At 69.5% G+C, this 113492-nt stretch carries 107 protein-coding genes and 1 pseudogene (2 of these 108 running past the window's edge); 62 read left to right on the forward strand and 46 right to left on the reverse strand.

What is annotated here, in order from left to right:
• Together BKA10_RS13755 and BKA10_RS13760 are read left to right on the forward strand one after the other, a co-directional pair.
• On the forward strand, positions 1-612 hold the 3' portion of the coding sequence (locus tag BKA10_RS13755; RefSeq protein ID WP_183500483.1) for a serine hydrolase. It extends 321 nt beyond the left edge of the window; the window shows 612 of its 933 coding nt (coding positions 322-933); its start codon lies beyond the left edge, outside the window; the stop codon is at positions 610-612.
• Positions 613-737: 125 nt separating this feature from the next.
• Positions 738-1847: a 5-methyltetrahydropteroyltriglutamate--homocysteine S-methyltransferase gene (locus BKA10_RS13760; RefSeq protein WP_183500484.1), complete on the forward strand. Its 1110-nt coding sequence runs from the start codon at positions 738-740 to the stop codon at positions 1845-1847.
• 155 nt (positions 1848-2002) lie between these two features.
• On the opposite strand, the gene BKA10_RS13765 is transcribed toward BKA10_RS13760, so the two are convergent.
• The 4 genes from BKA10_RS13765 to BKA10_RS13780 are packed head-to-tail and all read right to left on the reverse strand — an operon-like array spanning position 2003 to position 5576.
• Positions 2003-2995: a VOC family protein gene (locus BKA10_RS13765; protein ID WP_183500485.1), complete on the reverse strand. Its 993-nt coding sequence runs from the start codon at positions 2993-2995 to the stop codon at positions 2003-2005.
• A gap of 28 nt (positions 2996-3023) precedes the next feature.
• Positions 3024-4142, reverse strand: coding sequence for a PrpF domain-containing protein (locus tag BKA10_RS13770; RefSeq protein WP_248199248.1), 1119 nt, complete (start codon positions 4140-4142; stop codon positions 3024-3026).
• Complete coding sequence (locus tag BKA10_RS13775; protein WP_183500486.1) at positions 4135-4836, reverse strand: 4-carboxy-4-hydroxy-2-oxoadipate aldolase/oxaloacetate decarboxylase; 702 nt, start codon at positions 4834-4836, stop codon at positions 4135-4137. Before BKA10_RS13775 ends, BKA10_RS13770 begins: the two co-directional genes overlap by 8 nt.
• On the reverse strand, positions 4833-5576 hold the full coding sequence (locus BKA10_RS13780) for a PIG-L deacetylase family protein (RefSeq protein ID WP_345048218.1): 744 nt from the start codon (positions 5574-5576) through the stop codon (positions 4833-4835). The genes BKA10_RS13775 and BKA10_RS13780 overlap by 4 nt, the downstream gene beginning before the upstream one ends.
• A 154-nt stretch (positions 5577-5730) precedes the next feature.
• Between BKA10_RS13780 and ligM (BKA10_RS13785) the strand changes: the two genes are divergently transcribed.
• Positions 5731-7137, forward strand: a complete 1407-nt coding sequence (gene ligM, locus BKA10_RS13785) for a vanillate/3-O-methylgallate O-demethylase (protein WP_183500488.1) — start codon at positions 5731-5733, stop codon at positions 7135-7137.
• A 174-nt stretch (positions 7138-7311) separates the two neighbouring features.
• On the opposite strand, the gene BKA10_RS13790 is transcribed toward ligM (BKA10_RS13785), so the two are convergent.
• From BKA10_RS13790 to BKA10_RS13800, 3 genes are read right to left on the reverse strand one after another with little or no spacing between them, the layout of a single operon-like run.
• Positions 7312-8088 carry a DUF1932 domain-containing protein gene (locus BKA10_RS13790; protein ID WP_183500489.1) on the reverse strand — a complete coding sequence of 259 codons (777 nt, stop codon included), beginning with the start codon at positions 8086-8088 and terminating at the stop codon, positions 7312-7314.
• Between the two features lie 8 nt (positions 8089-8096).
• Complete coding sequence (locus BKA10_RS13795; RefSeq protein WP_183500490.1) at positions 8097-8966, reverse strand: IclR family transcriptional regulator domain-containing protein; 870 nt, start codon at positions 8964-8966, stop codon at positions 8097-8099.
• Positions 8967-9007: 41 nt separating this feature from the next.
• Positions 9008-10378, reverse strand: coding sequence for an aminomethyl transferase family protein (locus BKA10_RS13800; protein ID WP_183500491.1), 1371 nt, complete (start codon positions 10376-10378; stop codon positions 9008-9010).
• A 256-nt stretch (positions 10379-10634) separates the two neighbouring features.
• Here BKA10_RS13800 and BKA10_RS13805 point away from each other — a divergent pair, with 256 nt between their 5' ends.
• The 5 genes from BKA10_RS13805 to BKA10_RS13825 are packed head-to-tail and all read left to right on the forward strand — an operon-like array spanning position 10635 to position 15330.
• Positions 10635-11417: an ABC transporter ATP-binding protein gene (locus tag BKA10_RS13805; protein ID WP_183500492.1), complete on the forward strand. Its 783-nt coding sequence runs from the start codon at positions 10635-10637 to the stop codon at positions 11415-11417.
• Complete coding sequence (locus tag BKA10_RS13810) at positions 11404-12114, forward strand: ABC transporter ATP-binding protein (protein WP_183500493.1); 711 nt, start codon at positions 11404-11406, stop codon at positions 12112-12114. Before BKA10_RS13805 ends, BKA10_RS13810 begins: the two co-directional genes overlap by 14 nt.
• 5 nt (positions 12115-12119) lie before the next feature.
• Positions 12120-13001 carry a branched-chain amino acid ABC transporter permease gene (locus BKA10_RS13815; RefSeq protein WP_183500494.1) on the forward strand — a complete coding sequence of 294 codons (882 nt, stop codon included), beginning with the start codon at positions 12120-12122 and terminating at the stop codon, positions 12999-13001.
• On the forward strand, positions 13001-14065 hold the full coding sequence (locus tag BKA10_RS13820; RefSeq protein ID WP_183500495.1) for a branched-chain amino acid ABC transporter permease: 1065 nt from the start codon (positions 13001-13003) through the stop codon (positions 14063-14065). Before BKA10_RS13815 ends, BKA10_RS13820 begins: the two co-directional genes overlap by 1 nt.
• Before the next feature lie 2 nt (positions 14066-14067).
• Complete coding sequence (locus BKA10_RS13825; protein ID WP_241740146.1) at positions 14068-15330, forward strand: ABC transporter substrate-binding protein; 1263 nt, start codon at positions 14068-14070, stop codon at positions 15328-15330.
• A 241-nt stretch (positions 15331-15571) separates the two neighbouring features.
• Here BKA10_RS13825 and BKA10_RS13830 read toward each other — a convergent pair whose 3' ends face one another.
• The gene (locus BKA10_RS13830) at positions 15572-16237 is read right to left on the reverse strand and encodes a GntR family transcriptional regulator (protein ID WP_183500497.1); all 666 of its coding nucleotides are present in this window, start codon (positions 16235-16237) and stop codon (positions 15572-15574) included.
• Positions 16238-16388: 151 nt separating this feature from the next.
• On the opposite strand from BKA10_RS13830, the gene BKA10_RS13835 reads away from it, so the two are divergent.
• A complete protein-coding gene (locus BKA10_RS13835) occupies positions 16389-17888 on the forward strand; it encodes an aldehyde dehydrogenase family protein (protein WP_183500498.1) in 1500 nt (499 codons plus the stop codon).
• A 344-nt stretch (positions 17889-18232) separates the two neighbouring features.
• On the opposite strand, the gene BKA10_RS13840 is transcribed toward BKA10_RS13835, so the two are convergent.
• The 14 genes from BKA10_RS13840 to BKA10_RS13905 form a co-directional block, all read right to left on the reverse strand.
• A complete protein-coding gene (locus BKA10_RS13840) occupies positions 18233-18814 on the reverse strand; it encodes a PadR family transcriptional regulator (protein WP_183500499.1) in 582 nt (193 codons plus the stop codon).
• A gap of 77 nt (positions 18815-18891) precedes the next feature.
• Positions 18892-20298 carry a vanillate/3-O-methylgallate O-demethylase gene (gene ligM / locus BKA10_RS13845; protein WP_183500500.1) on the reverse strand — a complete coding sequence of 469 codons (1407 nt, stop codon included), beginning with the start codon at positions 20296-20298 and terminating at the stop codon, positions 18892-18894.
• Between the two features lie 40 nt (positions 20299-20338).
• Entirely contained in the window at positions 20339-21214 is an 876-nt protein-coding gene (purU, locus tag BKA10_RS13850) for a formyltetrahydrofolate deformylase (RefSeq protein ID WP_183500501.1), read from the reverse strand.
• A 10-nt stretch (positions 21215-21224) separates the two neighbouring features.
• Entirely contained in the window at positions 21225-22031 is an 807-nt protein-coding gene (locus BKA10_RS13855) for a methylenetetrahydrofolate reductase (protein ID WP_183501220.1), read from the reverse strand.
• A gap of 337 nt (positions 22032-22368) precedes the next feature.
• Entirely contained in the window at positions 22369-23583 is a 1215-nt protein-coding gene (locus BKA10_RS13860) for a Bcr/CflA family efflux MFS transporter (protein ID WP_183500502.1), read from the reverse strand.
• Positions 23580-24443, reverse strand: coding sequence for an ABC transporter ATP-binding protein (locus BKA10_RS13865; RefSeq protein ID WP_183500503.1), 864 nt, complete (start codon positions 24441-24443; stop codon positions 23580-23582). Before BKA10_RS13865 ends, BKA10_RS13860 begins: the two co-directional genes overlap by 4 nt.
• Complete coding sequence (locus BKA10_RS13870; RefSeq protein ID WP_183500504.1) at positions 24433-25209, reverse strand: ABC transporter permease; 777 nt, start codon at positions 25207-25209, stop codon at positions 24433-24435. The genes BKA10_RS13865 and BKA10_RS13870 overlap by 11 nt, the downstream gene beginning before the upstream one ends.
• On the reverse strand, positions 25206-26042 hold the full coding sequence (locus BKA10_RS13875; RefSeq protein ID WP_183500505.1) for an ABC transporter permease: 837 nt from the start codon (positions 26040-26042) through the stop codon (positions 25206-25208). The genes BKA10_RS13870 and BKA10_RS13875 overlap by 4 nt, the downstream gene beginning before the upstream one ends.
• The gene (locus BKA10_RS13880; protein ID WP_183500506.1) at positions 26039-27589 is read right to left on the reverse strand and encodes an acyl-CoA synthetase; all 1551 of its coding nucleotides are present in this window, start codon (positions 27587-27589) and stop codon (positions 26039-26041) included. Before BKA10_RS13880 ends, BKA10_RS13875 begins: the two co-directional genes overlap by 4 nt.
• 86 nt (positions 27590-27675) lie before the next feature.
• Entirely contained in the window at positions 27676-28671 is a 996-nt protein-coding gene (locus BKA10_RS13885) for an ABC transporter substrate-binding protein (RefSeq protein WP_183500507.1), read from the reverse strand.
• A gap of 77 nt (positions 28672-28748) precedes the next feature.
• Positions 28749-29201: a MaoC family dehydratase gene (locus tag BKA10_RS13890; RefSeq protein ID WP_183500508.1), complete on the reverse strand. Its 453-nt coding sequence runs from the start codon at positions 29199-29201 to the stop codon at positions 28749-28751.
• A gap of 13 nt (positions 29202-29214) precedes the next feature.
• On the reverse strand, positions 29215-30402 hold the full coding sequence (locus BKA10_RS13895; RefSeq protein ID WP_183500509.1) for an acyl-CoA dehydrogenase family protein: 1188 nt from the start codon (positions 30400-30402) through the stop codon (positions 29215-29217).
• Positions 30402-31292 carry an amidohydrolase family protein gene (locus BKA10_RS13900; protein WP_183500510.1) on the reverse strand — a complete coding sequence of 297 codons (891 nt, stop codon included), beginning with the start codon at positions 31290-31292 and terminating at the stop codon, positions 30402-30404. Before BKA10_RS13900 ends, BKA10_RS13895 begins: the two co-directional genes overlap by 1 nt.
• 29 nt (positions 31293-31321) lie before the next feature.
• Positions 31322-32251 (reverse strand): SDR family oxidoreductase, encoded by a 930-nt coding sequence (locus BKA10_RS13905; RefSeq protein ID WP_183500511.1) that lies wholly within the window; start codon positions 32249-32251, stop codon positions 31322-31324.
• A 94-nt stretch (positions 32252-32345) separates the two neighbouring features.
• On the opposite strand from BKA10_RS13905, the gene BKA10_RS13910 reads away from it, so the two are divergent.
• Positions 32346-32837, forward strand: coding sequence for a MarR family winged helix-turn-helix transcriptional regulator (locus BKA10_RS13910; RefSeq protein WP_241740145.1), 492 nt, complete (start codon positions 32346-32348; stop codon positions 32835-32837).
• Positions 32838-32970: 133 nt separating this feature from the next.
• Here BKA10_RS13910 and BKA10_RS13915 read toward each other — a convergent pair whose 3' ends face one another.
• Entirely contained in the window at positions 32971-34218 is a 1248-nt protein-coding gene (locus tag BKA10_RS13915; RefSeq protein WP_241740144.1) for a CynX/NimT family MFS transporter, read from the reverse strand.
• Between the two features lie 116 nt (positions 34219-34334).
• On the opposite strand from BKA10_RS13915, the gene BKA10_RS13920 reads away from it, so the two are divergent.
• A complete protein-coding gene (locus tag BKA10_RS13920) occupies positions 34335-34571 on the forward strand; it encodes a type II toxin-antitoxin system Phd/YefM family antitoxin (protein WP_183500513.1) in 237 nt (78 codons plus the stop codon).
• Positions 34568-34957, forward strand: a complete 390-nt coding sequence (locus BKA10_RS13925; protein WP_183500514.1) for a PIN domain-containing protein — start codon at positions 34568-34570, stop codon at positions 34955-34957. Before BKA10_RS13920 ends, BKA10_RS13925 begins: the two co-directional genes overlap by 4 nt.
• An 81-nt stretch (positions 34958-35038) precedes the next feature.
• Here BKA10_RS13925 and BKA10_RS13930 read toward each other — a convergent pair whose 3' ends face one another.
• Positions 35039-36223 carry a 4-hydroxybenzoate 3-monooxygenase gene (locus BKA10_RS13930; RefSeq protein ID WP_183500515.1) on the reverse strand — a complete coding sequence of 395 codons (1185 nt, stop codon included), beginning with the start codon at positions 36221-36223 and terminating at the stop codon, positions 35039-35041.
• Between the two features lie 75 nt (positions 36224-36298).
• Positions 36299-37048, reverse strand: a complete 750-nt coding sequence (locus BKA10_RS13935) for an IclR family transcriptional regulator (RefSeq protein WP_183500516.1) — start codon at positions 37046-37048, stop codon at positions 36299-36301.
• Positions 37049-37119: 71 nt separating this feature from the next.
• On the opposite strand from BKA10_RS13935, the gene BKA10_RS13940 reads away from it, so the two are divergent.
• The 11 genes from BKA10_RS13940 (at position 37120) to BKA10_RS13990 (ending at position 49543) form a co-directional block, all read left to right on the forward strand.
• Positions 37120-37878 (forward strand): IclR family transcriptional regulator, encoded by a 759-nt coding sequence (locus BKA10_RS13940; protein ID WP_183500517.1) that lies wholly within the window; start codon positions 37120-37122, stop codon positions 37876-37878.
• A 103-nt stretch (positions 37879-37981) separates the two neighbouring features.
• Positions 37982-38854 (forward strand): protocatechuate 3,4-dioxygenase subunit beta, encoded by an 873-nt coding sequence (pcaH, locus tag BKA10_RS13945; RefSeq protein WP_183500518.1) that lies wholly within the window; start codon positions 37982-37984, stop codon positions 38852-38854.
• A complete protein-coding gene (gene pcaG, locus BKA10_RS13950; protein ID WP_183500519.1) occupies positions 38854-39432 on the forward strand; it encodes a protocatechuate 3,4-dioxygenase subunit alpha in 579 nt (192 codons plus the stop codon). Before pcaH ends, pcaG begins: the two co-directional genes overlap by 1 nt.
• On the forward strand, positions 39422-40798 hold the full coding sequence (locus tag BKA10_RS13955) for a lyase family protein (RefSeq protein WP_241740143.1): 1377 nt from the start codon (positions 39422-39424) through the stop codon (positions 40796-40798). The genes pcaG and BKA10_RS13955 overlap by 11 nt, the downstream gene beginning before the upstream one ends.
• Complete coding sequence (locus tag BKA10_RS13960; RefSeq protein WP_183500521.1) at positions 40795-41571, forward strand: alpha/beta fold hydrolase; 777 nt, start codon at positions 40795-40797, stop codon at positions 41569-41571. Before BKA10_RS13955 ends, BKA10_RS13960 begins: the two co-directional genes overlap by 4 nt.
• Positions 41568-41969, forward strand: a complete 402-nt coding sequence (pcaC, locus tag BKA10_RS13965) for a 4-carboxymuconolactone decarboxylase (RefSeq protein WP_183500522.1) — start codon at positions 41568-41570, stop codon at positions 41967-41969. Before BKA10_RS13960 ends, pcaC begins: the two co-directional genes overlap by 4 nt.
• Positions 41970-42012: 43 nt before the next feature.
• Positions 42013-43248, forward strand: coding sequence for an ROK family transcriptional regulator (locus tag BKA10_RS13970; protein ID WP_183500523.1), 1236 nt, complete (start codon positions 42013-42015; stop codon positions 43246-43248).
• Between the two features lie 104 nt (positions 43249-43352).
• Positions 43353-44717: an extracellular solute-binding protein gene (locus tag BKA10_RS13975; RefSeq protein ID WP_183500524.1), complete on the forward strand. Its 1365-nt coding sequence runs from the start codon at positions 43353-43355 to the stop codon at positions 44715-44717.
• A gap of 3 nt (positions 44718-44720) precedes the next feature.
• The gene (locus tag BKA10_RS13980; protein ID WP_183500525.1) at positions 44721-45656 is read left to right on the forward strand and encodes a carbohydrate ABC transporter permease; all 936 of its coding nucleotides are present in this window, start codon (positions 44721-44723) and stop codon (positions 45654-45656) included.
• Positions 45653-46498 (forward strand): carbohydrate ABC transporter permease, encoded by an 846-nt coding sequence (locus BKA10_RS13985; RefSeq protein WP_183500526.1) that lies wholly within the window; start codon positions 45653-45655, stop codon positions 46496-46498. The genes BKA10_RS13980 and BKA10_RS13985 overlap by 4 nt, the downstream gene beginning before the upstream one ends.
• Positions 46499-46534: 36 nt before the next feature.
• The gene (locus BKA10_RS13990; RefSeq protein WP_183500527.1) at positions 46535-49543 is read left to right on the forward strand and encodes an alpha-mannosidase; all 3009 of its coding nucleotides are present in this window, start codon (positions 46535-46537) and stop codon (positions 49541-49543) included.
• A gap of 265 nt (positions 49544-49808) precedes the next feature.
• Here BKA10_RS13990 and BKA10_RS13995 read toward each other — a convergent pair.
• Positions 49809-51753, reverse strand: a pseudogene (locus tag BKA10_RS13995) (FAD-binding monooxygenase).
• Positions 51754-51948: 195 nt separating this feature from the next.
• Between BKA10_RS13995 and BKA10_RS14000 the strand changes: the two are divergent.
• The 7 genes from BKA10_RS14000 to BKA10_RS14030 all read left to right on the forward strand — a co-directional run bounded on the left by BKA10_RS14000 (position 51949) and on the right by BKA10_RS14030 (position 57005).
• Positions 51949-52659 carry an IclR family transcriptional regulator gene (locus tag BKA10_RS14000; protein ID WP_183500528.1) on the forward strand — a complete coding sequence of 237 codons (711 nt, stop codon included), beginning with the start codon at positions 51949-51951 and terminating at the stop codon, positions 52657-52659.
• Between the two features lie 174 nt (positions 52660-52833).
• Complete coding sequence (locus BKA10_RS14005; protein WP_183500529.1) at positions 52834-53610, forward strand: 3-oxoacid CoA-transferase subunit A; 777 nt, start codon at positions 52834-52836, stop codon at positions 53608-53610.
• Positions 53607-54272, forward strand: coding sequence for a 3-oxoacid CoA-transferase subunit B (locus BKA10_RS14010; RefSeq protein ID WP_183500530.1), 666 nt, complete (start codon positions 53607-53609; stop codon positions 54270-54272). The genes BKA10_RS14005 and BKA10_RS14010 overlap by 4 nt, the downstream gene beginning before the upstream one ends.
• A gap of 1 nt (position 54273) precedes the next feature.
• The gene (locus tag BKA10_RS14015; RefSeq protein ID WP_183500531.1) at positions 54274-55443 is read left to right on the forward strand and encodes a thiolase family protein; all 1170 of its coding nucleotides are present in this window, start codon (positions 54274-54276) and stop codon (positions 55441-55443) included.
• A gap of 41 nt (positions 55444-55484) precedes the next feature.
• On the forward strand, positions 55485-55784 hold the full coding sequence (locus tag BKA10_RS14020; RefSeq protein ID WP_183500532.1) for a type II toxin-antitoxin system VapB family antitoxin: 300 nt from the start codon (positions 55485-55487) through the stop codon (positions 55782-55784).
• The gene (locus BKA10_RS14025; protein ID WP_183500533.1) at positions 55781-56188 is read left to right on the forward strand and encodes a PIN domain-containing protein; all 408 of its coding nucleotides are present in this window, start codon (positions 55781-55783) and stop codon (positions 56186-56188) included. Before BKA10_RS14020 ends, BKA10_RS14025 begins: the two co-directional genes overlap by 4 nt.
• Positions 56181-57005: an IclR family transcriptional regulator domain-containing protein gene (locus tag BKA10_RS14030; RefSeq protein WP_183500534.1), complete on the forward strand. Its 825-nt coding sequence runs from the start codon at positions 56181-56183 to the stop codon at positions 57003-57005. Before BKA10_RS14025 ends, BKA10_RS14030 begins: the two co-directional genes overlap by 8 nt.
• Here BKA10_RS14030 and purU (BKA10_RS14035) read toward each other — a convergent pair.
• Both purU (BKA10_RS14035) and BKA10_RS14040 read right to left on the reverse strand, forming a co-directional pair.
• Positions 57002-57880 (reverse strand): formyltetrahydrofolate deformylase, encoded by an 879-nt coding sequence (gene purU, locus BKA10_RS14035; protein WP_183500535.1) that lies wholly within the window; start codon positions 57878-57880, stop codon positions 57002-57004. The two genes, BKA10_RS14030 and purU (BKA10_RS14035), sit on opposite strands and share 4 nt — an antisense overlap.
• Before the next feature lie 73 nt (positions 57881-57953).
• A complete protein-coding gene (locus tag BKA10_RS14040) occupies positions 57954-58907 on the reverse strand; it encodes a LysR family transcriptional regulator (RefSeq protein WP_183500536.1) in 954 nt (317 codons plus the stop codon).
• 245 nt (positions 58908-59152) lie between these two features.
• Between BKA10_RS14040 and BKA10_RS14045 the strand changes: the two genes are divergently transcribed.
• The 11 genes from BKA10_RS14045 to BKA10_RS14095 all read left to right on the forward strand — a co-directional run bounded on the left by BKA10_RS14045 (position 59153) and on the right by BKA10_RS14095 (position 70280).
• Positions 59153-59944, forward strand: coding sequence for an ATP-binding cassette domain-containing protein (locus BKA10_RS14045; RefSeq protein ID WP_206686871.1), 792 nt, complete (start codon positions 59153-59155; stop codon positions 59942-59944).
• Positions 59941-60693 carry an ABC transporter ATP-binding protein gene (locus BKA10_RS14050; protein ID WP_183500538.1) on the forward strand — a complete coding sequence of 251 codons (753 nt, stop codon included), beginning with the start codon at positions 59941-59943 and terminating at the stop codon, positions 60691-60693. The genes BKA10_RS14045 and BKA10_RS14050 overlap by 4 nt, the downstream gene beginning before the upstream one ends.
• Positions 60690-61571, forward strand: coding sequence for an ABC transporter permease subunit (locus BKA10_RS14055; RefSeq protein ID WP_183500539.1), 882 nt, complete (start codon positions 60690-60692; stop codon positions 61569-61571). The genes BKA10_RS14050 and BKA10_RS14055 overlap by 4 nt, the downstream gene beginning before the upstream one ends.
• Positions 61568-62608: a branched-chain amino acid ABC transporter permease gene (locus BKA10_RS14060; protein WP_183500540.1), complete on the forward strand. Its 1041-nt coding sequence runs from the start codon at positions 61568-61570 to the stop codon at positions 62606-62608. Before BKA10_RS14055 ends, BKA10_RS14060 begins: the two co-directional genes overlap by 4 nt.
• Positions 62605-63825 carry an ABC transporter substrate-binding protein gene (locus BKA10_RS14065; RefSeq protein WP_183500541.1) on the forward strand — a complete coding sequence of 407 codons (1221 nt, stop codon included), beginning with the start codon at positions 62605-62607 and terminating at the stop codon, positions 63823-63825. The genes BKA10_RS14060 and BKA10_RS14065 overlap by 4 nt, the downstream gene beginning before the upstream one ends.
• A 170-nt stretch (positions 63826-63995) precedes the next feature.
• Entirely contained in the window at positions 63996-65012 is a 1017-nt protein-coding gene (locus tag BKA10_RS14070) for a VOC family protein (protein WP_183500542.1), read from the forward strand.
• Between the two features lie 82 nt (positions 65013-65094).
• Positions 65095-66072, forward strand: a complete 978-nt coding sequence (locus BKA10_RS14075; RefSeq protein WP_183500543.1) for a fumarylacetoacetate hydrolase family protein — start codon at positions 65095-65097, stop codon at positions 66070-66072.
• A 61-nt stretch (positions 66073-66133) separates the two neighbouring features.
• On the forward strand, positions 66134-67126 hold the full coding sequence (locus tag BKA10_RS14080) for a cyclase family protein (RefSeq protein ID WP_183500544.1): 993 nt from the start codon (positions 66134-66136) through the stop codon (positions 67124-67126).
• A gap of 42 nt (positions 67127-67168) precedes the next feature.
• Positions 67169-68305 carry an FAD-dependent oxidoreductase gene (locus BKA10_RS14085; protein WP_183500545.1) on the forward strand — a complete coding sequence of 379 codons (1137 nt, stop codon included), beginning with the start codon at positions 67169-67171 and terminating at the stop codon, positions 68303-68305.
• Positions 68302-69321 carry an amidohydrolase family protein gene (locus BKA10_RS14090; protein WP_183500546.1) on the forward strand — a complete coding sequence of 340 codons (1020 nt, stop codon included), beginning with the start codon at positions 68302-68304 and terminating at the stop codon, positions 69319-69321. Before BKA10_RS14085 ends, BKA10_RS14090 begins: the two co-directional genes overlap by 4 nt.
• Positions 69318-70280, forward strand: a complete 963-nt coding sequence (locus BKA10_RS14095; protein ID WP_183500547.1) for a fumarylacetoacetate hydrolase family protein — start codon at positions 69318-69320, stop codon at positions 70278-70280. Before BKA10_RS14090 ends, BKA10_RS14095 begins: the two co-directional genes overlap by 4 nt.
• A gap of 43 nt (positions 70281-70323) precedes the next feature.
• On the opposite strand, the gene BKA10_RS14100 is transcribed toward BKA10_RS14095, so the two are convergent.
• A complete protein-coding gene (locus BKA10_RS14100) occupies positions 70324-71094 on the reverse strand; it encodes an SDR family NAD(P)-dependent oxidoreductase (RefSeq protein WP_183500548.1) in 771 nt (256 codons plus the stop codon).
• Positions 71095-71346: 252 nt separating this feature from the next.
• Between BKA10_RS14100 and BKA10_RS14105 the strand changes: the two genes are divergently transcribed.
• Positions 71347-72807 carry a nucleoside hydrolase-like domain-containing protein gene (locus BKA10_RS14105; RefSeq protein ID WP_248199371.1) on the forward strand — a complete coding sequence of 487 codons (1461 nt, stop codon included), beginning with the start codon at positions 71347-71349 and terminating at the stop codon, positions 72805-72807.
• A 52-nt stretch (positions 72808-72859) separates the two neighbouring features.
• Here BKA10_RS14105 and BKA10_RS14110 read toward each other — a convergent pair whose 3' ends face one another.
• From BKA10_RS14110 to BKA10_RS14140, 7 genes are read right to left on the reverse strand one after another with little or no spacing between them, the layout of a single operon-like run.
• Complete coding sequence (locus BKA10_RS14110; protein WP_183500549.1) at positions 72860-74620, reverse strand: D-apionate lactonase family protein; 1761 nt, start codon at positions 74618-74620, stop codon at positions 72860-72862.
• Positions 74620-75375, reverse strand: a complete 756-nt coding sequence (locus BKA10_RS14115) for an SDR family NAD(P)-dependent oxidoreductase (RefSeq protein ID WP_183500550.1) — start codon at positions 75373-75375, stop codon at positions 74620-74622. The genes BKA10_RS14110 and BKA10_RS14115 overlap by 1 nt, the downstream gene beginning before the upstream one ends.
• Positions 75376-75384: 9 nt before the next feature.
• Positions 75385-76233 (reverse strand): phosphogluconate dehydrogenase C-terminal domain-containing protein, encoded by an 849-nt coding sequence (locus BKA10_RS14120; protein WP_183500551.1) that lies wholly within the window; start codon positions 76231-76233, stop codon positions 75385-75387.
• The gene (locus BKA10_RS14125) at positions 76230-77024 is read right to left on the reverse strand and encodes a sugar phosphate isomerase/epimerase family protein (RefSeq protein WP_183500552.1); all 795 of its coding nucleotides are present in this window, start codon (positions 77022-77024) and stop codon (positions 76230-76232) included. Before BKA10_RS14125 ends, BKA10_RS14120 begins: the two co-directional genes overlap by 4 nt.
• The gene (locus BKA10_RS14130; RefSeq protein ID WP_248199376.1) at positions 77021-77770 is read right to left on the reverse strand and encodes a triose-phosphate isomerase; all 750 of its coding nucleotides are present in this window, start codon (positions 77768-77770) and stop codon (positions 77021-77023) included. Before BKA10_RS14130 ends, BKA10_RS14125 begins: the two co-directional genes overlap by 4 nt.
• A 20-nt stretch (positions 77771-77790) precedes the next feature.
• A complete protein-coding gene (locus tag BKA10_RS14135) occupies positions 77791-78261 on the reverse strand; it encodes a ribose-5-phosphate isomerase (protein ID WP_248199379.1) in 471 nt (156 codons plus the stop codon).
• Positions 78254-79984, reverse strand: a complete 1731-nt coding sequence (locus BKA10_RS14140; protein WP_183500555.1) for a dihydroxyacetone kinase family protein — start codon at positions 79982-79984, stop codon at positions 78254-78256. Before BKA10_RS14140 ends, BKA10_RS14135 begins: the two co-directional genes overlap by 8 nt.
• Positions 79985-80087: 103 nt before the next feature.
• On the opposite strand from BKA10_RS14140, the gene BKA10_RS14145 reads away from it, so the two are divergent.
• The gene (locus tag BKA10_RS14145) at positions 80088-80828 is read left to right on the forward strand and encodes a FadR/GntR family transcriptional regulator (RefSeq protein ID WP_183500556.1); all 741 of its coding nucleotides are present in this window, start codon (positions 80088-80090) and stop codon (positions 80826-80828) included.
• Positions 80829-80970: 142 nt separating this feature from the next.
• On the opposite strand, the gene BKA10_RS14150 is transcribed toward BKA10_RS14145, so the two are convergent.
• Complete coding sequence (locus BKA10_RS14150; protein WP_183500557.1) at positions 80971-81588, reverse strand: TetR/AcrR family transcriptional regulator; 618 nt, start codon at positions 81586-81588, stop codon at positions 80971-80973.
• Positions 81589-81730: 142 nt separating this feature from the next.
• Between BKA10_RS14150 and BKA10_RS14155 the strand changes: the two genes are divergently transcribed.
• From BKA10_RS14155 to BKA10_RS14190, 8 genes are all read left to right on the forward strand, one after another.
• Positions 81731-83263 (forward strand): ABC transporter substrate-binding protein, encoded by a 1533-nt coding sequence (locus BKA10_RS14155; protein WP_183500558.1) that lies wholly within the window; start codon positions 81731-81733, stop codon positions 83261-83263.
• A 53-nt stretch (positions 83264-83316) separates the two neighbouring features.
• Positions 83317-84258 carry an ABC transporter permease gene (locus BKA10_RS14160; protein ID WP_183500559.1) on the forward strand — a complete coding sequence of 314 codons (942 nt, stop codon included), beginning with the start codon at positions 83317-83319 and terminating at the stop codon, positions 84256-84258.
• Positions 84255-86060, forward strand: a complete 1806-nt coding sequence (locus BKA10_RS14165) for a dipeptide/oligopeptide/nickel ABC transporter permease/ATP-binding protein (RefSeq protein WP_183500560.1) — start codon at positions 84255-84257, stop codon at positions 86058-86060. Before BKA10_RS14160 ends, BKA10_RS14165 begins: the two co-directional genes overlap by 4 nt.
• Complete coding sequence (locus BKA10_RS14170; RefSeq protein WP_183500561.1) at positions 86057-86911, forward strand: ATP-binding cassette domain-containing protein; 855 nt, start codon at positions 86057-86059, stop codon at positions 86909-86911. Before BKA10_RS14165 ends, BKA10_RS14170 begins: the two co-directional genes overlap by 4 nt.
• Positions 86908-88662: a glycoside hydrolase family 3 protein gene (locus BKA10_RS14175; protein ID WP_183500562.1), complete on the forward strand. Its 1755-nt coding sequence runs from the start codon at positions 86908-86910 to the stop codon at positions 88660-88662. The genes BKA10_RS14170 and BKA10_RS14175 overlap by 4 nt, the downstream gene beginning before the upstream one ends.
• The gene (locus BKA10_RS14180) at positions 88659-91460 is read left to right on the forward strand and encodes a family 78 glycoside hydrolase catalytic domain (RefSeq protein WP_206686869.1); all 2802 of its coding nucleotides are present in this window, start codon (positions 88659-88661) and stop codon (positions 91458-91460) included. The genes BKA10_RS14175 and BKA10_RS14180 overlap by 4 nt, the downstream gene beginning before the upstream one ends.
• An 85-nt stretch (positions 91461-91545) precedes the next feature.
• Complete coding sequence (locus tag BKA10_RS14185) at positions 91546-91977, forward strand: DUF6630 family protein (protein ID WP_183500563.1); 432 nt, start codon at positions 91546-91548, stop codon at positions 91975-91977.
• Between the two features lie 71 nt (positions 91978-92048).
• Positions 92049-93260, forward strand: coding sequence for an AI-2E family transporter (locus BKA10_RS14190; protein ID WP_183500564.1), 1212 nt, complete (start codon positions 92049-92051; stop codon positions 93258-93260).
• 50 nt (positions 93261-93310) lie between these two features.
• Here the strand turns inward: BKA10_RS14190 and BKA10_RS14195 are convergent, their stop codons facing one another.
• Entirely contained in the window at positions 93311-96709 is a 3399-nt protein-coding gene (locus BKA10_RS14195; RefSeq protein WP_183500565.1) for a type I restriction endonuclease subunit R, read from the reverse strand.
• 159 nt (positions 96710-96868) lie between these two features.
• Between BKA10_RS14195 and BKA10_RS14200 the strand changes: the two genes are divergently transcribed.
• The 3 genes from BKA10_RS14200 to BKA10_RS14210 all read left to right on the forward strand — a co-directional run bounded on the left by BKA10_RS14200 (position 96869) and on the right by BKA10_RS14210 (position 98967).
• The gene (locus BKA10_RS14200; RefSeq protein ID WP_183500566.1) at positions 96869-97753 is read left to right on the forward strand and encodes an Ltp family lipoprotein; all 885 of its coding nucleotides are present in this window, start codon (positions 96869-96871) and stop codon (positions 97751-97753) included.
• A gap of 139 nt (positions 97754-97892) precedes the next feature.
• Entirely contained in the window at positions 97893-98519 is a 627-nt protein-coding gene (locus BKA10_RS14205) for a DUF433 domain-containing protein (RefSeq protein ID WP_183500567.1), read from the forward strand.
• A gap of 1 nt (position 98520) precedes the next feature.
• A complete protein-coding gene (locus BKA10_RS14210) occupies positions 98521-98967 on the forward strand; it encodes a PIN-like domain-containing protein (RefSeq protein WP_183500568.1) in 447 nt (148 codons plus the stop codon).
• Positions 98968-98980: 13 nt separating this feature from the next.
• Here the strand turns inward: BKA10_RS14210 and BKA10_RS14215 are convergent, their stop codons facing one another.
• Entirely contained in the window at positions 98981-100096 is a 1116-nt protein-coding gene (locus BKA10_RS14215) for a restriction endonuclease subunit S (protein WP_183500569.1), read from the reverse strand.
• On the reverse strand, positions 100093-101625 hold the full coding sequence (locus BKA10_RS14220) for an N-6 DNA methylase (RefSeq protein ID WP_183500570.1): 1533 nt from the start codon (positions 101623-101625) through the stop codon (positions 100093-100095). Before BKA10_RS14220 ends, BKA10_RS14215 begins: the two co-directional genes overlap by 4 nt.
• Before the next feature lie 158 nt (positions 101626-101783).
• Here BKA10_RS14220 and BKA10_RS14225 point away from each other — a divergent pair, with 158 nt between their 5' ends.
• Together BKA10_RS14225 and BKA10_RS14230 are read left to right on the forward strand one after the other, a co-directional pair.
• Positions 101784-102038 (forward strand): ribbon-helix-helix protein, CopG family, encoded by a 255-nt coding sequence (locus BKA10_RS14225; RefSeq protein WP_183500571.1) that lies wholly within the window; start codon positions 101784-101786, stop codon positions 102036-102038.
• Entirely contained in the window at positions 102035-102322 is a 288-nt protein-coding gene (locus BKA10_RS14230; RefSeq protein WP_183500572.1) for a type II toxin-antitoxin system RelE/ParE family toxin, read from the forward strand. Before BKA10_RS14225 ends, BKA10_RS14230 begins: the two co-directional genes overlap by 4 nt.
• Positions 102323-102384: 62 nt before the next feature.
• On the opposite strand, the gene BKA10_RS14235 is transcribed toward BKA10_RS14230, so the two are convergent.
• Complete coding sequence (locus tag BKA10_RS14235; RefSeq protein ID WP_372491459.1) at positions 102385-103899, reverse strand: peptide MFS transporter; 1515 nt, start codon at positions 103897-103899, stop codon at positions 102385-102387.
• Between the two features lie 88 nt (positions 103900-103987).
• Positions 103988-105394 carry an MFS transporter gene (locus tag BKA10_RS14240; RefSeq protein ID WP_183501224.1) on the reverse strand — a complete coding sequence of 469 codons (1407 nt, stop codon included), beginning with the start codon at positions 105392-105394 and terminating at the stop codon, positions 103988-103990.
• A 79-nt stretch (positions 105395-105473) separates the two neighbouring features.
• Between BKA10_RS14240 and BKA10_RS14245 the strand changes: the two genes are divergently transcribed.
• On the forward strand, positions 105474-106190 hold the full coding sequence (locus BKA10_RS14245) for a GNAT family N-acetyltransferase (RefSeq protein WP_183500574.1): 717 nt from the start codon (positions 105474-105476) through the stop codon (positions 106188-106190).
• 238 nt (positions 106191-106428) lie between these two features.
• Positions 106429-106809: a hypothetical protein gene (locus tag BKA10_RS14250; protein ID WP_372491457.1), complete on the forward strand. Its 381-nt coding sequence runs from the start codon at positions 106429-106431 to the stop codon at positions 106807-106809.
• A 173-nt stretch (positions 106810-106982) separates the two neighbouring features.
• Here the strand turns inward: BKA10_RS14250 and BKA10_RS14255 are convergent, their stop codons facing one another.
• Positions 106983-107246: a hypothetical protein gene (locus BKA10_RS14255; RefSeq protein ID WP_183500575.1), complete on the reverse strand. Its 264-nt coding sequence runs from the start codon at positions 107244-107246 to the stop codon at positions 106983-106985.
• Between BKA10_RS14255 and menC the strand changes: the two genes are divergently transcribed.
• Positions 107245-108378: an o-succinylbenzoate synthase gene (menC, locus tag BKA10_RS14260; protein WP_183500576.1), complete on the forward strand. Its 1134-nt coding sequence runs from the start codon at positions 107245-107247 to the stop codon at positions 108376-108378. The two genes, BKA10_RS14255 and menC, sit on opposite strands and share 2 nt — an antisense overlap.
• A 6-nt stretch (positions 108379-108384) precedes the next feature.
• Here the strand turns inward: menC and BKA10_RS14265 are convergent, their stop codons facing one another.
• Complete coding sequence (locus BKA10_RS14265) at positions 108385-109857, reverse strand: SPFH domain-containing protein (RefSeq protein ID WP_372491458.1); 1473 nt, start codon at positions 109855-109857, stop codon at positions 108385-108387.
• A 55-nt stretch (positions 109858-109912) separates the two neighbouring features.
• Between BKA10_RS14265 and BKA10_RS14270 the strand changes: the two genes are divergently transcribed.
• Both BKA10_RS14270 and BKA10_RS14275 read left to right on the forward strand, forming a co-directional pair.
• Positions 109913-110308 (forward strand): DUF4870 domain-containing protein, encoded by a 396-nt coding sequence (locus tag BKA10_RS14270; protein ID WP_241740142.1) that lies wholly within the window; start codon positions 109913-109915, stop codon positions 110306-110308.
• Positions 110309-110478: 170 nt separating this feature from the next.
• Positions 110479-111867 (forward strand): glycine--tRNA ligase, encoded by a 1389-nt coding sequence (locus BKA10_RS14275; RefSeq protein WP_183500577.1) that lies wholly within the window; start codon positions 110479-110481, stop codon positions 111865-111867.
• Positions 111868-112081: 214 nt separating this feature from the next.
• Here BKA10_RS14275 and BKA10_RS14280 read toward each other — a convergent pair whose 3' ends face one another.
• Together BKA10_RS14280 and BKA10_RS14285 are read right to left on the reverse strand one after the other, a co-directional pair.
• Positions 112082-112504 (reverse strand): DUF1801 domain-containing protein, encoded by a 423-nt coding sequence (locus BKA10_RS14280; RefSeq protein ID WP_183500578.1) that lies wholly within the window; start codon positions 112502-112504, stop codon positions 112082-112084.
• Between the two features lie 4 nt (positions 112505-112508).
• Positions 112509-113078 (reverse strand): HhH-GPD-type base excision DNA repair protein, encoded by a 570-nt coding sequence (locus BKA10_RS14285; RefSeq protein ID WP_183500579.1) that lies wholly within the window; start codon positions 113076-113078, stop codon positions 112509-112511.
• A gap of 62 nt (positions 113079-113140) precedes the next feature.
• Between BKA10_RS14285 and BKA10_RS14290 the strand changes: the two genes are divergently transcribed.
• On the forward strand, positions 113141-113492 hold the 5' end (the start) of the coding sequence (locus BKA10_RS14290) for a protoporphyrinogen/coproporphyrinogen oxidase (protein WP_183500580.1). 1163 nt of this gene lie beyond the right edge of the window; only the first 352 of its 1515 coding nucleotides appear in the window; its start codon is at positions 113141-113143; the stop codon falls past the right edge of the window.

Consider the following 113492-nt stretch of genomic DNA (forward strand, 5'->3'; position numbering starts at 1 on the left):
GAGCGGACCAGGGTCGAGCCGGTGGGCATCGCCGGAGTCTGGCAGCACCTCAAAGCACCCGCGCTGCCGCTGTGTGATCTCGCGGTCCTCGTCGCCGCCACCGGCGACGCGCTCGCGGCCAACCTGCTGCTGGAGCGAGTCGGGCTCGAGGCGGTGCGACGCCGGATCGAGTCGCTCGGCTTCGCGCACGTCGCCCTGCTCGACGGCTTCCGCGACACGCGTGGGCCCGATGACGCACCTCAGGTCGCGCTCGGCTCGGCCGGCGAGCTGGCGGCCGTGTTCGCGGCCCTCGTCAATTCGAAGCTGGTGTCGCCCGCGGTCAGCGCCCAGGTCGCCGAGTGGCTGAGCCTCAACCACGACCTTTCGCTCGTGGCATCCGTCACCGGACTCGATCCCTTCTCCCACGACGACGACCGCCACGACCTGCTGTTCATCAACAAGACCGGGCGCGCCGACGGGGTGCGGGCCGAAGCAGGGGTGCTCGCAGGGCCCCGCGCGGGCGTCGCCTACGCACTGCTGGTCGGGTTCGACGACCTGTCGATCGCGCACCGGCTGCGCGTGCACGAGGCGTTCCGCACGTTCGGCGTCGACCTCATGGACCACGTGTTCTGACGTGGCGTGCGCGCACAGCGCGCGGCCGACGGAGCCGGTTCACGACAGCCGCCTCGCGACAGCCGATCGTGTCGCCTGGTGACATCGAGCCGGGGCCTGCCGGTGTGCGGGCGTAGGCTCGACGCATGTCTGTTCCGCCGTACCGCGCCGACATCGTCGGCAGCTTCCTCCGTCCCTCCGTCCTCGCCGACATCCGTCGCCGTCATGCTGCCGGTGAGGTGGATGCCGATGCGCTGCGCATCGCGGAGGACACCGCCATCGCGGAACTCCTGCAGCAGGAGGCCGACGCGGGCCTGAAGCTCGCCACCGACGGAGAGTTCCGCCGGTCGTGGTGGCATTTCGACTTCTTCGGCTTTCTCGACGGAGTCGACATCGTCGAGCTCGACCACGGCATCCAGTTCACCGGCGTGCAGACCAAGCCGCGCGGCGTCGAGGTCAGCGGCAAGATCGGCTTCAGCGACACCCACCCGTTCCTCGAGCACTTCCGCTCGCTCAAGGACCTGCTCGCCCGCTCGACCGGAGCGACCCCGAAGTTCACGATCCCGGCCCCGACCGTGCTGGACTTCCGGCTCGAGCCCGGCCACATCGGCGGCGGCTACAGCGGTCGCGACGACATCGTCGACGACCTCGTGCAGGCCTACCGCGACGCCGTCGCCGCGTTCTACGACGCCGGCGCGCGCTACCTGCAGTTCGACGACACCGCCTGGGCGTACCTGTGCAGCGAGGCCGAGCTGGCCAAGGCGCGCGAGCGCGGCATCCACACCGACGGCATCGCCGAGCGATACGCGGGGATCCTCAACCGCATCCTCGACGGCAAGCCCGACGACCTGACGGTCACCACCCACGTGTGTCGCGGCAACTTCCGTTCGACCTGGATCTCCTCGGGCGGCTACGAGCCGGTCGCCGAGCAGCTGCTCGGCAATACGGCGTACGACGGCTACTTCCTCGAGTACGACACCGAGCGTGCGGGCGGGTTCGAGCCGCTGCGGTTCCTCCCCGAAGGCGACAAGACCGTCGTGCTCGGCCTCATCACCACGAAGTCCGGTGAACTCGAAGACGTCCCCGCGATCAAGGCGCGCATCGACGAGGCCGCCACGTTCGCGCCGCTGGGCCAGCTCGCGCTGAGCCCGCAGTGCGGCTTCGCGTCGACCGAAGAGGGCAACGAACTCACCGAGGACGAGCAGTGGGGGAAGGTGCGCGAGGTCGTCGCCATCGCCGACGACGTCTGGCGCTGAACCGGCCGGTCACCGCCTACCTTCACACGCCCCTCTCGCGAGCCGCATAGCTACGCGCGAGCCGCATATGTATGGACTGTCCAAAGATATGCGGCTCACCCAAAGGTATGCGGCTCGGCGAGTCGGGGCGGGGCGGGGCGGGTCGGCGGGGCGGGTCAGTGCCCCTCGAGGGCCTTGCGGTCGATCTCCTCCTGGTTCGCCACGAACGGCGTGCCGTGCGTGTGGAACGTCGCGACCGTCTTCATCCCCCAGGCCTGACCCTTCGCGCGCTCGGCCTGGCTCCACTCGACGACCGGCCAGTCGGGGTCCAGCAGCAGCCGCGCCTGTGCGTTCGCGAACTCGATGCGGTTGCCGCCCGGCTCCCACACGTACAGGAAGAACGTCTGGTTGATGGCGTGCTTGTAGGGCCCGTACTCGATGTAGATGCCGTTCTCGAGGCAGATGTCGGCGGCTTTGAGGATGTCCTCTCGCGAGTCGGGCGCGAACGCGAAGTGGTGGAAGCGCCCGCGCTCGCCGGTCCAGTCGTCGGAGTACACGACGTCGTACGACTTCTGGTGGAACCGGAACCACCACGCGCCGTAACGGCCGTCATCGAGCCGCACGCGCTCGGACTCGCGGGCGAACATCACATCGCGCCAGAACTCACCGGCTTTGTTCACGTCTGAGGCCAGGTAGTTGATGTGGTCCATGCGGCGCGCGTTGATGCCGCGGCCGGGGTAGGCCGAGGCCTGGTTCTTCAGGGCCGGGCGGTCGTCGTCGTCGGGCACGTAGTGCTCGGTGTCGTAGTAGATGCCCATGAGGTGCCCGTCCGGGTCCTCGAACTCGTACGACCGGCCGACCCCGACCTCGGGGTCGCGCCAGCCGTGGCCGAGTCCGGCGGCCTCGATCGCGGCGACGCGCCGCTGCAGCGCGTCCTCGCTGGTCGCCCGGAAGAGCGTGCGGCCGACGCCGTTGGTGTGGGATGCCGTGAGTTTGAGCGTGTAGAGCTGATACTCGTCCCAGCAGCGCAGATACGAGGAGTCGCCGATGCGCGCCACTTCGCGCATCGCGCAGATGTCGCGGAAGAAGTGGAGGCTCTCGTCGAACTTCGGGGTGAACAGCTCGACGCCGCCGATGTGGGCGAGATCGAAGTTCTCGGTTACGGCCATGGTGGTGTCCTCTCTGACATGGTGGATGCTACAGCCGGGGCCGGGGGAAGACCCGGCCGTCGAAGATCTTGCGGGCGGTGCGCAGCGACAGGGACGCCGCTCGCCAGGCGCCGTCGGCACCGCGCCAGACGCGGACATCGGCGGGGAACACGCCGCTCGGGTGCTCGATGAGGGTCGGTCCGTCGTCTTCGCCGCCGGTCGTGTCGTCTTCGCCGCGCGGCCGGCCGCCGTCGGACAGCCGGGCGAGATCAGCGCCGACGGCGCCGGGAATGCGGATCCCGGCTGCGACCGATGCGGCCATGAGCACGCCGATCGAGGTGTGAACCCGATGCGGGATGAACCCGCGGGCCGCGATCGCGCCGCCGCCGCGAGGCGGGGCGAGCAGGAACATCTTCGGAACCGTCTGGGCGCTCACATCGCCCAGTCCCATCAGCGGGCCGGCCGCGAGGCGCACCCGTTCGACCTGTGCGACGAGATCGGCGCGCTCCTCGAGCTCGGTGGGAGTCTCGGTGCCGTCGACGCCGAACTCACCGGCATCCATCAGCACCACCGGCATGCCGTTGTCGATGAGCGTGACACGGTGGCCGGCGACCTCGTCGGTGACGTTGCCGGTCGGCAGCAGCGACTTGCCGGGCGCGGCCGCGAGCTCGAGGTCGATGGGGCAGGCCCGCCCGGGCACCCCGTCGATGAGTGCTTCGCCGTCGTAGTCGACGCGGCCGCCGGGCGTGGCGAAGGTCGCCGTGGCGATGTCGCCGGTGTTCACAAGGCGGATGCGGAGAGTCGTGGTCGTTCCGGATGCCGCGACCAGTCCGCGCTCGACGGCGAACGGTCCGACGCCGGCGAGCAGATTGCCGCAGGTCTGCGCCGTGCTCACAACCGGCGCGTCCACGACGACCTGCAGGAACAGGTAATCTACGTCGATGCCCGGCTCGCCCGAGCGGCTCACGATCGCGACCTTGCTGGTCAGCGGGTGCGCGCCGCCGAGCCCGTCGATCTGCGTCGGATCGGGGCTGCCCATGACCCGCAGCAGCAGGTCGTCGCGCTCGGCCGGGTCCTCCGGCACGTCCTCGGCGAGGAAGTACGCGCCCTTCGACGTGCCGCCGCGCGTGAGCATGCACGCAATGCCGTCGCGGACTGGATCAGCCACGGTCGTACTCGGCCTGAGTGATGTAGCGCACCCCGAGCTCCTCGAGCAACGGACGCAGGCCCTTGCGGTCGAGGCTCAGCTGCTGCCCGCTGCCGTACGCGGCCCGGTCGGCGTCTTCCTTCGCGACGCGGGCGTCGGCGCCGGCGAGGGCCGCGTCGACCTGCAGCCGGGGAACGATGACGACGCCGTCGTCGTCGGCGATGACGACGTCACCGGGGCGCACGCGCGCGCCGTCGATGACGACGGGGACGTTCACCGATCCGCCGGTGGCCTTCACCGAGCCCTGGGCGAACACGGCTGCCGACCAGGCCGGGAAGCCCATCTCGCGCAGGTCGGCGATGTCGCGCACGCCGGTCGTGGTCACGATGCCGCGCACGCCGCGCGCCTTCAGCGCGCTGGCGAACAGGTCGCCGAACAGGCCGTCGCGGTTGGGGGAGGTCGTGGTGACCACCAGCACATCGCCCGCCTGACACTGCTCGATCGCCGCGTGGATCATGAGGTTGTCGCCCGGCCAGTTGAGCACCGTCACGGCCGATCCGGCGATGCGCGCCCCGTCCTGGATCGGCCGGATCGACGGCCCCACCAGTCCGGTGCGGCCCATGGCCTCATGCACCGTCGCGACGCCGTGCCCGGCCAGCCGGTCGATCACCCCGGCATCGGCCCGCACGATGTCGGTGACGATGACGCCGCTCATCTCAGGACGTCCGTCACCTGCGGGTAGTACCGCATGTATGCCTCGCCCATCGTCTCGTGCGCGAGGCCCAGGTTGGCGGCCGCATTGCGCTTGACCTGCACGCCGCGCCGCACGGCGAGGTCGGTGTAGTAAGTCCACATGTGCTTCTGGGCCGGCAGGCATTCCATCGCGGCGCGCTTGGCGGGGAACGCCGCGGTGATGTCGAGCAGCACGTTGGGCTTGAAGTCGCATTGCTCGCTCTGGTGCGGTTCGAAGAAGAACACCGGCGGCGCGCCGATGATGTCCTCCTTCGACGGGAAGGAACCGTCGGAGTTCGCGACCCCGATCGCCTGCGCCAGGACGCGGGCTTGCAGCGCCATGCGCGCGGCGGCCGGGTGGTCGCCGTTGTACGGATCGAGGAGCGGATGCGTCAGCACGACGTCGGGCTGGGTACGGCGGAACACGTCGACGAGTTTCGCGACCGCTTCCGGCGATTCGATCAGCGGGTAGTCGCCGAGGTCGAGGAATTCGATCTCGGCCCCCAGGGCGGATGCCGCGGCCTCGGCCTCGCCGCGCCGGATCGCCTTGATCTCGTCGAGCCCCTTGCCGGCGAGCCACTGACTGGCCGACTCGCCCCGCTCGCCGTATGACAGGCACGCGATCACGGCGCGCTCACCGCGCTGCGTCGCGGCGGCGATGGCGCCGCCCGCGCGCCACACGAAGTCGCCCGCATGGGCGCTGACGACCAGCAGGGTAGGCACAGAGCTCGACATTCCTCCAGCGAACCACACCGCGCCGGAAATGGTCAAGATTTTGTCAACAATCTTGGTGGAATCACATTTCCCTCTGGACATAGTGAAATTGCGGCTCTACCATCGGCAATGAACCCACTGACAAGGAAGTCGAGGATCGTCCATGGCCGAGAACCTCCAGCAACTGCTCGATGAGAAGGGCGACACCGTCCGGATGCTGCGTGATTCGCAGCTGGGCACCTACATCTACCCGGTCGTCCCGGCCGAGTTCACCAACTGGCGTCGCGAGCAGAAGGCATGGCGTGACACCGCCGTGCTCTACGACCAGACGCACCACATGGTGAACTTCTTTATCTCGGGCCCGGACGCGATCAAGCTGGTCAGCGACACCGGCATCAACAGCTTCGCGAACTTCCCGGTCGACACCGCCAAGCAGTTCGTGCCCACGGCATCCAATGGAGGAGTGATCGGCGACGGCATCCTCTTCCGCGAAGCCGAGGACGAGCTGGTGTACGTCGGCCGGGCTCCGGCGGCGAACTGGCTGCAGTTCCACGCGGAGACCGGCGGCTACGACGTCCAGACCCGGTACGACGACCGCTCGCCCTCGCGCCCGTACGGACAGGCCGTGAACCGCGAGTACTACCGGTTCCAGATCCAGGGCCCCCACGCGTGGGCCATCATCGAGAAGCTCGCCGGGGGACCGGTCGAGCGCGTGAAGTTCTTCCACATGGGCCACACGACGATCGCCGGGTCGCCGGTGCGCACCCTGCGGCACGGGATGGCCGGTGCGCCGGGCCTGGAACTGTGGGGACCGTACGAAGACCACGGCCGGGTGCGCGACGCGATCCTCGAGGCCGGGCGCGAGTTCGGCATCGAGCCGTGCGGGTCGCGCGCCTACTCCTCGAACACGCTCGAGTCGGGCTGGATCCCCTCGCCGCTGCCGGCGATCTACTCGGGCGGCGACATCGAACGCCGCTATCGCGAATGGCTGCCCGCGAACAGCTACGAGGCCATCAACGCCCTCGCCGGCTCGTTCGTGTCGGACAGCATCGACGACTACTACCTCAACCCGTGGGACCTCGGATACGGCTCGTTCGTGAAGTTCGACCACGACTTCATCGGCCGCGAGGCGCTCGAGAAGATCGATCCCGAGACGCAGCGCCGCAAGGTGACCCTCGCGTGGAACGACGACGACCTGGCCGCGATCCTCGCATCGGTGCTCGACCGTGAGGGCCCCGGCTACCAGTTCTTCGACCTGCCCAACGCGAACTACGGGTCGTCGAACTACGACGCGGTGGTGGATGCCGATGGCACGACGATCGGACTCTCCCTGTTCACGGGAGTCACGGCGAACGAGAAGCGCGGCCTGTCACTGGCGACCGTCGACCGAAACGTGCCGATCGGCGCCGAGGTGCGCGTGGTGTGGGGCGAGCCGGACGGCGGCTCGGCCAAGACCACCGTCGAACCGCACGAGCAGTTCGCGGTCCGTGCGATCGTGAGCCCGGTGCCCTATGCCGAGACCGCTCGCCAGGAGTACCACGGCGGCTGGCGCACGGCCGGCGCCGCCTGATCTGCCCGGGCTGCGCCCTCGCGGTCGCTGGTGCGCGATACGCGCCAGTTCCCGGCATCCGCTACGCATATAAGTGGCGCGGATGCCGGGATGTGGCGCGGCGGGTGACGTGGGGCTCCGGGAAGTGGCGCGGATGCCGGGATGTGGCGCGGGCGGGTCGTGGGCGCTCCGCGCTCAGGCGTCCCGAGGCGTGGCGAGCCGTTCGAGCCACTCGAGCGTCGCCCGCGACATATCCGCGGGTGTCCCGAGTGCCTCGAGCGCGGCGACCGCGGCGCGCACCTCGTGGGCGCGGCGCACGGCGTGCTGTCCGGACCCGTCGACCAGGCGCTCGAGCAGGGCGTCGCCGTCGGGTCCGAGCTCGGCGGCGATCTGCCCGCGCAGCCAGTCCTCGGCGCCGATCGCCTGGGCGGCGGTGAGCCCCTCGAGGGTCAGCGCGGCGAGTCCCTTCATGAAGACGCTGCGCAGCAGCCGCAGGCGCGAGGCGTCCCCGGCTGGGCCCTCGAGCACGTCGACCGGCACGCCGAACGGTGCCAGGGCGTCGGCGAGCGTCGTCGCCCCGTCGCCGCTGGCCAGCAGCGGAGTGCGGTGCCCGGCGCGCACGACCGGAGCGAGCACCGCGACGTCGGCCATCAGCACGCCGCGCACGGCGGCCGCGGAGGCGATCCGCTGTTTGACTTCGGGTGCGCCCGAATTGAGGTCCGCGTACACGGCGCCCGCCCGCACGTGCGGCAATGCGTCGTCGGCGATGGATGCCGCGATGTGGCCGGCCACGAGACTGACCACGACGTCGGCTCCGGCCAGAGCCTCCTCGAGCGTCGGCGTCTGGGTCACGGCCGGGTCACCGAGCTCATGGGCCGGATCGTAGCCGCGCACCTCGGCGCCGGCACCCGCCAGACCGCGTGCATAGCGGCTGCCTGCCTCGCCGAGCCCCAGGATCGTGATCGTCGTCATCGCGGCACTCACGATAGTCCCGGGTCGGCCGGGTCGTGCTCGAGGCTCTCGAGGTAGGCGAGCGAGCGTGTCGACCCGCGCATGAGGCGGCGGATGCCGTGGGGCCGCTCGTCGACGTCGGCGCGGTACGCCTCGGCCAGGTCGCGGGTGATGCCGCGCGCGGCGCGGTGCAGCAGTTCCACATACGGCGCCGGCGACGAACCGTCGGTGGGCACGACCACGCCGGCCGCCGCGTACACCGAGCCGTCGGGACCGTGCACCGGCACCGCGATGCCGCGCGACTCGGGATGGATGTGCCCCTCGGTCACCGCCCACCCCTCCGCCCGCACGCGGCGCAGCACGGCCGACAGCTCCGTGCCGGTGCGGATCGTGTGGTCGGTGTAGACGCGGAGGTCGCTCTCGGCGACCGCCGCAATCACCGACGGGTCGGCGTGGGCGAGCAGCACCAGCCCGCTCGACGAGGCGTGCAACGGGATGCGGCCGCCGATCAGGGTGGCATTGACCACGGCATCCGGTGTCGACATGCGCTCGATGAAGAGAACATCGCGCCCGCTGAGCACGCCCAGCTGCACGTGCTGGCGCACGCGCTCGTGCACCGCGCCGAGCCAAGGCCGGGCGATCTCGCGCAGCCCGACCGCGCCGGGCGTGCGGCTGGCGTACTCCCACAGCCGCACCCCGAGCCGGTAGGTGCGATCGGGGAGGCGCTCGAGAAGACCCTCGCGCTCCAGCTCAGCAACCAGGCGGTGCGCCGACGACCTGGCCAGTCCCGCCGACTCGGCGATCTCGCTGAGTGTCAGGAATGGATGCCAGGCGTCGAAGCAGTCGAGCACGCGCAGATGCTTGTGCAGCACCGACTCGCCGGCTGAGCTTCGCGCCACGGCATCCTCCAGGGTGTCGCCGTCATGCTAACGCGACCGTCTCAGCCGTTCGCGCGATACACCGTCCGGGCGAAGTCGTGGTACGGCGCCGGGGCGACAGTGGCACGGATGCGCACCTGCCGGTGCGCGGCGTCGACCGAGCCCTTGCGCGAGATCGGATCCTCGCCCCACACGACCTCGACCTGTTCGCCGTCGGCGATGCCGACGTCGAGCGTCGCCAGCGACATGTAGAGCTGGTCGAACGCGACATAGCCGGCATCCGTCGAGATCCCGACGAGCTCGTCACCCTTGCGGATCTCGTCCATCTGGTAGAGCCCGTACCGCGCCTTCGGGAAGTCGAGGTACTTCGCGGGGATGCCCGGCTCGATCTGGGAGCGGACCACCGCCGCAACGTCGTCGGCGTGCCAGATGAGGGTCACCTTGCGCCGGCGCTGATTCTCGGCGTGCCTCTCGAGCGCAGCGCGGCCGTGGAAGTCGTGGTCGAAACGCACCGATCGGCCGAGGCCCAGGTCGTACGGGGTCATGTAGTAGTCGTGGATGTCGGGCGAGGCCAGCGACCCGCCGATCGACCCGGCGCGGGCGGCGGGCAGCCATTGGCGGTACTCGGCGAAGTCGTCGTCGAAGATCGCCGGGAACGGGGTGGGCACCCAGCCGGACTCGAGTGGCGATGACGAGTACGCCTTCGCCCCCACGCGGCGGATGCCGAACTCGGCACCGGCGGCCATGAGAGCGTCGAGCACGATCTCGTTGTCCTCCCACGGGCCGTAGAACTCGAAGCCGGGCTGCCCCGCCATGCCGTGCCGCAGCGCCTTGACCGGGCGGCCCGCGATCGTGACGTCGCCGATGTGGAAGAACTTGATCTCGGGCGGCGGGCCGCCGAACACCTTGGTCATGACCTCGTTCGCCTGCGGGCCCTGGAGCTCGTACCGGTAGAAGGTCGGCGGACCCTGGCGCATGTGCGAGTTCGCCTCGAGCCGGTGGTGCACGTCCTTGCCGGCCGCTTCGGCTTTCTCGGCGTTGAACCGCACCCAGTCGATCAGGAGGTGGTGCCCGATCAGCACGCGCCCGTCGGGTCCTTCGTCGTTGTAGAACAGGATGCCGTCGCCGATCAGGTAGCCGTCCTTGTTCACCGAGATGAGTTGCTTGGCCACGCCGCGCCGGAAGGTGGCGAACGTGTTCGGCGAGATCGACTCGAGCATCGGGGTCAGGTCATCACCGTGCAGGAACAGCTGCGTCATGTGGTGCGACTGGTCCATGAGCGCAACCGTGGTGTTCCACGCTCGCTGCTCGTCACGCCAGTTCGTGAACTCCGGCGCCACCGGGAAGGTGAAGGCCGGCCAGTTCTGATTGCGCAGCAGCTCGACGGGGCTGCCGGCGCGGGTGATCGCCTCGGCGAGGGACTCGGATGTCATCATCGACCTTCCTATGGTTCGGTTGCGGCCAGCGTAGGACCGGCGACAGCGTGAGGCGCGGAAAATTCCGTTGAACAGAATTTCGGCATCCATCTCGCGATAAAGGAGCCAGGCTGTAACCGGCGCCGGTCACGATCCGGCCACGGCTCGGATGACTCGCACCAAAATCGTTGACAATCCGGCGGGGATTCCGTAACTTCCTGAACACGAGGACGACCCGATTCCTCCATCCACGCGACGACGCGAAAGGTGAGCGATGGCTGCTGAGCTGACCTTGCACGACGTGAGCCTGCACTTCGGTGGCATCAAAGTGCTCCAGGAGGTCGGCTTCACCGTCGAACCCGGCCAGATCTTCGGGCTCGTAGGGCCCAACGGCGCCGGCAAGACGTCGCTGTTCAACTGCATCAGCGGGCACTACCGGCCCTCGAGCGGCAGCATCCGCATCGACGACGTCGAGGTCACCGCCAAGCCCGCGTGGCGCATGTCGCGCCTGGGGCTGGCCCGCACCTTCCAGCACGCGGCGCTGCAGTTGGACAAGACCGTGCTCGAGAACGTCATGCTCGGCGCCCATCCGCGGTTGCGCGGCGGACCCGTGGAATGGTCGCTGCGGCTTCCGTTCACCCGCAACGACGAACGCACGCTGCGCGCGGAAGCGCTCGACCTGCTCGAACGCCTCGACCTCGGCTGGGCCGCACACCGCACGCCCGACGAGCTGTCGCACGGGCTGCACAAGGGCATCGAACTGTCGCGGGCGCTGCTGCTGCGCCCCCGCCTGCTCATGCTCGACGAGCCGGCAGCCGGGCTGCCGCACTCGGAGGTCGACCGGCTCATCGAGCTGATCCGCGGCGTCCGCGACGACTTCGACGTGACCATCGTCGTCGTCGAGCACCACATGGGTCTCATCGCCGCGCTCACCGAGCGTGTCGTCGTGCTCGACCACGGCCGCAAGCTCATGGAGGGGACGGCCGCCGAAGCGCAGTCCGATCCCCGCGTCATCGAGGCGTATATCGGGAAGGACGCGGCTGATGACGCTGCTTGAACTGGAGGACGTCACCGCCTGGTACGGCCCGGTGCAGGTGCTCGACGCGGTCTCGCTGACCGTGCCCGACAACGGTGCGGTGGGCATCCTCGGCGCGAACGGCGCGGGCAAGACCACCACGCTGCGGGCGATCAGCGGCGCCGTGCGCGCCGGCGGTCGCATCACCTTCGAGGGGCGCGACATCCGAGGCATGCGACCCGAGCAGGTGGCGGGGCTCGGCATCGCGCATGTCCCCGAGGGACGCGGCACGCTCGGACAGCTCACGGTGCGCGATAACCTCCGCGTCGGCGCCTACCTGCGTAAGGATCGCCGCGGCGTGGCATCCGACATCGACTACTGTCTCGACCTGTTTCCGCAATTGAAGGACCGCATCTCCTCCAGCGGCGCGGCGCTGTCGGGCGGCGAGCAGCAGATGCTCGCGGTCGCCCGCGCGATCATGGCCAAGCCCACTCTGCTGCTGCTGGACGAGGCCTCACTCGGACTCGCGCCGAGCACGGCGAAGAACGTCTACGAGGCGATCCGGCGGCTGCGGCAGGATTCGGGCATCGCGATGCTCGTGGTCGAGCAGAACGCGAACCTGGCCTTCTCCCTCGTCGACTCCGCGACCGTGCTCGAAGCGGGGCGCAACGTGCTCACCGGTTCCTCGGCGGAACTGCGCGGGATGGACGAGATCCGCCGAGCCTACTTGGGAGGGTGACGGACATGGACACCTTCATCCAATTGGTCGTGGACGGGCTCTCGCTCGGCTCGATCTACGCTGCCCTCGCCCTCGCGATCGTGCTGGTCAACCAGTCGACGGGCCTCATCAACTTCGCACAGGGTGCGATGGCGGTGCTGTCGGCCTACATCGCGTACGTGCTGCTGGGCTGGGGGCTGCCGACGATCCTCGCGATCCTCGGGTCGGTCGTGGTCTCCTTCGTCATCGGCGCGGTCGTGGAGCGCCTGCTGATCCGCAGGTTCGAGGGGGGAGACCCCGACACCGCGGTCGTCGTCACGATCGGTCTGCTGACGCTGTTCACCGGCATCTGCGGGTGGCTGTGGGGCTACAACAACCGGCAGTTCCCGTCGCTGTTCCCCCTGACCACGGTCGACATCTTCGGTGCGGTCATCAGCATCCGGTCGCTCGGAACCACCCTGGTGATCATCGCCATCATGGTGCTGCTGCAGGTCATGTTCCTGGGCACGAAGCTCGGCCTGGCACTGCGTGCGGTCTCGGTCAACCCGCAGTCGGCGTCGCTCTCCGGGCTGCCGGTCGGGCGTCTCCTGATGGTCGGCTGGGGTCTGGCTGCCGCCCTCGGCGCCGTCGCGGGCGCGCTCGTGGCCCCGCAGCTGACGCTGACGCCCGGCATGATGGACACCGCCCTCGTCTACGCGCTCGCCGCCGTCATCATCGGCGGCCTCAACAGTCCCATGGGGGCTGTGGTCGCGGCCTGGGGGATCGGCGTGCTCGAGAACCTCGCGGCCGTGTACGTGCCCTTCATCGGGCATGACCTCAAGATCGCGGTGCCGTTCCTGATCCTGTTCGTCGTGCTGCTGGTGCGGCCCCAAGGCCTGTTCGGGCGGAAGGTCGTGGTGCGCGTCTGATGAACCAGGTCACAAAGCTCTTGCAGAACGGCTGGGTGCGGCTCGCGGTCGGCGTCGTCGTGGCGGCGATCCTCGTGATCCTGCCGCTCGTGCTGCCCGTGTTCGCGAACCAGACGCTCACGCGGATCGGCGTCTATGCCGTCGCCGTGCTGGGCCTCAACATCATCATGGGTTACTCCGGGCAGGTCATGCTCGGGCAGATCTTCTTCCTCGGTGTCGGCGCGTACGTCACCGCGTACGGCGTCGGAAACGACTGGAACGTCGTCGTCGTCTTCCTCGCGGCGTGTGTCATCCCCGGCATCCTCGGCCTCATCATCGCGCTGGCCGCCGCACGACTGGGCGGACTCGCGATCGCGATGGTCACCATCGCGCTGCCCATCATCGGCGTACCCCTGGCCAAGCGGCTCTCCGACCTCACCGGGGGGTCGCAGGGCGTGTCCGCGCGCTTCTCCTCGGCGCCGGAGTGGACCGGCCTCGACAACGACCAGTGGCAGTACTACATAGTCGTCGGCATCGCCGCCGTCGCCTTCGTACTCGCCTTCAACCTCGTGCGCGGCAAGTACGGCCGGGCGATGGCCATCGTGCGCGACAACGAGTCGGTCGCCCGGTCCATGGGCATCTCGCCCTACCGCTACAAGGTGATGGCCTTCACCGTCGCGTCGATCTTCGGCGGCGTGAGCGGCTTCCTCTACATGGTCGCCGTGCAGTACACCTCGCCCGAGACCATGAGCTTCCATCACTCGATCAGCCTGCTGGCGGCGATGGTCGTCGGCGGGGCGGCGAGTATCGCCGGCTCTCTCATCGGCGGTGCGTACTACGTGCTCGTGCCGCAGGTCACCAACGCGATCGACCCGACGATCACCGCGATCAGCCAGGGCATCATCCTCGTCGCCGTGCTGTTCGTGCTGCCCGGCGGAATCGTGTCCCTGCCCCGCGTCATCCGTCGGCTGCTGCGCCGGCGCGGCACGCCGGGCGCGGCATCCACCCAGACCACTCCGCCCCCGAGCCGCGACGCGGCACCGACGACGGAGGGACCAGAAACAGAGAGGCAAGGTCAGGCATGAGAATGCACAGAAGTGTGAAAGGCGCCGTCGGCATCGTCGCTATGGCGTCGGCTGTCGCACTCGTCGTCTCCGGCTGCGCGCGCGGCGGTGACGACGGCGACACCGGCGACGATGGCGAGGTCACGGCCAGCCCCGGCATCACCGACACCGAGCTCAGCTTCGGCATCACGAGTCCGCTGACCGGTCCGACGGCCGGCCCGGGCAACTGCACCGCCGACGGCGCGCTCGCCTATTTCGGCGTCAAGAACGCCGAAGGCGGCATCGAGTTCGGGGACGGCAAGACGCGCACCATCGAGATCACCACCTACGACGACACCTACGACCCGCAGAAGGCGCTGTCGAACTTCCAGCAGATGGTCGCCGACGACGTGTTCGCCGCCGGCATCGGCCTCGGTACGCCCACCAACCGCGCCTGGCGCGAAGCGGCGATCGACGAAGAGGTGCCGCAGGTGCTCGTCATGACCGGCGACCCGCTGTTCAGCGATGTGGAGGAGAGCCCGTGGCAGCTCGGCCTCGTGCCGACCTACATGCAGGAGGGCGCGGCGTTCGGTGAGCTGCTGGTCGCCTCGGGTGAGCCGCACAAGGTGGCGATCCTGTCACAGAACGACGACTACGGCGACGGCTACGTCGAAGGCTTCAAGGAGGCCATCGGCGACGCCGACAACATCGAGGTGGTCGGCGAGCTGACCTACGAGGCGACCGACACGAGCGTCGACGCGCAGCTCACCGAGCTGGCCGGCACCGACGCCGACGTGTTCTTCAACGCGATGTCGATCACGCCGCTGGTGATCTCGTCGCTGCAGAAGGCGCAGCAGCTGAGCTGGCTGCCCAGCTGGTTCCTGCCGTCGAACACGTCCAGCCCGGTGGCGATCCTCGAGCCCGGTGGCGGCGCCGCCTTCCCCGGCATCTACACCGTCGCCTTCTCCGAGTCGGCCGCGAGCCCGGCCTTCCAGGAGAGCGAAGAGGGCGCCGCGTTCCTCGACGCACTCGGTGAGTACACCAACCAGGACGGTGTCCCCGGCTTCCCGCACTGCGTGTGGAGCTGGATCGGGGCATCCGTGCTCGAAGAGGCGTTCACGAAGATGGAGGAGCCGACGCGCGAGAGCTTCATGGAAGCCCTGCGCAGCATCTCCGACTTCGACGCGCCGTTCATGCTGCCCGGTGCGGCCATCGACACGACCACCGACGGCACCCCCGCGGTGTCGGAGGTCGTCGTGCAGAAGTACAACGGCAAGGGATACGCGACGGCCGAGAACTTCGGCTGATCGATCGATCCTCGGGGGCGGTTCGCGCGAGCGGGCCGCCCTCCGGCGTCCGTGGGCAGTGGATGCCGCACCGCGGCCGGTCGGGTCGACCTCAGCCGAGGGGCGGCCCGCAGGTCGGGATCGCACGAAACGTCGGTGATGGATGCCGCGGGACGGCGTGTCCTGCGATCTCGGCTTCCGCAGGTGTGGCGCGGACGGGCCCTGGCGCCCGGCGAGCCGGCCGCCACGCGGCATCCGGAACTCAGTCGAGTGTGCGGAGCACGTCGATGATGCCGAGCAGATGCGCCCGCGTCGCGGCGGCGGCGGCCTCAGGGTCGCGGCCGAGCACCCCGTCGATGATCGCGACGTGCTCACCGAGTGACACCGCGGCCCGGCCGGCGACGAAGCTCAGCCGGAACTGGTGCCGCGCCGACTGCGCACGCAGGCGCTCGAGCAGCTGGGTCGCAGTGGCGTGGCCGCTGAGCTCGCGGATCTGCCGGTCCATCTCCTGGTTGAGGCTCGCGTAGGCCATCAGATCGCCCCGTCCGACGGCATCCTCCAGATCGCGGCGGATGGCGCGCAGCTGGTCGGCCGCCGTGTCGGTGAGGTGCTCGGCCGCCTTGCTCGCGCACAGCGACTCGAGCCCGATGCGCACCTCGACGATCTCCACGGCCTCGTCGATCGTGATCGACCGCACCCGGGCGCCGCGGTTGGGGAGCCGTTCGACGATGCCCTCGCCGGCCAGGTGCAGCAGCGCAGTGCGCACGGTGGCCCGGCTCGCACCGAACCGGTCGCTCAGGTCGGCTTCGATGAGTCGCTGATGCGGGGCGAACTCGCCGCGCATGATCGCCTCGCGGATGTGCTGGGAGAGATCAGCCGAGCCGTCTTCCGCGGCGGGCTGGGTGGACGTCTGCGTGGCATCCGACATTCGCGTCTCCTCCGGCGTGCATCCGAGCGTTCTCGCCCCAGGATAAGCCGCCGCACCGATTGTGTACGAGATCTGTGATCATTTTGGCGCAACTCTTGAGAGGCGCGCGCGGATGGGGCACGCTGAGAGCACGACCCGACGGAGGAGCCCCATGACTGACACGACCCGCGCAGACACCGGCGTGCGAACCGGCCTCTACATCGGCGGCCAGGAGCGCCATACGACCGACACGCTCACCGTCGCCGACCCCGGCAAGCCCGGCGTGACCGTCGGCCACGCGGCCGCGGCATCCCCCGCCGATGTGGCGGATGCCGTCGCGGCGGCGACGCAGGCCTACCCGGCGTGGGCGGCACTGGGCGCAGCCGAGCGCGCCGCACAGATGGCGCAGGCGATCTCCGGCATCGCGGACGACCGAGACACCGACGCGGCGATCCTCTCGCAGGAGAACGGCAAGATCCGCATGGAGAGCTGGGTCGACGCGCTCGTGTTCGAGATCCGCTGGAATCTTGCGCTCATGCTCGCCGATGAGGTGGATGCCGGCAAGACGCTGCCGGTGATCCCCGGCGCGATCCCCGTTTCGACCGCGGTCAGCTATCAGCCACTGGGCGTGGTGACGATCATCGTGCCGTTCAACTGGCCCATCGCGATCCTGGGGGCGTCGCTGCCCCACGCGCTGCTGGCCGGGAACACCGTCATCGTCAAGCCGCCGCCCTCGACGCCGCTGGCGACCACGCGCGTCGTGCAGCGGGTGGCCGAGAAGCTGCCGCCCGGGGTGCTGAACGTGGTCACCGGGCGTGACGAGGACATGGCGGGCCTCATCGAGAACCCCGACGTGGCGAAGGTGTGCTTCACCGGCAGCGTCAACGGCGGCAAGCGGATCATGGCGATGGCGTCCCACACGCTCACGCGGGTGACGCTGGAGCTCGGCGGCAACGACGCGGCGGTATTCCTCGAGGATGCGATCCTCGACGACGTGCACCTCGACCGGCTGTTCGCCGCGATCTATGACACGACCGGTCAGATCTGCATGAACGCCAAACGCGTCTTCGTGCACCGGTCGCGGCGCGACGAACTGGTCGCCGGCCTCGAGGCCCGTCTGAACCGGGTCACGCTCGGGTACGGGCTCGACGAGGGCACCACGATGGGCCCCCTGCACCAGCCCGCTCAGAAGGCGTTCGTGGACGAGATCATCCAAGAGGCGAAGGATGCCGGCGCCGACGTCCGCGAGTTCGGCGAACTGCCCGGTGGTGACCTGGCCGGCGGCAACTTCGTGCGCCCCGCACTCGTGGTCGACGCCGACCCGCAGCTGCGCGTCGTGACGCAGGAGCAGTTCGGTCCGGTCATCCCGGTGATCGCCTTCGATGACGAGGACGAAGCCGTCGCGCTCGCGAACGACACCTGGGGCGGACTGTGCGGCTCGGTGTGGACCGCATCGCCCGAGGCCGCGCGGCGGGTGGGCTCGCAGCTGGTCTGCGGCTACGTCTGGGTCAACGACCACGGCGCGACCCGGCTCGACCTGCGGGCGCCGTTCGGCGGCATGAAGTCGTCGGGCTTCGGGCGCGAGCAGGGCATCGAGGGCGTGCGGGCGTTCCAGGACACCCGGTCCATCGCGACCATCGACCCCGAGGCGCTCGCCGGCATGGCCCACTGAACTGTTGCGGCGTGGCGCGCGCTTCAGTTGGCGCCCCCGCCGGGAACGCCGCGAGAGTTTCCGGCGTTTGCGCCCACTTTGAGTGGGAGAGTCTGAAGAAGGGATGTCAGGCGCTTCAGTTGGCGCTCGGGCCGGGAACTCCGCGATAGTTTCCGGCGTTCGCGCCCACTATGTGATGGGCGCGAATTCTCAGTTGGCGCCCCGCCGGGAACTCCGCGATAGTTTCCGGCGTTCGCGCCCACTTTGAGTGGAGAGTCTGAAACAAGGGGATGTCAGAGACGCGTGGAGGCCAGGCGCGCGGGGTCAGCGCTCGACGCGGACGACGAGCTCGTGTGCGCCGGGCCTCAGCCCTCGATGCGATCGACGAGCTCGAGGCCGCGCCGGGCCCAGTCGATCTCGGTGCGGGCGCGCTCGGCCAGGCCCTCGTACGTGAACCTCTTGTAAGCGATCGTGCGTTCGCGGTTGGCGGGCGGAGTGACCGACAGGCGGCGGGAGAGCATCGTGCTGCTCATCAGCTCGATGGCGTCGAGCTGCCCCTGGAACTGGGCCAGCTCGTCTTCCCAGACGGCGATGTGGCGTGTCAGGAACTCGCGCGCGGCCTCGGGGGTCGTCGTCTCGAGGTACGCGGCCCGCAGATGCGCGGGGTCGCGGACGCGCTGGTAGTCCAGCGGCGAGGCCATCCATTCTTCGAACGCCGCGTTGCCGGCATCCGTCACATGGTAGACACGCCGCGTCCCGCGCTCGCCGCGTGCCTGCTCTTCGCCCTCGATGAGTCCGAGCGAGGCCATCTTGCGCAGCTCGGGATAGATCTGCGAGTCGGGGGCGTGCCAGACATGGCCGACCGACTGCGAGAACTGCTTCTGCAGGTCGTAGCCCGACAGTGGGCCGACGCGCAGAATCGCCAGCAGGGCGTAACGCAGACTCATGGGGCTCCTTCCGCCTGAAGAGCGTAGCGAGAACGAGGGGCCCGAGCAGAACCCGGGCCCCTCGAATCGGCGGATGGTCAGTCGTTCTTGTAGCCGGTGCGCCAGCCACCCTGGTAGGTCTGGCGGGCGACCGTCGAGTACGGCACCGGCGAGACGACGACGCGGACCTCGGTCTGCTCGTGCGGCTCGACCGAGGCCTTCGAGGTTCCGCCGTTGGGCTCACCCCAGACGACCTTGAGCTCGGTGCCTTCGGGGACATCGGGGTCGACCGTCGCCAGCGAAAGGCCGCGCCGCTCGTTCGCGCTGTACCCGGTGAACATCGAGAAGCCCACGACGTTGCCGTCGGCATCCACCACCGAGTCGTAGTTCGCCGAGCCGTAGTTTGCCAGCGGCAGGTCGAAGAACTTGTAGTTCGGGCCGTCGACGTTCAGCGGCGAGGCGAGGACCTTGCCGAGGTCTTCGGCATCCCACGCGAGCGTGACCTTCTTGCGCTGCGTGGCGGGGTCGATCTTCTCGAGCGCGTCGCGGCCGATGAAGTCGTGGTCGAACTTGACGAAGTTGCCGTAGCCGAGCTCCCACGGGGTCAGGTAGTAGTCCTCGATGTTGTCCGAGACGAACGAGCCGGCAAGGGTGCCGGTGGCCTCGTAGCTGTCGACGCCGAGCCACTCGCGGTAGCCGCGCTCGGCCTCGCCCGAGTAGATCGCCGGAAGCGGCGAGGGGATCCAGCCCGACTCGAGCGTGTTCGACGGGTAGGCGCGCGACCCGACCGGCACGAGGCCGAACTCGGCGCCCGCCTCGACGACCGCGGTCCAGATGGCATCGTGATCCTCGTACGGGCCCCAGATCTCCAGTCCCGGGGCACCGGCCATGCCGTGGCGCAGGGTACGCACGTCCTTGCCGGCGATCTTCATGGTCGCCATGTTGAAGAACCCGATCTTCTCGAGCGGCCCGCCGTTGAGCTTCTCGATGACCGCCCACGCGTTCGGCCCCTGGATCTGGAAGCGGTAGTACTGCCGCGACACCGCGTGCCCGTACGGGCGCGAGGGCGAGCGACGGTCGACCGAGATGTCGAGGTTCGAGTAGCCGCCGGTCTCGGCGTGATAGAGGAGCCAGTTGGATGCCGGGGCGCGGCCGACGTAGACGTACTCGTCCTCGTCCTGGCGGAACAGGATGCCGTCGCCGATCACGTGGCCGCCCGAGGTGGTGGGCACGTACTGCTTCGCCTTGTTGACGGCGAAGTTCGCGACCGAGTTGATGGCCGTGTCGCTGATGAGCTTGATGGCGTCCGAGCCGTTCAAGAACACGTTGTCCATGTGGTGCGACTGGTCATAGAGCACCGCGGTGTCGCGCCAGGCCTTCTGCTCCTTGATCCAGTTCTGGAAGTCGGCCGGCACGACCGGGTAGATGTACGAGCCGATCTGCGAGTTGCGCAGCAGCTCGACCGGGTTGGTCTGATCGAGCAGCTCTTGAAGGTTGTTCGCCATGGGGAACCTCTCTGTTCGGTGTTCGGTGTTCGGTGGGGTGTCAGTTGAAGACGATGGTGTGGTTGCCGTGCCGGATGACGCGGTCTTGGGCGTGCCATTGCACGGCGCGGGAGAGTACGGCGCGTTCGACGTAGGCGCCGCGGGCTTGGAGGTCGGCGGCGGAGTGTGCGTGGTCGACGCGGGCGACATCCTGCTCGATGATGGGGCCCTCATCGAGGTCCTTCGTCACGTAGTGGGAGGTCGCGCCGATGAGCTTCACGCCGCGCTCCTTCGCCTTGCGGTACGGGGCGGCGCCGATGAAGGCGGGGAGGAACGAGTGGTGGATGTTGATGACGGGCACCCCGACGGCGTCGAGGAAGTCCTCGCTGATGATCTGCATGTAGCGGGCCAGGACGATGAAGTCGACGTTGCCCTGCACCAGTTCGAGGATCTTCGCCTCGGCCTCGGACTTGTCGGGTCCGGCGGAGGGGACGTGGAAGAACGGGATGCCGAACGAGCGGACGTCTTCGGCGGTCTTGGTGTGGTTGGAGATCACCATCGGCACGGTCACCGGCAGTTCGCCGCGGCGGTGCCGCCACAGCAGTTCGAGCAGGCAGTGGTCGGACGTGGAGGCGAGGATCGCCATGCGCTTGGGGACGGACTGGTCGGTGAGTCGCCAGTCCAGGCCCAGCGGCCCCAGGGCCCCCGCCAGGTCGGCCTCGATCTCGGGGACCGCCGCGGTGAGGTCCTGTCGGTGGAAGACGACGCGCTGGAAGAACGCGCCGCCTTCGGGGTTGTCCGAGTACTGGTCGAGGGTGACGATGTTGCCGTGGTTGCGGGTGACCAGCGCGGTGACGGCCGCGACGATGCCGGGCTGGTCGGGGCCGTGCACGATCAGGCAAGCGTGATCGCGGAGCGCTGCGGTGTGGACGGTCATCGGGCCCGCCTCAGGAGTTCGCGTCGACGTAGTCACGGGCCCACTCGGAGGTGGCCAGCAACCCGCCGAAGGTGTAGAAGTGCAGCGACACGTCACCGGATGCCGGGTCCTGGCCGAGCAGGTTCGACAGGTCGCCCACGAACCGGTCGGGGCCGGCGGTGCCCATCAGGTTGGTCAGCGAGAACCCGTACTTCTTTACGATCATCGCGTTCGCACCCACCCCGAACCGGCGGGCGAAGCCGATGAGACGCTTCACCCCGGCTGGTCCCGGGGTGCCCACCCGGATGTGGGTGTCGATGCCGCGGTCGCGGACCGCGCGGATCCACGCGGTGACCGGGTCGGTGTCGAACGCGAACTGGGTGAGGATCACGGCATCCAGCCCCTGCTCTTTCAGGGCCGTCGACTTGTCTTCGAGGTGCCGCCACAGCACGTCGTCCGCGATGTCGGGGTGCCCCTCGGGGTACCCGGCGATCGAGACCTCCTTCACGCCGTAGTCCTGCAGGATGCCGGTGCGGATCACGCTGAGCGAGTCGGGGTATGGTCCCTCGGGCTCGGCCGGGTCACCGCCGACGGCGAACACGTGCTCGGTCGCGCCCACCTCCCGCAGCGCGCCGAGGAACTCCTCCAGCTGGCCCTGCGAGCCGATGCGGCGGGCGGAGATGTGGGGCACGGGGGTGAACCCGAGGTCCTTCACGGCCTTCGCGGCGGCGACGCGCATTTCGAGGTCTTCATTGCCGAGGAAGGTCACGTTGATCTTCGTGCCCTGCGGGATCACGGATGCCGCCTCCTGAAGTCCCGGGATGTCTTTGCCCGTCATCTCGAGCGAGAAGCCGTCGATCAGACGCAGAGCAGCCGCCCGATCGGGGGCGGGGGAGATGGATGCCACGGCGAGTCCCTTCCGGAGCGCTCCGTCGCGCTCTCGCCCACCAGATTACCTATGGAGATAGGTAATTACAAGAGCCCGGCCCGCGAGAGAACAACTGGCGGACGAGAGAACGGGTGACATCCGTTCTCTCGGCGCCGCGCTGTTCTCTCGCCGATCAGGGCGGTGCGGGGGCAGGGCGGCGCGGGGGTAGGGTGGTGCGGGGGCAGGGCGGCGCGGGGGTAGGGCGGTGCGGGTGCGGGGGCTTATCGCCGCGGTAGCGGGCGGCGGTTCAGCGTGCGCGTTCGCGGCCGTGCGCGAAGCGGGCCGCGACGATTCCGACCGCGGCGAAGCACGTCATCGTGATGGCGGCCGGCACTGCCGTCGAGGTGCCGGCAAGTCCGCCCAGGGGCGAGGCGAAAGCGCCGAACACGAACTGCGCGAAGCCGAGCAGCGCCGATCCCGCCCCAGCGGCGCCGACGGCCTGGCCCACCGCGAGCGCCGAGGCGCTCGACATCACCGCGCCGCAGCCGATCGCGAACAGGCACGCCAACGGCAGGTACGTCGTGAGGGTGAGCGCGCTCGACAGTGCCAGCACCGCCAGCGCTGCGGCCGCGCAGATCACAACCAGCTGTGCAGCCTGCAGCGTCGCCGGCGCGCCCCAGCGCACGGCGACGCGGCCGTTGAGCCAGGCGCCGGTCATCACCGCGACCGACGTCGCCGAGAACGTCAGACCGTACACGATCGCGGTGTGCCCCAGGGCGTCCTGGACGATGAACGACGACGAGCTGATGTAGGTCATCAGCGCTGCGTAGCCGGCCGCGTATGCGAGGACGTAACCCACGTAGACCGGCCGGCGCAGCAGACCCGCGATGTTTCGGGTCAGCGCTACGACGGTGAATGGATGCCGGCTCTCGCGCGGCAGGCTCTCGGGGATCGCGATGACGGCGACCGCCAGCATCCCGATGCCGATCACGGCCAGTCCGCCCAGCGCCGCCCGCCATCCACCCCACTGGGTGAGCAGTGCCCCGAGCGGGCTGGCGATGGCCGGGCCCAGTGCGATCATGACGAAAAGCGTGCTGAAGGCACGGACGGCCCGCTCGTGCGACACGAGATCGGCGATGATCGCCCGCGAGAGCACGGCCCCGGCGGCCCCGGCGAATCCTTGCACGGCACGGACGGCGATGAGCACCGACAGCGTCGGGCTCAGCGCGGCGCCGATCGCGCACGCCGAGAACACCGAGAGCGCCACGATGAGCGTGCGTCGCCGGCCCAGGGCGTCCGAGATCGAGCCGATCACGAGCTGGCCGAACGCCGATCCGATCAGGAACGCGGTCAGGGTCAGCTGCACCGCCGACGCCGCCGCGCCCAGGTCGTCGGCCATCGACGGGAAGGACGGCAGGTACATGTCGGTCGACAGCGACGCCGTCATCGACACGAACCCGAGGGCGAAGATGCGCCCGCCGCCGAGGGGGTCGCGGCGGGCGGTGTCGGCGGGCTGCGTCACTGCGCCGCCGCGGCGTCTGGCCGGAACCCCTTCTTGGCCAGCTGGATCTGCTCGTACACGTGGTGCCGCAGCTCGGTGAACCGCGGCATCGACCGGGTCTCGAGCTGGTCGCGTTCGGCGGGCAGGTCGATCACGAGATCCTCCTGCACGACGGTGGGCGAGCTGGAGAGCATGATCACGCGCTCGCCGAGGTACACCGACTCGTCGATGTCGTGCGTGACGAACAGCACCGACAGACCGAGCGACTTGCGGACGCTGCGCACCAGGTCCTCGAGGTCGGCGCGGGTCTGCGCGTCGACCGCGGCGAACGGCTCGTCCATGAGCAGGACCTCGGGCTGGTAGGCGATGGCACGCGCGATCGCGACGCGCTGCTGCATTCCGCCCGACAGCTGCCAGGGGTACGACTGCGGCACGTGGTCGAGGCCGACGTTGACGAGTGCCTCGTCGACGAGCTCCTTGCGCCGGGCCTTGGGCACACCCGCGTTCTTCAGCGGCAGCTCGACGTTGTCGGCGACGCGCAGCCAGGGGAACAGCGACCGGCCGTACTCCTGGAAGACGACGGCCATCTTCTTGGGCGGCCCGGTGACCTTCTTGCCGTCGAGCACGACTTCGCCGCTGGTGGGCTCCAGCAGCCCGGCGATGCACTTCAGCAGCGTCGTCTTGCCCGAGCCCGAGGGGCCCACCAGGCACGTCAGCTCGTTCTTGCCCAGGTCGAAGGTGAGGTCGCGGACGGCCTCGATGTCGCCGCCGTCGGTGTGGTAGATCTTCTGCAGTCCGCGCACCGAGAGCAGGGTGTCTTCCGGTGCGAGAGTGCGCCCGCGGCCGACGACGTCGTCGAGGGGGGAGTTCTCAAGAGGCATTTTCGATGTCCTTCAGTCCGTAGTACCAGCGGAGGATGCGACGTTCGACGAACGTGAAGATCACCGAGACCGCGATGCCGATCAGTCCCAGCATGAGGATGCCCGACCACATCTCGGGGATCGCGAACCTCCGCTGGAACTGGATGATGGAAAAGCCCAGGCCCGATGACGAGAAGAACATCTCGCTGATGACCATCAGGATGATGCCGATCGGCAGAGCCTGCCGCACGCCTGCGAGGATCTGCGGGGCGGCGGAGGGCAGCACCTGGTAGCGCACCCGCGAGAACCCGTGGATGCCGTACGAGCGGCTGGTCTCGGTCTGCACCGAGTCGGTGGCGCGCACGCCCTCGATCGTGTTCAGCAGCACCGGCCAGATGGCGCCCGCGGCGATCACGACGACCTTCATGTTGTCGTCGACGCCGATCAGCAGTCCGAAGATCGGAATCAGAACGGGTGGGGGGATCGCGCGGAAGAACTCGAAGATCGGCTCGGTGAACGCGCGCAGGTCGCGGCTGAGGCCGATGAGGATGCCCAGCAGGGTACCTGCGACGATCGCGACCCCGGTGCCGACCGCGAAACGGCCCAGCGAAGGCAGCACGTCGCTGAAGAAGCGCTCGCCCACCCAGGTCTCGAAGAACTCGGCGACCAGCTCCCCGGGCTTGGGGACGAAGATGCTCGTCGTGCCCAGGCTGAGCAGCCACCACAGGAAGATGAGGATCGCCGGCAGCCCGAGCGCGTACGCGGCGGCGATGAGAAGCTTCTTCATACGATCGCCTCCCCGCGCACCGACTGGTGCCAGCCCAGCAGGCGTCGTTCGAGCAGCCGCACGCCGACGTTGATGACCAGGCCCAGCAGGCCCGTCGCGAGGACGAGCGCGTAGGTCGACGCGTAGAGCCCGACGTTGCGCGACAGTGCGATCTGGTTGCCCAGGCCCGGCGTGCCGATCACCAGCTCCGCGGTCACGGCCAGGATCAGTGCGACCGCCGCCGCCAGCCGCACACCGGTGAGCAGGAACGGCAGCATCGTCGGGAAGACGACATCGCGCACCCGCTGCCACCACGAGAAGCCGAAGCTGCGGGCGGTGTTCATCGCCACGGTGTCGACATCGGCGACCCCGTACATCACCTGGATGAAGATCTGCCAGAACGCCCCGTAGGTGATGATGAGCAGGCTCTGCTGCAGCGGCACCGCGAAGATCAGCACCGCCAGTGGGATCAGGCCCACCGACGGGATCGGCCGCAGGAACTCGATGGTCGTGCGCGTCGCCTTCTGCAGGAACGGCGACAACCCGATCACGATGCCCAGGGGCAGCGCCAGCACGAGCGCCAGCAGCATGCCCAGCCCCCACGAAGTGAGGGTCTGTCCGACCGCCACCCAGAAGCCGGTCAGCGCCGCGTTCTGCACCATCGTGACCAGGACGACGGATGCCGGCGGCAGGTAGGTCGGATCGACGATGCCCGTGCGGGACGCGATCTCCCAGATCAGCAGAAAGGTGAGCACGCCGGCGGCCCCGAGCAGCATCCGGCGCGGCCGGAACTTCCGCCGGCGACGCCGCGCGCTCGCCACCGCGACCGTGCGGGTGATGGTGGTGTCGCTCATCCCGTCACCTCTGTCGCGGTGACCGCGTCGAGCGATGAATACCGCTCTCTGAGGTCGGCCTTGCGGATCTTGCCGCTCGCCGTCCGCGGCAGCTCGTCGACGAACGCGACGGCCTTGGGGGCCTTGTACTTCGCGATGCGCCCGGTCAGATGCTTCAGCACCGCATCGGCGGCGATCTCACTGCGCTTGACGGCCACGGCCACCGGCACTTCGCCCCAGCGCTGATCGGGCACGCCGATGACGGCCACCGATTCGATCTGCGGCAGCTCCATGATGAGCTGCTCGACCTCGGCGGGGTAGATGTTCTCGCCGCCGGAGATGATCATGTCCTTGAGCCGGTCGCTCACGATGAGATAGCCCTCCTCGTCGAGGCATCCGATGTCACCGGACCGGAACCACTCGCCGTCATAGGCATCGCGCGTGGCATCGGGCCTGTTCCAGTATCGCCTGATCACGTTCGGTCCGCTGATCTCGATCTCACCGGTCTCCCCCGCCGGCAGCGGCTGCAGGTCGGGCCCGACGATGCGCACGTCGGTGAAGAAGTGGGCCAGGCCCGACGAGCCGACGTGCTCCCGCGCCTTGCGGTACGGCAGGGCGGTCGCGCCGGGGGCGGTCTCGGTCATCCCGTAGCCCGACGAGAAACTCAGACCGCGCTTCTCGTACGCCTCGGTGACCCGCAGTGGAACGCTCGAGCCGCCGCAGGTGAGCTTGCGGACGGTGGACAGATCCGTCGAGTCCCAGGCAGGGTGCTCCGCGAGCATTTGGAAGGTGGTCGGCACGCCCGACAGGCTCGTGACGCCGTGGGTCTCGACGGCGATGAGCACCGCGCCGGGGTCGAACTTGTCGTGCAGCACGATGGTGCCGCCCTTGAGCAGAGTGGGCAGGGCCCCCATGCTGAGCGAGGCGACGTGGAAGAGCGGGGCGATCAGCAGCGCCACGTCGTCAGAGGTGACGTCGTAGTCGACGAGCGCGTTGATCGAGTTCCAGGTGAGGTTGCCGTGCGTGAGCACCGCGCCCTTCGGGCGCCCGGTCGTGCCTGAGGTGTAGAGGATCATCGCGGGGTCGTCGAAGTCGACCCGCGCGACGCGAAGTTCGGGAGAGGCCGCCGCGAGGACGTCGTCGAATGCTTCCACCGCGGGCAGTTCCGCCGGCCCGTCGACGACGAGGCGGTGGGTGATCCCGCTCGACCACGCCGCAGCCCGAGCGAGGTCGCGCACGGAGTGATGCGTGATGAGGAAGGCCGCCCCCGAGTCCTCGATCATGTACTCGAGTTCGCGGGGGGCCAGGCGGGTGTTCAGCGGGACGAAGATCGCGCCGAGCGCGCCGCACGCGAAGAACGTCGTGAGGAAGTCGGGGTGGTTGTTGCCGAGGTAGACCACGCGGTCGCCCTTGGCGATGCCGCGGTCGGCGAGAACGTTCGACAGTCGCGCGATGCGGTCGGCGAACTCCTCATAGCGCAGGGTGCGCTCGGCGGAGATCACCGCGGTGTCGCCGTGCGACTTCGCGCGACGGCGTGAGATCCAGGTGCCCAGTCCCAGGTTGTCCATGGGTGTGCCTCGTTGCAGTAGCTGTTCGGGTGGCAGTGGTTCGGTGGAGAGGGGTGGATGCCGGCATCCACCCCTCTCGGACCCGGTTACGGGATGATGACCGTGTCGAGGTCGGGCTCGCTGTCGATGAAGTCGTACTTCAGGGCGAGTGCGCTCAGGTCGATGAGCAGCTGCGGATCGAGTTCGGCCGACAGGCGCTCCAGGCGCAGGTCCATCGCCGCGGCCTCGGGCAGCGGGGTCAGTTCGGCGATCGCGGCGGCCAGGCCTTCGCGGTCGGCGCTTGCGGCGTCGAGGGTCTCGGTGAGGGCGGCGCGCCACTTCTCCAGCGTGTCCGTGTCTTCTGCGACGGCACCCGACGTGAACGTGACCATCGTGGGCAGACCCGGGATGGTGTTCTGGTTCGGGTAGCCGAGCACCGAGTACTTCGACGGGTCGGCGATCGCGGCCGACAGGAACGGCTCGGGGATCCACACCGCGTCGACGTTGTTGCCGTCGAGCTGGGCAAGGGCGTCCGCGAATCCGATCTCGATGAAGTCGACCGCTTCGGGGTCGCCGCCGTCCTTGGCCACAGACTCCATGATGGTGAGGTCGCCCTGCGTGTTGACGGCGTTGACCGACACGCGCTTGCCCTCGAGGTCGGACCAGTTGTCGATGCCGTCGCCGGCACGCGTGACGACGGCGTTGATGTCGTCGCCTTCCTCCAGCGAGAACGAATAGCCCGTCGCGACGCGCACGTCGACGCCCTGGCTGGAGGCCACCAGCACCGACAGCGGGTTGCCGACGCCGAAGTCGAGCTGGCCGGTCGAGACCGCCGGCAGCATGGCGGCGCCGCCCTCCTGGATGGTCACCTCGACATCGAGGCCGTGCTTCTCGAAGATGCCCTCGTCGATGCCGTAGGTGACGGCGGCCGACGGGGCGATCGCGAGCAGGCCGACGTTGATCGAGGTGAGCTCGTCGGTGCCGTTGCCGGTGTCGCCGGTGGGGTCCGGGTCGCCGCTCGGCGAGCCTGACGTGCAGGCGGTGAGTAGAAGCGCACCGGTGACGGCGATGGCCGCCAGCCCGGTGAATCGGATGCGTGACATGGTTCAGTGACTCCTTCGTAACTGCCGTGATTGCTATGGACGGTGTTCAGTTGTGCGGGTGCGGCGGGTGCGCCGCGTCAGGCGTAGAAGCGGTACAGGCCGCGGGCGACGACGGCGGGCTTGCTGCCGCCCTCGATCTCGATGGTCTGGTCGACGGTGAACTGGTAGCCGCCGGGCACCTCGGTGACCTCGGCGATGACGGCGCCGCCGCGCACGCGCGCGCCGACCTTCACCGGCGAGACGAAGCGGACCTTGTCGAGGCCGTAGTTGACCTTCGTGGTGACGCCCTCGAGGTCGAACAGCTCCGACCAGAACTTGACCGTGAGCGAGAGAGACAGGAAGCCGTGCGCGATCGCTCCGCCGAACGGGCCGTCCTTGGCGCGCTCGGGGTCGACATGGATCCACTGGTGGTCGTCGGTCGCGTCCGCGAACAGGTTCACGCGGTCCTGCGTGACCTCGGTCCAGTCGGTGAAGCCCAGGTCGGTGCCGGCGAGTCCGGCGGCGTCGGCGTATGCGGCGGTGATGGTCATGGTTGCCTTTCGTTCAGACGAATGCAGACGTGCCGGTGAGGGCCCGTCCGACGATGAGGGAGTTGATCTCGTGGGTGCCTTCGTAGGAGTACACGGCTTCGGTGTCGGCGAAGAAGCGGGCCACGTCGTGCTCGAGGAGGATGCCGTTGCCGCCGAGCACCTCGCGACCCAGCGCCACGGTCTCGCGTGCCATCAGCGAGGTGGTCATCTTCGCGAGTGCGGAGTTGGTGTCGTCGAAGTCCCCGGCATCCTGGCGCACCGACAGCTGCACGGCCATGCCGAGCGACGCGACCGCGTTGCCGAGCATGCGGGCGAGCTTCTCCTGCACGAGCTGGAATCCGCCGATCGGCCGGCCGAACTGCTCGCGGCCGCGCACGTAGCGCACGGCGGCTTCGAGGGCGCCGGCCTGGAGCCCCGCCGCGATCCACGCGACGTCCGAGCGCATCGTGCGGAGGATCCGCGACACGTCGCGCCACGAGTTCACGTTCTGCATGCGCCACGCGTCGGCGACCCGCGCCCCGTTCAGGGTGATCACGGAGTTCTGCATCGGGCGCAGCGCCACTTTGCCGGTGATCGTCTCGAGGGTCACGCCGTCGGCGGTGCGGTCGACCAGGAAGAGCTTGACCTCGCCGTCGGCGACGTCGCGGGCGAAGATCGCAAGCCTGTCGGCCGTGGAAGCGCCCCCGATCCAGCGCTTCTGACCGTCGATGACCCACTCGTCACCGTCACGGCGCGCGGTGGTCGCCAGGCCCCCGGCGATGTCCGACCCGTGCTCGGGCTCGGTCAGCGCGAACACCCCGGTGAGCGCGAACGAGCGGATCTGCGGGTCGAGCTCGGCGGCCTGTTCGGCGGAGCCGCCGAACCTCACGGCCGCGCGGAAGAGCCCGGACTGCGCGTTGTAGAGCGTCGCGACCGAGACGTCGGTGCGCGCCAGCACGTAGTTGCGGAACCCGCTGAACATGGTCGACGCCGCCTCGTCGGGCGAGACGCCGCCGGGCTCCATCAGGCTCAGAGGGATCAGGGCGGCAAGGACCGCGTCCGGCATGGTCGCGGTCTCCCAGGCGTCCCGGAGCAGAGGCTTCACATCGCGCTCGAGCGTCGCAGCCAGCCCGGCGAGCGTGCGCTGCGCGGCCTCGCTCAGGTGCGTCTGCGCGTAGCCGTACGGGTCGAGCCCGATGGCATCACTGATCGCGAGGGCCATCACGCCCTCCGAAGTCCGAGCAGACGGGCGGCGTTGTCCTTGAGGATGCCGGGGAGGACCTCGGGCTTGAACAGCTCGGCGGCCTCGGCGTCGCGCTGCCAGCGGTCGGGCATGAGCAGCGGGAAGTCCGAGCCGAACAGCACGCGGGTCTTCAGATACGAGTTCGCTGCGCGGACGAGCGACTCCGGGAAGTACTTGGGGCTCCAGCCCGACAGGTCGATCCACGTGTTGTGCTTGTGGGTCGCGACCGACAGCGCCTCGTCCTGCCACGGCACCGACGGGTGCGCCATGATGATCTGCAGATCCGGAAAGTCGGCGGCGACGCCGTCGAGCAGCATCGGGTTGGACAGACCCAGGCGGAACCCGCGGCCGCCGGGCAGGCCCGCGCCGATACCGGTCTGCCCCGTGTGGAACAGTGCGACGACACCGGCATCCTGCATCACGGAGTACAGCGGGTAGTGCTGCTCATCGCTCGGGTCGAAGCCCTGCACGGTGGGGTGGAACTTGAACCCGCGCACGCCGCTCTCGTCGAGGAGCCGGCGCATGCGATCCGCGGCATCGGTGCGACGCGGATCGACCGACCCGAACGGGATCAGCACGTCGTTGTTGCGCGCGGCACCGTCGGCGATCTCTGCGCTCGAGACCGGCGGATGCTCCAGCTGGGTCTGCGCGTCGACCGTGAACACGACCGCCGCCATCCGCCGCTCGCGGTAATACGCGGCGATGCTGTCGAGGTCGGGACGCGGCCCGTCGGCCGAGAAGTACTTCGATGCGGCCTCGGTCAGATCCGCCGGCAGCGATGAGTGGCCGTGGCCGTCGACTTCGACGTGCACGTGCACGTCGATCGCGGTGAGGGCGTCGAGGTCGATCGCGGGTTCGTAGCGGGTCATCGTCGGTCCGGTTCGAGGCGGGTGATGGATCAGGCGCCCGGCGCGGGACGCTGGAGCTCGTCGGGCAGCGGCGGGAACTTCTCGCCGATCGACTGCAGGTTGTCGGTGAGCACGGTGCCGTCGGTGGAGAGGGCCTCGTAGGACCAGCCGCCGTCGTGATACTCGGTGACGGCGGCCTCGGGGTGGGTCCACACCTGGATGCGGTCGCCGCCCACGCCGATGGCCTGTCCGGTGATGGATGCCGCGGCATCGGACGCGAGGTAGGCGATGACCCCGGCGACGTCGGCGGCGGTGCCGAACCCGAGGTCGTGGCGGAAGAAGGCGGGCATGGGCTCGCCCTTTTCGTCGGCTTCGACCGCGGCGGCGAAGTAGGGGACGGTGGCGGTCATCGCGGTGGCGGCGACCGGGATGACCGCGTTGGCGGTGATGCCGGCCTTCTTGAGCTCGAGGGCCCAGGTGCGGACCATGCCCACGATGCCGGCTTTGGCGGCGGCGTAGTTGGTCTGGCCGAAGTTGCCGCGCTGGCCGGTGGGAGAGCCGATCGCGATGATGCGGCCGGGGATCTGGTTCTCGCGCATGTAGGTCGCGGCCTCGCGGACGGTGGTGAACGTGCCGCGCAGGTGCACGTTGATGACGGTGTCGAAGTCTTCGTCGCTCATCTTCCACAGCACGGTGTCGCGCAGCACACCGGCGTTGGTGACCAGGATGTCCAGGCGTCCGTAGCTGTCGACCGCGGTCTGCACGAGCTGCTTCGCGGTCTCGGTGGGGCCTACCGGCGCGACCACGGCGACGGCCTTGCCGCCGGTCGAGGTGATGGATGCCACGGCCTCGGCCGCGGTGGCCTCATCGACGTCGTTGATCACGACCGACGCGCCCTGGCGGGCGAGTTCCTGCGCATAGGCGAGGCCCAGGCCGCGGCCCGATCCGGTGACGATGGCGACTTTGCCGTCGAGGCTCATGATTACTCCTTCAGGTGTTGTCCCTCATTGAAGACCACATAGTTGAAAATGTCAATGGTTTCCCTCCTCAATCAACTGCCCTAGGATGAGGGTCATGCCGAAGACGACGGGAAGGCGCGCGCCGGTGATGCCTGCCTCGGCGGACGACCGGCTGTGGCAGTCGCCGGTCGGCCATGATCTGAGCTTCGTCCTCGCCCGCGCCAACGCGGTCTCGCTCGCCGGTGTGCACGCCGCGCTGGCCGAGCACGGGCTGCGCGTGCGCCAGTACTCGGTGCTCGCGATCGCGGCCGCCGACACGCGTCCATCTCAGCGCGAGCTGTCGGACTTCCTCCGGCTCGACCCGAGTCAGATCGTCGCGGTCGTCGATCACCTCGAATCGCGCGACCTGGTGCGCCGCGAGCCCGACCCGAACGACCGGCGCGCGAAAGTGGTCGTGGCGACCGCTGCCGGCAAGACGCTGTACCGCCGCGCCAAGTCGGCTGCCGAGCGCGCCGACGGCGAGTTCCTCGCGCGCCTGGACGCGTCTGAGATCGCGGCACTGGCTCCGATGCTGCGCAAGCTGGCCTGGGCCCCCGAGATCGTCTGACCTCCCCTCGCCCGCCCGCCCGCGCCCGCCGAGCCGCCTACATTCGGCCGAGCCGCCTAGATGCGGCCGCACGAACGTAGACGGCTCGCACAAAGGTAGACGGTTCGGTGCGTGGACGGCTCGGTGCGGTGGGTCAGCGTGACGGGTCGAGGACGAAGCGGGGACGGCCGGCGAACACCCCGACGATCGTCAGCAGCACCAGCACCACGAGCAGCAGCGAGAGCGAAGCGATCCACCCGTCCGTCAGCGCATGGAGCGCGCCGAACGTCACCGGGCCGAGCGCGGCGATCAGATAGCCGACCGACTGCGACATGCCCGACAGGGCGCTGGACGCATCGTGGTCGCGGGCCCGCTGGGCCATGAGGGTCAGCGACATCGCGAGAGTCGAGCCCGAGGACAGCCCGAGCAGCACGACCCAGACCGAGATCGCGCCGGGGGCGAGCATGAGGCCGACGGTGCCCACGATCGCGAGCGAAGGGATGAGCGCAGGTGCGAAGCGCTCGATCCGGCCGCGCAGGATGAACGGTAGCGATACCGAACCGGCCAGCGACAGCAGCTGGTAGACCATGACGTCCACGCCGGCGAGCACCTCAGACCGGCCGGTCGCCATCGAGATGGTGGCGAGCCACGTCACCAGCATGTAGAACATCGCCGACTGCAGCCCCATATACGCGGCGACGAGCCAGGCGACCGGGTCGGTCCAGATGCCGGTGCGGCCGCGGTGCTCTGGCGCGCGGGTGTGGGCGTGGTGGGGGCCCCGGTGCGCGAGCCACCACGCGACGATCGCGAACGGCAGCAGGCCGATGCCGGTCACCAGCAGCGCGAAGCGCCATCCGGCGGGATCGCCGCCCAGCTCGATGTGCGAGATCGGTACGACGACGCCCGACGAGACCGCGCCGAATCCGGCGAGCAGCGCGGTGTAGAGCGCGGTGATCACCGCCACGCGTGCCGGGAACTCGCGCTTGACGATCGCGGGCATCAGCACGTTGATGATCGCGATGCCGACGCCGATGACCGCTGTGCCGATCCACAGGCAGACGATCTCGCCCAGTCCGTCGCTCACGCCGGGGAGCGACCGCACGAGCGTGCCCGCCAGTAGCACGATGAGCGATCCGAGCAGCACGCGCGGCTGCCCGAAGCGGCGGCTCAGCGTGTGGGCGACGGGCGAGAACAGTGCCCACGCGACCAGCGGCACGGCCGCGAGGACGCCGAGGGTGCCAACGGACATCCCGGTGTCGGTGCCGATCTGATCGATGAGCGGTCCCAGCCCGGTGATCGCCGGTCGCATATTCGCCGCGACGAGGCACACGGCCACCAGCAGCAGGGCGACGGAGGTTCCGCGCGCCGGCGGTGGCGGCTGGGTCCGCGACGGTGTGGCCATGAGTACGGACCATATCCCAGTCGCAGATCATCGACGGGCAGTTTCACATGCGAGCGCCGTCCCGTCCTGCCCGACAATCTCTAGCCAGACTTAGCTAAGCCCGGTAGATTGGACGCATGACCCAGGTGAACGTCCACGAAGCGAAGTCGCAGCTGTCGGCGCTGATCGCCAGAGTGCTCGCGGGGGAGGAGGTCACGATCGCCCGGGCAGGGATGCCGGTGGTCGACCTCGTCCCGCATCGAGAGCTGACCATCGTCTATGGGCTGGGCGCAGCTGAGCCCGCTCACGATCCTGCGCTGTTCGATGGAGTGGACGCCGAAGTGGCCGGCATGTTCTACGGCGCGGACGCGTGATCCTGCTGGACACGAACGCCCTGCTCTGGCTGTACAAGGACAGTTCTGATCTTGGTGCGCAGGCGCGTCAGAAGATCGTTCGGGCGACCCGCGTCCACTTCTCAGCGGCGAGCATCATGGAGATCTCGATCAAGCACATGCTGGGGCGCTTGCCGCTTCCGGGCGGTGAGGGGTTCCCCGAGGTGTTCATCCGGTCCGGGCTGGTGGAACTACCGCTGACATCAGCCCATGCGGCGGCGATGACCGACTTTCCTGAGCTCACCCGTCACGATCCGTTCGACCGGATGCTCGTCGCACAGGCCGCGAGTGAAGCGTTCGAGCTGCTCACCTCCGACGCCACCCTCCTCGCGCAGGGAAGGGGCTGGATCACCGACGCTCGGCGCTGACAGTGCGCGGAGCCGGAGTGTGTGAGCCGGAAGTCACATGCGCTGTGAGGACAGGTTGCGGGCGCCGCGACCGGACTACCCTCAGGCCAGACCCTCCAGCGGCCACCCGGTGTACGCCTCGGCGAGGTAGCGCCGGCCGGCCTCGGACTCGACCACCGAGCGCAGCTCGCCGAGCTGGCGCAGCCGGTCGAAGTCGGACGCGTCGGGCGCGACGTGCAGCATCGAGGTCATCCACCACGAGAAGTGCTGCGCCTTCCAGATGCGGTGCGATGCCGTCTCGGGGAAGGCCTCGAGCAGCCGCGAGTCGCCCTCCAGCAGCAGCGCGCGCAGAGCGCGCTCGAGCACGACGACGTCGGCGACGGCCAGGTTCATGCCCTTCGCTCCGGTCGGCGGCACGGTGTGGGCGGCATCGCCGATCAGCGCCGTGCGGCCGTGCAGCAGCTCGTGCGCCACGAAGCTGCGGAAGCGCAGGACGTCGCGCTGGAAGATCGGACCCTCCTTGAGCGTCGTCCCCGGCACGCGGGACTGCAGCTGCTCCCACAGTTGCTCTTCGCTGAGCGCGTTCGGATCGGCATCCGGATCGCACTGGAAGTACATCCGCTGCACGGTCTCGCTGCGCTGGCTGATGAGCGCGAAGCCGTTGGGCGAATTGCTGTAGATCAGCTCGTCGGCACTGGGCGGCGCCTCGGTGAGGATGCCGAACCACGCGAACGGGTACTCGCGGAAGTAGCCGCCGGTCTGCGACCCGGTGACCGCCTCGCGCACGACGCTGCGCGACCCGTCGGCGCCGACGACGAACTCGGCCTCGATGACGATCCGCTCGCCGCCGGGTCCGGTTGCGATGACACGGGGGAGAGCGGATGCCGGCTCCTCGACGCGCTCGGCCGTGACGCCGAATCGCAGGTCTTGGCCGCGCTCGAGCCGCACCGCGATGAGGTCCTTGAGCACCTCGTGCTGTGGGTACAGGTACACGCCGCGGCCGACGAGGTCGGCGAAGTCGATGCGGTGCCCGTCGCCGGCGAAGCGGAGTTCGATGCCGTCGTGACGGTGCGCGGCAGTCCGCACGCGGGCGGAGGCCCCCGACTGCTCGAGGATCTCGACGGTGCCCTGCTCGAGGATCCCGGCGCGGATCGTCGTCTCGATCTGCTCACGACTGCGGTCGTCGATCACGACCGACTCGATGCCGGCATTGCCCAGCAGATGTGACAGCAGGAGGCCTGCGGGGCCGGCGCCGACGATGGCGACACGGGTGCGGGTGGTGGTCATGGCGTCTCCCTCGACGTGGTGTCTCGTGCGTCACCAGTGTGCCGATGATCCGACGCGCGGTCGCGAGATTGCCATTCAACGGGAAGCGCGGAGGGCAGCTTCGATGGCGGCCGCAGCTTCGCGCAATTCGGCGGTCGCCGGGTGGGGCGACGCCTCACGCGGCAGCACGACCGAGAGCGCGGCGACGACCTCCCCGGCATCCCGGATCGGCACCGCCACTCCGGTCGAGACGGTCTCGACCGATCCGGGCGCCACGACGACTCCCGCCCGCCGGATGTCCGTCAGGATCCGGCTCAGCCGCGCGGGGTCGGTGATCGTCTCGGGCGAGACGGCACGCAGGGGTCCGGCGAGTACGCGTTCACGGAGGGATGCCGGAGCGAAGGCCAGCAGGACCAGCCCGCTCGACGAGGCGTGCAGCGGCAGACGCCCCGCGATGCGGGTGATGTTGGCGCCGGCCTCGGGGTGCGAGAGGCGCTCGAGGAAGAGCGCCTCGTTCTGCTCGAGCACCGCGAGCTGGGTGTGCTCTCGCACGCGCGCCTGCACCTGCGCCATGAACGGCAGCGCCGCCTGCCGCAGGCGCAAGGCGGTGGACCCGCGCAGGGCGAGCTCCCACAGCCGCATGCCCAGGTGCACCCGACGGTCTTCGTCGCGTTCGAGCAGCCCCGCCGCGACCAGTTCGTCGACGATGCGGTGCGCGGTGGACGACGGCAGGCCGGCATGACGCCCGATCTCGGACGCGGTCTGCATCGACCGGTCGGCGCTGAAGGTCTCGAGGACGCGCACGATCCGGTCTGTCATCGAGTCGCCGGAAGGCGAGTTGGCCATGCGCCCACTGTCTCACGCCGCTCGCGGCACGGCGCACCCGGTCGCCGGTAATCTCGCTGTCAGGAGGACCGATGACCGACGGCGAAGGCGTGCTCGAGAGGGTGCTGCGCGTGCTCGGATGCTTCTCCGAAGACGAACCCGCCATCACCGCGACCACCCTCGCGCAGCACACCGGGCTGGCCTCATCGACGCTGCACCGCCTGCTGGCGACCCTCGTGGCCGAGGGGCTGCTCAGCCGTGGTCCCGGCCACACCTATGTCATCGGTTCGCGGCTGTGGGAGCTGGGCGAACTGTCGCCGCTCTCGCTGCGCCTGCGCGAGACGGCCCTGCCGCACATGGTGCGGCTGTACGAGGCGACCGGCGAGAACGTGCACCTGGCCGTCCTCGACGGCGCGACCCCCGAGGCCTCGAGCGCGCTGTACGTCGGCCGGCTCACCGGGCGGCAGTCCATACCGACCCTCAGCCGCATGGGCGGGCGCAATCCGCTGCACGTGACCGGCGTCGGCAAGGCGCTGCTCGCCGACCGCGATGAGCCGTGGCTGGAGCGCTATTTCCGCGCGCCGCTGGTGCGGGAGACCGTCCACTCCCTCACGACCGAAGCCGCGCTGCGTGCCGACCTCGCCCGCGCGCGCACCTTGGGCTACGCGACGACCCGCGAGGAGATGACCCTCGGCAACGTGTCGGTGGCCGCGGCGCTCGGGCGCGTCGACGGACTGCCACCGATCGCCCTCGGGCTCGTCGTGCACCTCGAACGCGCCGACGAGCGCCGCCTGGCGCCCATGGTGGTGCAGGCCGCGAAGGATCTGCGGCACGACCTGCGCAAGGCGTGATCCTCCGGCATCCACTCTCACTGGATGAGAATCGACACCCGACGGGTCGCGCGGAGTGCGAACCTGGACACGCCCCGTCTGTCCGGGTGTCGAAGGAGACCTCATGACCACGCTGCAACCCGATGAGCAGGACACGGACACCTTCTCGTCTTCGGTGATCATCGAGCCGTCGCAGACGGTGGCCGCGCCCGAGTCGCTGCTCGCGTCGGCCGACATGCCGCCGCAGTCGCAGATCACCCAGGAGATCATCGATCTGCACACCGCGGCGAACGACCGCGAGGCGGCCGGCGAGACGGTGCCGTCCACGCTGTACGACTTCCCGCCGTACCGCTCGAGCATCCTGCGCCACCCGACGAAGAACCCGCGCCTGGTCGACCCCGAGTCGATCGAGCTGTGGTCGCCGGCCTACGGGCAGCGCGACGTCGCGGCGATCGAGGCCGATCTCACGCTGCAGCACACCGGCGAGCCGCAGGGCGAGCGCATCACGGTCGAAGGACGCCTGCTCGACTCGTGGGGCCGGCCGCTGCGCAACCAGCTCGTGGAGATCTGGCAGGCCAACGCCGCCGGCCGCTACATCCACCAGCGCGACCAGCACCCGGCGCCGCTCGACCCGAACTTCACCGGCGCCGGCCGCATCGTGACGAACGACGACGGCGAGTACAAGTTCACGACGATCAAGCCCGGCCCGTACCCGTGGAAGAACCACATCAATGCGTGGCGACCCGCGCACATCCACTTCTCGCTGTTCGGCTCGGGCTTCACGCAGCGCATCGTCACGCAGATGTACTTCCCGGGCGACCCGCTGTTCGCGCTCGACCCGATCTACAACACGATCCGTCGCCAGAGCGACCGCGAAGCCCTCATCGCGGCCTACGACCACGACCTCACGGTGCCCGAGTTCTCGATGGGCTACCGCTGGGACATCGTCGTCGACGGCCCCGATGCCACCTGGTTCGAGCCCGAGGGAGAGCACTGATGGCTGCCCAGCCGCCCACCGCGTGGGGCGAGAAGACCCACGCCCCCACCGCCGGTCAGACCGTCGGCCCGTTCTTCGCGTTCGGTACCGAGTACGACCGGATGAACGAGATCGCCTTCCCGCACAGCCCCGGCGCGATCGTCGTCTCAGGCACCGTGTACGACGGCGCCGGCCACCCGATCCCCGACTCGATCGTCGAGATCTGGGGCGCTGACACCGACGGCACGATCCCGCGCGCCCGTGGCTCGCTGCACCGCGACGGACACACCTTCACCGGGTTCGGCCGCACGTTCACGACCGATGAGGGGCACTACGAGTTCTGGACCCGAAACCCGGGTGCCGAGCCGGGCAAGGCCCCGTTCTTCGCCGCGATCGTCTACGCGCGGGGCCTGCCGAACAAGCTCCACACACGCATCTACCTGCCCGAGAGTGCAGACCTGCTGGCATCCGACCCGCTGCTGTCCTCGCTCGACGCGGGCGAGCGCGCTACGCTCATCGCGACGCGCACCCCCGAGGGGTACCTGCAGCATGACTTCCATCTGCAGGGCGAGAAGGAGACCGTCTTCCTTGCATTCTGACGCCCGCGAGAGCGACCCGATCGACGTCGGGCTGCTCTCGCCCGTGACGGCGGGGCACGACATGGTCGTGTCGGATGCGGCGGTGCTCCATGCGCTGGTGGCGGTCGAGGTCGCCCTCGCGCGCGCCGGTGTCAGAGCCGGGTTCGTTCCGGATGCCGCCGCCGCGGCGATCGCGGACGCCGCAGCCGCGCACGGAATCCACCCCGGCGAACTCGCACTGGCGGCCGTCGCCGGCGGCAATCCGGTGATCCCGCTGGTGAAGCTGCTCAAGGAACGCGTGCCGGGCGATGCCCGCAGCTGGGTCCATCGCGGCGCGACCAGTCAGGACATCCTCGACACCGCGCTCATGCTGATCGCGCGGCGCGCGGCCGTCGGGGTGCTCGCCTCACTGGCGGCCGTCGAGGTCGCGCTCGCCGAGTTCGCCGCCGCGCACCGCGACGAGGTGGCCGCCGCCCGCACGCTCACCCAGCATGCCGTGCCGACGACGATCGGCCTGCGTGCCTCCACCTGGCTGCGCGGCGTGCGCCGGGCGATCGCGCGTCTGGCCGATGCCCGCGATGAGCTGCCCGTTCAGCTCGGCGGTGCCGCCGGCACGCTCGCGTCGTTCGCCGAGCTGGCGGGGATGGATGCCGCGGCTGCCCTGCCCGCGGCACTCGCCGATGAGCTGGGGCTCGCCGTGCCGGACGCGCCGTGGCATACGACCCGGTGGCCGGTCACCGAGCTCGGCGATGCGCTCGTGCAGGCCATCGACGCGGTCGGCGTGATCGCCGCGGACGTCGCGAGCGCCAGCCGCACCGAGATCGGCGAGCTCGCCGAGGGGATCGGCGGCGGTTCTTCGGCGATGCCCCAGAAGCAGAATCCCGCCGAATCCGTGCTCATCCGCTCGGCCGCGCTGCGGGCGCCGCAGCTGGGGGCGACGCTGCACCTGGCATCCGCCTTCGCCGTCGACGAACGCCCCGACGGCGCGTGGCACGCGGAGTGGCCGACTCTGCGCGATCTGCTGCGCCTCGCGCTCGGCGCGACTGCGCACGCCGCGTCGCTCGTGACGGGACTTCGGGTGAATGTGGATGCCGTGGCCCGCACCCTCGGCACGACCGGCGGCCTCATCGTCGCCGAGCGGCTCTCGATCGTGCTGGCGCCGGTGATCGGCGCCGACCGCGTCTCGGCACTGGTCGCCGCAGCCGCCCGCGGCGCCGGCCTCGCCACCACACTGACCGACGATGCCGACGTGGCCGACTTCGCGCGGCAGCGCGGACTGGACCCCGAGGCGTTCGTCGCCGATCTGCTCGACCCCGCCCGCTACACCGGCCTGGCCGGCCGCTTCGTCGATCAGGCGGTCGGCGCAGACCCGAAGGAGACCGCGTGACCGTCCCCGCCATCTCGCTGACCGAGCCGGTCGGCCCCGACGACGCCCCACTCCTCGTCCTCGGCCCGTCGCTGGGCACCTCGACGCTGCTGTGGTCGACGACCATCCCGGCGCTCGCCGAGCGCTACCGCGTCATCGGCTGGAACCTGCCCGGTCATGGTGGCGCTCCTGCCGCGACCGCCGGGTTCACGGTCGGCGAACTCGCCGATGCGGTGGCCGAAGCCGTCGACGGACCCTTCCTCTATGCCGGGGTCTCGCTCGGCGGCAGCGTCGGGCTCGAACTGCTGCTGCGCCACCCCGAGCGGGTGCGCGCCGCCGCGATCATCTGCTCGGGCGCCGCGATCGGCGAGCCCGATGCCTGGCGTGAACGCGCCGCCCAGGTGCGCGCGCAGAGTACCTCGACGCTCATCATCGGCTCGGCGCAGCGGTGGTTCGCGCCAGGCTCGATCGAGCGCAACCCCGACATCACCGGCCGTCTGCTGCACGCGCTGCAGGACGCCGACGACGAGTCGTACGCGCTGTGCTGCGAGGCGCTGGCGACCTTCGACGTGCGCGACCGGCTCGGCGAGATCTCCGCACCCGTGCTCGCGGTGTGGGGCGACCACGACGGCGTCACCCCTGAAGCGTCGGCCCGCGAGATCGCCGACGGTGTCCGTGACGGCCGCGCCACCGGCATCCACGAGGCGTCGCATCTGGCGCCCGCCGACGATCACATCGCGACCGCCGCCGCGCTCCGCGACTTCTTCGACCCCATCGCGGGAGGCTCCGTATGACCCGTCCCGCCGGCGAAGGCCTGAGTGACCAGGAGCGCTACGACCAGGGCATGACCGTACGCCGCGAAGTGCTGTCGGACGCCCACGTCGACCGGTCGATCGCGAACACCACCGAGGTGACGGGCGACTTCCAGGACTTCATCACCCGCGTCGCCTGGGGCGACGTCTGGTCGCGACCCGGGCTCGACCGCCGGTCACGCTCGGTCGCCGTGCTGTCATCGCTGATCGCCCTCGGCCACCACGAGGAGCTCGCGATGCACCTGCGCGCCGCGCGCCGCAACGGCCTCACCGTCGACGAAATCACCGAGGTCATCCTGCAGTCGGCGATCTACGCGGGCGTCCCTGCCGCGAACACCGCATTCCGCATCGCGAGCGAAGTCTTCGCCGACCAGCCGTAGCGCTACGCTCGACGTCGACAGTCCACGACGAGGCAGGTGCGCGATGGAGCGACGCGGCGCGAATCAGCCGAGGGTCGGCGGCTACAACCAGGCTGTCATCCTCGACCAGATCCGGCGCGCCGGCGGCCTCAGCCGGGTCGAGCTCGCTGCGGCGACGGGGTTGTCGGCGCAGACGGTGTCGAACATCAGCCAACGCCTCTTGGACGCCGGGATCATCGAAGAGGCCGGGCGTACCAGCGGCACGGCGGGCGGCCCCGGCAAGCCGCGCACGACGCTGCGGCTGGTGGGATCGAGCCGCCACGCGGTCGGGGTCCACCTCGACCCGAGCGTGCTGACCATCGTGCTGCTGGCGATCGACGGGACGGTCGTGGCCAGTCACCGCCGGCCCACGCCGAGCGCGAATGCGCCCACGCGCACCATGCGCCTCATCACCAGGGAGATCGAGAAGCTGCTCGACGCCTCGGGCGTCGAGCGCGACAGCGTCGTGGGTGTGGGCATCGCGGCTCCCGGTCCGATCGATGCCGAACGCGGCGTCATCGTCGACCCGCCGAACCTCGGCGGCTGGCACCGGGTCCCCCTGCGCGATGCGGTGGCCGAAGCGACGGGGCTCCCGGTCGTGCTCGACAAGGACGTCACCGCTGCGGCGGTCGCCGAGCGCTGGGTCGATGCGGCGGCCGCGGCGCAGAGCTTCGCGTTCCTCTACATGGGGACGGGCCTTGGCATGGGGCTCATGCTGGGCGACGACGTCGTGCGTGGCGGGTCGGGCAACGCGGGCGAGATCGGACACATCGTCACCGACCCGCAGGGGCCGGTCTGCTCGTGCGGAATGCGCGGGTGCATCGCCGTCAGCTGCACCCCGGCGTCGTTGGTCGCCGAGGCGGAAGACCTCGGCATCCTTCCGGCGACACGGGTCGGCAGCGATCCGCGCACGATAGACGACGCGTTCACCGCGCTGGTCAAGCTCGCCGGGCGGGGGCACGTGGGTGCGCTGGGCGTGCTCGAGCGCGCGGCCGAGCGGATCGCCCGCGCCCTCGCGGTCGTGTGCAACCTGCTCGACGTCGACCGCGTCATCATCGGCGGCCCGGCGTGGTCGCGCCTCGCACCCTGGTTCGAACGGCAGGTGCCCGAAGTGCTCTCCGGGCTGCTCGTGGCCCGTGGCCTGCATCACGTGGAGATCGTGGGCACCTCACTCGGCGAGGACGTGGGCGCGATCGGGGCGGCGTGCCTCGTGCTCGATGAGGCGCTGACACCCCGGCCGACCTCGCTGCTCGTCGGCTGACCCCCTTGACAGAGATAAATCCATTCGCTTGACTTATTGATGACCTCCCCGCGCCCCTGCACCACGCGCACCCGGCAGGTCGCATGGTGAGCAAGGGAGCAGTCATGAAGACCACCACCGCAGCAGCGGCGACCGTGGCGACGATCGCCGCCGTCACCCTGACACTGGGCGGATGCACCGCCGCGGATGACGATTCGGGGGATCAGACCGTCACGGTCGTGTACGCGAAGACAGACTCGTTCACCGTCCTCGACACCCTGCTGAACACGGCGAAAGACGAGTTCGAAGCCGCCCACGACGGCGTCACCGTCGAGCTGCAGCCGATCACGGCGACCGACGACGACTACAAGACCCGGCTCCAGCTCTCGCTGGGGTCTGCCGACACCGCGCCCGACGTCTTCTACGAAGACACGTTCAACGTGCGCAGTGATGTCGAGGCGGGCTACCTGCTGAACCTCGACGACCACCTTGCCGACTGGGACGACTGGTCCCTGTTCGACGAAGGCGGAAAGAAGGCCGGCCAGGGGGAGGACGGGAGCATCTACGCGCTCCCGCTCGGTACCGACACACGGGTGATCTGGTACAACACCCACGTTCTCGAGGCTGCTGGGGTGGGGGTTCCCTGGCAGCCCGAGACGTGGGATGACATCCTGGGCGTCGCCGCCCAGATCAAGGCCAGCCAGCCCGACGTCGTGCCGTTCAACATGTACGCCGGCACCGGCACCGGTGAAGGCACGGTCATGCAGAGCTTCTTCGAGCTGCTCTACGGCACCGGAGACGGGACAGGGCTGTACGACGACGCCGAGGGCAAGTGGGTCGTCGAGTCGCAGGGCTTCATCGACGCGCTGACCTTCCTGCAGACGCTGTACGACGAAGGCTATGCGGTCGCACCCGACCAGGCGCTCGACCCCAACGTGTGGCAGGCCGTGTTCGGTGAGATGTTCCCGCAGGACAAGCTCGGTGGCACGGTGGAGGGCTCGTACACGCCGTCGTTCTGGGCCGAAGGCGGCTCGTACGAGTGGCCCGAGTATGGCGACGTGATGGGCGTCGCCCTGTTCCCGACACAGGACGGCGAGGCACCTGGCGGAGTCAGCATGTCCGGTGGGTGGACTCTCGCGGCATCCGCCCACACCGACGTCCCCGACCTCGCGTTCGAGTTCATGGCCACGGCACTGAACAAGGAGAACGCCCTCTGGTACGCGATCAACAACGCACAGATCGCCGTGCGCACCGACGTGGCGAGCGAGCCGAGCTACCTCGAGGCGAACCCCTTCGTCGGCGACGTCTCCGAGGCGGTCGCCGTGACGCACTTCCGCCCGGCGAACAGCTCGTACCCGCAGATCTCGGTGGCGGCGCAGCAGGCCACGGAAGCCGTGATCACCGGCCAGCAGAGCCCTGAGGAGGCAGCCGCCGCGTACGACGACGCCGTGCGTCAGATCGTCGGCGACGACAAGGTCGTCGTGAAATAAGGCATGACCGCGACCACGATCGGACCGGCGAGCGGTTCGGGCACCAGACGCAGAAGCCGCATCAGCGACAGAGCGACGCCCGCACGGGCGCTGCCGCTGCTGCCGGCGGCGGGGCTGCTGCTGGTGTTCCTTGCCGGTCCGATCGCCTGGGCGCTCGGCGGGTCGCTCACCAACCAGTCGCTCAGTGGCCCGAACGCCGCCAACCCCGAGTTCATCGGGCTCGACAACTTCGCGCGGCTGTTCGCCGACCCGGTGCTGCCGCTGTCGATCGGAGTCACGGTCGTCTTCGTGGTCGGCTCGGCGATCATCGGCCAGAACATCCTCGGGCTGCTGCTGGCGGTGCTCTTCCGCTCGGGGAGCCGGGCCGTCGCGGGGGTGACCGGGGTCATCGTCGTGACCGCGTGGGTGCTGCCCGAGATCGTCGCGGCCTTCGTCAGCTACGCGTTCCTGTCGGCGGACGGCACGCTCAACCACCTGCTCGCGGCTGTGGGCATCACCGGGCCCAACTGGCTGTACGCCTTCCCGGTGCTCGCCATCATCCTCGCCAACACCTGGCGCGGCACGGCGTTCTCGATGATGATCTACCGCGCCGCGCTCGACGACGTGCCGCTCGAAGTGGTCGAGTCGTCGATGCTCGACGGCGCCGGCGGCTGGCAGCGGCTGCGCCTCATCACGATCCCGATGATCCGCGGCACCATCTTCACCAACCTGATGCTCACCACCCTCCAGACGCTGTCGGTGTTCACCCTCATCTGGGTGATGACCCGCGGCGGCCCGGGCAACCAGTCGAGCACTCTGCCCGTGCTCGCCTACGCCGAAGCGTTCCAGTTCGGAGACATCGGCTACGGCAACGCGATCGCCGTGGTCATGCTGGCGCTGGGCGCCGTGTTCTCGATCGGGTACGTCGTCTCGCTGCGCCGGGCCGGTGACCGGGCATGAGCACCGCCAGCATCGCCGGACCACGGCGGTCGGTCACGAAGTTCTGGGCCAACCTCGTCCTGATCGTCATCGGGCTGATCTTCCTGCTCCCGCTGCTGTGGGTCGTCCTCGCCTCGGTCGACTCGTCCGCCGGCTATCAGGTGAAGATCCCGACCGAGCCGACGCTCAGCAACTTCGCCGACATCCTGACGCCCGAGCTCACCCTGCGCCCGCTGCTGAACAGCGTGCTGCTGTCCACCGCGGCCGCGCTGGTCACCGTCGTGGCCTCGATCCTCGCCGCCTACCCGCTCTCGCGGTACCGCTCGCGGTTCAACGCCCCGTTCCTCTACTCGGTGCTGTTCGCCAGCTGCCTGCCGATCACCGCGATCATGGTGCCGGTCTACAGCCTGTTCGTGCAGCTGCGGCTCATCAACCAGCCGTGGGCGGTCGCGCTGTTCCTCGCCGCCAGCTCGCTGCCGATGGCGCTCTGGATGACCAAGACGTTCATGGACTCGGTGCCGATCAGCCTCGAAGAGGCCGCCTGGGTCGACGGCGCCAGCGCGATGTCGGCGCTGCTGCGCATCGTCGTGCCACTCATGCGCCCGGCCCTGTCGGTGGTGTTCGTGTTCGTCTTCCTGCAGGCCTGGGGCAACTTCTTCGTTCCCTTCGTGCTGCTGTACTCGCCCGAGTACCAGCCGGCCGCCGTGTCGATCTACACCTTCTTCGGCCAGTACGGCACCGTCGCCTACGGCCGCCTGGCCGCATACTCGATCATCTACTCCCTGCCCGTCCTCGGACTGTACCTGCTGGTCACCCGCGGCCTCGGCGGAACCTTCGCGCTCTCCGGAGCCGTCAAGGGCTGACGCCCGCGACCAGACCTCTCACACACGGAACACGGAATGCACCGCAACGACAGACTCACCCTCCAGCGCATCGACCGGCTCGCCCGCGACCGGCTCGGTCCGGCGCTGCACCGGGCTGCCGTGCCGCTGACGATCACGGCGTGGGAGGTCCCCGGCGAGCCGGTTCCGTTCGCCGAGGCCGTCACGCAGGACTACACGCCGTTCGCGGTCCGGGGATCCTGGGGCCGCCCGTGGGGCACGGTGTGGTTCCACGTGACCGGCGCGGTGCCCACCGAATGGCGGGGGGTGGATGCCGCGGAGGTCGAGCTGCGGGTCGATCTGGGCTTCGACGATTCGGCACCCGGATTCCAAGCCGAGGCCCTCGTCTACCGTCCGGACGGGTCGATCGTGAAGGCGATCGAACCGCGCAATGCGACCGTGCCCGTCGACGCGGGCACCGTCGACCTGTACATCGAGGCCGCCGGCAACCCGAGCGTCGCGGGCACGTTCACGTTCGCGCCCACGCCGCTCGGCGACCTCGCGACCGCGGGGACCGATCCGATCTATCGCCTCGACGTCCTCGACCTCGCACTCCGTGACATCGAGGTGTGGGAGCTGGCGCAGGACATCTGGACCCTTCGCGGTCTCGTCGACGAGCTCGAGCCCGACCGCACCCGGCATGCGCGGGTGATCGCGGCGCTGGGTCGCGCCGTCGACGCCCTCGACCCCGAAGACGTGGCCGGCACGGCTGCGGCGGCCCGCGCGGAGCTGGTCGACGTGCTGGCGGCGCCGGCACCGGCATCCACTCATCTGATCACGGCCGTCGGCCACGCCCACATCGACTCGGCCTGGCTGTGGCCCACGCGCGAGACGGTGCGCAAGGTCGCGAGGACCTTCGCGAACGTGCTCGACCTCATCGACCGTGATGAGGAGTTCGTCTTCGCGGCCTCGTCGGCGCAGCAGTACGCCTGGCTCAAGGAGTTCTACCCCGACCTGTTCGCGCGCGTGCGCGATGCCGTCGCGGCCGGACGCTTCGTCCCGGTCGGAGGGATGTGGGTCGAGTCCGACACCAACATGCCCGGCTCTGAGGCGCTTGCGCGGCAGTTCGTCGAGGGCAAGCGCTTCTTCCTCGAGGAGTTCGGCGTCGAGCCGCTCGAGGTCTGGCTGCCCGACTCGTTCGGCTATTCCGCGGCGCTGCCCCAGATCATCGTCGCTGCCGGGTCGCGCTGGTTCCTGACGCAGAAGATCTCGTGGAACGAGACGAACCGGATGCCGCACCACAGCTTCCTCTGGGAGGGGATCGACGGCACGCGCGTGTTCACGCACTTCCCGCCGGTCGACACCTACAACTCTGAGCTGTCGGCGGCGGAGCTCGCCCGGGCCGAGCGCCAGTTCGGCGAGAAGGCGCACGCCTCGCATTCGCTCGTGCCGTTCGGCTGGGGCGACGGGGGCGGCGGACCGACCCGAGAGATGATCGCCGCCGCACGGCGCACCGCCGACCTCGAGGGGTCACCCAAGGTGCGGCTCGGATCGCCGGCGCAGTTCTTCGCAGACGCCGAGACGGAATACGCGAACCCGCCGATCTGGTCGGGCGAGCTCTACCTCGAGTACCACCGCGGCACCTACAGCGCGCAGGCGCGCACCAAGCGCGGCAACCGGCGCAGCGAGCACCTGCTGCGCGCCGCCGAGCTGTGGGCGACACTGGCGACCGTCCGCGCCGGGTCCGACTACCCGGCCGAGCGGCTGCGCCGGCTGTGGCAGAACGTGCTGCTGTTGCAGTTCCACGACATCCTGCCGGGCACCTCGATCGCGTGGGTGCATCGGGAGGCCGAGCGCGATTATGCCGGCATCGCGCAGGAGCTGACCGAGATCATCGACGACGCGGTGGGGACGCTCGTCGGGGAGGGGGAGCGGGAGCTGGCGGTCAACGCCGCGCCCGTTCCACTGGGGGGAGCGCCCGCACTGGGTGCCGGTGTCGCCGGGGGGACGACGCCGGTGCCCGTGCGGGCGTCCGGAGACAGCTGGGTGTTCGCGCACCCGCGGGTGACCTGGACGCTCGATCGGCGCGGCGTCGTGGTCGGCGCGCACGATCACATCGCCGACCGTGAGCTCGTCGCGCGCGGTGGAGCCACCGGCATCCTGCAGCTGTTCCGTGACACTCCGCGCGAGTGGGATGCCTGGAACATCGACGCCGAGGACGGCGCGCTGGGCGTCGAGCTGCTCGATGCCGAGTCGGTGGCGGTGACCGGTGACGGTGCCGGGATCCTCGTGCGGCGCGCGTTCGGGTCGTCGCGGATCGAGCAGGAGTTCCGCGTCGACGCGGAGACCGGCGCACTCGACATCACCGTGCGCGCAGACTGGCGCGAGCGGCAGAAGATGCTGAAGCTCGCGTTCCCGCTGCGGGTGCGAGCCGAGCGGGCCCAGTCCGAAACCCAGTTCGGCCACGTCTCACGGCTGATCCACGCGAACACGTCCTGGGATGCCGCCAAGTTCGAGACCGTCGCGCACCGCTGGCTGCGGTTGGCCGAGGGGGACTACGGCGTCAGCGTCGCGAACGACGCCAGCTACGGGCACGACGTGCAGCACGGCGCGGGTGTGGGCGGCGGCACCGAGACCGTCGCGAGGGTCACGCTCGTGCGGGCGCCGCTGTTCCCCGATCCGGGGGCCGATCAGGGCGCGCACGAGTTCCGGGTGTCGCTGCTGCCGGGCGCGGATGTCGCCGAGGCGATCGCGCACGGGTTCCGGCTCAACCTGCCGGTGCTCTCGGTGCGCGGCGGCTCGGCGATCGAGCCGGCTCTGGTGGTGTCGGACCGCGGCGTCGTGATCGAAGCCGTGAAGCTCGCCGACGACGGGTCGGGCGATGTCATCGTCCGGCTCTACGAAGCACTCGGCGCGCGACGCACCGCGACCCTGCGCCCGGGCTTCGACGTCACGGGTGCGCAGCAGGTCGACCTGCTCGAACGCGCCGTCACCGGCGAGGTGATCGCAGGGGTGGATGCCGGGGTGCTGCGTCTGCAGCTGCGAGCCTTCGAACTCACGACGTTGCGCCTGCGCCCGCGCCGCTGACCGCGCCCGCGCCGCGCCCGCGCCGCTGAGGGCGCCCGCGCTCGCCGCTGACCGCGCCCGCTGACCGCGCCCGCGCCGCTGAGGGCGCCCGCCGCCGCCGCCCGCGCTCGCCGCCGCCCGCGCCGCCCGCGCTCGCCGCCGCCCGCGCCCGCTGACCGCGCCCGCGCCGCTGACCGCGCCCGCCGCCGCCCGCGCTCGCCGCCGCCCGCGCCGCTGACCGCGCCCTCAGCCGCGAGAGAACAACTCCCCGCCGAGAGAACGGGGTTCAACCGTTCTCTCGGCGCCGAACTGTTCTCTCACCGGGAGGGAGGGGGCGGCGGCGCTGGGGGAGCATGCTCTGGGCGAAGAAGTCGGTGAGCTCTTCGCGCGCGGTCAGCGGCAGGATGTGCGCGACGTAGTGGTCGGGACGGACGATCACGAGCGCGCCGCCGCGGTCGACGCCGCGGGCCCTCGAAGATGTCGTCGTCCGGAAGCGTCGCGTACACCTTCTCGTAGTCGCGCACCTGGAAGGGGCCGACCCGGGGGAAGAAGACCTCCGGCGCGTCGGTGATCTGCACGTCGTCGAGCGGCTGCTGGTAGATCACCTTCACGTCGAAGACGCTGTCGATGTCGGTCCCCGCCGGCGTGAACCGGGTGATGGGGGAGTCGGGCGCGGTCGCGGCCCATTCTGCCCAGTCGCGCAGCGGCGACGGGTCGGTAGGGGCCGCAGTATCGGCGAAGGCGTAGATGCGCCAGCGGCCGTCGGCGCGATGGTGGTGGCCGATGTGCACGGGGTTGCTATCGCCGACGCGGGTGACCTTGGCGGACTTGAAGCGCTTGCCGATGGGGAACCCGGCCGCGAGATCCTGGTGCGTCTTCTCGCCCGTGATCGGCGACGGCTGGTACTCGGTCATGAACCCGGCGGGGAACTCGGCGGTGCGCGTGTAGAACTCGGCGAGCTCGGTGGGGCTGTCGAAGTCCTCGGGCTTGCGGGCCATGAGTGCCGACCACTCACGATCGAAGTCGATCAGGTTCTGGGCGATCACCTGCCGCTCGCCCGAGTAGGTGGACAGCAACGAAGCGGGGCTGCGGCCTTCGAGTACCTGTCCGAGCTTCCAGCCGAGGTTGAAGCCGTCCTGCATCGACACGTTCATGCCCTGCCCGGCCTTCGCGCTGTGCGTGTGGCACGCGTCGCCGGCGATGAATACGCGCGGGTCGCGCGTGCCGGTCTCCGCGATGGACACGTCGTCGAACTTGTCGGTGACGCGGTGGCCGACCTCGTAGACGCTGTGCCACGCGACGTTGCGCACCTCGAGGGTGTACGGGGCGATGATGCGGTTCGCCTTGGCGACGATCGCGTCGAACGGCGTGGTGCGCACCTTGCCGTGATCGTCGTCGGGCACCTCACCCAGGTCGACGTACATGCGGAACAGGTAGCCACCCTCACGGGGGATGAGCAGGATGCTGCCCTCGTCGTGCGACTGGATCGCGCACTTGGTGCGGATGTCGGGGAAGTCGGTGTCGGCCAGGATGTCCATCACGCCCCAGGCGTGGTACGACACGGCGCCGACGTGTTTGCGGCCGATCGCCTCGCGCACGCGGCTGCGCGCGCCATCGCAGCCGACGACGTACTTGGCGCGGACGACACGCTCTTCGCCTTCCCCCTCGCCCGCGCTGCGTCGCAGGGTCACGCGCACCGGGTGCTCACCGGACTCGGCGACCTGCAGCGTCACGAACTCCCAGCCGAAGTCCGGCTTCACGCGGGCCGGGCCGTTCGCGGCCGACTCGGCGAAGTAGTCGAGCACCCGCGCCTGGTTGACGATCAGATGCGGGAACTCGCTGACCCCGGCCGGGTCGTCCTTCTCGCGGGCGGTGCGGACGATGCTCGACGGGTCGGCCGGGTCGGGAGACCAGAAGTTCATCGACGTGAGCCAGAACGCCTCCGAGACGATGCGCTCGGCGAACCCGAACGCCTGGAACGTCTCGACGCTGCGGGCCTGGATGCCATCGGCCTGTCCGATCTCGAGTCGGCCGCCGCGGCGCTCGACCAGGCGCGTCGTGATACTCGGGAACTGGGCGAGCTGCGCGGCCAGGAGCATGCCGGCCGGTCCCGAGCCGACGATCAGGACGTCCGTCTCGCCGGGGAGCTCTTCCGGCCGGTCGAGCCCGGTACCGGCCGCCGCCTGGACGCGCGGGTCGCCGGACACGTAGCCGTGATGGTGGAACTGCATCGTCTTCGATCCTCTCCCCGACGGCATCGTCGGGAGCTTGACGGAGAAGCAGAACCCGTTCTATATTCGAACTGGCTGTTCTACTATTGGACAGATCGTATACGAAGTGGCGCACCCCGCGCAAGGGCCGCGCTGCGCGCGAGAGGACCCGCAGCCATGGCCGGCACGGCCGGGGCGGGCGGCGCTGGAGGGCCCATGGCGACAGCACGCGAGACGACGCCGGCATCGCAGACGCTGAGCCGCGGCATCCGGATCCTCGAGATCCTCGCCGACGCCCGCGAGCCCCTCTCGATCGACGACGTCGCCCGGCGCCTCGAGGTGCACCGCTCCATCGCCTACCGGCTGCTGCGCACGCTCGAAGACCACGGGCTCGTCCTCCGTGACTCCGCCGGACGCGTCTCGCTCGGCGGGCGGATGGCCGCGCTCGCCGCCGGGGTCGCCGCCGATCTGCAGGCCGAGGCGCTGCCCGAACTGACCACCATCGCCAACGAACTCGGCGCGACCTGCTTTCTCGGGGTACTCGACCGCGACCAGTGCATCACGCTCGCGAGCATCGAGCCCCGCCATGCCGTCGCCTCGGTCGCGCAACGGCCCGGGGCCCAGCACCCGGTGACGGTGGGGGCGCCCGGCAAGGCGATCCTGGCGCAGCTGCCCGAGGGCGAGTGGCCGGCGGGAGTGTCGGAGCGCCTGCGCGCCGAGGTTGCCGAGGTGAGCGGGCGCGGCTACGCGACCAGCCACGACGAGGTGATTCCGACCGTGCGGGCCGTGGCGGTGCCGCTCGCCGTGCGGGGGCGCCGGCCGGCCGCGCTCGCGGTCGTCTATGTCGACCCGTCGCACGAGCCCGCCGCCATCGCCGAGCGTCTCGCGCGGTCGGCCTCGGTGATTCGCGAGGCCCTCGGCGGCTGACGCGCGCGGCGCTCGTGCCGATGTCGAGATCCACAGATCGTCGCTCGGGCCGGCCCGTGGTGGAGATTCGCGCTCTCGACCGGCCGGGCAGATGGCTGTGGCGCCGACGCCCATGTCGGGGTACTCTGGTCACAGAACGGACAACTGTTCGCACAGCGAACATTGGAGGCGTGCGTGATCGACAAGACCGTAACGAGTGTCGAGGAGGCCGTCGCCGGCATCCCCGACGGGGCAACCGTCATGATCGGCGGCTTCGGCCGCGCCGGTCAGCCCGTCGAGCTGATCGACGCGCTCATCGCGCAGGGTGCGACGGGCCTCACGATCGTGAACAACAACGCCGGCAACGGCGACACGGGGCTCGCCGCCCTCCTCGCGAAGAAGCGGGTGCGCCGCATCATCTGCTCGTTCCCGCGGCAGCATGACTCATGGGTGTTCGACGGCCTCTACCGTGCCGGCGAGATCGAGCTCGAAATCGTGCCGCAGGGCAATCTGGCCGAGCGCATCCGCGCTGCCGGGGCCGGCATCGGAGCGTTCTTCTCGCCCACCGGTGTGGGCACTGAACTGGCCGAGGGCAAGGAGTCGCGCGAGATCGACGGCCGCCAGTACGTGCTCGAGTACCCGATCAAGGCCGACTTCGCGCTGATCTCGGCGTACCGGGGCGACCGCTGGGGCAACCTCGTGTTCCGCGAGACGGCGCGCAACTTCGGGCCGATCATGGCCACGGCGGCGGCGACCACGGTCGTGCAGGTCGACGAGGTCGTCCCGCTCGGCGCAATCGATCCCGAGACCGTCGTCACCCCCGGGATCTTCGTCGACCGCGTCGTCGCGGTCGGCGAGCGGGCTTGGCTGACGGGCGGCGAGTTCGTCGGCGGCGTCGACATCGAGGGACGCCCGGCATCGGCATCCACCACGGCACCGGCATCCACCACGACGACGGAGGCAGACCAGTGACCCGCATCAGCCGTGACGACCTGGCCGCGCGCATCGCCGCGGACATCCCCGAGGGCTCGTTCGTGAACCTGGGCATCGGGGCGCCGACGAAGGTCGCCAACTACCTGCCCGATGACCTCGAGATCATCCTGCACACAGAGAACGGACTGCTCGGCATGGGCGCCGCTCCCGAGCCGGGCAAGATCGACCCCGACCTCATCAACGCCGGCAAGCAGCCGGTCACCGCGCTGCCCGGCGCCGCGTACTTCCACCACGCCGACTCGTTCGCGATGATGCGCGGCGGTCACCTCGACGTGTGCGTCCTCGGCGCGTTCCAGGTCGCGCAGAACGGCGACCTCGCCAACTGGTCGACCGGTGCGCCCGGCGCGATCCCCGCCGTCGGCGGCGCGATGGACCTCGCGATCGGTGCCAAGAACGTGTACGTGATGACCGACCTGCTCACCAAGACCGGCGAGTCCAAGCTCGTCGCATCGTGCACCTACCCGCTCACCGGTGTCGGTTGCGTCACCCGCGTCTACACCGACCACGCCGTGTTCGATGTCACGCCCGACGGCTTCGCGGTGCGCGAGGCGTTCGGCGACAACACGGTCACCTCGCTGAGCGAGCTGACCGGCCTGAGGCTGATGGATGCCGCGGCCGCGGCATCCGGAACGGAGAACTGACATGACCGCCTCCTTCGTCTACGACGCCGTCCGCACACCGTTCGGACGGGCCGGGGGCGCCCTGTCCGGCATCCGTCCCGATGATCTGGCCGCGCTCGTCATGAAGGCGACCGTCGAGCGCACCGGTCTCGACCCGGCGCGCATCGACGACGTCATCTTCGGCGACGCCAACCAGGCCGGCGAAGACAACCGCAACGTCGCGCGGTTCGGTGCGCTGCTGGCGGGCTTTCCGACGAGCGTGACCGGTGTCACGGTGAACCGGCTGTGCGCATCGTCGGTCGAGGCCGTCGTACAGGGCTCGCGGGCGATCGAGGCCGGCGATGCCGACATCATCCTGGCCGGCGGCGTCGAGTCGATGAGCCGGGCCCCGTTCGTGGTCGAGAAGTCGGCCAAGCCGTGGCCGGCCACCGGCAACCAGACGATGTGGAACACGTCGATCGGCTGGCGCATGGTCAACAAGGCGCTGCCGCAGCACTGGACGATCAGCAACGGCGAATCGGCCGAGAAGGTCGCCCGCGAGTGGGGGATCAGCCGCGAGGCGCAGGATGCGTTCGCGGTGCGCTCGCACGACCTGGCCGCGAAGGCATGGGCCGACGGTGTCTACGACGGCGAGATCGTGCAGGTGCCCGGTGCCGAGCTGGCGCGTGACGAGGGCATCCGCGACGGGTCGACCGTCGAGAAGCTGGCGGGCCTGAGAGCATTGTTCGCCGAGGACGGCACCGTCACCGCCGGCAATTCGTCGTCGATCAACGACGGCGCCTCGGCGGTGCTGCTGGGCGGCGAGGGCGCGATCGACGCCGAGCCGCTGGCGCGGATCGTGTCGCGTGCCACGCACGGCGTCGACCCGGATGTCTTCCCGCTCGCCCCGATCGAGGCGGCCAACAAGGCCCTCGCCCGCGCCGGCAGAACGTGGGACGACGTGGACTTCGTCGAGCTCAACGAGGCCTTCGCCTCGCAGGCGCTCGCGGACATCTCCGGCTGGGAGGGACTCGACCCCGAGAAGGTCAACATCCACGGCGGGGCCCTGGCGATCGGTCACCCGCTCGGCGCCTCGGGGGGACGGATCATCGGCCACGCCGCGCACGAGCTGGCCCGTCGCGGCGGCGGTGTTGCGGTCGCCGCGATCTGCATCGGCGTCGGCCAGGGCATGGCCGTCGTCCTCGAGCGGTAGACGTCTACCCTTTCGCTATCTACCGGGGTAGACTCGGCCGTATGAGCCTGAACATCAAGAACGAGGGCACCCACGCGCTGGTGCGCGAGCTGGCGGCGCTCACCGGCATGAGTCAGACGAGCGCGGTCGAAGACGCCGTGCGCCGGCGGCTGCACGAGCTGCAGGGTGAGACGGGTGGTGTGCGTGCTTCCCCCGACTACTCTCCGGAGGAGATCGAGCGTCGGCGCGTCGCGGTGGATCGTATCCTGGCCGACTTCCGGGCGCATACGACACCTGAACAGCGCGCGGCGCTGGCAACTGCAGACGACGATCTCTACGACGAACTCGGACTCCCGAAGTGATCGTCGACTCGTCGGCATTGGTCGCTCTGCTTCGCAGCGAGCCGCGGGCCGACACGATCAAGAGGCTGCTGCTTGCATACAGTTCGCTCATTTCGGCACCAACCCTGGTCGAGGTGCGCGCTGTCGTCGGTGGAAAGCTCGGTACCGATGGCGTGCGACGACTGGAAGTGCTGATTCGGCGTTTCGACGTCGGCGTCGTTCCGTTCTCCGAACAGCAGGCGGACATCGCATCGGCGGCCTACCGCGACTTCGGGCAAGGATCGGGTCATGCGGCCAAGCTGAACCTCGGAGACACCTTCAGTTACGCGCTCGCCTACATCCGCGACGAACCCCTGCTGTACGTCGGCGACGACTTCTCGCATACGGACATACGTTCTGCGCTCGACGAGCTCGGCGATGACTGAGGCGGATGCCGGGGGGCCGCGCGACGGCACCGCGACCTCGCCAGGGGGCGCGCTGGCTTCCAAGAACGACAGCGTCCAGTCGCTCGTCCGCGGCCTCGCCGTCATCCGCGCGTTCGACGTCGAGCACCCCGCGCTCACCCTGAGCGATGTGGCGCGGCGGGCCGGCATCACCCGCGCCGCGGCCGGCCGGTTTCTGCGCACGCTGGAGCAGCTCGGCTACGTCCGGGCCGACGGCCGCGACTTCTCGCTGACGCCCCGGGTGCTCGAGCTCGGTTTCAGCTACCTGTCGGCGCTGTCGATCCCCGAGGTCGTGCAGCCCCACCTCGAGCGGCTCTCGCGCGAGGTCGATGAGAGTGTGTCGGCGGCCGTGCTCGACGGTGGCGACATCGTCTACATCGCGCGGGTGCCCACGCGCCGCATCATGAGCGTGCGCATCACGATCGGCACGCGGTTCCCCGCGTTCGCGACCTCGATGGGCCGGGTGCTGCTCGCCGCTCTGCCGGAGCCCGACCTCGACGCCGCACTCGCGGCATCCGCCCACCCGAGCCTCACGGAACGCACGGTGACCGACGAGGCTGCGCTGCGTGCCGAGATCGGGCGGGTGCGCGACCAGGGCTGGGCGCTCGTCGACGGCGAGCTCGAGCCGGGGCTGCGCTCGGTTGCGGTGCCGGTGCGCGACCGGCGCGGGGCCGTCGTCGCCGCCGTCAACGTGTCGACGAGCGCCACCCGCGACACCGTCGAGCACCTCGAGGCGCAGCACCTGCCGCGGCTGCTGCGCACTGCCGAGGCCATCGACGCCGAGCTGCGCCTGGTCTAGAACACGATGGTGTGGTTGCCGTGGCGGATCACGCGGTCCTGCGCGTGCCACAGCACCGCGCGCGACAGCACCTGCCGTTCCACGTCGGCGCCGCGGCGGGTGAGCTCGCCGGCCGAGTCGGCGTGGGTGACGCGCACGGTGTCTTGCTCGATGATCGGTCCCTCGTCGAGGTCGCCGGTCACGTAGTGCGACGTGGCGCCGATCAGCTTCACGCCACGCTGCTTGGCCTTCTTGTAGGGCTCGGCACCGATGAACGCGGGCAGGAACGAGTGGTGGATGTTGATCACCGGCACACCCAGCTTCTCCAGGAAGTCCGCTGACAGGATCTGCATGTAGCGGGCGAGCACCACGAAGTCGACGTTGCCCACCAGCCGTTCGAGAAGCTGTGCCTCGGATTCGGCCTTGTCGGGCCCGGCCACCGACGGCACGTGGAAGAACGGCACGCCGAAGGTGCGCACGTCCTCGGCCGCGGTGGTGTGGTTCGAGATCACCATCGGGATCGTGACCGGCAGGTCGCCGCGGCGGTGCCGCCACAGCAGGTCGAGCAGGCAGTGGTCCTGCTGCGACGCCAGGATCGCCATGCGCTTCGGCACGGACTGGTCCGTCAGCGACCACTCCAGCTCGAATCCGTCGAGCGCTGCCGCGATCTCGGCCTCGATGCTCGGCCGATCGGCGGCGAACTGCGGCCGGTGGAACACGACGCGCTGGAAGTACGCGCCGCCCACGGGGTCATCGGTGTACTGGTCGAACGCGACGATGTTGCCGCCGATCCGCGTGATCATCGCCGACACCGCAGCCACGATTCCGGGGCGATCGCTGCCGTGGACGATGAGGCAGGCGTGGTCGGGCAGCAGGTTCGGGCCGTGGATGGTCATGGATCGATTCTGCCGTGCGCGGCGCATCGACCGCATCGGGCGGTCGCCGGGCGGCGTGCGTGCGTCGGGACGCTCAGTCCGTGCGCAGTTGGGCCACGTGCGCACCCGCCTCGACGCTGCGGCCGGCTTCGACGAACAGATCGCGCATCCACGCATGCTCGGGGTCGCGGCCGTGGATCGGGTGCCACCACAGCGCGTTGGTGAGCGGAGTCGGGGCGAACGGCAGGCGCACGGTGCGCACGCCGCCGGTCCGCACCGCCAGTGGCGCGATCGCCGCCTGGATGATCCCGACGCGCGACGTTCCGGCGATGAAGTGCGACATCGACAAGAAGCTCTCGACCACGACCTTCAGCCGCGGTTCGACGCCGAGTTGCTGCACCTGCCGAGCGGCAGAGGTGAACGCGGTGCGCGTCTGGTAGGTCATCACCCACGGCAGTTCGGCGAGCTGCTGCATCGTCAGAACATCGCCGACGGCGTCGTTGGTGTCGGCCACGATGGCGAGCCAGTCGTCGTGCCAAAGATCGACATACGGGTGATCGGCCAGCGACCCGTGCGGAATGAGCATGCCATCCACCGACCGCAACCGGGCGGTGGCATCATCGACGATCGTCGGGTTGTGCAGCATGAACCGGAACCGCACCCCCGGTGCCCGTTCGGCCGCGAGACGCGAGACGATGCTGCCGACGGTGACGAATCCGTAGTCGGATCCGTAGATCATGAACTCGCGGGTCGACTCTTCGGGCGACCAGGTCGCTTGGCTCTCGAACACCCGACGCGCGGCGTCGAGCGCCGCCGTCGCGTGCTCGCTGAGCCGCACCGCGAACGGCGTCAGTTCGTAGGTGTTGCCGCGGCGGGCGAGGATCTGGTCGCCGAAATGGGTGCGCAGCCGCGCGAGCGAGGCGCTCAGCGCCGGCTGGCTGAGGTGCAGTCGCTCGGCGGCTCGAGTGACGCTCTTCTCGGTGAGCAACGCGTCCAGCGACACGAGCAGGTTGAGGTCGAGGCGCGAGAGCAGGGCGTGGTCGGTCACAGCGGCGTGATCCTTCGTTCGGGTGCGTGACCCCAGTGTATCGAAGCTGCTGATGTGGAGGCGGGCGCTCATCTTGCGCGTCGATAGTGCGGCCGGACGCGGCGACTCGAGCGCGCCGCGCCGAGTGCGCGGAGCAGTCGAGGGAGGAGCGGGGGCTATCGACGGGACTGATGCCCCGGATAACCGAATCCGCCTTCTGTGATGCCGTGCGGTGGGTTGTCATTGAGGAGAACGAAGGAGTTCGCGTGGCGACGGAGTCAGTTCCCGCGCTTCGGCTGGAAAAGGTCGGAGTGGGGTTTCGCGGGGTCAGGGCGCTCGACGACGTGTCCTTCGATGTGCCTGCCGGCGGCGTCAGCGCCGTCATCGGCCCGAACGGCGCCGGTAAGACGACGCTGTTCAATTGCGTCAGCGGCATCTACCGCCATGAGGGCAGCATCCTGCTCGACGGTGAGCCGCTCGACCACATGCGCGCGTTCCGTCGCGCCGCGGCGGGCATCTCTCGCACCTTCCAGACGCCCGCGCTGCTCGACGACGTCGACGTGCTCACCAACGTCATGCTCGGCACCTACGTGCGCACCCGGGCGGGGCTGATGGCCAACCTCTGGCGCACGCCCCGCAGCAACCGCGAAGAGGCGCACGCGCGCGAGGTCGCTCGGGAGCTCATCGACCAGGTCGGTCTGAGTGCTCACGCAGCGACCCCCACCGGCGCTCTGGCGCACGGTGACCGGCGGCGGGTCGAGGTGGCCCGGGCGCTCGTGTCCACGCCGAAGCTCTTGCTGCTCGATGAGCCGGCAGCCGGACTCAGCGACGCCGACGCCACCGAGCTCATGGACCTCATCGTCGACCACGGGGCGCGCACGGGCACGACCTGCGTACTGGTCGAGCACGATGTGGCCCTGGTGATGCGCTATGCGTCGACGGTCGCGGTGCTCGACGCCGGCCGCCTGCTCGCCTGCGGTCCCGCCGAGCAGGTCCAGCACGACCCCGCCGTCATCGCCGCGTACCTCGGCACGGAAGCCGAGGTGGATGTCGCATGACGCTGCTCGGACTGCGGAATCTGACTGCCGCCTACGGCCGCGTCGAAGTGCTGCACGGAATCGACCTCGACATCGAGGAGGGCAGCATCGTCGCCCTGCTGGGGCCGAACGGCGCCGGCAAGACCTCGCTGCTGCGCGCCATCTGTCGCATGATCGGCGTCCGCGGCCAGGCGAGCTTCGACGGCGTCGAGCTGGCGAACAAGCGCACCGCGCAGATCGCCCGTCTCGGCATCGGGCACGTGCCTGAGGGCCGCGGCACCTTCACCGACTTCACCGTGGAAGAGAACCTGCGGCTCGGCAGCGCGGCACGCCCAGCGGGACGCCGCCAGGACTCGACCGCGGACCTGGAGCGCATCTACGACACGTTCCCCATTCTCAAGGAGTTCCGGGGCCGCCCCGCCGGCGCGCTGTCGGGCGGACAGGCGCAGATGCTCGCCGTCGCCCGCGCGCTGCTGGCGCGGCCGCGACTGCTGCTGGTCGACGAACCCTCGCTCGGGCTCGCACCGCTGACGACGAAGGAGCTGTTCGCGCAGTTCGTCTCGCTGCGCGAGCAGTGGGATCTCACCATTCTGCTGGCCGAACAGAACGCCCGGCTGTCGCTGCAAGTGGCCGATCGGGCCGTGCTGCTCAACCGTGGCCGGGTCGTCCATGACGGCCCCGCGCGCGACTTCCACTCGGCAGACGCGCTGCAGGCACACTACCTGGGCGGCGGGCCGCAGCCCGCCGGATCGACGGAGGAGGCACCGTGATCGAGTTCCTGCAGATCAGTCTGGACGGCCTGATGACCGGGCTGGTGTACGCCGCCCTCGCCCTCGCGATCAGCGTGGTGTTCCAGGGCACCGGCATGCTGAACCTCGCACAGGGCGAGATGGCGGTGCTCGCCACCTACATCGCCTACAGCGCCATGATCGCGGGGTGGCCGCTGTGGCTGTCCATCGTGTTCGCGATCGCGGCATCCGGCGTCATCGGTGCGGCGATCTACCTGCTCGTCGTGCGATGGGTCGATCGCCGCAATCAGACGGCACTGACCACACTTGGCGTCACCCTGCTGCTCGGCATCAACGCGATCGTCAGCATGATCTGGGGCACCGACCCCCGCAACTTCCCGAACCCCTTCGGCACTTGGGTGGTCGAGTTCGCCGGACTCCGCCTGACGAGCCAGCAGATCGGCGGCGCGGCCCTGGTGCTGGCAGCGATGGGCCTCATGGCGCTGCTGTTCACCCGCACCATGTTCGGCCTGCGCCTGCGCGCGGTCGCCCAGAACCAATCGTCGGCGGCGCTGCTGGGCTTGTCGGCCGGGCTGTGGCTGGCAGCGGGATGGGTCGTCGCCAGCGCGGTGGGCACCGTCGCCGGCGTCGTCGCGGCCCCGACGGTGGGACTCTCGCCGGCGATGCTGACGGTCGCGCTGCTCATGGCGCTGGCGGCCACCAACCTCGGCGGCATCAACAGCCGCATCGGCGTGGTGATCGGCGGTCTGCTGATCGGACTGCTCTCCGCGATCGGCGGCCGCTACGTTCCCGGCCTCGGGGGCGATCTGAACGTGCTGCTCGCGTTCGCCGTCGTGATCGGCGTGGTCATGTTCAAGCCGGCCGGGCTGTTCGGCCATGAGAGCACGGTGCGCGCATGAGCGGGGTCCTGCGCGTGTGGCTGCCCCGCGCCGTCGCCGCAGTCGCCATCGTCATCGGCGCGATCGTGCCGTTCCTGGTGAGCGACTACGATCTGTTCGCCGTCAGCCGCGTGTTCGCCGTCGCGCTCGGCGTCATCAGCCTCAACCTGCTGATGGGCTTCTCCGGCCAGATCAGCCTGGGGCAAGGCGCGGTCTTCGGCATCGGCGGCTACGCGGCGATGATGCTCATCCGCTACGCCGAGTGGAACGTCTGGCTGGCCGTCCTGGGCGCCGTCGCGATCTGCGCGGTGGTGGGCGCGATCATCGGCCTGCCGGGGGTGCGCCTGGGCGGGTTCAACCTGGGCCTGTTGACGATCGTCATCGCGGCCGTCTTCCCCATCGTCCTGTACCGCTTCTCGGACTTCACCGGCGGCCAGGCGGGTATCACTCTCTCCGGCGCCGGTATGGCGTCGCCGACGATGGCGCTCACCGATGCCCAGTGGATGTATCTCGTGCTGTTCGCGGTGCTGCTGCTGATCATCCTGGTGCTGCGCAACATGGTCTCGCGGCGTGTGGGCCGGGCGCTCGCGGCGATCCGCGCCAACCCGATCCTGGCCGCGTCGATGGGCGTGGAGGCCGACCGGCTGAAGTTCTCCGTCTTCGTGATCAGTTCGGCACTGGCCGGGCTCGGCGGGGCCTTCTACGCCTTCGTGCTGGGCCTGGTCGTGCCCGAGTCCTACCCGCTCATCTTCTCGATCACGCTGCTGGTCGCCTCGGTCGTGGGCGGAAACCGCTCGTGGTGGGGCGCGATCGCCGGCGCCGCGGTCATCGTGTACCTCCCGAGCTGGTTCAGCGCCGCCGTCCCCAGCGACACGTCCGCCTACCTCGCGCAGCTCGTCTTCGCGATCGTGTTGGGCGTGTGCATCATCCTGGCTCCCGCCGGCATCGGCGGCCTCGTCGCACGCGCCTTCGCCGCCATCGTCCCCGGCCGTGCCGGCCCACCCGCCACCGCATCCACCCCATCCACCACCCACAGCAACCGACAGGATATTCAATGAAGACTTCCCGACGTGCCGCGCTCGCCTCCCTGGCGTTGCTGAGCGCCGCCGCACTCACCCTCAGCGCCTGCACCGCGCGCAACGCCACGCCCGCAGACGGAGGTGAGAGCGAGGATGCCGCACCGATCGTCATCGGTGCCAGCTGGCCGCAGAGTGGTCCGCTGGGCGCGGTGGCACCGGGCCTGACCGGCCTCGAGACCTATATCGACATGACGAACGAAGCCGGCGGCATCGACGGTCACCCGATCGAGCTGGTCACCGCCGATGATGCCTACGACCCGGCCCGTCTGGTCGAGAACGAGCGCAAGTTCGTAGAGAAGGACGGCGCCGTCCTCGTGGTCAACTTCGGCGGCATCTCGATCGCCGGCCGCGATTACCTGAACCAGAACGGCGTGGCCGGCATCTCGATGGCCGGCAACAGCCCGCTCAGCGACATCGAAGGATTCCCGCTGCAGCGGGCGTTCTGGTCCGACGTCTCGTGGGAGGGTCACCTCCAGGCGAATTGGCTCAAGGCCGAGAAGCCGGATGCCGCGGTCGGCTACATCGGATTCAACAACGACCTGAGTGAGAGCCAGCTCGCCGGCCTGAAGGCGGGGGGCGTCGAACCCGTCGAGACCGCGCTGGTGGCCCCGGGAACGGCCGACCTCAGTGCACAGATCAGCCAGTTCCAGGCCGCCGCGGTGGACACCGTCATCATCAACATCGGGGCCCCGACGGTGGGCGCCGTGTTGGCGTACATTCATCAGATCGGGTGGGAGCCGACCATCATCCTCGGATCGACGACGTCGGACTTCACGACGGCGATCCACCAGGCCGGGGGCGACGCGGTCGAGGGGGCGTACGCGTTCAAGACGTTCATCGATCCGGCCGATCCGCGGTTCGCGGAAGACCCCGACTATCTGGCGTACGCGGCGGCGGTCACCGAAGCCGGCCATGAGGACGTGCTCGGCGACGCCATGACGATCCAGGGATATGGGCTCGGCGCAGCGATCGTGGCGGCCCTGGAGGGCGCGGACTCCTACGACAGCGAGGGCATCATCGCCGCGTGGGACTCGTTCTCCGAGCTCGAGAACCCGCTCCTGGTGCCCGGAATCGTCTACGACTCGGGGCCGCACGGGCGCATCGCCTTCCAGTTCGAGTTCAGCCGGTTCGACGGCACCAGCTGGCTGCCCGAAGGCGAGATCGTCGACGTGCGCGACGAGGGAATCGTCGAATAGTACGCACTGCGGCGTGACGTGACGACCAAGGAGGTGGGCCCGGAGCCCACCTCCTTGGGCATATCAATCAAACTGATTCGCAGGATAAACAGTTTCGTCTTCCCTGATACCGATGAGCCCCGCAGAGTAGACGTAGGCCCACAGCGGTGCCCGTCCCGAAAGGATCGAAGATGATCAAACTGCTCTCCCACCTCTCGTACGTGGCGGTCACCACGCCCGACGTCGAGGCCTCCGTCGCGTTCTACGAAGACCAGGTCGGCCTCACTGTCGTCGACCGCATCGACGGCGCCGTGTACCTCCGCTGCTGGGGCGACTACTACGCCTACTCGGTCGTGGTCCTCCCCGGCGACGAGCCGTCGCTGGCCACCATGGCGTGGCGCACGTCGAGCGCCGAGGCGCTCGAAGAGGCCGCCAAGCGCGTCGAAGCCGCCGGCATTCAGGGCGAATGGGTCGACCTGCACAAGATCGGCCGCGCGTACCGCTTCACCGGCCCGTTCGGGCACTCGATGACGCTGCACTGGGACGTCACCCGCCACCAGGCGGCCGGCACCACGGCATCCATCTACCCCGACCGCCCCGAGAAGCGCTCGAAGGTCGCCGGCGCTCCCCGCCAGCTCGACCACGTGACGGTCGCGGCGAGCGATGTCGACGCCTTCGTGCAGTGGTACGCCGACGTGCTGGGCTTCCGCTTCATGGCCCGCACCGTGCTCGACGAAGCGCCGATCTCGGTCTTCTCGGTGCTCACCACCAACGAGAAGTCGCACGATCTCGGCGTCGTGCTCGACGGCTCGACCCGCGCCGGACGCATCAACCACTATGCGTTCTGGGTCGACACCCGCGAAGAGCTGCTGATCGCGGCCGACACCCTCATGGAGAACGGGATCGACATCGAGTACGGCCCCAACATCCACGGCATCGGTGAGCAGACGTTCCTCTACTACCGGGAGCCGTCTGCGCTGCGCATCGAACTCAACACCGGCGGTTACCGCAACTATGTGCCGGACTGGGAGGCCAACACCTGGCGGCCGTCGCAGGGATCGAACAACTTCTACCGCAACGGCGCCATGCCGATGTCGATGACCGAGTCGTTCCCGTCCGCAGACGGCCCGAGCGCGACCGAAGAGGGTGTGCCCGACGAGATCAAGGACGCCCTGCTCAACCCGTACGCGAAGCACGGACAGGGCTGACAGACCCGGTGGGGGCGGCCCGCCGATCGGCCGCCTCCACCGCACCATCGCACCATCACCAGGCTCACCGCAGGAGACCCCCATGACGACGACGTCGCACCGCATGACCGCACCGTTCGCCCTTGCCCGCTATCGAGAGGGCGATGCGACGCGTGTGGCTCTGGTGGTGGGTGACCGCATCCGGCCGCTCAGCTCGGATGAGCTGGGGGTGGCGTCCCTCAACGACTTCCTCGCAGCGCCCGCATGGGATCGGATCGCTGCGCTCGCCGAGGCCGAGGCCGGCAGCGAATGGATGGCGTTGGCCGATGTGACGCTCACCGCCCCGGTCGAGCCGCGTCAGGTGCTGCAGACCGGCGCCAACTACCGGCAGCACGTGATCGAGCTGGTCGCCGCCGGCCTCACCAACACCACCGATCGCACCGTGGAAGAGGCGCGCGAGTTCGCGGCGAAGATGATGGACGACCGCGCCGCGAACGGCGAGCCCTACTTCTTCATCGGCCTGCCGGCGTGCGTCGTCGGCGACGACGTGCCGCTGGCCCTTCCCTCGTACAGCGACGTGCACGACTGGGAGCTCGAGCTCGCCGTCGTCATCGGCCGCGAAGCCTTCCAGGTCTCGCGCGAGGACGCGCTCGACCATGTCGCCGGCTACACGATCTGCAACGACATCACCACGCGCGATCTGGTCTTCCGCAAGGACATGAAAGAGATCGGCACCGACTGGTATCGCGCCAAGAACGCGCCGGGCTTCCTGCCGACCGGCCCGTTCCTGGTGCCGGCATCCTTCGTCGAGGCGTCCGACCTGAACGTGCGCCTCGAACTCAACGGCGACGTCATGCAGGACGCCTCCACCAGCGACCTGCTGTTCGACATTCCCGCGCTCATCTCTGGCGCCTCGCAGACGATGCCCCTGCTGCCGGGCGACCTGCTGCTGACCGGCAGCCCCGCAGGCAACGGCCAGCACTGGAGGCGGTTCCTCCGCGACGGCGATGTGATGACCGGATCGATCGAAGGCCTGGGCACTCAGGTCGTCCGCTGCATCACGGCAGGAGCCGGGGCGTGACTCCCGAACCGCAGGCGTTGCGTCTCGCTCCGCTCGCTCAACGACCGAAAGCGGTGATCGCATGACCATGCCCTCTGAGAACCCGGCCGACCTCGACCGCCAGAATCCCGAGGCCGAGATCGCCGCGCGCGCCGAGGCGTACCGCAACTGGGGCCGCTGGGGCGAGGACGACGTGCTCGGCACGCTGAACTACATCGACCCCGCACACCGAATCGCGGCCGCCGGTCTCGTGCGCGACGGCGTCGTCATCTCGCTGGCGCAGGCCTTCGACACGAACGGGCCGCAGAAGGGCTGGCGGCGCCGCACCAACCCGGTGCACACCATGACCGACACCGGCACCGACGCCGAGCGCGGCGCCCAGGGCTTTCCGCACGGCATCGGCGGCGCCGACGACGTCATCGCGATGCCGCTGCAGTGCTCGACCCAGTGGGACGGCCTCGGCCACATCTTCGACCACGGCAACGCCTGGAACGGCCGCCGCGCGGGCGACGTCGTCACCAGCGAAGGCGACCTGGTCACCGGCATCGAGCACGCGGCATCGGCCATCGTCTCGCGCGGCGTGCTGCTCGACGTCGGCCGCCACCTGAGCCCCGACACCGGCGAGCTCGCCGACGGCCACGCCATCACCGTCGCCGACCTCGAGGCCACGGCTGCAGCCCAGGGTGTCGCGGTCGGCCGCGGCGACATCGTGCTCGTCCGCACCGGACAGTATGCCCGCACCCGCCGCAACGGCTGGGGCGAGTACGCCGGTGGACCGGCCCCGGGCCTGTCGCTGACCACCGCGGGCTGGCTGCACCGCACCGAGATCGCTGCCATCGCCACCGACACGTGGGGCTTCGAAGTGCGCCCGAACGAGTTCGACGTGCCCGCGTTCCAGCCGCTGCACCAGGTCGTGATTCCGAACATGGGGCTCACGATCGGCGAGATGTGGAACCTCGACGAGCTCGCCGGCGCGTGCGCCGAGCGGAGTCGCTGGGAGTTCCTGCTGTCGGCGCCACCCCTTCCGATCACCGGCGCGGTCGGCTCGCCGATCAACCCCGTCGCCATCCTGTAACCGCACTCGCCCACCCGAAGCCAAGAACAGAGAGGTTCTGACATGACCGCCGTACGCAAGGTCGCCGTCGTCGGCGCCGGAGTCTCGGGACTCGCCGCCGCCATCCAGCTCGCCAAGGCCGGAGTCGAGGTGGACGTCTTCGAAGCCAAGCCCGAGCTCAGCGCCCTCGGCTCGGGCATCTCGCTGCAGGGCAACGCGCTGCGCGTGTTCGACGCGCTCGGCGCGTGGGACGACATCCGCGCGGCCGGGTACCCCTTCGAAGGCCTCAATCTGCGCGCCCCCGGGCCCGACGCGCCGATTGTCGCCGAACTGCCCGACGTCAAGACCGGCGGCCCCGACTACCCGGCCGCGATGGGCATGCCACGCGCCGATCTCGCCCGCATCCTGCTCGACCACGCCCAGCGCGCCGGCGCGGACGTCCGGTTCGGCGTTCGGGTCACCGGTCTCGACGCCCGCGCCGAGAACGCCGTCGAGGTCTTCGTCGACGATGCGAGCGCCGGCGCGTACGACCTGGTGATCGGCGCCGACGGCCTGCACTCCACCGTGCGCGACCTGATCGGCATCGACCAGAAGCCGCAGCCGACCGGCATGGGCATCTGGCGCACCTTCGTCTCGCGCCCGGCCGAAGTCGTGCGTAGCGAGCTGTACTACGGCGGCCCGGTGTACATCGCCGGCTACACCCCGACCGGCGACGACACCATGTACGCATTCCTCGTCGAGAAGGCGCAGGACCGGTTCGGCACCCCCGACGACGAGGCCACGCGCATCATGCTCGACGAGTCCCGCGCCTACGCCGGGCCGTGGAACGCCATTCGCGCCGACCTACAGAAGGGCGCGCACGCCAACTACACCTGGTTCACGCAGCACATCGTGACCGCGCCGTGGAACCGCGGCCGCGTCGTCATCATCGGCGACGCCGCGCACTCGTGCCCTCCCACGATCGCCCAGGGCGCAGCGCAGGGCCTCGAAGACGCGTTCGTCCTCACCGAGCTGCTGGTCTCGCGCGACGGGGTCGACCAGGCGCTGTGGGACGAGTTCCACGCGCGCCGGCTACCGCGCGCGACCGCCGTGGTCGAGGCCTCGGTTCAGCTCGGCCAGTGGCAGATCGACGGTGACCGTGACGCGGATGCCGGGGGACTCATCTTCGGCATCGCGCAGCAGATGGCAGAGCCGGCATGAACGAGGGTCTGACCGCGGTCGACGTCCACGCGCATCTGCTGCTGCCGCAGCTGCACGCCGAGGTGGAGCGGCGCGCGCCTGAAGAAGTGGCCGAGGCGGCCGACCTGGAACGCCGTCGCAACGGGGTCCCGAGCGTGCAGGCGTCGGGGCAGATGGTCGGGGCCCGCATTCCGAAGCTCACCGACGTGCACGCGCGCCTGGCCGCCATGGACGAGCAGGGCGTCGCGAAGCAGTGGGTCAGCGTCTCGCCGAATCACTTCTACCCCTGGGCGAACGAGGGCCTCGCGGGGTGGGTCGCGGGCGAGACCAACCGGCTGATCGCCGAGCACGTGGCCCTGGCGCCCGACCGGCTCATCGGGCTCGGCGTCGTACCGCTGCAGCACCCCTCCCACATCGTCGAGTACCTCGACGACGCTGTGCTCGGGCGGGGGCTCGCCGGCGTCGAGATCTCGTCGTTCGCCGGCGACGTCGAGCTGTCGGATCCGCGGCTCGAGCCGTTCTGGGCGCGGGCGGCCGAGCTCGGCTGCGTCGTGTTCCTGCATCCCTTCGGATGCAGCCTCGACGAGCGGCTCGACCGGTTCTACCTGTCGAACACCGTCGGGCAGCCTGCCGAGAACGCCGTCGCCCTGTCGCATCTCATCTTCGCGGGGGTGCTCGACCGGCATCCGGCTCTCAAGATCGTCGCCGCGCACGGCGGCGGCTACCTGCCCACCGCGATCGGCCGTTCCGACCACGCGTGGCGGGTGCGCCCCGAGGCGCACGACTGCGCGCACGAGCCGTCGAGCTATTTGAAGAAGATCTGGTTCGACACTGTCGTGCACGACGCCGGCGCGCTCCGGCATCTCATCGAGGTGGCCGGCCCGGCGCAGTTGGTGCTGGGTAGCGACTTCCCCTTCGACATGGGCCTCGACGACCCGGTCGCGTTCATCGCGGGCGCGGGGCTGGACGACGACGTGGCCGCCGGCATCCTCGCCGGCAATGCCGAAGCGCTGCTGCGGACGAAGGTGACGGCATGAGGATCGCGCGCTGGATCGACGCCACCGGCATCGGCGAGGGCTTCGTGATCGACGACCGCGTCGTCGCGTTCCCCGACTCGCTGACGGTGACCGAGGTGCTCGCCAGGGGACTGGATGCCGCGCACGACGCGTTCGCCCGCGTCCGCACCGCCGAGGGCACAGCGCTGGCGGGCGTCCGTCTGCTGGCGCCGTTGGTCCCGGCATCCATCCGCGACTTCGTCGCGTTCGAGGAGCACGTCGAGGGCGTCAGCGCCGGAGTGGAGGGCAAGAGCGAAGTCGCGCCCGAGTGGTATCAGGCGCCGACGTTCTACTTCACGAACCCGCACACCGTGCTGGGCCCGGGTGACCGGCTCGACCCGCCCGTGACCGCGCGGCTCGACTTCGAGCTCGAGGTCGCGGCGATCATCGGTGGTGCCGGCGGCAGCAATCTGACGGCCGAGGCCGCGACCGGCCACATCTTCGGGTACACGATCATGAACGACTGGTCGGCGCGCGACCTGCAGGGCCGCGAGATGAAGGTGCGACTGGGGCCCGCCAAGGGCAAGGACTTCGGCACGACGCTCGGCCCGTGGATCGTGACCGCCGACGAGCTCGAGCAGTTCGTCGACGCCGATGGATTCTTGGCCGTCCGCGCCGAGGTGCGCGTCAACGGCGAGCTGATCGGCGAAGACCTCGTCTCGAACATGGGCTGGCCGTTCGGAGAGCTGGTGGCCTACGCGTCGCGTAACTCACGGGTCGTCCCTGGAGATGTGCTCGGCTCGGGTACCGTCGGCAACGGCGGGTGTCTGGGTGAGCTGTGGGGGCGCAACGGGTCGCTGAACCCGCCGCCGCTACAGCCGGGCGACGAGGTGCGCATGACGGTCGAGGGCATCGGCGAACTCGTGGGTACCGTCGGTGCCGCCGTGCCGGCGCCCGAGCTGCCCGCCGCGCGCGAGCGCTCGAGGGCGCGGTACCGCTGAACTGCCGACGATCGTGGGGCGGCTCAGGTCGGCAGCGCCGGTGTCAGCGTCCGGCGATGCGGTCGGCCATGTACTTGACACCCGCCGACGACGTGAAGGCGCCATCGACGGGGATCTCGGCGCCCGAAACATAGGCAGCGGCATCCGAAACCAGGAAGGCGGCGACATGCGCGACCTCATCGGGCTGCCCGGTGCGCTCCAGCGGCGTGAGGTCGAGCTGGGCGTCGAGCATCGCGGCGGGCGCGCCCGCTGTCATGTCGGTGTCGATGAATCCCGGGTGGACGATGTTGACCCGGATGCCGCGGGGCCCGTACTCGGTCGCCGCGACGTGGGTGAGGCCTCGCAGCGCCCACTTCGAGGCCGTGTAGGCGGCGGTGTAGTGCGCGGTGAGTCCGGCCGCCGAGCCGATGTTGACGATCGACGATCCTTCGGCCATGAGCGGCGCGAGCGCTTGGATGCCGAGCATGGCGCCGGTGACGTTGACGGCCAGCACACGATCCCAGTCGGCACGTGCGGTCTGCCCGAGCCGCGCGCGGTGGGTGATGCCGGCGTTGTTGATGAGGCCCTTGAGAGGAATGTCGCCAAGCGTGGAAGCGAGGTGTTCGGCGAGGATCTCCCAGCCGGCTTCGGACGTGACATCCAGACGCCGGTACGCGACGGTCGTCCCTTGGAAGGCGGCCGGCGCCTCGATGGCGAGATCGGTGGCGATCACGCGGGCGCCGGATGCCGCGAGCAGCAGCGCCTCGGCCGCGCCCTGACCGCCGGCGGCGCCGGTGACGACCACGGTGCGTCCTTCGAGTCCCGGATACGTCATCGTCGACACTCCCTCTCGCTCCGGCATCCGACGTTACGCGCCGACGCTCGCCCCGGGAACCGTCGGCAGGTGATGACGCGCATCGAGAGTGGTGATGCGGCTGTGGTCATGGCCCGAGATCGTCTACAAAAAACTTCACGCGTGTCGAAAACCAGCGATCGCGGCGACCGGAGTCAGAAGTCCAATTGGTCAACCGGTGTTACGCTTGGTGGGACGCGCGGAGCGACAGCTGCCGTCATATGAGGAGATGTAGTGACCCGCATTGCGACACGGAGCCGCGCAGCGCGCCCCCGGACGATCGTCACAGCCGATCCCGAGCTTGACGATCTGAACTCGATGATCCGCTTCCTGCTCTACAGCAACGATGTCGAGATCGAGGGACTCGTCTACGCGAGCAGCCGGTACCACTGGCGCGGAGACGGCGAGGGCGCCGAGTACTTCCTGCCCGACCGCGAATACGACCGGCCGCAGACATCCTGGCGGTGGGCGCCGGGCGAACGATTCATCGACGACGCCGTCGACGCGTACGCCCAGGTGCACGAGAACCTCGTCGTGCACGACCCGCGCTATCCATCGCCCGACACACTTCGCTCAGTGGTACGGATGGGCAACGTCGACTTCGAGGGCGACACTTCGACGGAATCACCCGGTTCGCAGCTCATCACCGATGTCCTGCTCGATGACCGTCCGGGACCGGTGCACCTGCAGATGTGGGCAGGGCCGGCCACAGTCGCGCGTGCCCTGATGTCGATCGAAGAACGCTACGGCGAGACCGCGGAGTGGGAGCGGGTGCGCGCCGAGGTCTCGGCGAAGGCCATCATCACCAAGTTCGCCTCGCAGGACTCCACCTATGACGACTACATCCTTCCGGTGTGGCCGGACATCCGGGTGATTGAGACCGCGATGTCCGCCTGGGGGTACCTGACGCGCAAGACCATCGAACCCACCGACAGGCATCTGCTGGGCGCCGAGTGGATGCGCGCGAACGTGACCGGTGTCGGCCCGCTGGGTGCCCTTTACCGGGTCTGGGGCGATGGGCGCCAGATGGTGCCCGGCGATGTCGCCGACTATTTTCACCTCTCCGGACATTCCAGCGATGAGCTGCGCGCCATGGGGTATCGGGTGTGGGTCGAGCCGCAGCCTGCCGGCGAGTGGATCTCTGAGGGCGACACGACCAACATGCTGAACCTCATTGTGCCCGGGCTGCGCGGGCACGAGCACCCGACGTTCGGTGGCTGGGGTGGTCGGTCCCGGCGCACTGGCGTGGGCCCCGACACGTGGGAGCCGCTGGGCGGCTTCTTCGGTTCGGGTGACGGCGACGAGTCGTCGGTCACCGGCTGGTTCGCCCACGCGCAGGCGGACTTCGCGGCCCGACTGCGATGGTCGGTGACGCCGTCGTTCGGCGGTGTGAACCACCACCCGATGCTGCGCATCGAGCAGGGACTCGACCTGGCCGTCTCGGCAGGACAGCGCGTCGAGTTGACCGCGCAGGTGGACGACCCTGACGGCGACGCGGTCTCGTGCCAATGGTGGTGCGACGCCGAGGCCGGTGAGACCGCCGTTGTCGACGTGCAGGCGAATGCCACAGCGGTGGTGGTGCGGGTGCCGGCGGATGCCGCGCCCGGCGCCACCATCCACGTCATCGTGGCGGCCACCGACGACGCGCCCGAACCGCTCTCTGCGTGGCAGCGCGTCGTGCTCACCGTGCGCTGACCCACCCCCTCGCGGTATGCGGTCGCATCACCTTCGCGGCCGCGCGCGGGGGTCACGCCGACGCGAGGGTGGAGCCGCGCGCGGGCTGAGAGTGATCGATTGCGACCCAGCCGTCGGCTGGGATATGGGCGTGGATCGTCGCGCCGGCGACCTCGATCGTGAGGGCACGGTCTGCCGGGCCGAGGTTCGCCGCCAGCACCCGCGTGTGGCCGTCCGCATCGCGCACGCCAAGCGCCCACAGCAGTCCGTCCGGACTAGGCCCCCACTGCAGCTCACCGGGCGCGAGCGCAGCAAGGGCGTCGATTGCAGCGGCGACGGGGAAGGCGGCGCCCGACGACGAATGGATGCCGCGTGGCCCCCATTCCTCGAAGAAGGTGAGCGATGCCACGCCGGGCACCGCGAGGGCGGCGGCGCTCGCGATCGTCCAGGCCGCCAGTTCGGGGACACGCTGGCGCACATCGTCGATCCCGGTGTGCTCGGCCCCGTAGCCCTCGGCCAGATCGGCGCCGGTCGGCGCCGGCTCGGGGGCCGTCGCGACGTCGTTGAAGCGTGGCCGCAGGGTCACCGGGCCGATGTGGACCGGCGTCCCCCCGGCATCGGCGACCGTCTGCATCGCGATCAGGCGCTGCATCGCGACAGCCTCGACGAGCTGCTCGGTGCTCGTCGCGTGGAACAGCGGCGTGGTCGCGGTGACGATGCCGTCGAGATCCGAGGGCAGTCGCCATCGCTCGCGGTTGAGCTCGGTGAAGTGCGAGCGGGCGCCGCCGACCACCGGCGCCCTCACGTCAGCAGCCGCCAGCGCACGACGCAGCGACGCGACCGCCTCGACGTCGGAGACGTGGCGCGCGACGCCGGTCCGGTGGAACACTCCGACGCGGGCCAGATCGTGATCGCGCAGGGCCCGCGCGGCACGGACGGGAACCGTCGGGTCGGCCGGATCGAGAATGAACCGCACGTCCAGCGCCCGGCCTGTCGCCGTCGCCCGGTGTAGCGCCGCTGGCCACGACGGCGTCGCCAGATCGAGTTCGACCAGACGCACGTCGCCGACGCGGGGAATCGTCGCCGGCGCCGGGTCAGGGCCGGTCGCTGCGCCCAGTCCGAGTTGCGGGAACGGGCCGCCGCTCGTGAGCACGATCCGGTCGGGCTCGGCGCGGGCGTCGGGATCGCCCGCTGGGCTCACCTCGACCGTCACCGTCTGGCGGACGTGCTCGCCGGGAGTGATCGTGTAAGGGAAGGGTAGTGCGAGAGGACGGCTGTAGGTCTTGAAGGATGCGTCTGACCAGTTGCGCTGGTCCTCCATCTCGAACACGTCACCTGCGAAGTTGACGGAGATCATCATGCCGTCATCGGTCCAGGCGAGGGTGGCGATGTCGGACACCGGCTGGTGGGGGCTGATCGCTTCCGGGAAGCGGGTTCGCTTCTGGCGGCCGTCCGTGTGTCCAACGTGCAGGTCGACGCCTGCGGCCTGGTGCGGGTGCAGCACGACCAGTCCGGTGCGGTTCGTCGCGAAGCCGTCGGGCGCGGCGAGATCCATCGAGACCACGAGGCGGTCGCCATCGGCATCGACTCGCACGACACCGCGCAGATCGGCATCCTGCCCTTCGGTGTGCACGTGCAGTTCGAAGCCGTCGGGACCCTCTTCGATGGCGTCGACGACCAGGTCGGGTGTCGCCCAGCCGCTGTCGCGCACGACGGCGCGCACGCTGCGCAGCACGCGGCGCCCTTCGAATGCGATGTCGGCGATCTCGTCACCGCGCACCTCGATCGACCAGGCCCCGCGCTGCCACGGCCGTGCCGCCGTGTGCCATGCCATCAGAGCGCAGTCATGCCGCCGTCGACGGCGAAGAGTGAGCCTGTTGCGAACTCGGCGTCGTCGGAGGCGAGGAACACCATGATTCCCTCGACGTCGCGCGGAGCGCCGGCGCGGCCGAGCGGGATCCGGCCGATGATGGCCGCCCGAGACTCCGGGTCCGAGGTGATGGTGCTGACCAGGGTCGTCTCCGTGTATGCGGGGACTACTGTGTTGACGCGGATGCCCCGATCGGCATAGGCAGCCGCCGCTGTCCGTGCGAGCCCGTGGATGCCGGCCTTCGTTGTGCTGTACGCGGTGAAGTCTCTGCCTTCGCCGTTGATGCCGGTCGGGCTGCCGGTGAGGATGATCGACCCCCCGCCGGTCGCGAGCATCGAGCGCACCGCGTGCTTGACGGTGAGGAAGGTGCCGGTCAGGTTGATGTCGAGGGTGCGCTTCCAGACGTCGAGGTCGAGGTCAGCGGCGGGGGCGTCCTGGCCGAACAACTGCACCCCGGCATTGGCGACGACGACGTCGGGCGCCCATCGTTCGGCGGCGAGGCCGGCGAACGCGGACTCGACGGCCTGCTCGTCGGAGATGTCCATCACCGCGGCGCGCGCCGCCTCGCCGATCAGCGTGGCGGCCGCGGCCGCGGCATCCGCATCGCGATCGGCGATCACGACGCGCGCGCCCTCGGCGGCGAACCGCGTGGCCACGGCCAGCCCAATGCCCGATCCGGCGCCGGTGACCAGCGCGGTCTTACCTTCCAATCGCATCATGCTCTTGTCCTACCGTTCGATGTGGTCCAGGTGCAGCATGCGGGCGAGGTTGCGGTCGAGCTCGTCGTCGCGGAAGATCTTCTTCCAGTCTTCCTTGATGATGCTCTCGCGACCGTAGCCCATGGCGATGAGGCAGGCGTCGCTGAACGGGTTGTCGCCGCGCAGCCCGTTGGCCAGGGCGACCTGGGTGTGGCCGTAGAGAATGCTGCGGGCCGCGGCCTCGGGGACGCCCATGGTGTGGATGGCCTCGTCGAGTGCTTCGTTCAGCAGTGAGCCGATCATGCAGGCGACGGTCTCCACGAGGGTCGGTTCGAGTTGTGCGAGCTGTTTGATCGTGACCCAGTGCACGTCGATGACGGGGGCGTAGATGGCGCGGACGGTCTCTTCGACGATGTGCTTCTTGTCGTCGTCGTCGGACTCGATCGCCGCGATCGCGTCCTGTGGGGCGGCGATGCCGCCGAAGGTGTCTGCCCACTGTTCTTTCGTGGTGCGCTCCAGGAACACGGACGGGTGGCAGGGGTGGGCGACGGCCTGGATGACGTCTTCGCGGGTCGTGAGCAGTCCCGCATAGGCGGCGGCCGGGTCGAGGGTCAGCACGATCGCGCCGGACTTGAGCTGGGGGACGAGGTCGGCGGTGACCGGGCCCAGGGCCAGGTCGGGCACGGCGAGGACGACGATGTCGGCATCGGCGACCGCGGTTCCGGCATCCGTCAGTTCGCGACCGGCGTCGCGGGTGCGCTGCTGCCCGGCGGGGGAGGTCTCGACGTAGTGGACGATGTGGTCGGTCTTCACGAGGTTGTCGGACACGCGCATGCCCATCTTCCCGCCTGCTCCGATGACGGCGATGGTGTGGCTCATGGGGTGCTCCTCAGGTAGTCCAGGGTGGTGCGGGTCCATTCCCGCTCGGTGCGGATGGTGGTCTCGGCGTCGCCTTGCCAGGGCAGCCAGTGCTCGACGATCTCGTTGATGCCGCGCTCCCGCGGGCGGACGGTCTCGAGCAGGTGGGGGTAGTCATGAAGCCCCGCGCCCATCGGGGCGCCGGAGTAGGTGAAGCCGACCCAGCCGGGCTGGCGGTCGAACGCGAAGTCCTTCACGTGGATGTCGGCGACCAGCGCGGCGGTCTGCTCGACGCAGTCGCGGGGCTGCTCGAGTCGGGCGACGATGTTGGCCGCGTCGAGGCAGATGCCCAGCTGCGGGCTGCCGAACGATTCCACGAGCCGCACCAGGTCGGCCGTCGCAACCTGCTCGTAGGTCTCCAGCGCAAGTGTCACGCCGGCGGTTTCGTACTGTGGCAGGGCGGTGCGCAGCCAGCGCTCGGCCTCGGTCATCGTCGGCCGCGAGTCGGGGCTGTGCAGCATGCTGCGCACGAGCGAGGCGTCGAAGACGGTGGCGAGGTCGAGGAAGCGCTCGAGCCGCTCCGGGGCGATGCCTTTCGTCCCGAGCTCGATTGTCAGACCCAGGTTGAGGGCAGCGGACGCCGCGTCGCGCAGCTGTGCGGTATCCATGTGCTCGAGGGGGGCGTAGTCGCAGATCTGGAACAGGTCGACCCCGAGCGCTCGGGTCTCCTCGAACGCGCCGATCAGGGTCAGCGGCTCGGGGACACGGTCGGAGTGCTGCCAATAGAAGGCGTAGCTGCCGAGCCCGATCATGCTGCGCGTCTCCGGATGGCGAGCGTGACCGCTTCGTCGAGCACCGCGGCCAGCGCCGAGGGATCATGGGCGAAACGGCCGAGGAACAGTCCGTCGACGTCGTCGCCCAGACGGGTCAGCAGGCCGGGGCCGGCGGAGCCGCCGTATATGACCTGCGAGCCGTTCCGGGCGGGGTCGGCGGCGAGGGCGTCCCGCAGGCCGCGGGTGACGGTGGTGATGTGTTCGGGGGAGGCGGGTTCGGCGGCACCGATCGCCCAGACCGGTTCGTAGGCGACCACGATCGGGCCGGCCGAGGCGCCGGCCAGGTCGGCGGTCAGCTGCGCGACGGTCGCGGCGGCTGCCGCCGCGGCATCCGTGCTCGCGGTCTCGCCGACACACACCACGGGAGTGATGTGGTGACGGAGGGATGCCGCGACCTTGGCGGTCACGTCCTGATCGGTCACGCCGAACAGCCGGCGTCGCTCGGCGTGGCCGACTTCGGCGTAGCGGACGTCGGACTCGGCGAGCTCGGCCGCCGTGATCTCGCCGGTGTAGGGGCCGGGCTCGAACGCCGAGACGTCCTGGGCGCCGATGGCGATGCCGGTGCCGCGCAGGCCGTCGTGCGCGTCGCCGAGCTGCAGGTAGGTCGGGAGGACGAAGACGTCGACCAGCGCATCGCGCAGGGCCGAATGGTCGCGCAGCTGCGCGGCGACTTCGCCGAACCACGTAGCGGCCTGCCGGCGCCCGAAGTACGCCTTCAGGCTCACGCCGATCGTCACCCGCCTCATCAGCAGGAACCGGTGGACTCGTACTCGTCGATCACGCCGACCTTCGCAGCTGACGCGCTGGTCGTGTCGAAGCGGTAGGTCAGCCATTCGCGCACAAGACGGCGGGCGAGCTCGATGCCGACGACCCGCTGACCCATCGTGAGGATCTGGGCGTCGTTGGAGAGCACGCCCCGCTCGACCGAGAACGAATCGTGGGCGGTGACGGCACGGATGCCGGCGACCTTGTTCGCCGCGATCGCGACACCCAGGCCCGTGCCGCAGATGAGCAGGGCTCGGTCGGCGTCACCGCGGGCGACGCGCTCGGCCGCTTCAATCGCGACCTTCGGGTACGGCGTGTGTCCGTCGGCGGCCACGCCGACGTCGAAGACGCTGGCGACGCCGTCGCTGGCCTCGAGGTCCCTCTTCAGGATCTCTTTGTAGTCGAAGCCGGCGTCGTCGCAGCCGATGACGATGCGCAGAGGTTCAGGCACGTCGGGTTCCTTCCTGGGCCGCGGCGAGCACATCGCCGATGGCGGTCACGATGAGGGCGAGCGAGTGCGCGCCCGGGTCGGGGGTGCCGACGCTGTGGTGCCCGTGGGTGCGGGCGCGTCCCATGCGGGGCAGCAGGTCGGCGGTCGCGGTTGCCGCCGCGGTGGCACGCTCGGCGGCGGAGCGCCACGAGACGGCGAGGGAGCCTCCGGCCGTGGCTGCGCGATCCAGTTCGGCGCTGAAGGGAACGAGAGCATCGATGAGGGTCTTGTCACCTACGACCGCCTTGCCGTAGGCCATGACACCCTGTGACCCGGCGGCCACCCCGGCAGCGACCGTCGCGGCATCGGGCCGGCCCTCGTCGCCGAGGGCGTCGGCGACGTGCGTGAGGATGACGCCCCACAGCGCGCCGGAGGTGCCTCCGGCTTTGTCGGCCCACGCGTCGGCCGCGCGGGTGAGGACTGTGCGCGCGCCCGCGCCGGCTTCGGCGGCGGCGCTCCCCGCGGCCAGGGCGGCACGCGAGCCACGCTGCATCCCGATCCCGTGATCGCCGTCGCCGGCGATCGCGTCCATGCGGCCCAATTCGTCCGCATGGGCGTCGACGATAGCGGCGATGGTCTCGAGGACGGCGCGGACGGTGGCGGCGACCGCGACCGAATCGGCGTCGCCCTGCGTCAGCTCCTCAGCCGCATCAACGTGCGCCGTGGCATCCGCACGCTTGGCGGGAGCGACCGAGCCTCGGCGGTATGCCGGGGTGTCGACCGGTGTCTCCCAGAGCTCGGCGAGTTCGTCGTCGAGCCAGAACAGCGTCAGCGAGGTGCCGGCCATGTCGAAGCTGGTGCAGTACTCGCCCACGTGCGGGTCGACGACTTTGAGGCACGCGTCGGCGAGCAACTCAGCAATGCGCCGGTAAACGACGAACAGTTCCTCGTACTTCAATGATCCGAGCCCGTTCAGTACCGGGATCACGCGCCCGTCGGCGCCGTCCGGGCGCTCCGTAAGCAGGCGACTCACGAGCAGTTCGGCAAGCTCATCGGCAGTGGGGATGTCGGTCTCGTCGATGCCGGGCTCGCCATGGATGCCTAAACCGATCGCCATCCGGCCGGATGGCACGGTGAACAGCGGCTCGGCTGCGCCGGGCAGGGTGCACCCCGTGAAGGCGACGCCGACCGAGCGGGTCCGGTCGTTCGCGTGTCGTGCCACGCGCGCGACGTCCGCGAGGTCGTACCCGGCTTCGGCGGCAGCGGCGGCCGTGCGGAACACGGTCAGGTCACCGGCGATTCCACGACGTCGGTGCGCCTCGTCGGGGCGTGCGCTGACGATGTCGTCGGTGACGGCGACCGTGTCACAGGCGATGCCCTCGACCCGCAGCCGATCCTGCGCGGCGTCGAAGTTGAGGACGTCGCCGGCGTAGTTGCCGTACGAGAAGAACACGCCGCCGCCCGTGTCGGCTGCTTTCGCGACCGACACGATCTGCTGCGTGGAAGGGGAAGCGAACAGGTTGCCCATGGCGGCCCCGTGGGCAAGGCCCTGGCCGACCAGACCGCCGAAAGCGGGGTAGTGTCCCGAGCCGCCGCCGACGACGACCGCGACCTGACCGGCCGGCGACACAGTGTTGCGCACGACCCCACCGGGAACCCGGCGCACGTATCTCTCGTTCGCCGCGACGAAGCCGGCGATCATCTCATCCGCGAAGTCGGCGGGGTCGTTCCAGAGGCGGGTCATGCGGGGTCCTGTCGGTGTCGCGGCGCTGGCGTGCCTTCCACATAGTGACAAACCGGTTGACCAATTGCAAGTTTCGACCGCCGATCCGCGGTAGGTTGGTCGCATGCCCGCATATCCCGGTGGCCGCGCCGACGAGATCTCCGCGGCGCTCGGTGCGCTGCCCAGCGGCACGCCTGTCTCCGAGGTCGCGCGTCGCCTGCTCGACCTGTTCACGAGCGGATCGATCGAGCCCGGCACCCGGCTGCCTCCCGAGCGGCAGCTCGCGGTGACGCTCGGCGTGGGGCGATCCGCGGTGCGCGAGGCGCTCGCCGCCCTCGAGATCCTAGGGATCGTCGACGTGCGCCCGGGCTCCGGCACCTACCTCCGCGGCCGGCCGAGCGAGCTGCTGCCGCAGACGCTGCGGTGGGGGCTGCTGATCGGCGAGCGCAACACCGCGCAGCTGCTGGAGCTGCGCTCGGGGCTCGAGATCTACGTCGCGCGCCTCGCCGCAGGCCGGGCCGGCGCCACCGACCTCACCGCACTCGAGGCCACGCTCGCCCGCATGCGGACAACGGTCGCCGACCTCAAGAACTTCGCGCGCGCCGACCTCGAGTTCCACCACGCGCTTGCCTCGGCCGCCGACAACGCCACGCTGGTCGACCTGTTGCACGTCGTGCGCTCGCTGCTGCAGGTCTACGCCGACCGAGCCGTGCACGACGAGGGCGCGGCCCGGCTGGCCGTCGCCGAGCACGATGCGGTTTTCCAGGCGATCGCGGCCGGCGATGCAGATGCCGCAGCCTCGGCGATGGCGGTCCATATGGCGACGGCCGCCGCGCGCATCGCCGCAGAGACCGGCACGCGCTGAGCCCACGTGGCGCGTCTCGCGCCGTGTGCGCTTCCTCTCGCTCCGGCATCCGACGCCACACGCCCACGCACGCCTCGGGAAATGTCGGCAGGTGATGCCGCGCATCGAGAGCGGTACGGGCCGCGTGACGTCGAGCTCGTCGCTACAGCCGCACCGTGAGGTGGCGCTCGAGCGTCTGGCGGATGAATGCCGACTGCGACGTCGCGCCGGCGCGGAACAGCGCCTGCAACTGGATGCCGTCGGACGCGGCGACGTAGGACTGCGCGGCCGTGGCCGGATCGGTGTCGTCGCGCAGCTGGCCGTGCGCCGCGGCATGGGCGAACGCGGCCTCCACATGGTGCAGCACCAGGTCGTAGCGCCCCCGGAAGTACTCGTGTGCGGGGTGGCCGGCAGTGGTGGCCTCGGCGGCCATGATCGTATACAGCCGTGTGCGTTCGAGGTCCTTCTCGTCGCGCTCGGCGATCTCGAGGATGCCGCGGAGGACGTCGATGCCCTGCCGGTCGCGCAGGTGGGTGTTGGCGTCGTGGTCGCGGTCTTCGAAAACGGCCTCCAGCAGCGCCTCCTTGGTGGGGAAGTGGTGGGTCACTCCGGGTGCCGTGAGCCCTACGCGCTTTGCGATCTCACTCAACGTGCTGTTGCGGAAGCCGACATGGGCGAAGACGTGTGCGGCGGCGTCGATGATCTGGCTGCGCCGCTGCGCCGTCTTGCGGTAGGCGCCGCGTCGCCCGGTCGGCGGTGAGGGAGCGGTCGCGGAAGACATGGACAAGACCCTAATGCAGGACATCAGTGAAACCTATTACGAGCGAAAGAATTAAAAACCTTCGAGCGCGAAAGAATCTATGCTACGTTCGCATGGTTGCCGCCGGGAGTGCGGCACCTACCCGCACCAGAAAGGAAGTGCAATGAAGCACAGCAACTCGCTCGTTGCCGCGATCGCGCTCGGGGCCGCCACCGTGATCACACTGACCTCATGCGCCGGCACCACCACCGAACCCGGAGACGAGGCGGCATCCGTCCTTCGCCTCGGCGTCGTGACGCCGCTGACTTCGTTCGCGCCGTGGGAGGCCTCATGGGCCAACCAGTCGCCCTATCTTCAGGCGGTATACGACACGCTCCTCACGGCGGAGCCAGACGGCACCGTCACCGAGGGCCTGGCGACGGCCTGGGAGTACGACGACGCCAAGACCCAGCTCACCCTCACCCTGCGCGAGGGCGTCGAGTTCAGTGACGGCTCCGCCCTTACCGCCGGGGTTGTCGCCGAGCAGCTCATCAAGTTCCGCGACGGCACCAGCGAGAACGCATCGCTGCTGCGCTCGGTGGAAGGCGTCACCGCGCCCGATGGCGCGACGGTTGTCGTCACGCTCGCCGAGGCTGACCCGGGGCTGCTGGGGTCCCTGACGAAGAACGCCGGCCTCGTCGGCGCCGAGGCCATGTTCGCCGACGCCGACGCGCAGACGTCGCCGATCGGATCCGGACCCTACGTGCTCGACGAGGGCGACACCGTGATCGGGTCGACCTACGTGTTCACGGCGAAGGACGACTACTGGGACGCCGACGCGGTTCACTACGACGAGATCGTCATCAACCTGTACGGCGACGCAACATCGCTCATGAACGCCGTCAAGGGCGGGCAGGTCGACGCCTCCGCGTCGCAGACGCCGACGCAGATCCCCGAAGCCGAGGCGGCGGGCTTCACCGCGAACATCCGCGAGTCCGACTACACCGGATTCCTGCTCGTCGACCGCGACGGCACGTTGAACCCGGCGCTGGGCGATGTGCGGGTGCGTCAGGCCATCAACCACGCGCTCGACCGCGAGGCACTGGTCGAAGCTCTGGCGGCGGGGTACGGCGTGCCGACCACGCAGATCATCTCGCCCTCGAACCCCGGCTACGACGAGGCGCTCGATGACGCGTACCCCTACGACGTCGACAAGGCGAAGCAGCTGCTGGCCGAGGCCGGCTACGCCGACGGTTTCACCCTCGTCATGCCGAGCAACGACTTCGTCCCGGAGTCCGAGTTCGCCATCTACGCCGACCAGCTCGCTCAGATCGGCATCACCGTCGAGTGGGAGAAGGTCGGCGACGACCTGTTCGGCAAAATGCTCGGCGGCGCGTACGCTGCGTTCTCGATGCTGCTCGAGACCGACACGAGCATGTGGAACTCGATGCAGTTCTCGATGCTGCCGTGGTCGCCGTGGAACCCGTTCAAGGTCGAGGACCCGAAGCTGGTCGCGTGGGCGGCCGAGCTCGCCACCGCCGAGGGCGACCGCGCCGACGAGATCGCCGTCGAGGTCAACGAGTACATCGTCGAGCAGGCCTGGTACGCGCCGTCGCACCGCCTGGAGAGTGCGTTCTTCACGGACGCCGACACGCAGGTGGAACTGCAGGTCGACAACGCCTACCCGTACCTCTGGAACATCCAGCCCGCCTCCTGACAATGTGAGGGGGCGGGGATGGTCCCGCCCTCTCACCGCACATTGGTTCCGTCATGCCCAGTTTCATCCTCCGGCGCTTGGCCGCAGGCGTCACCACGCTGCTCACCCTGTGCGTGCTCACCTTCTTCCTGCTCTACCTCGGCGCGGCAGACACCGCCCGCAACATCGTCGGGCAGACGGCATCCGAAGAGATCGTCGAGCGCAAGAAGGCCGAACTCGGCCTCGACCGCCCGCTGATCGTCCAGTTCGCCGATTGGGCCGGCAGTGCGCTGACCGGAGACCTCGGCAGGTCGTGGTTCACCGGTCAAGAGGTCACCGACGCACTCGTGGGCCGCCTGCCCGTCACGCTGTCCCTCACGATCGGTGCGGTGCTGCTGTCGGCCATCGTCGCGATCACCATCGGTGCGATCGCTGCCGGCCGGCGCGGCTGGGCGGACCGCACCGTCCAGGTGCTCTCCGTCGCCGGTTCCGCCGTCCCCGGGTTCCTGATCGCCCTGTTCCTCGCCGTCGTGTTCGCCATCGATCTCGGCTGGTTCCCGGCAACCGGGTACATCCGGCCCTCCGACTCGGTGGTGGGGTGGCTGTCCACCATCACCCTCCCCGTCATCGCCCTGTCGGTCGGCGCGATCGCGGGCGTCGCGCAGCAGGTGCGCGGCTCGATGATCGACGCCCTCCGGCTCGACTACGTGCGCACCCTCCGCTCCCGCGGACTCCCGCACCGCCGTGTCGTCTACCGGCACGTGCTGCGCAACGCGTCGGGCCCCGCGCTCAGCACCCTCGGCCTGCAGTTCGTGGTCATGTTCGGCGGCGCAGTCGTCGTGGAACAGGTGTTCGCCCTTCCCGGTCTCGGCCAGGCCGCCGTCTCGGCCACCTCGCAGGGCGACATTCCGCTGGTCATGGGCGTCGTGATCATCACCGCGGTCATCGTGGTCCTCGTCAACCTCACCGTCGACCTGCTGCAGGCCTGGCTCAACCCGAAGGTGCGTCTGTCATGACCACGTCGATCCCCGACACGGTGGCCCTCGCCACCCAGTCTGCCGACCGCCGCCGATCGCTGCCGGCGCGCTTGGCCCGCAATCCCCTCGGCGTGGTCTCGCTCGGCTACCTCGCGCTGCTGCTGCTCGTCGCAGTGATCGGCCCCTTCGTCATCCCGCACGACCCCAACGCCGTATCACTGGCCGATGTGTTCGCGCCGCCCGGCGGCCTGTACCCGCTGGGCACCGACAGCGCCGGTCGCGACGTGCTGTCCCGGCTGGTCGTCGCCACCTCGGTGAGTCTCGCCGGCGCCGCGGTCACCGTCGTCGTCGCCGCGCTCATCGGCATTCCGGCGGGACTCCTGGCCGGCTACCGCGGCGGCTGGTTCGACAGCGTCTCGGCCTGGCTCGCCGGAGTCCTGCTGGCGCTGCCGGCGATCGTGGTGCTGCTGGCGGTGCGCTCGGTGACCGGTCCCTCGATGTGGCTGATCATGGCGATCTTCGGCGTGCTGATCTCACCCTCGTTCTACCGGGTCGTCTACGGCTCGGTCCGCGCCGTGCGCGAAGAGCTCTACATCGACGCCGCCATGGTCTCGGGGCTGAGCGACGCGCGCATCATCGGCCGCCACGTCCTGTCGGCGGTGCGGGCACCGGCGATTCTGCTGGTGTCGGCGATCTTCGCCGTCGGCATCGCGATCCAGGCCACCATCGACTTCCTCGGGCTGGGAGACGCCAGCATCCCTACCTGGGGCGCGATGCTGGCGGACGGCTACTACAACATCTTCCGGGCACCGCTGCTCATGCTGTGGCCGAGCCTGGCGATCGGATTGACGTGCGTGGCCTTCACGCTGCTGGGCGCCGCCCTGCGCGATGAGACTCAGCACGTCGGCGACGCCACCGCGCAGAAGCGGTCGTCCTGGACGCCGCCGGCACCGCGCCCGGCTGCCCCCATCCGGCACGACTCCGACAGCAGCGACCCGGCTCCCCTCCTCGAGGCATCGGGGCTGAGCGTCGCGTACCCGAAGGGCGCCGGGTGGACGACCGTGGTCGATGACGTCTCGCTGCGGATCGCGCCGGGGGAAGTGCATGCACTCGTCGGGGAGTCGGGCTCGGGCAAGACCCAGACCGCCTGGTCGATCCTCGATCTGCTGCCCGAGAACGGCCGAGTCATGGCGGGCACGATCACCTTCGAGGGGGAAGACCTCGCTGCGGCCGCAGGTGCAGTCGACCGGCTGCGGGGGCGACGCATCGGCTACGTCCCGCAAGAGCCGCTGTCCAACCTCGACCCCAGCTATACGATCGGCCACCAGCTCACCGAGCCGCTGCGCGTCGTGATGGGAATGCGCCGGAAGGCCGCGAAGGCGCGGGCGCTGGAGCTGCTCGCGCAGGTCGGCATCCCCGACCCCGCCCGCACCTACCGGTCCTACCCACATGAGATCTCGGGCGGCATGGCGCAGCGGGTGCTCATCGCCGGCGCCCTGTCGTGCGAGCCGCCGCTGGTGATCGCGGACGAGCCCACCACGGCGCTGGACGTCACCGTCCAAGCCGAGATCCTTCGCCTGCTGCGCAGGCTGCGCGATGAGACCGGCGTCGCCATCCTCATGGTCACGCATAACTTCGGGGTGGTCGCGGACATCGCCGACCGCGTCTCGGTGATGCGACACGGATCGATCGTCGAGACCGGAAGCGCCGCCGCGATCTTCGCGGATCCGCAGCACGACTACACCCGCTCCCTGTTCGGGGCATTGCTGACCGCGGCGCCGTCGCGCGGGGCGCTCGCGGCGGCTGCCGCAGCACACGACGGGGAAGGACGGTCGGCATGACCACCGCAGCCGCACTGCTCGACATCCGCAGCCTCGACGTCACCTACCGCTCGCGCGGCTTGCGGCGGCGGGACTTCCAGGCGCTGCGCGCCGTCGACCTCGACGTGCAGCCCGGCGAGACCGTGGGCCTGGTGGGGGAGTCCGGCTCCGGGAAATCGACCCTCGGCCGCGCTGTGCTCGGCCTCGCCCCGATCACCGCGGGCACGGTGACCCTCGCGGGCGAAGACATCACCCACGCCGCCCGTGCCCGGCGCCGCGAACTCGCCGCCGACATCCAGGTGATCTTCCAAGACCCGTACTCGTCGCTGAGCCCGTCGCTGACGATCGGCGACACCCTCGCTGAGCCCCTGCGCGCGCGCGGCGTCGCGCGCACCGCGGCGCAGGCCCGCATCGCCGAACTGCTCGACATGGTCCACCTGCCCGCCGACGCCGTGCACCGACTGCCCCGCGAGTTCAGCGGCGGCCAGCGCCAGCGCGTGGCCATCGCCCGGGCGATCGCGCTCGAACCGCGCCTCATCGTGTGCGACGAGCCCGTCTCGGCGCTCGACCTCACCACGCAGGCCCGGGTGCTCGAGCTGCTCATCGAACTGCAGGAGCGCACCGGCATCGCGTACGTGTTCATCTCGCACGACCTCGACGTCGTCCGCGTCATGAGCCACCGCATCGCGGTGATGTACCGCGGCGAGATCGTCGAGCGGGGCGACGGCGAGCAGGTCTCCACCGCACCGGCCCATCCCTATACCCAGCGGCTCCTACTGGCATCGCCGGTGGCCGACCCTGCCGAGCAGGCCGTGCGCCGGCAGGCGTTCGACGACTATGTCCGCACCCACCCGAAAGACACCGCAGCGTGAGCATCGACACCGCACCGACGAACCTGACCGCCCGCGCCGCACGGATCGTCTCCGACATGACCGTCGCCGAGCGCGCCGGGCTCCTGTTTCATCCCATGGTCTTCCTCGATGAGACGCCTGATCTCGACGCGCCCTCGCCGCTGACCGGCGTGAGCCTGCGCGAGCTCATCGTCGACCGCGGCATCCGGTTCATCACGCTGGGCGCGATTCCCGCGCCCGACCGAGTGGCCGGAGCGATCCAGGTGCTGCAGGACCTGGCCACCACGACGGGATCGCGGCTGCCGATCGTCTTCGCGACCGATCCGCGGCACTCGTTCGTGCAGAACGACGGCGCGAGCCACCGTGCAGCCGGCGTTTCGCAGTGGCCCGAGCCGATCGGGCTGGGCGCCCTGGCCGACGAAGACCTCGTCCGCGACTTCGCCCGCATCGTCCGCGGCGACTACCGGGCGATGGGAATCCGCATGGCACTGCATCCGCAGATCGATCTCACGACCGAGCCGCGGTGGGCGCGCCAGGCGCAGAGCTTCGGAGCGACCGCCCCCCTCACCGGTCGGTTGACCCGGGCCTACCTCGAAGGACTCCAGGGCGACGCGCTCGGCGCCGACAGCGTCGCCGCCACCGTCAAGCACTTCCCCGGCGGCGGCCCGCAGCAAGACGGCGAAGACCCGCACTTCCCCTACGGGCGCGAGCAGGTGTACCCCGGGGGACGGTTCGAAGACCATCTCGCCCCGTTCCGCGACGCGATCGCCGCCGGCGCCGGCATCGTCATGCCCTACTACGGAATGCCGGTGGGCCTCGAACTCGACGGCGAGCCGGTCGAGCAAGTCGGCTTCGCCTTCAACCGGCAGATCATCACCGGTCTGCTGCGCGAGAAGCTCGGCTTCGAGGGCGTCGTCATCAGCGACTTCGGGCTCATCACCGACCAGGTCGTGTTCGGCAAGCCGTTCCCCGCCCGGGCCTGGGGCGTCGAACAGCTGTCGCGAGAGGATCGCACGCTGAAGCTGCTGCACGCGGGCGTCGACCAGTTCGGCGGTGAGTTCGACACCACCCTGGTCACCACGCTCGTCGAAGACGGACGTCTCGACATCGCGCGCCTCGACGAGTCGGCCCGCCGGATCGTGCAGCTGCAACTGCGGCTCGGACTCATCGACCCACCACCGCAGCACTCCGCACCCGTACTCGGCGCACCGAGCGACGTCGCCCGCGGCCTCGAAGCGCAGAGCAGGGTGATGACGGTGCTCGTCAACCCCGACGCGCCTTCGCCGGCGCACCTGCCCCTCACCGGATCGCGCCGGGTGCACCTGCAGGGGCTCGATGCGTCGGCGCTGCCTGCCGGATGGGTCGCCGCCGAAGCCGCCGCCGCCGAGCTCGCCATCGTGCGGATCTCGGCACCCTTCGAGCCGCGCGACGATTACTTCCTCGAGGCGGGCATGGAGCAGGGCAGCCTCGATCTGCCCGCCGACCTCGTCGCCGAGATTGCCGAACTGGGCAAGCGGATGCCAGTGGTACTCGTCGTCACGCTCACCCGGCCGGCGATCCTCACCCCCGTGATCGCCGACGTCGCCGCGGTGGTCGCAGACTTCGGTGCGTCGGATGCTGCCGTCATGCGCGCCCTGACCGGCGAGATCCGCCCGGAGGGTCGTCTGCCGTTCGAGTTGCCGCGCAGCATGGCCGCCGTCGCCGACAGCCGCCCCGACGTGGCATCCGACTCCGCCGACCCGCTGTTCCCGGCGGGCTGGAGCGCGCTGTGAGCGCCGCGCAGCCAGCGATCGTCATCGACGCCCTGCGCGCCGAATACCGCACCGACGCCGAATGGGTGGCCACCCCGATCCCCCGGCTCAGCTGGACCGTCAACGCCGCGGCGGGCTGGCGTCAGGATGGTGCCCAGTTGCGCCTCGACGGTGACCTCGTCGCCGACCTGGACGGCGACGACCATACGTTCGTCGCGTGGCCGTTCGACCCGCTGCAGCCGCGTGTGCGGCACCGGGTCGACGTCCGGGTGCGCGATGCCGCCGGTGGCTGGAGCCCATGGAGCGCGTCGGTGCCCGTCGCCCTGGGGGCGCTGGCCCCTGACCAGTGGCAGGCCCAGTTCATCGGGCTGGCAGGCCCCGAGCATCCGGCGCAGCCGGTGCTGCTGCGCACCACGATCGATGTGCCGGCTGGCTCGACATCCGCCGTCCTCTACGTCACGGCGCTCGGCGCCTTCCGGGCGTTCATCGACGGGGTCGCGATCGACGACAGCGTGCTCTCGCCGGGGTGGACGGCGCTGCCGCATCGGCTCATCCACGAGTCGATCGACCTCACCGCGCTGCTGCCGGCCGGACGCCACGTGCTCGGCATCGAGCTGACCGGTGGCTGGTTCACCGAGGAGTACGGCTTCGACGGGCAGGGCCGCCGGGTGTACGGCGACCAGCCGGCCGTCGCCGCGCAGCTGCACCTCACCTCACCCGACGGCAGCGGAACCGTGATCGCCACCGGCGAGGACTGGCTGGCCCGCGGCGACGGTGAGATCGTCGCATCCGGTATCTACGCGGGCGAGACGATCGATCACCGCCGCCGTCGCGACTGGTGGGGCACCGCCCTCGAACCGGGCTGGCTGCCGGCCGCAACGGTCGACGCCGATGTCATCCCCGAAGCCCGGACCGCACCTCCCGTCCGGATCATCGAGTCGGTCGCGGTCGCCGGCGCGACCCGGCGCGACGACGGGCGCATCCTTCTCGACTTCGGCCAGAACCTCGTCGGGCGCCTTCGACTGCAGGTCGAGGGCCCCGGTGGCACCGAGATCGTCGTCCGTCACGCCGAGATTCTCGACGCCGGCGAACTGGCCACTGGGCCGCTGCGCACCGCGGCGGCGACGGACCGGTTCGTCCTCGCCGGCGACGGCATCGAGCAGTTCGAACCGGTGGGCACATTCCACGGGTTCCGATACGCCGAGCTGAGCGGGTGGCCGGGGGAGTTCGACCCGGCATCCGTCACCGCTCAGGTGATGCACACCGACCTGCGCCGCACGGGCTGGTTCGACAGCTCGCACGCGCTGTTGAACCGCCTGCACGAGAACGTTGTCTGGTCGATGCGCGGCAACTTCCTGGCCCTTCCCACCGATTGCCCGCAGCGCGATGAGCGCATGGGGTGGACCGGCGACGCGCAGCTGTTCGCCCCGACGGCGTCAATGCTCTACGACGTGTCGGGCTTCTACGGCAGCTGGCTGGAGGATCTCGCGGTCGAGCAGGCCCAGCACGGCGGCGTCGTGCCGTTCATCGTGCCCGACGTGCTCCGCTTTCCCGCAAGCCCCGCCGCCGGCTGGGGCGATGCGGCGACCGTGATTCCCGCGGTGATGTGGGAGCGCTACGCCGACCGCGAGGTGCTGAGCCGGCAGCTGCCGAGCATGCGCGCGTGGGTGGATGCCGTCGTCGAGCGCCTCGATGGTGAGCTGCTCTGGGAAGGGCACATGCAGTTCGGCGACTGGCTCGACCCCGACGCGCCGCCCGACCGGCCCGGCCAGTCGAAGGTCGACACCGGCATCGTGGCCACCGCCTACCTCTTCCGTTCGGCGACCCTCGTTGCGCAGGCTGCGGGCGTGCTCTGCGACGCCGCCGCGGCGCAGCAGTACGCCCAGCTCGCCGACCAGGTGCGGGCCGCGTTCGTCTCGGCCTACATCACCCCCGACGCCCGGATGATGTCGGACGCGCCCACCGCTTACGCGCTCACGCTCACCTTCGACATCGTGACCGATCCGGCGCTGCGCGCGCGACTGGGGCAGCGGCTGGCCGAATGCGTGCGGCGCAGCGCGTTCCACATCGGCACCGGCTTCCTCGGCACCCCGGCGCTGCTGGATGCACTCCTCGACGCCGACCAGGTCGAGGTCGCCGACCGGCTGCTGCTGCAGACGGAGTGCCCGTCGTGGCTGTACCCGGTCACTCAAGGCGCGACGACGGTGTGGGAGCGCTGGGACTCGCTGCTGCCTGACGGCACCATCAACCCCGGCGAGATGACGTCGTTCAACCACTACGCCCTGGGCGCCGTCGTCGACACGCTCTACCGGCGCGTCGCCGGCATCGGCCCCGCGGCGCCGGGCTGGCGGCAGATCCGCTTCGCCCCCAGTCCGCTGCCGTCACTCGATCATGCCCGCGCCCGCGTCGACACGGCCGCCGGCACGGTCGAAGGCGGCTGGGAGCGGCGCGACGGCTCGATCGTGTTCGCCCTCGAGGTGCCCGTGGGGGCGGACGCGATCGTCCGGCTGCCCGGTGAAGACCCGTTCGGAGTCGGCCCCGGGCGCCACGAATGGAGCCGCGCCGCCACTCCATCGCCACGTCCGGGCGAGGTCGGGCTCGGCACCCCGTTCCGCGACATCGCCGGTGACGCCGAGGCCTACGCGTGCGTGATCGACGCCGTCACGGCCGCAGCCGGCGCCGAAGCCGCCGCGATGTTCCGGCACCGCACCGATTGGTCCTCGCACACGCCGCTCGTCGCCGGGATCTTCGGCCTGCCGCCGTCCGTCGGCGGGGGGCTGGCGCAGGCGCTCGGAGGGCTGAGCGCGCGGCGGGGCTGAGCGGGCGGGTGCTGCGCGCCGGACTGCGCGCGGCGCGGCTGAGCGCGCCGCCGCTGAGCGCGGCGGACCCCGGTACGGTGTTCGCATGAGCGATGACTGGACCCGGCTCTGCGCACTGCTCGACGACGACCCCGATCTCCTCACCTCGGTCGGTGCGGCCGCCGGTGATCCTGACGAGGCAGACCCGTGGGGCGCGGTGATCGACGGTCTCGACGATGCCGGCGCGCTCGCCTACCTCGAGCGGGGGGATGCCGGCGTCGAGCTGGCCGACGCACTGGCCGGCGTTCCGCGGGTGTTCCGGGCCGGCGTCGACCTCGAGCCCGTCGCCGATGTCGAGGGAGAACTGCCGGCGGCGATCGCGCGCGCCGACGCGATCCTCGCACCGCAGGGCCTGCGCCTCGTCTACCTCGCGGAAGACTCGGACGCGTTTCCGCTCGTGGTCGTACCGGTCGCGCACGCCGACGAGATCGTCGCGCTGGCGACGAAGCTGGGACACGAGGCCCGGGTCTTCGGCTGAGGTGGCCCCGCGCCGCCCATCGAGGGCGAAACCAGGTGACGGTGGATGCCGGACACCGCTACGCTCACGCCATGTGGCCTTTCGCTGCCAAACCCAAGCCCAAGCCCGCCCCCGCGGTCGGCCCGCCGGATGACACCTCGGTCGATCCGCCGGAGCGCGCGGCGTCGACGCACCGCACCGCCTTCATCCTGCTGGCATTCGGCGGCGCGGCGCTGGCGTCGTTCGGCATCGCCGCGATCGCATCCATCTTCGCGTCGGTGTTCTTCGCCCTCGTTCTGACGATCTGCGTCTACCCGGTGCGGCGATGGCTCGAAGCCCGCGGCGTGCCGCGCGGGCTCGCGACCGTCGCCGTCCTGGTGGCTGTCGTGGCGCTGCTGGCCGCGTTCATCGGGGCGCTGATCGTCTCGTTCGGACAGTTCCTGACGCTGCTGCCGCAGTACACCCCGCAGCTCGAACAGTGGCTGACCGACGTCGGGGTCCGGCTCGAGGGTTTCGGCATCGGCCCGGATGAAGTCGAAGCGATCCTGTCGTCGTTCCAGCCGTCGGTGATCCTCGGCTATCTCGGCGGGCTCGCCGGAAGCGCGGCCGGGCTGATCTCGTCGGCGGTGGTGCTGTTGACGGTGCTGATCCTCATGGCGGCAGACTCGTCGTTCTCCGCGACGATCGCCGCCGGGATCACCGAGCGGCGCCCGGCCGTCGGCGGCGCGATGGTCCGCTTCACGAACGGAGTGCGGCGCTACATGGTCGTCACGACCGGGCTGGGCCTTGCGCAGGGCCTGGTGAACTGGGCCGCGCTGGCGATCATGGGGATCCCCGGTGCGGCGCTGTGGGGACTGCTCTCGTTCCTGTGCAGCTTCATCCCCAACATCGGCTACTTCATCGCGATCATCCCGCCGATCGTGTTCGGCGCGCTCACCGGCGGCTGGCCCCTCGTGATCGCCGTCATCCTCGTCTACGGCGTGTTCAACGCCGTCATCCAGTCGATCGTCCAGCCGAAGGTCGTCGGCAATGCGGTCTCGCTCAGCCAGACGATCACCTTCGTCTCGGTGCTGTTCTGGGCAGTGTTGCTCGGCCCGATGGGTGCGATCCTGGCCGTGCCGCTGACGCTGCTCGTGCGCATGATCCTCATCGACTCCGACCCGCGCACCGCGTGGATCCGCCCCGCGCTCGGCGAGGTCGATGACGCGAAGCGTCAGATGGAGGCGGAGGATGTCGCGCGGGCGCGCGCCCGTCGTCTGCGGCGCGACCAGCGTCGCGCGGGCGAGGGGGGCGAGCGGGCGTAGCGGACGGCCGCAGCCGGTCCGTTTCAGGAGGTCTGTGCCGGGCCGGGTGCTCAGCCCGTGGCCGAGACCGGATCGGCGGACGCGTCAATCCGACGGAGGCGACTGATCAGATCGGTCACCTGGCCGTCGCTGAACAGCCCGTCGGGGCCTTCCGGTGCCAGTCCGGTGAACGGATCCTCGTACAGCCGCCGGGGATCGAGGCATCCCGCGATCGTCAGCTGCTGCACGACCAGATCGACGAACGCGTGCTGGCGCTGGGTGAATCCGGGCGCGGCGACGAAGTCGGCCAGTGCCGCCTCGGCGGCTGAGCGGTCGAGTCCGACGATCGACCTGACGAAGCGGCCGAGACCGCCGGCCTCGACCGACTGTGCCCGCAGCTCGGCCATATCCACCCCGCCCGCCGACACGAGGATCGTCTCGAGCTGGGCGAGATCGAGGGCCGTGAGCGGGCGCCCGGTGCGCAGCTTGTGCAACGCCACCTCCTCGGCATGTGAATCCAGGAAGCCGAGGAGCTTCTCTCGGAATGCGCGGCGGTCCAGTCCCGGCATGACGCGGGCGATCTCGACGTCGCGCGAGTCTCCCACTGTGTCTTCGAAGTCGGTGAAGACCGGCTCCCGTCCGCGCGCATCGAGCAGGCGCACGAGCTCCCGCAGGTTCACCCGCACGCGTTCGAGCAGTGCGAGGGACGGCGCTTGCCACCAATCCGGATCGGCGACGGCGGCAATCAGCGCGCGTTGAGCATCAACAGCGGGGATGCCGCGCCGCTCGGTCAACCCATTCGCGATGTCGACGACGCGATTGATGACCGCGGGGGCGATCGGTGCGCCGTCGGCGACGGCCAGCTGTGCGTCGAGCAGGAGTGCGTCGAACCGCTTCGCCATCTCGTCGGGATCGTTCTCGGCCGGTGAGGGGAGCCCTGCCAGCTCGGCGGCGGCATCGACATCGGCGGCTGTGAACGTGTTCCAGGCCGCTTCCTGGCCGAATCGATCCACGGTCCGCAGATGCTTGCGCACGAGGAAGTTGTCGCGATTCATGGCCGCGACGGCGCCGTGCAGCCGGGTGGCAAGGCCGTCGCGCAGCGCGCGGTCATCGGCGTCGTCCGAGCCGCCGAGCAGTGCCAGCAGCCGCACGCGCGAGCCGAAGAGCCGTTCCGACAGCGAGGTCTGCCGGCCAGTGGGAGCCTCGGGCACATCGACGTTGAAGTATTCGATGTTGCCGCACACGTCGAAGATGATGAAGTCGGTCTTGTCGAGCCCCGGACCATACAGGTCCGGCCTCAGGCGGGTCCCGCGGCCGACCATTTGCCAGTACTTCGTCTGCGAGTGCACCGGCTTGAAGAAGACGAGGTTGACCACATCCGGAATGTCGATGCCGGTGTCGAGCATGTCTACCGAGATCGCGATGTCCGGCGCCTTGCCCGGTGTCGAGAAGTCGTCGATGAGAGTCTGGGCGTACGGCCCCGAGGCGTGTGTGATGACGCGCGCGAGCGAGCCCCTGCTCTCGGGATAATTCGCGTCGAGTCGTGCCTCGATGAAGTCCGCATGCTTCTGGTTCTTGGCGAAGACGATCGTCTTTCCGAGGCGATCGCCGCCGGCGACCCGGTGGCCTTCCTGCATCAGGATTTCGAGCACCTTGTCGACGGTGTCGGCGTTGAAGAGCCACCGGTTCATCGCGGCCGCGTCGATCTCGTCGGGGATCTCGCCGTTGTGCCATTCCAGCGCGTCCCATTGCTCGCGCTCAGCGTCGCTGAGGTCGGCATAGTGGATGCCGCGGTTCATGAAACCGAGGTCGATTACACGTGCACGCGGCGGAACGAGGTAGCCGCCCTCGATCGCGTCGTCGAGCTCGTAGGCGTCGGTGGGCACACCGTCGTCGAGTTCGAACAGGCGGTAGGTGTTGTGGTCGATGTCGGCGCGCGGGGTCGCGGTCAAGCCCACAACCAGAGAGTCGAAGTAGTCGAAGATCTCGCCGTACCGGTGGTAGATCGATCGATGCGCTTCGTCGACGACGATCAGATCGAAGTAGCCCGGGCCGAATCGGCGCAGGTCATCCCCGCCGGCGTCGATGAGCCCCATCACGGTCTGATAGGTCGAGACATAGACGCGGCCGTCGCTGTCGCGGTCGGTGAGCAGATTGACCGGTGCACTGTCGGACAGGTGCATCTTGAACGCGCCGACGGCCTGGTTGACCAGGGCCGTGCGGTCAGCGAGGAACAGCACTCGCTTGACCCAGTTGGCGCGTTGCAGCACGTCGACCAGGGCGATGACGGTGCGCGTCTTCCCCGTGCCGGTCGCCATGACCAGCAGCGCACGGCGCTTCTTCTGCTCGAAGCTTTCGTTCACTGCGCGGATCGCCCGCCACTGATATGGGCGCTCGACGATCGTCCCGTCGATCTCCACCGTGCCGAGCGGCTTCATTGAGCTGCGCCGCTGCACGGCCAGGGCCAGTTGGTCCTTGGTAAGAAACCCCGCGATGCGACGCGGCGGGTAACGGCGATCGTCCCACATCCAGTGCTCGTACCCGTTCGAGTAGAAGACGATCGGGCGCTGACCGAAGTCGCGCTCGAGCGCGTCGGCGTACAGTTCAGCCTGCAGCCGCCCCTCCCTGGCGTCCTTGCGGGTGCGCTTGGCCTCGACGACCGCGAGCGGCGTGCCGTCATCGCCCCACAGCACATAGTCGATCTTGCCGGTGCCCGACGGGCTCGGGATGCCGGTGACCGGCCATTCGCGGTCGCGTGCATCGCTGAGAATCCAGCCGGCTTCTCGCAGCTGCAGGTCGATGAGCGCGCTGCGGGTCTCGGTCTCGGTGGCTTCGGTCGGGTCGGCGATGCCGAGATCGGCGTTCTTCGCCTCGTTCGCGGCCTTGAGCTCGGCGAGCTGTGCGCGGAGTGCATCCAACTGGGCTTGCGCTTCGGCGCCGAGCGCGTGCGCGGCCGCGAGTTGCGCCGTGAGGTCGGCGCGAGCGGCATCGAACTCGGCTTGCAGCTTCTCCAGTTCGGCGCGGGTGCGCTGGATCACGACGGCCGGCGCCGGCGGCACGAGAGCGAACGCGAACGGTGCGGGTTCGGGTGCGGCCGGATCGGCATAGCAGTGGTGCAGCCACCGGCACAGGCTGTGCAGTTGCTCGATCGCCAGGCGGGCGCGGAGCAGCGGAAGGTCGTCGTCTTTGTGGACGGCGTCGTTGCCGATGAGCCGGATCGACTTCAGGATCCCCCCCACGTTGTCGCCGACCGCGTCGCGGAACGGCTTCTGATGGGTGAGGTTCGAGAACGAGTCGTCGTAGGGGCGGACGAGGTTCTCGGCCGCGTAGATCCACTCGGTGAACAGTTCGGCGGCGCGGCGCGCATACGTCGCGGCCGCGCGCGGATCGGGCTTGAGGTAGGCCTCGGCGCGGGTCGCGGCATCGCCGATCTGCGGCCATCGGCCGACGACGAACTCGAAATTCCCCAACGAACGGCTCCTCTGGGCGGCACCGGCCGCCGCTCAGACCGATGCTAGCGAAGCCGCCGACATCAATGTCGGAGGTGTGGTGTGTCCTGATCTACTGGCCATCGGGCCGGTGGCGCACGACTGGGGTCTGCGTCTGGGACGACCAGAAAGTCATTCGTCATGTCTGAATACAACAACACGCCTGCTCTGCCGCCTGCCGGGTGGTACCTCGACCCGCACGACACCGCGCGGCAGCGGTACTGGGACGGTGCGCGGTGGACCGAGCAGGTCGCCGCACCCGACGCCGCTGCCACGCCGCCGAGCACCGAGTCGCCGTCGGCCGTTGGCGCCGCGGCCGCCGTGGTGAGCACGCGTCGCTTGCCGAAGCTCACCTGGTGGCAGTGGGCGCTCGGCGCGCTCGGAACCCTCGTGCTGATCAGCATGATCGTCACGGGGATCAACGGTGTCGCCGGCATCGGCGCAGACTCGGCGTCATCCGATCCCGCGCCGGCAGAACCGGCCGCAGCCGGAAGCGGCGGGTTCACACAGGATTCCAAACGGCCCACCGAGAAGCCGGTCGCGATGATCGAGGTACCCGACCTGGTGGGCGTCACCGTCGCCGAAGCGCGAGCACAGCTCAACGACCTCGGTCTGGACCTCGAAGCCACCGACGCGGGCGACGACTGGATCGTCACGGCCCAGCAGCCGGCGCAGGGATCGCACCCGCTGGAGGGCCTCGAGTTGAGCATCACCAGCGAGGCGCCCAAGCCGGTGTACACGCTGGCTCAGCAGAACGCGATCGGCACGGCGCAGGATTACCTGGACTATTCCGGGTTCTCGCGCGGCAGCCTGATCGGCCAGCTGGAGTACGAGGGATTCTCGACCGAAGATGCCACCTTCGGTGCCGACAACGCGGGTGCTGATTGGAACGCTGAGGCGGCCGAGAGCGCAGCGTCGTACCTGGACTACTCGTCGTTCTCGCGGCAGGGCCTGTACGACCAGCTCGCATATGAAGAGTTCACGCCCGAGCAGATCGAGCACGCACTGAGCGCCGTCGGCTACTGATCGGCTGACCTGTTCAGTGGAAACCGCGGCGGCGGTCACTCTGGGGTGGGCGCCGCCGCACCGCTTCTCCACATTCGGGTCGATCTCCGGCCGCGTGGGGGAAGTGCGGAATACGATGTGATGAATATCGGGGGTCATCATGTCGTTCAATGTTGCGCTGACGTCGGTGCTTTCGGGCGCGTCCGTCCGGCAGCTCGGGCACTGGCGCAAGACGGAGCTGCTCGTGCCCGAGGTGAACAGCGCGAGCCGACCGATTCTCTACTCCTTCCGCGATATCCTCGCGCTTCGCGCCGTGGTGAAACTTCGGCAGGATCAGTCACTGCAGAAGATCCGCAAGGCGTTCGCCACCCTTCCGCACCTCGATCTCACCGAGCATCCCGCACAGTACGCGCTCGTGAACGAGGGCTCCACCATCGCGCTGGTCCGGGATGACGGCAGCGAGATCGACCTTGTGACCAGGCCGGGCCACGCGATTCTCGTCACACTTCCCGACATCATGAACTCCTTCGAAACGCACCGTGGGGCGGTCGTCGACCTGCGTCGCCCTCGGGAACACCTCCGAGTTCGGGAGCAGTGGCTGGGAGGGTGGCCGACAATCGAAGGTACGCGGGTACCCTATGACACGATCGCGGAGTTGCTGTCCGACGGAACCATTGAGCCGTCGGACGTCGGCCATTATTACCCCGGCGTCACAGCAGCAGCGGCACGGGACGCGTTGGATTTCGCTCGCTCCGTCCCTGGCTGGCGCGAATCGATTGCAGCGTGACGTGAGGTTCTTCCTCGACGAGAACATGCCCGTCGTGGCTGTTCCGCCGCTGCGTGCTGTCTTCGGCGATCGGCATGAATTCGAGACCGCACGCACTCTTGGTGTCACAGGCGTCGATGATGTCGATCTCTACCCTCGTGTTCGCGCTGCCGGCGTGCTCGCGATCATCTCGAAGGACGATCGTCAGCTGAGGGTCGAAATCGAGCGCCGTGGTTTGTTCGAGAATCAACTGTCGTTCGTCCACCTCCGCACCACAACGATCGCTGGACAGAAGGGTCTTGCCCTGACAGTCGCTTCGTTGGCGGCGGGCATCCCGTACATCGAAGAACGGTGGATGCCGGAACCGTACGTGTTTCGCCTCAAGGGCTTGCAGAGCGCCTTCTCCGAACGGATCGCCTCGCACCAGCCGATCTGGCGCGATCGCTGGGGTGACAAGCCGGACGGGTGAGCGCGCCCGCTGTCTAGAGTTCACCTCGGAAGGCGCGGTGCTGCAGAGATGCGATGAGGGAGTTGAACGACTGTGCACGGCCGATTGCGTGATCTCGAGCCTGGTCGATTACGCGCAGCGCCTCCATGAAGCGCGACTGGGCGTGATCGGTCGGATCGAAGACGGGTAGTGATCGCAGTGTGGGAATGCTGATGTTGTACTGGCCAGCGGATGTCGCAGCCCCCGACCGCAAGTGGCGTCGTGCGATCGGACTGCGGGCCAGGGCGGCAATCGCGCGCGGCTCGATACCTTGCTTCAGACGCGCACGGATCAAGTACGAGGCAAACACCCACGGCGTTGAGTCTCCCGGTGTCGGCTTCAAGGTTGAGAATGCAGATGCACGGCCGACAATGTCGGGGTTTCCGTTCGAACGAACGAACAGCACATCGCGCGGGTGCAGCCGCAGCCGCGTCGACTCCGCGACTGGTATTTCCACGGTCTTCAGATCTGCCGAGTTGATGGCGAACCCGGTCACGTTCGGAATCCGTAGGACCGGGAGCCCCGTCGCACCCGCCCTTTGCGATGTGCCGTATCGAAATTCCTCGGTGATGTCGCCCAGCTGTATCCCCGACCCAATCGATCCACCCAGGAGGCGCTCGAAGCTCGCGTCTTCGAGAACATCGAACCGGGTGGCTGCGCGATGCGCAGTGGCGCGCAGGGCGTCGGCCTCGTCGAGGATCGCTGCGATTCGGCGCTGCTCGTGGAGGGGTGGGACGGGCACACGGTATTCGCGGAGGAACTTGAAATGCCTCGAGTACCCGGCATTTGGAATGTCGAGCGAGCGCATCCATTGGAAGGCATATCGCGGATCGAGTCGGGGTGAAACGCTCAGGACTTTCACCCCGTCCGCTCCGATCACAAAGTCATTCGACGCGAACTTAACTCGCCGCGTGTGGTCACCGAACAGAAGTAGAGGGCGATCCACTCTGGTCACGGCTGATTCGTCGTCCCAATAGCCGGCGACGTCCTGGTCGCCTTGGTCGCGCACGGGAAATCTGCCTGCCATCGCGAAGTCGCGTTGCTTTATGCGCGGGCTCTTTGCCGTGACGTCGGCGAAGGCGTCAACGAACGGCACCGATTCCCAAGTCACGCGAGCATCTCCCGCAGGCGTTTGAGCCCGTCCTGGATCCCCAGTTCCAGAGCATCGAGCTCGTCGAGGATCTCGGCGGGGGAGCGGTGCTCGACCTCCTCGATCTCGATCTCCTTGTACCGATTCAGCGAGAGGGCGTAGTTGTTGTCGACGATCTCCTGCTTCGGCACCAGGAATGACTGAGCGGTGCGGGGATTGGAGGGCTCATCGAACACGGGCGACGTTTCGTCTCGCCTCGCTCGCTCACCGATCGGGGGGCGGAGGGAGCGCCAGCGGGCCAGCACGTCCGGAAGGTCGTCCGCCTCGATCGGCGTGCGCTTGTCGTCGAGTGTCATACCGTCGGCGCGCACGTCGTAGAACCACACGTTGTCGGTGCCGCCGGACGACGTCTTGGTGAAGAGCAGGATCGCGGTCGAGACTCCGGTGTAGGGCTTGAACGTTCCGGAGGGCAGCTTGATCACGGCATCGAGCTTGTGGTCGTCGACGAGCAGCTTGCGCACCGCTTTGTGTGCGTTCGACGATCCGAACAGCACACCCTCGGGAACGATGACGGCCGCGCGGCCGCCGTTACGCAGCATCCGGACCATCAAGACCAGGAAGAGCAGCTCGGTCTTGCGGGTCTTCACGACCTTCTGCAGGTCCTTCGCGACGGTCTCGTCGTCGAGCGACCCGGCGAACGGCGGGTTGGCCAGCACGAGCGAGTACTGGTCGAGCCCCGGATGTCCCTCCGAAAGCGCATCCGCGCGCTCGATCGTGGGGTTATCGACGCCGTGCAGCAGCATGTTCATGCTCGCGATACGCGCCATCGCGGCATCCGAGTCGTACCCCGTGAACATCGGGCCGTTGAAGTGCGTTCGCGACCCGGCATCCGCCCAGATCTCGGGATGATGCTCGCGCAGGTGCTCCTCGGCCGCGACCAGGAATCCCGCGGTGCCGACGGCCGGGTCGATGATCACGTCATCGGGCCGCGGCTGCTGCAGATCGACCATCAACTTGATGATGTGCCGCGCGGTGCGGAACTGCCCGTTGGTGCCGCTCGTGGCGAGCTTGCCGAGCATGTACTCGTAGATGTCGCCCTTGGTGTCGCGATCGTCCATCGGAATGTCGGCCAGCAGGTCGACGACCTTCGTCAGCAGGGCCGGCGTGGGGATGGTGAAGCGGGCGTCGCGCATGTTGCGCGCATAGCTCGACCCCTCGGCGCCGAGCCGGCGCAGCCAGGGGAAGACATGCTCTGACACGACGTCGAACATCTCGGACGACGAGTAGTTCGTGAACACGCTCCAGCGCAGGTCGCGGTAGGGGCGCGGCGAGACGGCGTGTTCGTCGTGGCCGACGGGGAAGATCGGGTTCTCGACAGGATCACCGAAACGCGAGGCCTTCTTCTCGGCGAGCAGTTGCAGATCGTCGAGACGCTTGATGAACAGCAGATACGTGATCTGTTCGATCACCTCGACCGGGTTGGCGATGCCGCCTGACCAGAAGGCATCCCACACCTTGTCGACTTGGCGCCTCAGCTCACCCGTGACCACACCGTCTCCCCTCGAACGTGCAACTCTCCTACGGTAGTCGAGGGGGTCGGACATTCACTGCGCGCGAAAGTCGGCTGGCGACTATCCGCACGCTATGTCGGATCCACCACCACGCCCGGTATGCTTTTGTCATACCGGGCTGAACCTGGAGGTGACGAATGGCTGTTCGCAAAGTGGCGATCACTCTGCCCGAGGAGCTGTTCGAGATCGTCGAACGTGCTCGGGCGGTCGAGCATCGCACGCGCTCAGAAGTGATCCAAGAGGCGCTGCGGACGCACTTCGGCGAGGCGATCTTTGTTCCCAGCGATGACGAGCGGCGGCTGCTGACGGCTGCGCTCGACGAAGCTGCGCAGTCGCCGGAGCGTACCCGTGAGTGGAGCCAGGTCCGCGCGGAGTTGCGCACCGAACGGTGACGGTCCGACTCACCGATCTCGCGGCGGCCGATCTGGCGGAGGCGCGCAACCACTACCGCGCGATCGCCGACGACCTGGATCAGCGTTTCCTCGATCGACTCGATCTCACCATCGCCCGCCTGCTCGCCTTTCCGCAAGGCGCGCCGCCCGTCGACGGCTTCCCCGGCGTCAGACGAGCCCGGATGCGTCAGTTCCCGTACGGAGTGTTCTACCGTCTCGATGGAAACGACATCCTGATCCTTCGCGTGCTGCACACCCGTCGCGACCCATCCGCGCTTCGCTAGACTGCGGCGGCGCGCAACAACCTGGGGCGACTCACCGTGATCCATGCCCCGGCATCCACCGGTCAGCGCACGCCCCGCATCAGCTTCAGCACCGGCCGCACCGCCACCAGCAGCGCGGCGCCGAGTGCGATCGCGATGAGCCCGAGCACCGTGAAGTACGGCACCTCGTTCTCGGGGTCGTAGAACTGCGCGAGCCAGCCGGCGATGGCGGTGCCGAGCGCGACGGACAGGAAGTACAGCGCGACCATCTGGGTGTGGAAGCGCTCCGGTGCGAGCTTGGTCGACGCCGACAGCCCCACCGGCGAGATGAACAGCTCGGCGATCGTGAACACGAGCAGGATGCCGATGATCGCCAGCAGCGGCGTCGAGTTGGGCCCGCCGCCGGCGAACGGCAGGAAGAGCAGGAACGCGCAGCCCATGATGATCGCGCCCAGCGCGAACTTGACCGGCGTCGACGGCTGGCGTGACCCGAGCCTGGTCCAGATCGCAGCGAACACGCCCGACAGGATGATGATGAAGATCGGGTTGATCGAGTTGATCCACGGAACCGGCATCTCCCAGTCGCCGATCATGCGGTCCAGCCGCTGGTCGGAGTACACCGTCAGCACGGTGAACTGCTGCTGGTACAGCGACCAGAATCCGACGTTCACGATGAACAGCGGGATGAAGCCGAAGACGCGTGAGCGCTCGTCGCCGCTGATGTGCCGCGACGCCAGAATGACGAAGAAGTAGGCGATCGCGGCGGCGAGGGTGACCAGGATCACGATGCCCGCGAGATTGTCGGCCCGGATGACGCCCGCAAGCACCAGGGCGACGACGACCACCACGCCGCCCAGCCCGATGCCCGCGAACAGCACGCGCCGATCACGCGGCAGCGGGTTCGGAACGATGCGTGCCTGCTCGGGCAGCTGCTTGCGCCCGAACGAGTACTGCAGCAGCCCCAGCGCCATGCCGACCGCCGCCGCACCGAAGCCCCAGTGGAATCCCACCGACGACTGCAACCACCCGGTGACGAGGGGACCGAAGAACGCGCCGAGGTTGATGCCGAGATAGAACAGCGAGAAACCGGCATCCCGTCGCGTGTCCTTCGCGCCGTAGAGAGTGCCCACGACCGAGGTGGCGTTCGCCTTGAGCCCGCCCGACCCGACCGCGACCAGGACCAGGCCGATTCCCAGTCCCCAGACGCTCGGCAGGAGCGCCAGCGCCACGTGCCCGGCCATGATCACGATCGCGCTGTAGAACAGCACGCGCTCCGAGCCGAGAAGCCGGTCGGCGACCCACGCGCCGAGGATCGTCGACAGATAGACGGCCCCGCCGTAGGCGCCCACGATGCCGGTCGCCACCGCCTGGTCGATCCCCAGTCCGCCTTCGGCGACGGTGTAGTACATGTACAGCAGCAGGATCCCCTGCATGCCGTAGAAGCTGAACCGCTCCCACATCTCGACGCCGAACACGTGCGCCAACGCCCACGGCTGGCCGAAGAAGCGCGTGTCGTGGTCGCCCGCTTCGGCGGTGGCCGTGGTCGCCCCGTCGGGAGGGCCGACGGGCACCTGCTCTGCGTCGTGATCGTCGTGCATGCTCATGCGCGCCACGTTAGCGACCCGCCCGGGCACGGGGTAGGCCTTGCGTCAGGTGGTGAATGGATGCCGGTTGTTCCGCGCGAGTTCACCGCGGCGGTTCGGGGAGTGAGGGGTGCCGCTCCTCGGGCGCGTGGTGACGGGGGATGAACAGGGCGATCACGAGCGCCGCGACGGCCCCGCCTCCGCCGAGCAGATACGCCCACCGGAAGGCCTCGGCGGTGGGCACCTGGACCCCGTCCTGCGCCACCGACATCGACGCGAGCACCGCGCCGATGACCGCGGCCGCCGTGCTCGTGCCGAGCGACCGGAACAGCGCGTTGAGCCCGTTCGAGGCACCCGTCTCGCTCTGCGGAACGGACCGCATGATGAGCATCGGCATCGACGCGAAGCCGAATCCGATGCCCACGCCGATCAGCAGGTTCGCCACGAGCAGATGCCAGACCTCGCTCGAGAACAGCAGGGTGAAGCCGTACGCGGCGATCAGCGCCGATGCGCCCAGGAGGAACAGCGCCTTCGGGCCTATCGTCAGCGACAGCCGGCCCGAGACCGGGGAGAGGAGCATCATGACCAGGCCCGACGGCGCGATGATCAGGCTCGCGGCCAGCAGCGAGAGCCCGAAGCCGGCCGGCGGCGGCAGCTCGAGGATCTGCGGGTACGCGACGTTCGAGGTGAACAGCGCGAAGCCCATCGCCACCGATGCGAGGTTCGTGAGCAGCACGGGCCGGCGCGCGGCGACGCGCAGGTCGAGCAGGGGCGCCTCGATGCGCAGCTCGTACCAGCCCCACGCCAGCAGGACGATCGCGCCGCCGATCCCGCACGCGAGCACCACGGGCGAGGTCCAGCCCCATTCGTTCCCGCGTGAGACGGCGAGCAGGATGCCGGTGAGTCCGACCGCCAGCCCGGCGGCGCCGAGGTAGTCGAAGCGTCCGGCGGTGCGCAGCACGCTCACCGGAACGATCAACAGCACGAGGGCGAACACGATCGCGCCGAGGCCGGCCGACACCCAGAAGAGGGCGTGCCAGTCGCTGTATTCGGTGATCAGCGCGCTCAGCGGCATCCCCAGTGCGCCGCCGACGCCCATCGTCGCGCTGATGAGGGCGATGGCCGAGCCCACGCGATCCTGGTGCAGCACGTCGCGCAGGATCGAGATGCCCAGTGGCACCACACCGGTCACCGCGCCCTGCAGGGTCCGGCCGATGACGACGCCGACGATGCCCGGCGAGACGGCCGCAATCAGCGAGCCGAGCACGAGCGTGGCCAGCAGCACGAGCACGATACGCCGCTTGCCGTACATGTCGCCGAGCCGCCCGGCGATCGGGGTCATCACGGCCGCGGCGAGGAGCGTCGCGGTCACGACCCAGGCGGTGTCTTCGCGGCTCGCATTCAGCAGTTCGGGCAGCTTCGCCTGGATCGGCACGACGAGCGTGAACATGAACGAGGACGACAAGCCTGCGAGGGCGAGGACGGCGATGATGGCGCCCTGCGAGGGCATCCGGGTCAGGGAGCTGCGCGCATCACCCGATCCTCGACCCATCGCCCCAGGTTATCGGCGCGGGAGTACGGTGAGATCCATGACCGACGCATCCGAGACGCCGGAGGGCATCGAGATCCGCTCGCTGACCACGGTCGAGGCGATCTTCGAGGGCAGCCGCGTGCTGGCTCAGGTGTGGGGCGGTGACGATTCCGGCATGCCGCCGAACCTGCTGCGCGCCCTGGCGTACTCGGGCAATTACGTCGTCGGCCTGTACGACGGCGACCGGATGATCGGTGCCTCGGCGGCGTTCTTCGCCCCGCCCGCCGAGCGGTCGATGCACTCGCACATCACCGGCATCCTGCCCGAGTACCAGGCTCGGGGCCTCGGCCGCGTGCTCAAGCAGCACCAGCGCGAGTGGGCGTTCGCGCGCGAGGTCGGGCACATCACGTGGACGTTCGATCCGCTCGTCGCCCGCAATGCGCATTTCAACCTGCTCGTGCTCGGCACGCGTGTCACGGACTACCTCGTCGACCACTACGGTCCGATGACCGACGGCGTCAACCGCGGCGATCAGTCCGACCGGCTGCTGGTCTCGTGGGCGCTCGCCGCACCGCGCACGGGCAATCCGCCCGACCTCGAGGTGGTGGCATCCGTCCCCCTTCCGCGTGACATCGAACGACTGCGCATCGAAGAGCCGGCAGAGGCCGAGCGCTGGCGCGTCCAGGTGCGCGGCCAGTTCCGCGAGCTGTTCGGCCGTGGGCTCACCGTCGGCGGATACCGCGACCAGGCGGGGTACCTGTTCGTCTGGCCGTGATCCCTCGGGAGGCTCGCTCGGGTACCTTGGCTCCCTTCAAACTCGAACTGACCCGGAAGGTCGGCATGACCTATCGGTTCGGTACTGAGCCGGGGTGAGGTGGCACGGTCCGCCTCGCCGGTGATGCGTGCGCGAAGTTCGCAGAACCGCGCGAAGTTCGCAGGAGAACCGGCGAAATCGTGCGACGTTCGTCGCATTCTGCGGACTTCGTCACCGGGGCGGCGCGTAGCCTGGCCGGGTGATCCCTGCTGACTGGACCCCGCACCGCCGCGACGACGGCGAACTCGTGGGCTGGATCCGCCCCGACGGCGATGGCTGGGCCGCGATCGATCTGCTCGGCCGGGTCAGGGTCGAAGCCGGCGACTGGCTCGACGCCGAAGCGGCGCTGGAGGCGCGCGGCATCGGCTATCTCGCCGAGGTGTGGATGCTGGAGGGCGAGGGCCCGGCACCCCTGCGCGTGCGGATGGTCGAGGTGACGCCGGACCGCATCGTCGTGAAAGTCGACGATTACGGCGATGTGTCTCGGGCGACGCCCCGGTTCGAGCTGCCCTGGCCGCTGCCCGATCGGCTGCGACCGGTCCGTCCGGGAGATCCGGACGGGTTCACCGTCGCGGGCTGACCGGTGGCCGGTGGCACACTCTGTGGCGGCGACCGGCTGGGGGCGACATCCGCGTCGACGAGGTATACGGCGAGTCGTTCACGGCGCACTCCGTTCTGAAGCCGGACTGCGGTCAGCGGTCACACCGAGCTTCCCGCGTCGATGCGGGGGTGCCCGCAGCGCGTGCTGACGTATCAGCGCGCTCGCCACTCGCTCGTGTTGTGTGAGGGGTTCGACCGGCTGGGGGCGGCGTCGCACGCCGCGGAGGGGGTGGATGCCATGCGCAACTGGGTGAGCGCGATCGCACGACGGGTGCATCCGCATGCCCGCCACACGCGCCGCTCCACCTTCAGACCCGTGCGTGACGAGGTCCTTCGGATGCGCGGGTCGGCGCGCGTGTGCTGACGCGGTGAGCCGGCCTCGTGCAGGCGGTCACCGTCCGCGTACCCTGTGGTCATGTCGACCCCACGCTCCGTCTCCCCGGTGTCCCTCGAGGGGTTCGAGCTGCGCGTGCTGCAGATCCCTCTCGTCTCGCCGTTCACGACGTCCTTCGGTACGCAGACCGTGCGCGAGGTCATCGTCGTACGCGCCCGCACGGCCGACGGCGAGGGGTGGGGCGAGATCGTCACGCAGCAGGAGCCGACCTACTCGAGCGAGTACACCCAGGGCGCATGGGATGTCGCCGGGCGGTTCCTGGTTCCTGCGCTGCTGGATGCCGGCAGGCTGGCTCCGCAGGATGTCGCGCGCGTCCTCGATCCCTTCATCGGGCACCGGATGGTGAAGGCCGGTCTCGAGCTGGCGGTGCTCGACGCCGCACTGCGCGCCGAGAGCCGGTCGCTCGGCGAGTACCTGGGGGCCGTGCACGACCGGATCCCCAGCGGCGTCAGCGTCGGCATCCAGCGCGACCCGGCCACGCTCGTCGACACCGTCGCCGGGTACCTCGACGAGGGGTACGTGCGCATCAAGATCAAGATCAAACCCGGCCGCGACATCGCCGACACCGCCGCCGTGCGCGACGCCTTCGGCACGATACCGCTGCAGGTCGACGCCAACTCGGCCTACACGCTCGCCGACGCCGACACACTCGCCGAGCTCGACCGATTCGAACTGCTGCTGATCGAGCAGCCCCTGCAGGAAGACGACATCGTCGACCACGCGACGCTCGCGAAGCGGCTCACGACGCCCATCTGCCTGGACGAATCGATCGTCTCCGCCAAGGCGGCGGGCGATGCGCTCGCGCTCGGCGCGGCATCCGTCATCAACATCAAGGCGGGGCGCGTCGGTGGATATCTCGAGGCCGTCCGCATCCATGATCTGTGTGTGGATGCCGGGGTCGCGGTCTGGTGCGGCGGCATGCTCGAGACCGGTATCGGCCGCGCCGCGAACGCCGCCCTCGCCGCACTGCCCGGGTTCACGCTGCCTGGGGACGTCTCGGCCTCTGACCGGTTCTACACCCGCGACATCGTCACCGAGCCGATCGTGCTCGACGACGGCCACGTGCGCGTGCCGACCGGACCGGGCCTGGGCGTCGAGATCGACGCCGCCGCCCTCGACGAGTTCACGGTCGACCGGGTCGAGCTGATCCGCTGAGCAGGTTCAGCTCAGGCTGAGGCCCTCGCCGGGGGTCTCGGGGGCACGACCGGCTTCGGCCACCGGACCAGCCGCCTCGGCCGGTGCCGCCGCCGCCCGCTGGGCAGCGCGGCGCGTGATCGGCGTCGAGCCGTCGTCGCGCTGCATGCCCCGCGCGACGCCGCGACCGACGGCCTGGCCCTGGATGATCTGCCGCAGGTCGATGCCGGTGACCGCTTCGACGGTGTCGAAGGTGGCGCGCATGCCCGATGCCGCCTCCGTGGCGATGTGCTGCGAGGCGCCCTCGCCGCTGAGCACGGTGATCGAGCCGACCTTGTCGAAGCCGCGGGCGAACTCGGTCATCATCGGCACGAGCGACTCGAGCGCGCGCTGCGCCAGCAGGGCCTCCTGGTTGCGCGACAGGGCCTCGGCCTCGGCCTCGATGGCCTGGGCGCGGGCCTCACCGGCCAGGCGCACGGCATCGGCGTCGGCCTGTGCCCGCAGCCGGGTGGCCTCCGCCTCCTGCGCGGCGATCTCGGCGCGGGCTTCGGCGGCCTTGACCTCGCCGTACGCGTCGGCGTCGGCGGCGCGCTGCCGCTGGTACAGGTCGGCGTCGGCGACCTTCTTGATCTCGGCGTCGAGCTGGGCCTGCTTGTTCTCGGCCTGCTGCAGGAGGACGGCCTGCTCCCGCTCGGCGCGGGCCAGGGCCTCGGCCTGCTCGGCCTCGGCGCGGGCGCGCCCGACCTCGGCCGACGCGGCCGCGGTGTTCTTGTCGTACGCGGTCTGCTCGATGAGGTTCGCCTCGTCGGTCGCGATCTGGCGGGCACGCACCTCGCGGGCGGCGTTGATCCGCGCGACCTCCGCCTCGCGGCGCACGCGCTCGACCTCGGTCGCACCGAGGGCCTCGATGTACCCGTTCTGGTCGGTGATGCCCTGGATCTGGAACGAGTCGAGGATCAGGCCCTGCGACAGCAGATCGCCCTTGATGCCCTCGGCGATCTGGTCGCTCAACTTCTGCCGGTCCTTCATGAGCTGCTCGACGGTCAGCGTCGCGACCACACCGCGCAGGGCGCCCTCGAGCTGCTCGGTCGTGAACTGCTCGATCGCGCCGTCCTGCGACAGGAAGCGCTCGGCGGCCCGGCGGACGAACTCGGGATCCGAGCCGATCTTGACCAGGGCCACGCCGCTGACGTTGACCGTCACGCCGGTGGATGCCTGCGCGGTCGGCTCCATCTTGATCTGTCGCGCCCGCAGCGAGATCATCTCGGCACGCTGGGTGAGGGGGTTCACCAGGGCGCCGCCGCCGGTGATGATCGAGATGCGGGACGACCCGCCGCCCGCGTTCCTCTGGTTCCGGCCCACGATCACCAGCGCCTGGTCGGCCTTGGCGACCTTGTACCAGGCACGGACCATGATCAACAGGACGATCAGCAGCACCACCGCTGCGATCACGCTGATGACGACCACGACCAGGGTTCCTCCGGCGGCGAGTATGTCCACGACGACCTGCTTTCTCTGCGTTGTCTTCAGACTATCTATGCGCCAGGGTGGAGTTATGACCACGCCTCCGCCGCCCGGAACCCCGCCGCAGCCGCCCTACGGCGGCCCCGCGGCCGCCCCCCAGCCGATGAGCCCCGCCGACGAGAAGCTGTGGGCGACCCTCGTTCACGTCGGAGGTATCTTCCTCACCATCCTGGCCTCACTGATCGGCTACCTCGTGCTGAAGGACCGCGGCCCGTTCGTGCGTGCGCACACGGCGACTGCGCTCAACTTCCAGATCACGATGCTGATCGTCGAGATCGTCGGCTGGGCGACGAGCTGGCTGCTCATCGGGTTCGTGCTGATCGGGGCCGCCTACGTCCTGCGACTGGTCTTCTCGATCATCGCCGCCGTCAAGGCGAACCAGGGCGAGTTCTACACGTATCCGCTCGCCATCAAGTTCGTCAGCTGATCCGAGGGTGGATGCCGGGGCCTGAAGCCCCGGCGTACTGACTACCGCCGTCGCCGTCGGCTGCCCGGCCGCGCACGCCCGTGTGACCGGCGCAGATAGACTTGTGGATGCCGTGATCTCCGGCATCCGCGTATCTCGCGCTCCCCGCACACGACCATTTGGAGCCACCTGTGGCCGAGCAGTCCCGCCTCGACAAAGTCATCGCCCTCGCCCGTCACCGGGGGTTCGTGTTCCAGGCCGGTGAGATCTACGGCGGATCCCGGTCCGCATGGGACTACGGCCCCCTCGGCACCGAGCTGAAGGAGAACATCCGCCGGCAGTGGTGGCAGACCTTCGTCCGCGGCCGCGGCGACATGGTGGGCCTGGACTCTTCGGTGATCCTGCCCAAGCGGGTGTGGGAGGCCTCGGGCCACATCGCGACGTTCACCGACCCGCTCGTGGAGTGCCTGCAGTGCCACAAGCGCTTCCGGGCCGACAACCTCATCGAGGACTTCGAAGCGCGCAAGGGCCGCACGGCCGAGAACGGTCTGGCCGACGTGCCCTGCCCGAACTGCGGCACGAAGGGCAAGTACACCGAGCCGAAGGCGTTCTCGGGTCTGATCAAGACCTACCTCGGCGTCGTCGACGACGAGAGCGGCCTGAACTACCTGCGGCCCGAGACCGCGCAGGGCATCTTCGTGAACTTCACGAATGTGCTCACCGCGTCGCGGAAGAAGCCGCCGTTCGGCATCGGCCAGGTGGGCAAGGCGTTCCGCAACGAGATCACGCCCGGCAACTTCATCTTCCGCACCCGCGAGTTCGAGCAGATGGAGATCGAGTTCTTCACTCCGCCCGCCGACGCGCAGGAGTGGTTCGACCACTGGGTCGCCGCATGCTGGGACTGGTTCATCGACCTGGGCATCGACCCGGAGAACATGCGGCAGTTCGACGTGCCCGAGGACGAGCGTGCGCACTATTCGGCCGGCACCATCGACTTCGAGTACCGCTTCGGCTTCCCCGGCAAGGAGTGGGGCGAGCTCATGGGCGTGGCCAACCGCACCGACTTCGACCTGTCCAGCCACATCGAGGCGTCCGGGCAGTCGCTCACCTACTTCGACCAGGCCTCGGGTGAGAAGTACGTTCCCTATGTCATCGAGCCCTCGTTCGGTCTGACCCGCTCGATGATGGCGTTCCTCGTCGACGCGTACGTCGAGGAGGAGGTGCCGAACGCGAAGGGCGGCACCGACACCCGCACGGTGCTCAAGCTCGACCCGCGCCTGGCTCCCGTCAAGGTCGCGGTGCTGCCGCTGTCGCGCAACGAGCGCCTGTCGCCACTCGCGCGCCAGGTCGCCGAGGACCTGCGCGGCCAGGGCTGGAACATCGACTTCGACGATGCCGGCGCGATCGGCCGCCGCTACCGCCGGCAGGACGAGGTCGGCACGCCGCTGTGCGTCACCGTCGACTTCGACTCACTCGACGACCACGCCGTCACCGTCCGCGATCGCGACACCATGGCGCAGGAGCGCGTGTCGCTCGAGGGTCTGCGGCAGTACCTCGCCGAGCGCCTGCGCGGCGCCTGACACGCGGCGCCGACCTGTGCTGTGATCACACCGGCGCGCCTGTTTCCGGCATCCGCTCCGCTTATTTCGGGCGCGGATGCCGGGAACTGGCGCGGCGCGTGAGCAGGCCCGCCGGGATGTGGCGCGGATGCCGGGAACTGGCGCGGCGCGTGAGCAGGCCCGCCCGGAACCGGGCTTCGGCGAGACGCGACGCGGGCGCCGCAAGGTGGCGCCGTCAGCCGGTCACGGTGATCTCGGCGTACTCGTCACCGCCGGTGTCGGCCCAGGCGAGCAGGTCGGTGAGGATGCCGCGCAGCACCGTCTTGTCGACCTTCTCGAGGTCCTTGATGTAGAGACACGAGACGCTGCTCGTGTGCGGCCCCAGTGCGGCCAGCGCGTCGCGGTGACGGTCGGCGCTGTCGAGGTAGACGGTCGACGCTGCCTTGCGCGGCGCGAATCCGAGAACCGGCATGTCGCCCTCGGTCCCGGTCGGGTAGCGGTAGTGGCAGCTGCCGAAGCCGATGATGGTGCCCCACAACTCGGGCTCGCGACCCGACACTTCGCGCAGCAGGGCGACGAGGGCCTCGGCGTCTCGGCGACGCGTGGCAGGTGTGACCCCGGCGATGAATGCGGCGACGCTGCCGCCGGTCTTCTGCATGTGCTCAGCCCTTCTTCGCGGCGGCCTTCATGGCGCGCTTGTGCTCGCGGACCTGAGACAGCGACTCCGGCGAGACGATGTCGGCGACCGAGCGGAACGAGCCCTCCTCGCCGTAGGGGGCGGATGCCGCACGCCAGCCCTCGCCGGTGTATCCGTACTGCTTGCCGAGCAGCGCGAGGAAGATCTTGGCCTTCTGCTCGCCGAACCCGGGCAGGGCCTTCAGACGCTTCAGCACGGTCGGGCCATCGGGGTCGCCGTCGGTCCACAGGGCGGCCGCGTCGCCGTGCCAGTCATCGACGAGCGCCTGGCACAGCGCCTGCACCCGCGCGGCCATGGAGCCCGGGAACCGGTGCACCGCGGGGGTCTGCCGGAACACCTCCACGAACGCGTCGGGGTCATAGCCGGCCAGCGCCGCGGCATCCAGTTCTCCCGCACGTTCGCTGATCTTCAGCGGACCCGAGAATGCCGTCTCCATCGCGATCTGCTGGTCCAGCAGCATCCCGATCAGCAGCGCGAGCGGGTCTTCGCTCAGCAGCGCGTCGGCGGCGGTGTCCCCGGTGATGTGAAGGCTCATGACCCCATGTTCTCATCACGACCGCACGACGGGGTCCCCGGCCGGGTGGGAGGATGGATGCCATGCCCGAAAGCACGGCCGCCGATCTGATCGCCCACGCCCGCGAGACCCACGTCGCCGTCATCGGGAGTGGAATCGCGGGGTTGGTGGCCGCGCTCGAGTGCGCGAAGGTCGGCATCGCCGTAACGGTCTTCGAGGCCGCGCCGCACCCCGGCGGTGCATTGGCCGGTGCAGATGTCGACGGGCTCCGTCTCGACCTCGCCGCTGACGGGTTCGCTCCCGGCGACCCCGCACTCACCGCGCTGCTCGACGAACTCGGACTGGGCGCCGAGATCGTCACGGCCCCGTCCGGCGTGACCTGGATCAGCGGTCTGCCCGGCGGCGCCGCCCCGCTGCCGGCCGACAGCCTGCTGG

The sequence above is a fragment of the Microbacterium invictum genome (assembly GCF_014197265.1).
Classification (GTDB): Bacteria; Actinomycetota; Actinomycetes; order Actinomycetales; family Microbacteriaceae; genus Microbacterium; species Microbacterium invictum.

Excerpts from the sequence above, each read along its gene's own strand:
- BKA10_RS14030 (WP_183500534.1), top strand. The coding sequence starts at position 56,181 with ATGACTGAGGCGGATGCCGGGGGGCCGCGCGACGGCACCGCGACCTCG.
- BKA10_RS14185 (WP_183500563.1), top strand. The coding sequence starts at position 91,546 with ATGAGCGATGACTGGACCCGGCTCTGCGCACTGCTCGACGACGACCCC.
- BKA10_RS13885 (WP_183500507.1), bottom strand. The coding sequence starts at position 28,671 with ATGTCACGCATCCGATTCACCGGGCTGGCGGCCATCGCCGTCACCGGT.
- BKA10_RS13760 (WP_183500484.1), top strand. The coding sequence starts at position 738 with ATGTCTGTTCCGCCGTACCGCGCCGACATCGTCGGCAGCTTCCTCCGT.
- pcaG (WP_183500519.1), top strand. The coding sequence starts at position 38,854 with ATGGCTGCCCAGCCGCCCACCGCGTGGGGCGAGAAGACCCACGCCCCC.
- BKA10_RS14280 (WP_183500578.1), bottom strand. The coding sequence starts at position 112,504 with ATGCAGAAGACCGGCGGCAGCGTCGCCGCATTCATCGCCGGGGTCACA.
- BKA10_RS13930 (WP_183500515.1), bottom strand. The coding sequence starts at position 36,223 with ATGACCACCACCCGCACCCGTGTCGCCATCGTCGGCGCCGGCCCCGCA.
- BKA10_RS13865 (WP_183500503.1), bottom strand. The coding sequence starts at position 24,443 with ATGCCTCTTGAGAACTCCCCCCTCGACGACGTCGTCGGCCGCGGGCGC.
- BKA10_RS13915 (WP_241740144.1), bottom strand. The coding sequence starts at position 34,218 with ATGGCCACACCGTCGCGGACCCAGCCGCCACCGCCGGCGCGCGGAACC.
- BKA10_RS14235 (WP_372491459.1), bottom strand. The coding sequence starts at position 103,899 with ATGCACGACGATCACGACGCAGAGCAGGTGCCCGTCGGCCCTCCCGAC.
- BKA10_RS13830 (WP_183500497.1), bottom strand. The coding sequence starts at position 16,237 with ATGTCGGATGCCACGCAGACGTCCACCCAGCCCGCCGCGGAAGACGGC.
- BKA10_RS14225 (WP_183500571.1), top strand. The coding sequence starts at position 101,784 with ATGGCTGTTCGCAAAGTGGCGATCACTCTGCCCGAGGAGCTGTTCGAG.
- BKA10_RS14100 (WP_183500548.1), bottom strand. The coding sequence starts at position 71,094 with ATGACGTATCCGGGACTCGAAGGACGCACCGTGGTCGTCACCGGCGCC.
- BKA10_RS14240 (WP_183501224.1), bottom strand. The coding sequence starts at position 105,394 with ATGCCCTCGCAGGGCGCCATCATCGCCGTCCTCGCCCTCGCAGGCTTG.
- BKA10_RS13805 (WP_183500492.1), top strand. The coding sequence starts at position 10,635 with ATGGCTGCTGAGCTGACCTTGCACGACGTGAGCCTGCACTTCGGTGGC.
- BKA10_RS13935 (WP_183500516.1), bottom strand. The coding sequence starts at position 37,048 with ATGGCCAACTCGCCTTCCGGCGACTCGATGACAGACCGGATCGTGCGC.
- menC (WP_183500576.1), top strand. The coding sequence starts at position 107,245 with ATGTCGACCCCACGCTCCGTCTCCCCGGTGTCCCTCGAGGGGTTCGAG.
- pcaH (WP_183500518.1), top strand. The coding sequence starts at position 37,982 with ATGACCACGCTGCAACCCGATGAGCAGGACACGGACACCTTCTCGTCT.
- BKA10_RS14015 (WP_183500531.1), top strand. The coding sequence starts at position 54,274 with ATGACCGCCTCCTTCGTCTACGACGCCGTCCGCACACCGTTCGGACGG.
- BKA10_RS14205 (WP_183500567.1), top strand. The coding sequence starts at position 97,893 with ATGTCGTTCAATGTTGCGCTGACGTCGGTGCTTTCGGGCGCGTCCGTC.
- BKA10_RS14020 (WP_183500532.1), top strand. The coding sequence starts at position 55,485 with ATGAGCCTGAACATCAAGAACGAGGGCACCCACGCGCTGGTGCGCGAG.
- BKA10_RS13800 (WP_183500491.1), bottom strand. The coding sequence starts at position 10,378 with ATGACATCCGAGTCCCTCGCCGAGGCGATCACCCGCGCCGGCAGCCCC.
- BKA10_RS13765 (WP_183500485.1), bottom strand. The coding sequence starts at position 2,995 with ATGGCCGTAACCGAGAACTTCGATCTCGCCCACATCGGCGGCGTCGAG.
- BKA10_RS13835 (WP_183500498.1), top strand. The coding sequence starts at position 16,389 with ATGACTGACACGACCCGCGCAGACACCGGCGTGCGAACCGGCCTCTAC.
- BKA10_RS13985 (WP_183500526.1), top strand. The coding sequence starts at position 45,653 with ATGAGCACCGCCAGCATCGCCGGACCACGGCGGTCGGTCACGAAGTTC.
- BKA10_RS13825 (WP_241740146.1), top strand. The coding sequence starts at position 14,068 with ATGCACAGAAGTGTGAAAGGCGCCGTCGGCATCGTCGCTATGGCGTCG.
- BKA10_RS13875 (WP_183500505.1), bottom strand. The coding sequence starts at position 26,042 with ATGAGCGACACCACCATCACCCGCACGGTCGCGGTGGCGAGCGCGCGG.
- BKA10_RS13920 (WP_183500513.1), top strand. The coding sequence starts at position 34,335 with ATGACCCAGGTGAACGTCCACGAAGCGAAGTCGCAGCTGTCGGCGCTG.
- BKA10_RS14125 (WP_183500552.1), bottom strand. The coding sequence starts at position 77,024 with ATGATCGGGCTCGGCAGCTACGCCTTCTATTGGCAGCACTCCGACCGT.
- BKA10_RS14140 (WP_183500555.1), bottom strand. The coding sequence starts at position 79,984 with ATGACCCGCCTCTGGAACGACCCCGCCGACTTCGCGGATGAGATGATC.
- pcaC (WP_183500522.1), top strand. The coding sequence starts at position 41,568 with ATGACCCGTCCCGCCGGCGAAGGCCTGAGTGACCAGGAGCGCTACGAC.
- BKA10_RS14080 (WP_183500544.1), top strand. The coding sequence starts at position 66,134 with ATGACCATGCCCTCTGAGAACCCGGCCGACCTCGACCGCCAGAATCCC.
- BKA10_RS14115 (WP_183500550.1), bottom strand. The coding sequence starts at position 75,375 with ATGATGCGATTGGAAGGTAAGACCGCGCTGGTCACCGGCGCCGGATCG.
- BKA10_RS13980 (WP_183500525.1), top strand. The coding sequence starts at position 44,721 with ATGACCGCGACCACGATCGGACCGGCGAGCGGTTCGGGCACCAGACGC.
- BKA10_RS14075 (WP_183500543.1), top strand. The coding sequence starts at position 65,095 with ATGACGACGACGTCGCACCGCATGACCGCACCGTTCGCCCTTGCCCGC.
- BKA10_RS13975 (WP_183500524.1), top strand. The coding sequence starts at position 43,353 with ATGAAGACCACCACCGCAGCAGCGGCGACCGTGGCGACGATCGCCGCC.
- BKA10_RS13790 (WP_183500489.1), bottom strand. The coding sequence starts at position 8,088 with ATGACGACGATCACGATCCTGGGGCTCGGCGAGGCAGGCAGCCGCTAT.
- BKA10_RS14285 (WP_183500579.1), bottom strand. The coding sequence starts at position 113,078 with ATGAGCCTTCACATCACCGGGGACACCGCCGCCGACGCGCTGCTGAGC.
- BKA10_RS13810 (WP_183500493.1), top strand. The coding sequence starts at position 11,404 with ATGACGCTGCTTGAACTGGAGGACGTCACCGCCTGGTACGGCCCGGTG.
- BKA10_RS14255 (WP_183500575.1), bottom strand. The coding sequence starts at position 107,246 with ATGACCACAGGGTACGCGGACGGTGACCGCCTGCACGAGGCCGGCTCA.
- purU (WP_183500535.1), bottom strand. The coding sequence starts at position 57,880 with ATGACCATCCACGGCCCGAACCTGCTGCCCGACCACGCCTGCCTCATC.
- BKA10_RS13895 (WP_183500509.1), bottom strand. The coding sequence starts at position 30,402 with ATGGCCCTCGCGATCAGTGATGCCATCGGGCTCGACCCGTACGGCTAC.
- BKA10_RS14270 (WP_241740142.1), top strand. The coding sequence starts at position 109,913 with ATGACCACGCCTCCGCCGCCCGGAACCCCGCCGCAGCCGCCCTACGGC.
- BKA10_RS14050 (WP_183500538.1), top strand. The coding sequence starts at position 59,941 with ATGACGCTGCTCGGACTGCGGAATCTGACTGCCGCCTACGGCCGCGTC.
- BKA10_RS14200 (WP_183500566.1), top strand. The coding sequence starts at position 96,869 with ATGTCTGAATACAACAACACGCCTGCTCTGCCGCCTGCCGGGTGGTAC.
- BKA10_RS14070 (WP_183500542.1), top strand. The coding sequence starts at position 63,996 with ATGATCAAACTGCTCTCCCACCTCTCGTACGTGGCGGTCACCACGCCC.
- BKA10_RS13880 (WP_183500506.1), bottom strand. The coding sequence starts at position 27,589 with ATGGACAACCTGGGACTGGGCACCTGGATCTCACGCCGTCGCGCGAAG.
- BKA10_RS13820 (WP_183500495.1), top strand. The coding sequence starts at position 13,001 with ATGAACCAGGTCACAAAGCTCTTGCAGAACGGCTGGGTGCGGCTCGCG.
- BKA10_RS13870 (WP_183500504.1), bottom strand. The coding sequence starts at position 25,209 with ATGAAGAAGCTTCTCATCGCCGCCGCGTACGCGCTCGGGCTGCCGGCG.
- BKA10_RS14190 (WP_183500564.1), top strand. The coding sequence starts at position 92,049 with ATGTGGCCTTTCGCTGCCAAACCCAAGCCCAAGCCCGCCCCCGCGGTC.
- BKA10_RS13970 (WP_183500523.1), top strand. The coding sequence starts at position 42,013 with ATGGAGCGACGCGGCGCGAATCAGCCGAGGGTCGGCGGCTACAACCAG.
- BKA10_RS14145 (WP_183500556.1), top strand. The coding sequence starts at position 80,088 with ATGCCCGCATATCCCGGTGGCCGCGCCGACGAGATCTCCGCGGCGCTC.
- BKA10_RS13815 (WP_183500494.1), top strand. The coding sequence starts at position 12,120 with ATGGACACCTTCATCCAATTGGTCGTGGACGGGCTCTCGCTCGGCTCG.
- BKA10_RS13940 (WP_183500517.1), top strand. The coding sequence starts at position 37,120 with ATGACCGACGGCGAAGGCGTGCTCGAGAGGGTGCTGCGCGTGCTCGGA.
- BKA10_RS14095 (WP_183500547.1), top strand. The coding sequence starts at position 69,318 with ATGAGGATCGCGCGCTGGATCGACGCCACCGGCATCGGCGAGGGCTTC.
- BKA10_RS13910 (WP_241740145.1), top strand. The coding sequence starts at position 32,346 with ATGCCGAAGACGACGGGAAGGCGCGCGCCGGTGATGCCTGCCTCGGCG.
- BKA10_RS14110 (WP_183500549.1), bottom strand. The coding sequence starts at position 74,620 with ATGGCATGGCACACGGCGGCACGGCCGTGGCAGCGCGGGGCCTGGTCG.
- BKA10_RS14090 (WP_183500546.1), top strand. The coding sequence starts at position 68,302 with ATGAACGAGGGTCTGACCGCGGTCGACGTCCACGCGCATCTGCTGCTG.
- BKA10_RS14245 (WP_183500574.1), top strand. The coding sequence starts at position 105,474 with ATGACCGACGCATCCGAGACGCCGGAGGGCATCGAGATCCGCTCGCTG.
- BKA10_RS14165 (WP_183500560.1), top strand. The coding sequence starts at position 84,255 with ATGACCACGTCGATCCCCGACACGGTGGCCCTCGCCACCCAGTCTGCC.
- BKA10_RS13840 (WP_183500499.1), bottom strand. The coding sequence starts at position 18,814 with ATGAGTCTGCGTTACGCCCTGCTGGCGATTCTGCGCGTCGGCCCACTG.
- BKA10_RS13900 (WP_183500510.1), bottom strand. The coding sequence starts at position 31,292 with ATGACCCGCTACGAACCCGCGATCGACCTCGACGCCCTCACCGCGATC.
- BKA10_RS13890 (WP_183500508.1), bottom strand. The coding sequence starts at position 29,201 with ATGACCATCACCGCCGCATACGCCGACGCCGCCGGACTCGCCGGCACC.
- ligM (WP_183500500.1), bottom strand. The coding sequence starts at position 20,298 with ATGGCGAACAACCTTCAAGAGCTGCTCGATCAGACCAACCCGGTCGAG.
- BKA10_RS14170 (WP_183500561.1), top strand. The coding sequence starts at position 86,057 with ATGACCACCGCAGCCGCACTGCTCGACATCCGCAGCCTCGACGTCACC.
- BKA10_RS14155 (WP_183500558.1), top strand. The coding sequence starts at position 81,731 with ATGAAGCACAGCAACTCGCTCGTTGCCGCGATCGCGCTCGGGGCCGCC.
- BKA10_RS14120 (WP_183500551.1), bottom strand. The coding sequence starts at position 76,233 with ATGAGCCACACCATCGCCGTCATCGGAGCAGGCGGGAAGATGGGCATG.
- BKA10_RS13990 (WP_183500527.1), top strand. The coding sequence starts at position 46,535 with ATGCACCGCAACGACAGACTCACCCTCCAGCGCATCGACCGGCTCGCC.
- BKA10_RS13905 (WP_183500511.1), bottom strand. The coding sequence starts at position 32,251 with ATGAGCCTCGACGGCAAAGTCGCCATCGTCACCGGATCGGGCCGCGGC.
- BKA10_RS14000 (WP_183500528.1), top strand. The coding sequence starts at position 51,949 with ATGGCGACAGCACGCGAGACGACGCCGGCATCGCAGACGCTGAGCCGC.
- BKA10_RS14150 (WP_183500557.1), bottom strand. The coding sequence starts at position 81,588 with ATGTCTTCCGCGACCGCTCCCTCACCGCCGACCGGGCGACGCGGCGCC.
- BKA10_RS13855 (WP_183501220.1), bottom strand. The coding sequence starts at position 22,031 with ATGACGGGCAAAGACATCCCGGGACTTCAGGAGGCGGCATCCGTGATC.
- ligM (WP_183500488.1), top strand. The coding sequence starts at position 5,731 with ATGGCCGAGAACCTCCAGCAACTGCTCGATGAGAAGGGCGACACCGTC.
- BKA10_RS14160 (WP_183500559.1), top strand. The coding sequence starts at position 83,317 with ATGCCCAGTTTCATCCTCCGGCGCTTGGCCGCAGGCGTCACCACGCTG.
- BKA10_RS14060 (WP_183500540.1), top strand. The coding sequence starts at position 61,568 with ATGAGCGGGGTCCTGCGCGTGTGGCTGCCCCGCGCCGTCGCCGCAGTC.
- BKA10_RS13775 (WP_183500486.1), bottom strand. The coding sequence starts at position 4,836 with ATGAGCGGCGTCATCGTCACCGACATCGTGCGGGCCGATGCCGGGGTG.
- purU (WP_183500501.1), bottom strand. The coding sequence starts at position 21,214 with ATGACCGTCCACACCGCAGCGCTCCGCGATCACGCTTGCCTGATCGTG.
- BKA10_RS14085 (WP_183500545.1), top strand. The coding sequence starts at position 67,169 with ATGACCGCCGTACGCAAGGTCGCCGTCGTCGGCGCCGGAGTCTCGGGA.
- BKA10_RS14065 (WP_183500541.1), top strand. The coding sequence starts at position 62,605 with ATGAAGACTTCCCGACGTGCCGCGCTCGCCTCCCTGGCGTTGCTGAGC.